This is a genomic window from Brachybacterium sp. AOP3-A1-3 (assembly GCF_052378285.1).
In the GTDB taxonomy this organism is placed as follows: domain Bacteria; phylum Actinomycetota; class Actinomycetes; order Actinomycetales; family Dermabacteraceae; genus Brachybacterium.
Window position 1 is genome coordinate 339,679 of the sequence record NZ_JBQSXM010000002.1, and the last position, 112,459, is coordinate 452,137.

The 112,459-nt window shown below is 70.3% G+C and carries 107 protein-coding genes, 4 tRNA genes and 1 other RNA gene (1 of these 112 cut by a window edge); 74 read left to right on the forward strand and 38 right to left on the reverse strand.

Going from position 1 to position 112,459, the window contains the following annotated elements:
* The first annotated feature begins 20 nt into the window (after positions 1-20).
* Entirely contained in the window at positions 21-719 is a 699-nt protein-coding gene (locus tag ACT3T5_RS04270; RefSeq protein ID WP_444593693.1) for an MOSC domain-containing protein, read from the forward strand.
* A complete protein-coding gene (gene hemW / locus ACT3T5_RS04275) occupies positions 716-1,891 on the forward strand; it encodes a radical SAM family heme chaperone HemW (protein WP_444593694.1) in 1,176 nt (391 codons plus the stop codon). Before ACT3T5_RS04270 ends, hemW begins: the two co-directional genes overlap by 4 nt.
* 109 nt (positions 1,892-2,000) lie before the next feature.
* Here hemW and ACT3T5_RS04280 read toward each other — a convergent pair whose 3' ends face one another.
* Positions 2,001-2,861: a DUF4870 domain-containing protein gene (locus ACT3T5_RS04280; RefSeq protein WP_444576961.1), complete on the reverse strand. Its 861-nt coding sequence runs from the start codon at positions 2,859-2,861 to the stop codon at positions 2,001-2,003.
* Between the two features lie 162 nt (positions 2,862-3,023).
* On the reverse strand, positions 3,024-3,920 hold the full coding sequence (locus ACT3T5_RS04285) for a DUF3097 domain-containing protein (protein WP_444576960.1): 897 nt from the start codon (positions 3,918-3,920) through the stop codon (positions 3,024-3,026).
* 143 nt (positions 3,921-4,063) lie between these two features.
* Between ACT3T5_RS04285 and hrcA the strand changes: the two genes are divergently transcribed.
* From hrcA to ACT3T5_RS04315, 6 genes are all read left to right on the forward strand, one after another.
* Positions 4,064-5,074, forward strand: coding sequence for a heat-inducible transcriptional repressor HrcA (gene hrcA / locus ACT3T5_RS04290; protein WP_444576959.1), 1,011 nt, complete (start codon positions 4,064-4,066; stop codon positions 5,072-5,074).
* Positions 5,075-5,200: 126 nt separating this feature from the next.
* Positions 5,201-6,334, forward strand: coding sequence for a molecular chaperone DnaJ (dnaJ, locus tag ACT3T5_RS04295; protein WP_193117567.1), 1,134 nt, complete (start codon positions 5,201-5,203; stop codon positions 6,332-6,334).
* Between the two features lie 9 nt (positions 6,335-6,343).
* Positions 6,344-7,132, forward strand: coding sequence for a 16S rRNA (uracil(1498)-N(3))-methyltransferase (locus tag ACT3T5_RS04300; protein ID WP_444576957.1), 789 nt, complete (start codon positions 6,344-6,346; stop codon positions 7,130-7,132).
* A 481-nt stretch (positions 7,133-7,613) separates the two neighbouring features.
* Complete coding sequence (locus ACT3T5_RS04305; RefSeq protein WP_444593695.1) at positions 7,614-8,672, forward strand: ABC transporter ATP-binding protein; 1,059 nt, start codon at positions 7,614-7,616, stop codon at positions 8,670-8,672.
* The gene (locus ACT3T5_RS04310; RefSeq protein ID WP_444576955.1) at positions 8,669-9,496 is read left to right on the forward strand and encodes an ABC transporter permease; all 828 of its coding nucleotides are present in this window, start codon (positions 8,669-8,671) and stop codon (positions 9,494-9,496) included. Before ACT3T5_RS04305 ends, ACT3T5_RS04310 begins: the two co-directional genes overlap by 4 nt.
* Positions 9,489-10,346, forward strand: a complete 858-nt coding sequence (locus ACT3T5_RS04315; protein WP_444576954.1) for an ABC transporter permease — start codon at positions 9,489-9,491, stop codon at positions 10,344-10,346. Before ACT3T5_RS04310 ends, ACT3T5_RS04315 begins: the two co-directional genes overlap by 8 nt.
* An 83-nt stretch (positions 10,347-10,429) precedes the next feature.
* Here ACT3T5_RS04315 and ACT3T5_RS04320 read toward each other — a convergent pair whose 3' ends face one another.
* On the reverse strand, positions 10,430-10,972 hold the full coding sequence (locus ACT3T5_RS04320; RefSeq protein WP_444576953.1) for an NADPH-dependent FMN reductase: 543 nt from the start codon (positions 10,970-10,972) through the stop codon (positions 10,430-10,432).
* Between the two features lie 77 nt (positions 10,973-11,049).
* On the opposite strand from ACT3T5_RS04320, the gene ACT3T5_RS04325 reads away from it, so the two are divergent.
* From ACT3T5_RS04325 to leuA, 6 genes are all read left to right on the forward strand, one after another.
* Positions 11,050-11,412: a histidine triad nucleotide-binding protein gene (locus ACT3T5_RS04325; RefSeq protein WP_444576952.1), complete on the forward strand. Its 363-nt coding sequence runs from the start codon at positions 11,050-11,052 to the stop codon at positions 11,410-11,412.
* Positions 11,413-11,418: 6 nt separating this feature from the next.
* On the forward strand, positions 11,419-12,465 hold the full coding sequence (locus ACT3T5_RS04330; protein WP_444576951.1) for a PhoH family protein: 1,047 nt from the start codon (positions 11,419-11,421) through the stop codon (positions 12,463-12,465).
* Between the two features lie 71 nt (positions 12,466-12,536).
* Positions 12,537-12,998, forward strand: a complete 462-nt coding sequence (gene ybeY, locus ACT3T5_RS04335; RefSeq protein WP_444576950.1) for an rRNA maturation RNase YbeY — start codon at positions 12,537-12,539, stop codon at positions 12,996-12,998.
* Between the two features lie 91 nt (positions 12,999-13,089).
* Positions 13,090-14,502 (forward strand): hemolysin family protein, encoded by a 1,413-nt coding sequence (locus ACT3T5_RS04340; protein ID WP_444576949.1) that lies wholly within the window; start codon positions 13,090-13,092, stop codon positions 14,500-14,502.
* A complete protein-coding gene (gene era / locus ACT3T5_RS04345; protein WP_444576948.1) occupies positions 14,492-15,517 on the forward strand; it encodes a GTPase Era in 1,026 nt (341 codons plus the stop codon). Before ACT3T5_RS04340 ends, era begins: the two co-directional genes overlap by 11 nt.
* A gap of 179 nt (positions 15,518-15,696) precedes the next feature.
* Positions 15,697-17,508 carry a 2-isopropylmalate synthase gene (gene leuA / locus ACT3T5_RS04350; protein ID WP_444593696.1) on the forward strand — a complete coding sequence of 604 codons (1,812 nt, stop codon included), beginning with the start codon at positions 15,697-15,699 and terminating at the stop codon, positions 17,506-17,508.
* A gap of 150 nt (positions 17,509-17,658) precedes the next feature.
* Here the strand turns inward: leuA and ACT3T5_RS04355 are convergent, their stop codons facing one another.
* Positions 17,659-18,732 (reverse strand): EamA family transporter, encoded by a 1,074-nt coding sequence (locus ACT3T5_RS04355; protein WP_444593697.1) that lies wholly within the window; start codon positions 18,730-18,732, stop codon positions 17,659-17,661.
* A 92-nt stretch (positions 18,733-18,824) separates the two neighbouring features.
* Between ACT3T5_RS04355 and ACT3T5_RS04360 the strand changes: the two genes are divergently transcribed.
* The 3 genes from ACT3T5_RS04360 to ACT3T5_RS04370 all read left to right on the forward strand — a co-directional run bounded on the left by ACT3T5_RS04360 (position 18,825) and on the right by ACT3T5_RS04370 (position 23,073).
* Complete coding sequence (locus tag ACT3T5_RS04360; protein WP_193117579.1) at positions 18,825-19,751, forward strand: LysR family transcriptional regulator; 927 nt, start codon at positions 18,825-18,827, stop codon at positions 19,749-19,751.
* 161 nt (positions 19,752-19,912) lie between these two features.
* Positions 19,913-22,255, forward strand: a complete 2,343-nt coding sequence (locus ACT3T5_RS04365) for a M28 family peptidase (protein WP_444593698.1) — start codon at positions 19,913-19,915, stop codon at positions 22,253-22,255.
* A 50-nt stretch (positions 22,256-22,305) separates the two neighbouring features.
* Positions 22,306-23,073 (forward strand): methyltransferase domain-containing protein, encoded by a 768-nt coding sequence (locus tag ACT3T5_RS04370; protein ID WP_444593699.1) that lies wholly within the window; start codon positions 22,306-22,308, stop codon positions 23,071-23,073.
* A 108-nt stretch (positions 23,074-23,181) separates the two neighbouring features.
* On the opposite strand, the gene ACT3T5_RS04375 is transcribed toward ACT3T5_RS04370, so the two are convergent.
* Positions 23,182-23,961, reverse strand: a complete 780-nt coding sequence (locus ACT3T5_RS04375; RefSeq protein ID WP_444593700.1) for an EcsC family protein — start codon at positions 23,959-23,961, stop codon at positions 23,182-23,184.
* Positions 23,962-24,152: 191 nt separating this feature from the next.
* Between ACT3T5_RS04375 and recO the strand changes: the two genes are divergently transcribed.
* Both recO and ACT3T5_RS04385 read left to right on the forward strand, forming a co-directional pair.
* Entirely contained in the window at positions 24,153-24,887 is a 735-nt protein-coding gene (recO, locus tag ACT3T5_RS04380; protein WP_444593701.1) for a DNA repair protein RecO, read from the forward strand.
* Between the two features lie 93 nt (positions 24,888-24,980).
* Positions 24,981-25,793 carry an isoprenyl transferase gene (locus ACT3T5_RS04385; protein WP_444593702.1) on the forward strand — a complete coding sequence of 271 codons (813 nt, stop codon included), beginning with the start codon at positions 24,981-24,983 and terminating at the stop codon, positions 25,791-25,793.
* Positions 25,794-25,889: 96 nt separating this feature from the next.
* Here the strand turns inward: ACT3T5_RS04385 and ACT3T5_RS04390 are convergent, their stop codons facing one another.
* Genes ACT3T5_RS04390 through ACT3T5_RS04410 form a run of 5 tightly spaced genes read right to left on the reverse strand, consistent with a single transcriptional unit; the run spans position 25,890 to position 29,695 of the window.
* The gene (locus ACT3T5_RS04390) at positions 25,890-26,480 is read right to left on the reverse strand and encodes a DedA family protein (protein WP_444576941.1); all 591 of its coding nucleotides are present in this window, start codon (positions 26,478-26,480) and stop codon (positions 25,890-25,892) included.
* Positions 26,477-26,953, reverse strand: a complete 477-nt coding sequence (locus ACT3T5_RS04395; RefSeq protein WP_444576940.1) for a Fur family transcriptional regulator — start codon at positions 26,951-26,953, stop codon at positions 26,477-26,479. Before ACT3T5_RS04395 ends, ACT3T5_RS04390 begins: the two co-directional genes overlap by 4 nt.
* Before the next feature lie 32 nt (positions 26,954-26,985).
* A complete protein-coding gene (locus tag ACT3T5_RS04400) occupies positions 26,986-27,948 on the reverse strand; it encodes a metal ABC transporter permease (RefSeq protein WP_444593703.1) in 963 nt (320 codons plus the stop codon).
* Positions 27,945-28,709 carry a metal ABC transporter ATP-binding protein gene (locus tag ACT3T5_RS04405; RefSeq protein ID WP_444593704.1) on the reverse strand — a complete coding sequence of 255 codons (765 nt, stop codon included), beginning with the start codon at positions 28,707-28,709 and terminating at the stop codon, positions 27,945-27,947. Before ACT3T5_RS04405 ends, ACT3T5_RS04400 begins: the two co-directional genes overlap by 4 nt.
* Positions 28,706-29,695 (reverse strand): metal ABC transporter substrate-binding protein, encoded by a 990-nt coding sequence (locus ACT3T5_RS04410; RefSeq protein WP_444593705.1) that lies wholly within the window; start codon positions 29,693-29,695, stop codon positions 28,706-28,708. The genes ACT3T5_RS04405 and ACT3T5_RS04410 overlap by 4 nt, the downstream gene beginning before the upstream one ends.
* Before the next feature lie 92 nt (positions 29,696-29,787).
* Between ACT3T5_RS04410 and ACT3T5_RS04415 the strand changes: the two genes are divergently transcribed.
* From ACT3T5_RS04415 to ACT3T5_RS04430, 4 genes are all read left to right on the forward strand, one after another.
* A complete protein-coding gene (locus ACT3T5_RS04415) occupies positions 29,788-31,224 on the forward strand; it encodes a glycine--tRNA ligase (RefSeq protein ID WP_444593706.1) in 1,437 nt (478 codons plus the stop codon).
* A gap of 34 nt (positions 31,225-31,258) precedes the next feature.
* Entirely contained in the window at positions 31,259-32,281 is a 1,023-nt protein-coding gene (locus ACT3T5_RS04420) for a DUF4037 domain-containing protein (RefSeq protein WP_444593707.1), read from the forward strand.
* A gap of 81 nt (positions 32,282-32,362) precedes the next feature.
* Positions 32,363-33,076 (forward strand): ClpP family protease, encoded by a 714-nt coding sequence (locus ACT3T5_RS04425; protein ID WP_444593708.1) that lies wholly within the window; start codon positions 32,363-32,365, stop codon positions 33,074-33,076.
* On the forward strand, positions 33,073-33,675 hold the full coding sequence (locus ACT3T5_RS04430; protein ID WP_444576933.1) for a ClpP family protease: 603 nt from the start codon (positions 33,073-33,075) through the stop codon (positions 33,673-33,675). Before ACT3T5_RS04425 ends, ACT3T5_RS04430 begins: the two co-directional genes overlap by 4 nt.
* Here the strand turns inward: ACT3T5_RS04430 and ACT3T5_RS04435 are convergent.
* Entirely contained in the window at positions 33,653-34,084 is a 432-nt protein-coding gene (locus ACT3T5_RS04435) for a helix-turn-helix domain-containing protein (RefSeq protein ID WP_444593709.1), read from the reverse strand. The two genes, ACT3T5_RS04430 and ACT3T5_RS04435, sit on opposite strands and share 23 nt — an antisense overlap.
* A 169-nt stretch (positions 34,085-34,253) precedes the next feature.
* On the opposite strand from ACT3T5_RS04435, the gene ACT3T5_RS04440 reads away from it, so the two are divergent.
* From ACT3T5_RS04440 to dnaG, 4 genes are all read left to right on the forward strand, one after another.
* Positions 34,254-34,586: a VOC family protein gene (locus tag ACT3T5_RS04440; protein WP_444593710.1), complete on the forward strand. Its 333-nt coding sequence runs from the start codon at positions 34,254-34,256 to the stop codon at positions 34,584-34,586.
* Positions 34,587-34,736: 150 nt separating this feature from the next.
* On the forward strand, positions 34,737-35,948 hold the full coding sequence (dusB, locus tag ACT3T5_RS04445; RefSeq protein ID WP_444576930.1) for a tRNA dihydrouridine synthase DusB: 1,212 nt from the start codon (positions 34,737-34,739) through the stop codon (positions 35,946-35,948).
* A gap of 3 nt (positions 35,949-35,951) precedes the next feature.
* Positions 35,952-37,280 (forward strand): deoxyguanosinetriphosphate triphosphohydrolase, encoded by a 1,329-nt coding sequence (locus ACT3T5_RS04450; protein ID WP_444593711.1) that lies wholly within the window; start codon positions 35,952-35,954, stop codon positions 37,278-37,280.
* A gap of 4 nt (positions 37,281-37,284) precedes the next feature.
* Positions 37,285-39,279, forward strand: coding sequence for a DNA primase (gene dnaG / locus ACT3T5_RS04455; RefSeq protein ID WP_444593712.1), 1,995 nt, complete (start codon positions 37,285-37,287; stop codon positions 39,277-39,279).
* On the opposite strand, the gene ACT3T5_RS04460 is transcribed toward dnaG, so the two are convergent.
* Positions 39,221-39,886: a DedA family protein gene (locus ACT3T5_RS04460; protein WP_444593713.1), complete on the reverse strand. Its 666-nt coding sequence runs from the start codon at positions 39,884-39,886 to the stop codon at positions 39,221-39,223. The two genes, dnaG and ACT3T5_RS04460, sit on opposite strands and share 59 nt — an antisense overlap.
* A gap of 319 nt (positions 39,887-40,205) precedes the next feature.
* Here ACT3T5_RS04460 and ACT3T5_RS04465 point away from each other — a divergent pair, with 319 nt between their 5' ends.
* The 3 genes from ACT3T5_RS04465 to ACT3T5_RS04475 all read left to right on the forward strand — a co-directional run bounded on the left by ACT3T5_RS04465 (position 40,206) and on the right by ACT3T5_RS04475 (position 44,097).
* Positions 40,206-41,378: a sensor histidine kinase gene (locus ACT3T5_RS04465; RefSeq protein WP_444576926.1), complete on the forward strand. Its 1,173-nt coding sequence runs from the start codon at positions 40,206-40,208 to the stop codon at positions 41,376-41,378.
* The gene (locus ACT3T5_RS04470; RefSeq protein ID WP_444576925.1) at positions 41,371-42,066 is read left to right on the forward strand and encodes a response regulator; all 696 of its coding nucleotides are present in this window, start codon (positions 41,371-41,373) and stop codon (positions 42,064-42,066) included. Before ACT3T5_RS04465 ends, ACT3T5_RS04470 begins: the two co-directional genes overlap by 8 nt.
* A 141-nt stretch (positions 42,067-42,207) precedes the next feature.
* Positions 42,208-44,097 (forward strand): glycoside hydrolase family 76 protein, encoded by a 1,890-nt coding sequence (locus ACT3T5_RS04475; protein ID WP_444576924.1) that lies wholly within the window; start codon positions 42,208-42,210, stop codon positions 44,095-44,097.
* Positions 44,098-44,283: 186 nt separating this feature from the next.
* Here ACT3T5_RS04475 and ACT3T5_RS04480 read toward each other — a convergent pair whose 3' ends face one another.
* Complete coding sequence (locus tag ACT3T5_RS04480) at positions 44,284-44,766, reverse strand: phage tail protein (protein WP_443335231.1); 483 nt, start codon at positions 44,764-44,766, stop codon at positions 44,284-44,286.
* A gap of 657 nt (positions 44,767-45,423) precedes the next feature.
* Here ACT3T5_RS04480 and ACT3T5_RS04485 point away from each other — a divergent pair.
* Positions 45,424-45,981 (forward strand): OsmC family protein, encoded by a 558-nt coding sequence (locus tag ACT3T5_RS04485; RefSeq protein WP_444576923.1) that lies wholly within the window; start codon positions 45,424-45,426, stop codon positions 45,979-45,981.
* A 6-nt stretch (positions 45,982-45,987) separates the two neighbouring features.
* Here ACT3T5_RS04485 and ACT3T5_RS04490 read toward each other — a convergent pair whose 3' ends face one another.
* The gene (locus tag ACT3T5_RS04490) at positions 45,988-46,218 is read right to left on the reverse strand and encodes a hypothetical protein (RefSeq protein ID WP_444593714.1); all 231 of its coding nucleotides are present in this window, start codon (positions 46,216-46,218) and stop codon (positions 45,988-45,990) included.
* A 174-nt stretch (positions 46,219-46,392) separates the two neighbouring features.
* Here ACT3T5_RS04490 and ACT3T5_RS04495 point away from each other — a divergent pair, with 174 nt between their 5' ends.
* Together ACT3T5_RS04495 and ACT3T5_RS04500 are read left to right on the forward strand one after the other, a co-directional pair.
* Complete coding sequence (locus ACT3T5_RS04495; protein WP_444576922.1) at positions 46,393-46,896, forward strand: helix-turn-helix domain-containing protein; 504 nt, start codon at positions 46,393-46,395, stop codon at positions 46,894-46,896.
* On the forward strand, positions 46,893-47,435 hold the full coding sequence (locus ACT3T5_RS04500) for a DUF6036 family nucleotidyltransferase (RefSeq protein WP_443335235.1): 543 nt from the start codon (positions 46,893-46,895) through the stop codon (positions 47,433-47,435). The genes ACT3T5_RS04495 and ACT3T5_RS04500 overlap by 4 nt, the downstream gene beginning before the upstream one ends.
* A gap of 480 nt (positions 47,436-47,915) precedes the next feature.
* On the opposite strand, the gene ACT3T5_RS04505 is transcribed toward ACT3T5_RS04500, so the two are convergent.
* Positions 47,916-47,989, reverse strand: a tRNA-Ile gene (locus tag ACT3T5_RS04505).
* A 137-nt stretch (positions 47,990-48,126) separates the two neighbouring features.
* Positions 48,127-49,395, reverse strand: a complete 1,269-nt coding sequence (locus ACT3T5_RS04510; RefSeq protein ID WP_444576921.1) for a glycoside hydrolase 5 family protein — start codon at positions 49,393-49,395, stop codon at positions 48,127-48,129.
* A gap of 176 nt (positions 49,396-49,571) precedes the next feature.
* Here ACT3T5_RS04510 and ACT3T5_RS04515 point away from each other — a divergent pair, with 176 nt between their 5' ends.
* The 5 genes from ACT3T5_RS04515 to ACT3T5_RS04535 all read left to right on the forward strand — a co-directional run bounded on the left by ACT3T5_RS04515 (position 49,572) and on the right by ACT3T5_RS04535 (position 52,516).
* On the forward strand, positions 49,572-50,732 hold the full coding sequence (locus ACT3T5_RS04515; RefSeq protein WP_444576920.1) for a LacI family DNA-binding transcriptional regulator: 1,161 nt from the start codon (positions 49,572-49,574) through the stop codon (positions 50,730-50,732).
* Between the two features lie 77 nt (positions 50,733-50,809).
* Positions 50,810-50,885, forward strand: a tRNA-Asn gene (locus tag ACT3T5_RS04520).
* 76 nt (positions 50,886-50,961) lie between these two features.
* Entirely contained in the window at positions 50,962-51,438 is a 477-nt protein-coding gene (locus tag ACT3T5_RS04525; RefSeq protein WP_444576919.1) for an OsmC family protein, read from the forward strand.
* Positions 51,435-51,923 (forward strand): peptide deformylase, encoded by a 489-nt coding sequence (locus ACT3T5_RS04530; RefSeq protein WP_444576918.1) that lies wholly within the window; start codon positions 51,435-51,437, stop codon positions 51,921-51,923. The genes ACT3T5_RS04525 and ACT3T5_RS04530 overlap by 4 nt, the downstream gene beginning before the upstream one ends.
* 101 nt (positions 51,924-52,024) lie before the next feature.
* Positions 52,025-52,516: a DUF3145 domain-containing protein gene (locus ACT3T5_RS04535; protein ID WP_444576917.1), complete on the forward strand. Its 492-nt coding sequence runs from the start codon at positions 52,025-52,027 to the stop codon at positions 52,514-52,516.
* 116 nt (positions 52,517-52,632) lie between these two features.
* On the opposite strand, the gene ACT3T5_RS04540 is transcribed toward ACT3T5_RS04535, so the two are convergent.
* The 5 genes from ACT3T5_RS04540 to aceE form a co-directional block, all read right to left on the reverse strand.
* Entirely contained in the window at positions 52,633-53,874 is a 1,242-nt protein-coding gene (locus tag ACT3T5_RS04540) for a beta-ketoacyl-[acyl-carrier-protein] synthase family protein (protein ID WP_444593715.1), read from the reverse strand.
* A gap of 79 nt (positions 53,875-53,953) precedes the next feature.
* Positions 53,954-54,202, reverse strand: coding sequence for an acyl carrier protein (locus ACT3T5_RS04545; protein WP_193119399.1), 249 nt, complete (start codon positions 54,200-54,202; stop codon positions 53,954-53,956).
* 132 nt (positions 54,203-54,334) lie between these two features.
* Positions 54,335-55,336 (reverse strand): beta-ketoacyl-ACP synthase III, encoded by a 1,002-nt coding sequence (locus ACT3T5_RS04550; protein ID WP_444576916.1) that lies wholly within the window; start codon positions 55,334-55,336, stop codon positions 54,335-54,337.
* A gap of 1 nt (position 55,337) precedes the next feature.
* Positions 55,338-56,288: an ACP S-malonyltransferase gene (locus tag ACT3T5_RS04555; RefSeq protein WP_444593716.1), complete on the reverse strand. Its 951-nt coding sequence runs from the start codon at positions 56,286-56,288 to the stop codon at positions 55,338-55,340.
* Positions 56,289-56,433: 145 nt separating this feature from the next.
* The gene (gene aceE / locus ACT3T5_RS04560) at positions 56,434-59,178 is read right to left on the reverse strand and encodes a pyruvate dehydrogenase (acetyl-transferring), homodimeric type (protein WP_444576914.1); all 2,745 of its coding nucleotides are present in this window, start codon (positions 59,176-59,178) and stop codon (positions 56,434-56,436) included.
* Positions 59,179-59,563: 385 nt separating this feature from the next.
* Between aceE and ACT3T5_RS04565 the strand changes: the two genes are divergently transcribed.
* Entirely contained in the window at positions 59,564-59,983 is a 420-nt protein-coding gene (locus tag ACT3T5_RS04565) for a DUF3052 domain-containing protein (protein ID WP_443349749.1), read from the forward strand.
* 78 nt (positions 59,984-60,061) lie between these two features.
* Positions 60,062-60,135 (forward strand) — tRNA-Val (locus ACT3T5_RS04570).
* A 134-nt stretch (positions 60,136-60,269) separates the two neighbouring features.
* Here ACT3T5_RS04570 and ACT3T5_RS04575 read toward each other — a convergent pair.
* The gene (locus tag ACT3T5_RS04575) at positions 60,270-60,446 is read right to left on the reverse strand and encodes a hypothetical protein (protein WP_444576912.1); all 177 of its coding nucleotides are present in this window, start codon (positions 60,444-60,446) and stop codon (positions 60,270-60,272) included.
* A 262-nt stretch (positions 60,447-60,708) separates the two neighbouring features.
* Between ACT3T5_RS04575 and ACT3T5_RS04580 the strand changes: the two genes are divergently transcribed.
* The 3 genes from ACT3T5_RS04580 to ACT3T5_RS04590 are packed head-to-tail and all read left to right on the forward strand — an operon-like array spanning position 60,709 to position 63,295.
* The gene (locus ACT3T5_RS04580; protein WP_444593717.1) at positions 60,709-61,986 is read left to right on the forward strand and encodes an aminotransferase class V-fold PLP-dependent enzyme; all 1,278 of its coding nucleotides are present in this window, start codon (positions 60,709-60,711) and stop codon (positions 61,984-61,986) included.
* Positions 61,983-62,444, forward strand: coding sequence for a Fe-S cluster assembly sulfur transfer protein SufU (gene sufU / locus ACT3T5_RS04585; protein ID WP_443335246.1), 462 nt, complete (start codon positions 61,983-61,985; stop codon positions 62,442-62,444). The genes ACT3T5_RS04580 and sufU overlap by 4 nt, the downstream gene beginning before the upstream one ends.
* Positions 62,444-63,295 (forward strand): Nif3-like dinuclear metal center hexameric protein, encoded by an 852-nt coding sequence (locus tag ACT3T5_RS04590; protein ID WP_444593718.1) that lies wholly within the window; start codon positions 62,444-62,446, stop codon positions 63,293-63,295. Before sufU ends, ACT3T5_RS04590 begins: the two co-directional genes overlap by 1 nt.
* A gap of 21 nt (positions 63,296-63,316) precedes the next feature.
* On the opposite strand, the gene ACT3T5_RS04595 is transcribed toward ACT3T5_RS04590, so the two are convergent.
* Positions 63,317-64,096, reverse strand: a complete 780-nt coding sequence (locus ACT3T5_RS04595; RefSeq protein ID WP_444576909.1) for a YaaA family protein — start codon at positions 64,094-64,096, stop codon at positions 63,317-63,319.
* A gap of 130 nt (positions 64,097-64,226) precedes the next feature.
* Between ACT3T5_RS04595 and rnpB the strand changes: the two genes are divergently transcribed.
* An RNA gene (rnpB, locus tag ACT3T5_RS04600) (RNase P RNA component class A) lies at positions 64,227-64,591 on the forward strand.
* Between the two features lie 230 nt (positions 64,592-64,821).
* On the opposite strand, the gene ppgK is transcribed toward rnpB, so the two are convergent.
* Both ppgK and map read right to left on the reverse strand, forming a co-directional pair.
* Entirely contained in the window at positions 64,822-65,682 is an 861-nt protein-coding gene (ppgK, locus tag ACT3T5_RS04605) for a polyphosphate--glucose phosphotransferase (protein ID WP_444593719.1), read from the reverse strand.
* A gap of 151 nt (positions 65,683-65,833) precedes the next feature.
* The gene (map, locus tag ACT3T5_RS04610; RefSeq protein WP_443335250.1) at positions 65,834-66,721 is read right to left on the reverse strand and encodes a type I methionyl aminopeptidase; all 888 of its coding nucleotides are present in this window, start codon (positions 66,719-66,721) and stop codon (positions 65,834-65,836) included.
* A gap of 37 nt (positions 66,722-66,758) precedes the next feature.
* On the opposite strand from map, the gene ACT3T5_RS04615 reads away from it, so the two are divergent.
* Positions 66,759-66,953: an SPOR domain-containing protein gene (locus ACT3T5_RS04615; protein ID WP_443335251.1), complete on the forward strand. Its 195-nt coding sequence runs from the start codon at positions 66,759-66,761 to the stop codon at positions 66,951-66,953.
* Between the two features lie 31 nt (positions 66,954-66,984).
* Here ACT3T5_RS04615 and panB read toward each other — a convergent pair whose 3' ends face one another.
* A complete protein-coding gene (gene panB, locus ACT3T5_RS04620; protein WP_443335252.1) occupies positions 66,985-67,812 on the reverse strand; it encodes a 3-methyl-2-oxobutanoate hydroxymethyltransferase in 828 nt (275 codons plus the stop codon).
* A 203-nt stretch (positions 67,813-68,015) separates the two neighbouring features.
* Between panB and ACT3T5_RS04625 the strand changes: the two genes are divergently transcribed.
* The 4 genes from ACT3T5_RS04625 to ACT3T5_RS04640 all read left to right on the forward strand — a co-directional run bounded on the left by ACT3T5_RS04625 (position 68,016) and on the right by ACT3T5_RS04640 (position 74,375).
* Positions 68,016-68,654: a hypothetical protein gene (locus tag ACT3T5_RS04625; RefSeq protein ID WP_444576906.1), complete on the forward strand. Its 639-nt coding sequence runs from the start codon at positions 68,016-68,018 to the stop codon at positions 68,652-68,654.
* Positions 68,655-68,750: 96 nt separating this feature from the next.
* A complete protein-coding gene (locus ACT3T5_RS04630) occupies positions 68,751-70,088 on the forward strand; it encodes a glutamine synthetase family protein (RefSeq protein ID WP_444576905.1) in 1,338 nt (445 codons plus the stop codon).
* A gap of 54 nt (positions 70,089-70,142) precedes the next feature.
* Positions 70,143-73,256 carry a bifunctional [glutamine synthetase] adenylyltransferase/[glutamine synthetase]-adenylyl-L-tyrosine phosphorylase gene (locus ACT3T5_RS04635; RefSeq protein ID WP_444576904.1) on the forward strand — a complete coding sequence of 1,038 codons (3,114 nt, stop codon included), beginning with the start codon at positions 70,143-70,145 and terminating at the stop codon, positions 73,254-73,256.
* Positions 73,257-73,457: 201 nt separating this feature from the next.
* Entirely contained in the window at positions 73,458-74,375 is a 918-nt protein-coding gene (locus ACT3T5_RS04640) for a hypothetical protein (protein ID WP_444593720.1), read from the forward strand.
* 104 nt (positions 74,376-74,479) lie between these two features.
* Here the strand turns inward: ACT3T5_RS04640 and ACT3T5_RS04645 are convergent, their stop codons facing one another.
* The 3 genes from ACT3T5_RS04645 to glnA all read right to left on the reverse strand — a co-directional run bounded on the left by ACT3T5_RS04645 (position 74,480) and on the right by glnA (position 77,994).
* Positions 74,480-75,103 (reverse strand): response regulator, encoded by a 624-nt coding sequence (locus ACT3T5_RS04645; RefSeq protein ID WP_444593721.1) that lies wholly within the window; start codon positions 75,101-75,103, stop codon positions 74,480-74,482.
* Positions 75,100-76,371, reverse strand: a complete 1,272-nt coding sequence (locus tag ACT3T5_RS04650) for an ATP-binding protein (protein ID WP_444593722.1) — start codon at positions 76,369-76,371, stop codon at positions 75,100-75,102. The genes ACT3T5_RS04645 and ACT3T5_RS04650 overlap by 4 nt, the downstream gene beginning before the upstream one ends.
* Before the next feature lie 192 nt (positions 76,372-76,563).
* The gene (gene glnA, locus ACT3T5_RS04655; protein WP_444576900.1) at positions 76,564-77,994 is read right to left on the reverse strand and encodes a type I glutamate--ammonia ligase; all 1,431 of its coding nucleotides are present in this window, start codon (positions 77,992-77,994) and stop codon (positions 76,564-76,566) included.
* 192 nt (positions 77,995-78,186) lie between these two features.
* Here glnA and ACT3T5_RS04660 point away from each other — a divergent pair, with 192 nt between their 5' ends.
* The gene (locus ACT3T5_RS04660) at positions 78,187-78,621 is read left to right on the forward strand and encodes an RDD family protein (protein ID WP_444593723.1); all 435 of its coding nucleotides are present in this window, start codon (positions 78,187-78,189) and stop codon (positions 78,619-78,621) included.
* Between the two features lie 383 nt (positions 78,622-79,004).
* Here ACT3T5_RS04660 and ACT3T5_RS04665 read toward each other — a convergent pair whose 3' ends face one another.
* The 3 genes from ACT3T5_RS04665 to lipB form a co-directional block, all read right to left on the reverse strand.
* A complete protein-coding gene (locus ACT3T5_RS04665; protein WP_343922817.1) occupies positions 79,005-79,748 on the reverse strand; it encodes a DUF4191 domain-containing protein in 744 nt (247 codons plus the stop codon).
* 32 nt (positions 79,749-79,780) lie between these two features.
* Positions 79,781-80,803, reverse strand: coding sequence for a lipoyl synthase (lipA, locus tag ACT3T5_RS04670; protein ID WP_343922815.1), 1,023 nt, complete (start codon positions 80,801-80,803; stop codon positions 79,781-79,783).
* A 62-nt stretch (positions 80,804-80,865) separates the two neighbouring features.
* Positions 80,866-81,564: a lipoyl(octanoyl) transferase LipB gene (lipB, locus tag ACT3T5_RS04675; RefSeq protein ID WP_444576898.1), complete on the reverse strand. Its 699-nt coding sequence runs from the start codon at positions 81,562-81,564 to the stop codon at positions 80,866-80,868.
* Positions 81,565-81,747: 183 nt separating this feature from the next.
* Here lipB and ACT3T5_RS04680 point away from each other — a divergent pair, with 183 nt between their 5' ends.
* The gene (locus ACT3T5_RS04680; protein WP_444593724.1) at positions 81,748-83,139 is read left to right on the forward strand and encodes a hypothetical protein; all 1,392 of its coding nucleotides are present in this window, start codon (positions 81,748-81,750) and stop codon (positions 83,137-83,139) included.
* Positions 83,140-83,244: 105 nt separating this feature from the next.
* On the opposite strand, the gene sucB is transcribed toward ACT3T5_RS04680, so the two are convergent.
* The 3 genes from sucB to ACT3T5_RS04695 all read right to left on the reverse strand — a co-directional run bounded on the left by sucB (position 83,245) and on the right by ACT3T5_RS04695 (position 88,130).
* On the reverse strand, positions 83,245-85,086 hold the full coding sequence (gene sucB, locus ACT3T5_RS04685) for a 2-oxoglutarate dehydrogenase, E2 component, dihydrolipoamide succinyltransferase (protein WP_444593725.1): 1,842 nt from the start codon (positions 85,084-85,086) through the stop codon (positions 83,245-83,247).
* A 21-nt stretch (positions 85,087-85,107) separates the two neighbouring features.
* Positions 85,108-86,511 (reverse strand): dihydrolipoyl dehydrogenase, encoded by a 1,404-nt coding sequence (gene lpdA / locus ACT3T5_RS04690; RefSeq protein WP_444576895.1) that lies wholly within the window; start codon positions 86,509-86,511, stop codon positions 85,108-85,110.
* A 146-nt stretch (positions 86,512-86,657) separates the two neighbouring features.
* Entirely contained in the window at positions 86,658-88,130 is a 1,473-nt protein-coding gene (locus ACT3T5_RS04695; protein ID WP_193117109.1) for a leucyl aminopeptidase, read from the reverse strand.
* A gap of 122 nt (positions 88,131-88,252) precedes the next feature.
* Here ACT3T5_RS04695 and ACT3T5_RS04700 point away from each other — a divergent pair, with 122 nt between their 5' ends.
* The 13 genes from ACT3T5_RS04700 to ACT3T5_RS04760 all read left to right on the forward strand — a co-directional run bounded on the left by ACT3T5_RS04700 (position 88,253) and on the right by ACT3T5_RS04760 (position 100,044).
* A complete protein-coding gene (locus ACT3T5_RS04700) occupies positions 88,253-88,615 on the forward strand; it encodes a hypothetical protein (RefSeq protein WP_193117110.1) in 363 nt (120 codons plus the stop codon).
* Complete coding sequence (locus ACT3T5_RS04705) at positions 88,612-89,103, forward strand: hypothetical protein (protein WP_444593726.1); 492 nt, start codon at positions 88,612-88,614, stop codon at positions 89,101-89,103. The genes ACT3T5_RS04700 and ACT3T5_RS04705 overlap by 4 nt, the downstream gene beginning before the upstream one ends.
* Before the next feature lie 17 nt (positions 89,104-89,120).
* Positions 89,121-90,251 (forward strand): quinone-dependent dihydroorotate dehydrogenase, encoded by a 1,131-nt coding sequence (locus tag ACT3T5_RS04710; RefSeq protein WP_443349775.1) that lies wholly within the window; start codon positions 89,121-89,123, stop codon positions 90,249-90,251.
* Between the two features lie 44 nt (positions 90,252-90,295).
* Positions 90,296-91,669, forward strand: coding sequence for a replication-associated recombination protein A (locus tag ACT3T5_RS04715; protein WP_444576894.1), 1,374 nt, complete (start codon positions 90,296-90,298; stop codon positions 91,667-91,669).
* A gap of 192 nt (positions 91,670-91,861) precedes the next feature.
* On the forward strand, positions 91,862-92,488 hold the full coding sequence (rpsD, locus tag ACT3T5_RS04720) for a 30S ribosomal protein S4 (protein ID WP_443349781.1): 627 nt from the start codon (positions 91,862-91,864) through the stop codon (positions 92,486-92,488).
* A gap of 133 nt (positions 92,489-92,621) precedes the next feature.
* Positions 92,622-95,330, forward strand: a complete 2,709-nt coding sequence (gene alaS, locus ACT3T5_RS04725) for an alanine--tRNA ligase (protein WP_444576892.1) — start codon at positions 92,622-92,624, stop codon at positions 95,328-95,330.
* On the forward strand, positions 95,327-95,896 hold the full coding sequence (gene ruvX, locus ACT3T5_RS04730; RefSeq protein ID WP_444576891.1) for a Holliday junction resolvase RuvX: 570 nt from the start codon (positions 95,327-95,329) through the stop codon (positions 95,894-95,896). The genes alaS and ruvX overlap by 4 nt, the downstream gene beginning before the upstream one ends.
* Positions 95,893-97,074: an endolytic transglycosylase MltG gene (gene mltG / locus ACT3T5_RS04735; RefSeq protein WP_444576890.1), complete on the forward strand. Its 1,182-nt coding sequence runs from the start codon at positions 95,893-95,895 to the stop codon at positions 97,072-97,074. Before ruvX ends, mltG begins: the two co-directional genes overlap by 4 nt.
* A gap of 2 nt (positions 97,075-97,076) precedes the next feature.
* On the forward strand, positions 97,077-97,949 hold the full coding sequence (locus tag ACT3T5_RS04740; RefSeq protein WP_444576889.1) for a shikimate dehydrogenase: 873 nt from the start codon (positions 97,077-97,079) through the stop codon (positions 97,947-97,949).
* Positions 97,950-98,052: 103 nt separating this feature from the next.
* Complete coding sequence (locus ACT3T5_RS04745; RefSeq protein WP_444576888.1) at positions 98,053-98,442, forward strand: hypothetical protein; 390 nt, start codon at positions 98,053-98,055, stop codon at positions 98,440-98,442.
* 92 nt (positions 98,443-98,534) lie between these two features.
* Positions 98,535-98,620 (forward strand) — tRNA-Leu (locus tag ACT3T5_RS04750).
* Between the two features lie 117 nt (positions 98,621-98,737).
* A complete protein-coding gene (locus ACT3T5_RS04755; RefSeq protein ID WP_444576887.1) occupies positions 98,738-99,205 on the forward strand; it encodes a tRNA (cytidine(34)-2'-O)-methyltransferase in 468 nt (155 codons plus the stop codon).
* The gene (locus ACT3T5_RS04760; protein ID WP_444576886.1) at positions 99,202-100,044 is read left to right on the forward strand and encodes an RNA methyltransferase; all 843 of its coding nucleotides are present in this window, start codon (positions 99,202-99,204) and stop codon (positions 100,042-100,044) included. The genes ACT3T5_RS04755 and ACT3T5_RS04760 overlap by 4 nt, the downstream gene beginning before the upstream one ends.
* 69 nt (positions 100,045-100,113) lie before the next feature.
* Here ACT3T5_RS04760 and ACT3T5_RS04765 read toward each other — a convergent pair whose 3' ends face one another.
* Entirely contained in the window at positions 100,114-100,605 is a 492-nt protein-coding gene (locus ACT3T5_RS04765) for a hypothetical protein (RefSeq protein WP_444576885.1), read from the reverse strand.
* Positions 100,606-100,707: 102 nt separating this feature from the next.
* Positions 100,708-101,004: a DUF5703 family protein gene (locus ACT3T5_RS04770; protein WP_444576884.1), complete on the reverse strand. Its 297-nt coding sequence runs from the start codon at positions 101,002-101,004 to the stop codon at positions 100,708-100,710.
* A 132-nt stretch (positions 101,005-101,136) separates the two neighbouring features.
* On the opposite strand from ACT3T5_RS04770, the gene ACT3T5_RS04775 reads away from it, so the two are divergent.
* The 3 genes from ACT3T5_RS04775 (at position 101,137) to mshC (ending at position 103,858) form a co-directional block, all read left to right on the forward strand.
* Positions 101,137-101,508 (forward strand): DNA primase, encoded by a 372-nt coding sequence (locus tag ACT3T5_RS04775; protein ID WP_444593727.1) that lies wholly within the window; start codon positions 101,137-101,139, stop codon positions 101,506-101,508.
* Positions 101,509-101,649: 141 nt separating this feature from the next.
* Positions 101,650-102,522, forward strand: coding sequence for an undecaprenyl-diphosphate phosphatase (locus ACT3T5_RS04780; RefSeq protein ID WP_444593728.1), 873 nt, complete (start codon positions 101,650-101,652; stop codon positions 102,520-102,522).
* 52 nt (positions 102,523-102,574) lie between these two features.
* Entirely contained in the window at positions 102,575-103,858 is a 1,284-nt protein-coding gene (gene mshC, locus ACT3T5_RS04785) for a cysteine--1-D-myo-inosityl 2-amino-2-deoxy-alpha-D-glucopyranoside ligase (RefSeq protein WP_444576881.1), read from the forward strand.
* Between the two features lie 68 nt (positions 103,859-103,926).
* Here the strand turns inward: mshC and ACT3T5_RS04790 are convergent, their stop codons facing one another.
* A complete protein-coding gene (locus ACT3T5_RS04790) occupies positions 103,927-104,736 on the reverse strand; it encodes a PAC2 family protein (protein WP_443344189.1) in 810 nt (269 codons plus the stop codon).
* Between the two features lie 108 nt (positions 104,737-104,844).
* Here ACT3T5_RS04790 and ACT3T5_RS04795 point away from each other — a divergent pair, with 108 nt between their 5' ends.
* The 7 genes from ACT3T5_RS04795 to ACT3T5_RS04825 all read left to right on the forward strand — a co-directional run.
* On the forward strand, positions 104,845-105,963 hold the full coding sequence (locus ACT3T5_RS04795) for a site-2 protease family protein (RefSeq protein WP_444593729.1): 1,119 nt from the start codon (positions 104,845-104,847) through the stop codon (positions 105,961-105,963).
* 52 nt (positions 105,964-106,015) lie between these two features.
* Positions 106,016-107,095: a tRNA (adenine-N1)-methyltransferase gene (locus ACT3T5_RS04800; protein WP_444576880.1), complete on the forward strand. Its 1,080-nt coding sequence runs from the start codon at positions 106,016-106,018 to the stop codon at positions 107,093-107,095.
* Positions 107,096-107,139: 44 nt separating this feature from the next.
* On the forward strand, positions 107,140-108,708 hold the full coding sequence (gene arc, locus ACT3T5_RS04805) for a proteasome ATPase (RefSeq protein WP_444576879.1): 1,569 nt from the start codon (positions 107,140-107,142) through the stop codon (positions 108,706-108,708).
* Positions 108,705-110,390, forward strand: a complete 1,686-nt coding sequence (gene dop, locus ACT3T5_RS04810) for a depupylase/deamidase Dop (protein ID WP_444593730.1) — start codon at positions 108,705-108,707, stop codon at positions 110,388-110,390. The genes arc and dop overlap by 4 nt, the downstream gene beginning before the upstream one ends.
* Positions 110,391-110,399: 9 nt before the next feature.
* Positions 110,400-110,588 carry a ubiquitin-like protein Pup gene (locus ACT3T5_RS04815; RefSeq protein ID WP_444576877.1) on the forward strand — a complete coding sequence of 63 codons (189 nt, stop codon included), beginning with the start codon at positions 110,400-110,402 and terminating at the stop codon, positions 110,586-110,588.
* 4 nt (positions 110,589-110,592) lie between these two features.
* Positions 110,593-112,023, forward strand: coding sequence for a Pup--protein ligase (gene pafA / locus ACT3T5_RS04820; RefSeq protein ID WP_444576876.1), 1,431 nt, complete (start codon positions 110,593-110,595; stop codon positions 112,021-112,023).
* A gap of 71 nt (positions 112,024-112,094) precedes the next feature.
* On the forward strand, positions 112,095-112,459 hold the start of the coding sequence (locus ACT3T5_RS04825; RefSeq protein ID WP_444576875.1) for an FKBP-type peptidyl-prolyl cis-trans isomerase. The gene runs 586 nt beyond the window's last position; only the first 365 of its 951 coding nucleotides appear in the window; the start codon lies at positions 112,095-112,097; its stop codon lies off the right edge, out of view.

Genomic DNA, 112,459 nt, shown 5'->3' on the forward strand with positions numbered 1-112,459 from the left:
TCCCGCCTCAGGAGGTACTCGTGACCAGGATTCCCTCGTCCACGGAGCCGGTGGCCACCCTCGCCGTCGGTGACGCCGGCAGCGTCGCCGCGGTCTGCGTCGTCTCCGCGCTGCATCCCGATGCGGGCGGCGTGGGCACCACGGCGATCGACAAGCGTCCGGTCGACGGCCCGGTGCAGATCGGAGAGCTCGGCCTCTACGCCGATGTCCAGGCCGACCGCGCCCACCACGGCGGGCCCGATCAGGCCGTCTACGCGGTGGATGCCGCTGAGCCGGCCCACTGGGCCGCGGAGCTCGGCCGCGAGGTGCCTGCGGGCTCCCTCGGGGAGAACCTGCTGATCGAGGGGCTCGCCGTCGACGACCTCGAGATCGGTGCGCGGCTGCGCGTGGGCACCGCCCTGCTCGAGGTGACCGCCCCGCGCACTCCGTGCATGACCTTCCAGCGCTGGATGGGCACCGATGACTTCCGTGCGCGGTACCACGGTCGCGGCCGCACCGGCGTCTACTTCCGCGTGCTCGTGCCGGGCGAGGTCTCGGCCGGGGATCCGGCCACTGTCGAGCTGACCCCGGGGCACGGCGTCAGCGCCGCCGGGGCCTACGGGGGCGCCCGGGACCGGGAGCTCAGCCGCGCTCTGGACTCCTGGTCGCGCACCAGCGGCGTGGCGCTGCATCGTGAGCTCGAGGCGCGCGCGAACCGGCATCTGGCGGGGGAGCGATGACCGCACAGACCGATGGGCCCGCCCGGCGTGATCTCTCCGTCTACATCCACGTCCCGTTCTGCGCCGTGCGCTGCGGGTACTGCGACTTCAACACGTATACCGCCACCGAGCTCGGGGGCGGCGGCTCCCAGGCCGAGTATCCCGCCAATGCGATGCGGGAGATGGATCTGACGCTCGCGGCCGATCGCGCCGCCGGCTACGACTACGGCCAGGTCTCCACGGTCTTCTTCGGCGGCGGCACCCCGACGCTGCTGCCCGCCGATGATCTCGTCGCGATGCTCAGCCACCTGCGCACGCTCATCCCGCTCGCGGACGACGCCGAGGTCACCACCGAGGCGAATCCGGATTCGGTCTCCCGTGCCTCGCTGTCCCGGTTGGCCGACGGCGGCATCACCCGGGTCTCCTTCGGCATGCAGTCCGCCGTGCCCTCGGTGCTGCGCACCCTGGATCGCACCCACGATCCCGAGCGGGTCCCCCAGGCCGTGGCCTGGGCCCGCGAGGCGGGACTGTCGGTCAGCCTGGATCTCATCTACGGCACGCCGGGGGAGACGCTCGCCGATGTCGAGACCTCCGTGAAGGCCGCGCTGGCCTGCGGCGTGGACCACATGTCCGCGTACTCGCTGATCATCGAGGGCAACACCGCGATGGCGCGTCAGCTGCGGCGCGGAGAGCTCGAAGCGCCGGATCCGGACGATATGGCCGACAAGTACGAGCTGGTCGACGACCTCGCGTCGGCCGACGGGCTCTCCTGGTACGAGGTCTCCAACTGGGCCCGCACCGAGGAGCAGCGGTCCCGCCACAACCTCGCCTACTGGCGCGGCCGGGACTGGTGGGGGATCGGCCCCGGCGCGCATCGCCATCGCGACGGGCTGCGCGCCTGGAACCTGAAGCATCCCAGCCGCTATGCGGCGGCGATGACCGACGGCTCCCTCCCGGTCGCGGATTCCGAAGTCCTCTCCGACGAGGACCGTCTGCTCGAGCGGATCATGCTCGAGCTGCGGATCGTGGACGGCCTGTCCGTGGACGAGGTCCCCGAGGAGACCCGTCCCCAGCTGGCAGTGCACCGCGACCGCGGCCACCTCGACGCCGACGCCCTCGCCGCCGGCCGCGCCGTGCTCACCCGCCAGGGTCGCCTGCTGGCCGACGCCGTCATCCGGGACCTCGTGCCCTGAGCCGTCCCTGGCGAGCTGACCGAGCTCCGGACGCGGACGAGGGCCCGACGATCGATGGATCGTCGGGCCCTCGTCGGTGCTTCGGGTGCAGGTCAGACCGGCCGGCTGGTCACTTCACCAGGCGGAGGTTGAACGGGTAGCTCCACCACTGACCCTGGTTCGCCTTGACGGCGCCGAGGATCGAGAAGATCAACTGGACCAGTGCCGGAACGGGCACGAGGGCCAGCAGAGGCGAACCGATCCCGAGAGTGACGATCGCGAAGATGCCCAGCACGATGCTGAGCACGACCTGCGCGATCAGCACGGTGATCGCCCCGTTGAGGGCCTCCGCCGCATGGAAGCGGACGAAGCGGCTGCGGTCCTTGTAGACCAGGAAGATGATCAGCGGCCCGACCCAGCCGAGGAAGCCCCAGCTGACCACGTGGCCGAGCGTGACGGCGAGCTGGGAGAACATCGCCCACATGCGGGTGTCGGAGTCGTTGAGGCCCGGGCCCGAGAGCTGCCCCTCGTAGACGCCCTTCGTGCCGGGCGGCGGCACATCGGTGCTCTGCGGGCCGGCCTGCGGGGCCTGCTGCTGACCGTACGCACCCTGCTGAGCGTATCCACCGTGCTGGCCCGGGCCGGCCCCGGCGGCTGACGTGGCGTAGGGATCCTGGGCGCTGCCGCCGTCGGCGGACGGGGCGGGCGCGCCGTAGGGCGAGGCGGCGGAGGGCTCCGCAGCGGACCACTGCGGTCCTGCTGAGCCGGGGCCGTACGGACCCGGAGCGGCCGAGGCCGCCGAGCCGGCAGAGGGGGCGGACGCACCTGCGGGCTGGGCGCTCGCGGCAAAGGGGTCGTGCGGGTGCAGGGCCGGGTCGGAGGTGGGGCTCGCCTGGTCCTCGGAGTACGGGGCGGAGGCGGCCGGCTGCTCGGGAACGTCGGCGCTGGGCTCGTTGCCGAACGGATCGTGCGGGTGCGGAGTCTGGCTCATGATTCCTTCTTCGACGGGGCCGGCCTCGGGGGTCGACCGCTGGCTGATGCAGACAGCCTAACGAGCCGATCACGAGGGATCACGGGAGTGGACCACCGGATCACCTGGGGGTTTTCCCCCGGGTGCGGTGCGTCGGATCGGTGCAGACCGGGTCTGGCAGGATCAGGCAGGGTCCACGGTCACGAAGTCGATGAGCTCCTCGATCCGGCCGGACAGCGACGGTTCGACGTCGGCATAGGAGCGCACCGTGGACAGGATCCGCTTCCAGCCCAGCCCGATGTCGGACTTGTCCGCATGAGGCCAGCCGAGCGCGGCGAGCGAGCCGACCTTGATGTCGGTCCCCTTGGGGATGTGCGGCCATTCCCGCAGCCCCACGCGCGCGGGGCGCACTGCCTGCCAGACATCGACATAGGGGTGGCCGAGCACCGCGACATTGCCTCGAGCGCCGCCCAGCTTCATGACCTCGGCGGCGATGCGGGACTCCTTAGAGCCCGGGACCAGGTGGTCCACGAGGATCCCGAGTCGACGCCCGGCCGACGGGCCGAACTCCTGGACCCGCTCGACGAGGTTGTCCGCACCCTCCAGCTGCTCGACGACGATGCCCTCGATGCGCAGGTCATGGCCCCAGACCTTCTGGATGAGCTCTGCGTCATGGGTGCCCTCGACCCAGATCCGTGAGGCGCGGGCGGTGCGTGCGGTGGCGCCTTCGACGTACACCGATCCGCTCGCGGAGCGCTTGCGCACCGGCGCCTGCGCACGGGGCGCGGCGCGGGTGAGGACGACGGGCTCGCCGTCGATCATGAAACCGGGTCCGAGGGGGAAGGTGCGTCGGGCCCTCCGGCCGTCCTCGAGCTCGACGATCATCTCGCCGGCGATCTTCTCGACCCGGGTGATGGCGCCGGTGAACCCGGTCGAGGCCTCCTCGACGACGAGATCGCGCTGCGCGGGGACCTCGCGGGCCACCGGGCGGCGACGGTGATGGGCAGGGGGACCGGAGGACAGCACGTCGTGGCCGTACCGGTCGGGGAAGTGATCGGATGCTGCAGGCACGCGCGACACCTTACCCTCGTGGCGAACACCTCTCCGCGAGCATCGCCGGGGACGCGTACGATTGGCACTCGGCGCGGGCAAGTGCCAGCGGTCCCGGTGGCTGCGGTCAGCCCCGTCGGACGAGACCCGAATCATCGACGGAACGCAGGGAGGTGAGGGACACGGACGCCCGGAAGCTGCAGATCCTCGGCGCGATCGTCGAGGACTACGTCTCCACCCATGAGCCCGTCGGCTCCAAGTCGCTGCTGGACCGCCATGAGCTCGGCGTCTCCGCGGCGACGGTGCGCAACGACATGTCCTCGCTCGAGGAGGAGGGGCTGATCCATCAGCCCCACACCTCGGCCGGCCGGATCCCGACCGACAAGGGGTATCGCGCCTTCGTGGACCATGTCGCGACCGTCAAGCCGCTGTCGGCCCCCGAGCGCCGGGCCATCCGGACGCTGCTGGAGGACGCCGGCGACGTCGAGGAGCTGCTGGGCCGGACCGTGCGTCTGATGGCGCAGCTGACCCAGCAGGTCGCCATGGTGCAGTACCCGGCGCGGCGCCAGGCCCGCATCCGTCACGTCGAGCTGGTCAAGGTCGCCGACTCCCTGCTCCTGGTCGTGCTCATCACCGAATCCGGCCGGGTCGACCAGCGCACGGTCCCGGTGCTCTCACCCCGACCCACCGAGTTCTACGCCGAGCTGCGCGATCAGCTCAACCGGGCCGTCTCCGGGCGTGAGGTCACCGACCTGCAGCGCCCGCTGACGGATCTCTGCGAGACCCTGCCGCTCGTCGACCGGGCGGCTGCCACCGAGGTGGCGGAGGCGCTCGCAGCCCTGGCCGCGACCCGCGCGGAGGACCGGATCATGCTGGCCGGAACCTCCAACATCGCCCGTTCGGCCCAGGACTTCGCCCGGGACGTGGAGCCGTTGCTCGACGTCCTGGAGGAGCAGCTGGTGCTGATGCGTCTGTTCACCGAGATGCATGCCTCACCCGGTGCGGTCGAGGTGCGCATCGGATCGGAGCTGCGCGATCAGGCGCTGCACCAGGCGGCGCTCGTGGGCGCCGGCTACGGGGCAGGATCGCACCTCGCGATCCTCGGGCCCAGCCGCATGGACTACGTCGCCGGCATCTCGACCGTGCAGGCCATCGCCCGGTACGTGTCGCGCTATCTCGAATGACCCGGTGGCGCGCACGCATGGCGCCCCGGCTCCCCGCAGGACCCCACAGCATCCATCACTGACCGTGCCCGTCCGCCGCCTGCCGCGGCCCCGGGCGCCCCGACTCCCCGGTAAGGATCCTTCACCGTGAACGACGACTACTACGAGCTCCTCGGCGTCTCCCGCGACGCCTCGACCGAGGAGATCAAGAAGGCGTACCGGAAGCTCGCCCGGACCCTCCACCCGGACGTCAACCCCGACCCCGAGGCCTCCGAGCGCTTCAAGAAGGTCTCCCAGGCCTACGAGACCCTGTCCAACGCGGACAAGCGCCGCCAGTACGACATGGGCGGCGGCCCCGGCATGGGCGGTGGCGGCGGATTCGGCGGCTTCGGAGGCGGAGCCGGATTCGACGTCAACGACATCTTCGACATGTTCGCCGGGGCGACCGGCATGCGGGGTCGCAACCAGGGCCCCGTGCCCCGCCAGCGCCGTGGCGGAGATGTGCTGCGCCGGGTGAAGATCGACCTGCGCGACGTGGTCTTCGGCACCGAGAAGGAGGTCTCCTTCCGCACCGCGGTGCTCTGCGAGCACTGCCACGGTGCCTGCGCCGAGCCCGGCACCAGCCCCACCCGATGCACGGCCTGCAACGGCAGCGGCCACGTCCAGCGCGTCGCCCAGTCACTCCTGGGCCAGATGGTGACCATGGCGCCATGCCCCACCTGCGAGGGCCACGGCGACGTCATCGAGACCCCCTGCACCGGCTGCTCCGGCCACGGCCGCACACCGTCCGAACGCTCCGTCACCGTGCGCATCCCCTCCGGCGTCGAGAACGGCACCCGGATCCAGCTGCGCGGCGAGGGCGAGACCGGTGAGGCCGGCGGCCCCTCCGGTGACCTCTTCGTGGAGCTCGCCGTCGCCGAGCACGAGATGTTCGTGCGTGACGGGGAGGACCTGGTGATCACCATGGCCGTGCCGATGACCTCGGCGGCGCTCGGCGCGACCATCCCGCTGGAGACCTTCGACGGCACCCAGGAGATCGATGTGAAGCCCGGCGCTCAGCCCGGGGACGAGATCACCCTCAAGGGCCTCGGCGTCACCCCGCTGCGCCGCGAGCGCCGCGGCGACGTGCGCGTCGTGCTCGATGTCGCCGTGCCCACGACGCTCAGCGACGAGGAGCGTGAGCTGCTCCAGCAGTTCGCGGACCTGCGCGGCGACGAGACCACACGGCGCAAGGGCCACGGTCCCTTCGCCAAGCTCCGCGACCGCCTGCGCGACCTCTGAGGCGCTGATATGCCCACCACCCCGCCCGGGTTCCTGATCCTCGACGCCGCTCTCGAGACGGCGCGCGAGGGCGACACGCTGACCCTGGGTGGGGACGAGGGCAAGCACGCCGCCAAGGTGGCCCGGATCGGGGTGGGGGAGCAGATCCTGCTCACCGACGGTCCGGGTCGCCAGGTGCTCGCCGAGGTGACCGTGGCCCGCAAGGAGGCCCTCGACCTGCGTCTGCTCGAGGAGCCGTCGCCTGCTGTCCAGCGCCTGCCGAGGCTGGCGCTCGTGCAGGCGCTCGCGACGGGCGGTCGCGACGAGCAGGCCGTCGAATCCGCCACCGAGCTCGGGGTGGACCGGGTGGTGCCGTGGATCGCCCGGCGTTCCGTCTCGGTGTGGCGGGGCGACAAGCTCGTCAAGGGGCGTGCCCGCTGGACCGGCACGGTACGGGCCGCTGTGAAGCAGTGCCGTCGGCCCGGGATCCCCGCGGTCGACGCCCCTGTCACGACCCGCGAGCTCGTCGCCGATCTGCGTGAGCGCTCCGCCGCCGGCACCCTCGTGCTGGTCCTCCACGAGCAGGAGTCCGTGGGTCTCATGGAGCTCACCGACGAGCTGCGGGCCGCGAGCGAGCACGGGGTCGAGGAGATCGTCGTGATCGTGGGCCCCGAAGGCGGCATCGCCCCCGAGGAGCTCGACGCGCTGCGCGAGGCCGGAGCCCGTTCGGTGCTGCTGGGCCCTGAGGTGCTGCGCTCCTCGACCGCCGGGCCCGCCGCTCTCGCGGTGCTCAGCGGCCTCCTCGGCCGCTGGGGCTGACCAAACCCCCGCAGCGCCTGTCGCCGAAGTCGCCGCCGGAGCCACCGCAGCGCCTGTCGCCGAAGTCGCCGTCGACGCGGCCGCCGCCACCGCCGAGGCACCGACGCAGAGGCACCCACCGTCGGAGACATGCCGCTGACCGTCGGCGACACGCTGCTCACCGTTACCGAGACCCTCGATTCGTGTCCGGAGCGGCACGTTCCTGAGGAGTCGGCGACGTGCATGGCCGTGTCGCGGTGGGGTGCGACATCGCGGTGGGTGGCGACGTCGAGATAGGGGGCAACATCGAGGTGGGGCGCGACATCGCGGTGGGTTGCGATGTCGAGGTAGGGCGCGACAGTGCGATGGATTGCGGAGTCGCGGTGTGTGACCGGCATGTGCCCTGTGACGTGCGCCACCGGTGTGTAGGGTGGTTCCCCATGTGCCCTCTCGAACCGCTCCGTGCCCGATCCTCGGCAGCGAACGCGACGGACTCACGACGATGATCCCCGCCGAGAACCTGGTCAAGGAGTTCAGCAGGCCTCGCCGGGTCGAGGGCCGGTGGGCCGGTCTGCGGTCCTTCGTCAGCACCGAGAAGATCACCACGCGGGCGGTCGACGACATCTCGCTGCGCATCGATGACGGGGAGATCGTCGGGTATCTCGGCCCCAACGGCGCCGGGAAGTCCACCACCATCAAGATGCTCACCGGCATCCTCGTGCCCACGTCCGGGCACATCGAGGTCGAGGGGATCGTGCCCTGGAAGGACCGGCGCACCAACGCCCGCACCATCGGCGCCGTGTTCGGCCAGCGCACCCAGCTGTGGACCGACCTCCCGCTGAGGGAGTCCTTCGAGCTGATCGCGAAGCTCTACGGGCTCGCGCCGGAGGACTATCGCCGATCGCTCGACGTCTTCGTGGACCTGCTGGACATGGGTCCCTTCCTCGACACCGCCGTGCGCTCGCTGTCGCTCGGGCAGCGGATGCGCGGGGACATCGTCGCCGCGATGCTGTACCGGCCGCCGGTGCTCTACCTCGACGAACCGACCGTCGGCCTCGACGTGGTCGCCAAGGCCCGGATCCGCGACTTCATCGGCGAGCAGAACCGCGCGGAGGGGACGACGGTGCTGCTGACCACGCACGACATCTCCGATATCGAGCAGCTCGCCCGGCGCGTGATCATCATCGACGAGGGCCGCATCCTCTACGACGGCGGGCTGGACAGCCTCCGGGCCCGCTATGCGCCCTTCCGCGAGATCCAGGTGAGCGCCTCCGAGATCCCGGAGTCCGTCGAGATCGAGGCCCTGACGCTGACCAAGCTGGTCCCGGTCGGGGAGGAGATGCGGGCGACGTTCCACTTCGATCCGGCGCAGATCCCGGCCCCCGCGGCGATCGGCCGGCTCACCGCCGCGCTGGAGATCACGGATCTGTCCTCCCGGGAACCGAACGTCGAGGACGTGATCCGTCGGATCTACACCGACCGCGGGGTCGAACCGGCCGCCGACAGCCCGGCCTCCGCCAGCCCGGGCGCTGCCGGCCCGAGCCGCACGGGACAGCGGTGAGCGCCCCCGCCCAACGGCTGTCCGGCCCGCAGGTCCGCGTCGCCCTGCGGGCCTCGGTGGGGCATGCGGCCCGCTCCCAGTTCGCCTTCCGGGCCTCCACCTGGACCGGGATCGTGGCCTGCGTGCTCCAGGTGGTCCTCGTGCACCTCGTGTGGACCGCCGTCTACGGAGGGCGTGCGGACGTCGCGGGCGTCGCCCAGGTCGACGCCGTCACCTATGCCGTGCTCGGCGTGCTGACCACCACGCTGTTCCAGCCGTTCATGTTCGACTCCCTGCTGGGGAGGCTGCGCACCGGGGCGATCGCCTTCGACGTCATGCGGCCGGTCTCCGCCGTCCCTGTGGCACTGGCCCGACAGCTGGGCGGCACGATCGCGCAGCTTCCGGCCGCGGTCGCGGCGCTCGTCGTGGGTCTGGCGCTCGGTGCGATCGCCCTGCCGGGGTCCTGGGTCTCCGGCCTCGCGTGCGTGCTGTCCCTGGTCCTCGGGTTCGCGATCGCCCTCATCGTGAACTTCACCGTGGGCCTCGTCGGATTCTGGACCCTGGAGACGGGCGGCGCCTTCCTCATCTACCGGATGCTCGCCCAGTTCTCCTCGGGCGCTCTGATCCCGCTGTGGTTCATGCCCGACTGGCTCACCGGCATCCTCACCCTGCTGCCGTTCTCCGCCCAGGTGTTCGTCCCGCTGTCGATCTACGTGGACCGAGATCCCGGCTGGCACACCGTGCAGGCGATCGGGCTGCAGGCCCTGTGGATCGCGATCCTGCTCGCCCTGGCCACCCTGGTGTGGCGACGAGCCATCCGTCGGCTGGTGATCTTCGGTGGCTGAGAACCTGAGGACCAGGGACCACAGCTCCCGCCGGTCCCTCGCGCGGCCGGTCCCGACCTGGCGCACCTACGGCATCCTGCTGGGGGCGACCTGGCGCAGCATGCGTGTGCACCGCATGAACCTGATCCTCACCTTCCTGGGCAGCGCCGCCCTCCAGGGCACCCAGCTCGCCTTCATCGGTGTGCTGCTGGGGGCCTTCGGCACCATCGCCGGATGGGACGTGGCCGAGGTGGCCTTCCTCTACGGGCTGCGGCTGACAGCGCACGGCGTGTGCACCATCAACTTCGGGCAGCACCGCGCCAGCGCCCAGGTGGTGCGCAACGGCGACTGGGACCGCTATCTGCTGCGCCCGGCACCGCCGCTGCTGCAGCTGCTCACCCGCTTCTTCAACCCCGGGACGATCGGGGACCTCGTGCTGGGGGTCTCGATCCTGAGCGTCGCCGCGACGTCGATCGAGATCCGCTGGAGCCCGTGGATCGTGCTGTACGTGGCGCTCGCGGCGATCAGCGGCGGGCTGGTCGAGGCCGGCTTGCAGATCGGGATCTCCGGACTGGACTTCACGATGGGCCCCACGACGCGCGTCAAGGACACCATCGACCGGGTGCTGACGGACTTCGGTGCGTATCCGATGACGATCTTCGGCACCGCGGGCGCCTGGCTGCTGACCTTCCTGCTCCCGCTCGCGTTCATGGCCTATCTCCCGGCCGCGCTCGTGCTCGGCCACGCCGAGGAGCTGGTCGTGCCGCTGTGGCTCGCCCAGCTCTCACCGGTCGTGGGTCCGCTGGTGCTCGTCGGCGGGATCGCGGTCTTCCGGTACCTCTCGAGGTACTACGCGAGCCCGGGGCACTGAGAGCCCCCATCGAGCCCCCATCATTTCGAGAGCACCTCCGCCGACCCGATGCGCCGACGGGGTCCGGAGACAAGAAGGCCGGATCAGCCGATCGGAGCGAGCGCTTCCTGCTCGAGGGTGGCGAAGGCCTCCTCGAGGGCTGCGGTCTTCTCCGCGGTGACGAACAGCTCGCCGTCGATCGAGAGGTCCTCGCGGAAGCCGAGGCCGATGCTGCCGATCACCTCGGCGTCCAGTCGACGCATGAGTGCCTCCAGGAGCGGGAGCACCTCGCCTGCGGCGCCCCAGCCGTAGCCGACGAGCAGGGTGGGCAGCGCCGACCACTCGGCGTAGAGGAAGTCGATCGCGTTCTTCAGGGCGCCGGGGTAGGACCCGTTGTACTGCGGGGTAAGGATCACCACGGCATCCAGGGCGGCGATCCGCTCGCCCCAGGTGCGTCCGTGATCGGTGGTCTTCTCCGCGCCGGACTTCGGGCTCGAGGGCTCGTCGAAGGACGGCAGGGCCACATCGCGCAGGTCGATGAGGTCGATGTCGAACCGGTCGCGGGCGGAATCGGCGACCCATCGGGCCACCTTCTCGCCGACGCGGTTGGGGCGGGCGCTGCTGATGATGATGCCAAGTTTCGTCATGATGGTTAAAACTTCTCATACCCTGCTCGGTCACTCAAACGGGATGTGCGCAGACTCGCTCCCGTAGACTTGCCGCTATGGGAAACACTGCTGCCGCACCGTCTGTTCCGGACTGCGTCTTCTGCCGGATCGTGGCCGGCGAGATCCCGTCGGACCGCGTCCACGAGGACGATCAGGTGATCGCCTTCCGCGACCGGTCTCCGCAGGCGCCTGTGCACGTGCTCGTCGTCCCGCGCGAGCATCGCCGCGACGTGCTCGAGCTCGTCGACCAGCCGGAGCTGCTGGGGCATATCGCCTCCGTCGGCGGCACAATCGCTGCTGACCTGGGCAATGGTGACTTCCGATTGATCTTCAACACCGGCGCGGATGCCGGACAGACCGTATTCCACGTGCACGCGCACGTCCTGGCGGGCGGGCCGCTCGCAGAAGGAGAGATGTGACGGATCTTGGCTGATGCCCTGACCCCGACGCCCGGCCGCGCCCCCGAGGTGCTGGAGCGGAAACTGGCGATCCCGGACGATCTGAGTCCGTTCCAGGTGCTCGGTGAGAACGATCAGGCACTGGCAGCGCTCGAGGACGCGGTGCCCGACACAGATGTTCATGTGCGCGGTCACGAGGTCACCCTGCGCGGCACCCAGGACGCCCTGCGACGCTCCGAGCACATCATGCGCAGCCTCATCGACCTCGCCGGAACCGGCCAGGCCGTCACCACCGAGGCCGTGCAGCGCGCCGCGAACCTCTACGGCGACGACCGCGGCTCGGGACAGAAGCTCGAGAAGGTGCTCTCACGCACGGTCCTGTCCTCCCGCGGGCGCTCGATCCGGCCCAAGACGCTGGGCCAGCAGAAGTACATCGAGACGATCGAGTCCTCGACGATCACCTTCGGCATCGGCCCCGCCGGCACCGGCAAGACGTACCTCGCCGTGGCGATGGCGGTCCAGCAGCTGCTGAGCAAGCAGATCAACCGGATCATCCTCACGCGGCCCGCCGTCGAGGCGGGGGAGAAGCTGGGCTTCCTGCCCGGGTCCCTCAACGAGAAGATCGATCCGTACCTGCGGCCCCTCAACGACGCGCTGCACGACATGCTCGACCCGGACTCGATCCCGCGCCTCATGGCCGCCGGGACGATCGAGGTCGCGCCGCTGGCCTATATGCGCGGGCGCACCCTGAACGACGCCTTCATCATCCTGGACGAGGCGCAGAACACCACGCCCGAGCAGATGAAGATGTTCCTCACCCGGCTCGGGTTCAACTCCACCATGGTGGTCACGGGCGATGTCACCCAGGTCGATCTCCCGGGTTCCCAGCAGAGCGGCCTGCGGGTCGTCGAGCAGGTGCTCTCGGGGATCGACGACATCTCCTTCTGCCGGCTCTCCTCCCGCGACGTCGTGCGCCACAGCCTGGTCAGCGACATCGTCGATGCGTACGGTCGCTGGGAGATCCGCCCCGGCGGCAGCAGGGACTCCCGCCACCGCGCCTCCACCGCGACCTGATCCCCGGATCGGTCGCCGAGGACCCACCACAGAGCATCGACCACAGAGCACCGAGAGCTGAGCTGCCAGACATGACCATCGAGATCCGCAACGAGACCACCTACGTCGTCGACGAGAACGAGTTCGTCGACTGCGCCCGCTTCGTCTTCGAGTCGATGCACCTCAACCCGGCCACAGAGATGTCGATCCTCTTCGTCGACGAGGACGCGATGGAGAAGCTCCACGTGCAGTGGCTGGACCTCCCGGGGCCGACGGACGTCATGAGCTTCCCGATGGACGAGCTCACGCCCGGCAGCGCCGAGCATCCCGCGCCGGAGGGCCTGCTCGGCGATGTCGTGCTGTGCCCGAGCGTCGCCGCGAAGCAGGCCGCCGAGGCAGGGCACAGCGCCGTCGAGGAGATGCTGCTGCTGACCTGCCACTCGATCCTGCACCTGCTCGGCTACGACCACATGGAGGAGGACGAGCGGAAGGTCATGTTCGACCTCCAGCGCCAGCTGCTGCTGACGTTCCTCGCCTCGCGGGGGAAGAGCTGAGCGCCACCGCCATGTCCGATCACCCTCCGCAGCATCCGGACCGCTCCGACTGTTCTGACCTTACTGACCGTACTGACTGCTGGAACCTCCCGTGCTGAGCACCGCGCTGCTCGTCCTCATCCCGCTGGGCCTGGCATCGCTGGTGGTCTCCTCCCTGCTGATGGCCGTGGACGGTGCCTATCTCACGGTCTCGCGCGGCGCACTCGAGAAGAGCCTGGCAGAGCACCCCGAGCCCACGCGGACCCAGGTCCTCGCCCAGCACTCCGATGCGGCCCGCACCCTCCTGTCCGTGTCCCTGGGCAGGATGCTCGCCGAGGCGGTGACCGTCACCGCGATCGCCGGCATCGCCTTCATGGGGGCCGACCGTCTCGGGATCGGGGCCAGCTGGCTCGCGCCGACGGTGGTGACCGTCGTCGGGGCCGCGCTGCTGCTGCTCGTGATCCTCGTGATCTCCCCGCGCACCATCGGTCGCAGCCGCCCCGAGTCGGTGCTCGTCTCGAGCCGCTGGGTGGTGGCCGCGGCGCGCGGCGTGCTCTGGCTGCCGGTGAGCGCGCTGACCGCCGTCGGCGCGAACCTCGCCGCCCGTCCCGGCGCGCAGGACCGCGCCGAGGACGCCGCTGAGAAGGCCCGCCAGAATGTGGACCGGGCGCTCGAGGACGAGCACGTCCAGGACGGCGAGCGGGACATGATCCAGGGTGTCTTCGAGCTGCGTGACCGGATGGTGCGCGAGCTGATGGTGCCGCGCACCGACATGGTCGCCCTCTCCTGCGACGACTCCGCCGAGTCGGCGGTCCAGCTGTTCGTGCGCTCGGGCTTCTCGAGGATCCCGGTCATCGGCGAGAACGTCGACGACCTGCGCGGGATGCTGTACGTCAAGGACGTCATGAAGGCGATCCACGCGCCCTGGGACCCGCGTCCCGACCGTCCGGTCTCCGAGATCATGCGACCGGCTCGCTTCGTGCCCGAGTTCGTCATGGCCGACGAGGTCCTGCGGCAGATGCAGACCAGCCACGTGCACATCACGATGGTGGTCGACGAGTACGGAGGGGTGTCCGGGATCGTCACGATCGAGGACATCCTCGAGGAGATCGTCGGTGAGATCGCCGACGAGCACGATCCTGACGAACCCGAGATCGAGGACCTCGGCGAGGGCCGCTACCGGGTCCCCGCACGCGCCGGGCTCTCGGAGGTCGGGGACCTGTTCGACCTCGAGCTGGACGACGACGACATCGACAGCGTCGGCGGGCTCCTCGGCAAGGTGACCGGTCGGGTGCCGATCGTCGGCTCCCGCGCCGAGGCCTTCGGGCTGGTGCTCGAGGCGGAGAGCACCTCGGGCCGCCGCAGGAGGCTGAGCACCGTGATCGTCTCCCGGGTCCGGGATGCCCAGGACCGACAGGACGCCGCGGACGCACAGAATTCGCAGGAATCGCAGGATTTGCAGGAATCGCAGGATTCGCAGGACGACATGCATGACGCCGATCAGGAGACCGCAGATGACCGATGACCTCGACCCCACCACCCCGGGTGCCAGCGCCCCGGCTCCCCGTGAAGATCTCGGCGGGCCGGGCAGTCAGGCGGCGGGGGAGAGCCCGACGCACCGCTCGGGCTTCGTCGCCCTCGTGGGCCGTCCCAACGTCGGCAAGTCGACACTGACCAACGCCATGGTGGGGGAGAAGGTCGCGATCACCTCCAGCAAGCCGCAGACCACCCGTCGCGCCATCCGCGGCATCGTCACCGGTGAGGACGCCCAGATCATCCTCGTGGACACTCCGGGCGTGCACCGCCCCCGCACCCTGCTCGGCGAGCGGCTCAACGATCTGGTGCGCGAGACCCTCGGCGAGGTCGACGTGGTCGGGTTCTGCCTGCCCGCGGATCAGAAGATCGGCCCCGGTGACCGCTTCATCGCCGAGGACCTTGTCGAGATGCGCACGGGCCGACGCGGACCGCGCGTGGTCGCGGTCGTGACCAAGACCGACCTCGTGAACCGCGACCTGCTGGCCCAGCACCTGATGGCCGTGGACCAGCTGATGGACTTCGACGAGATCGTCCCGATCTCCGCCGTGAAGGGCGAGCAGATGGACGTGCTGCTCGAGGTGATCGCGAAGCAGCTGCCCGAGGGGCCGCAGCTGTACCCGGACGACCAGCTCACCGAGGAGTCGCGTGATGATCGCATCTCCGAGCTGATCCGCGAGGCGGCCCTCGAGGGCGTGCGCGAGGAGCTGCCCCACTCGATCGCCGTGGTGGTCGAGGAGGTCGTGGAGACGGACCCCGACGACCCCTTCGTGCACGTCGAACCAGGAGAGGGCCGGCTCGTGGTGCGCGCGACCCTCTTCGTCGAGCGCGACAGCCAGAAGGGCATCATCATCGGCAAGGGCGGCTCGCGTCTGAAGGAGGTCGGCACCCAGGCTCGCGGGGAGATCAACCACCTCATCGGCCGCAAGGTGCACCTGGACCTGCGCGTCAAGGTCGCCAAGGAGTGGCAGCGCGATCCCAAGCAGCTGGGCCGCCTCGGGTTCTGACCCGGCTGCGGCGTTCGCATGGTGAGCGGATCCTGACGGCCGCGGCGACGGTGCTACCGTGGCGCTCATGCGTGGATCGCTGCTTCTGCTTAGCCGCCGCGACGGGACCTGAACGCCGGGACCCCGCCGCGGCTGACGTTGTGTCCGGCGACCGGTACCCCAGCGAGAAGGACCCCCTGATGACTGAATCCACCACCACCGCTCCTGCCATCGCCGCCGTCGGCGACCCCGCGGAGCCCGTCGTCGGCTCCACCGGCGAGGCCCCCCAGCAGCCCTCCGGCATGCCGATCCACAAGTACCTGCCCTTCCACGAGCAGATCCGCGTGGAGCTCCCGGACCGCACCTGGCCCACCCGCCGGATCACCCGCGCCCCCCGCTGGTGCGCCGTGGACCTGCGCGACGGCAACCAGGCCCTCATCGACCCCATGAACGCCGAGCGCAAGCTGCGGATGTTCGAGCTGCTGGTCGCGATGGGCTACAAGGAGATCGAGGTCGGGTTCCCCGCCGCGTCCGCGACGGACTTCGACTTCGTGCGCACCCTCATCGACGAGGACCGCATCCCCGAGGACGTCTCCATCCAGGTCCTCACCCAGTCCCGCGAGCACCTGATCGAGCGCACCTACCAGGCGATCGCCGGCGCCCCGCGCGCCGTCGTCCACCTGTACAACTCCACCTCGGTGGTCCAGCGCGACGTCGTCTTCCGGGCGGACGAGGACGCGGTGCTCGACATCGCCGTCCAGGGCGCGCTGCTGTGCAAGAAGTACGAGGAGACGATCCCGGACACGCAGATCACCTACCAGTACTCGCCGGAGTCCTACACCGGCACCGAGCTCGAGTACGCCCTGCGGGTGTGCAACGCGGTCATCGACATCGTGAAGCCCACGCCCGAGGACAAGATGATCGTCAACCTGCCGGCGACGGTGGAGATGGCCACGCCCAACGTCTACGCCGACTCGATCGAGTGGATGCATCGGAACCTCGATCGTCGCGACTCCCTCGTGCTGTCGCTGCACCCGCACAACGACCGCGGCACCGGCGTCGCGGCCGCGGAGCTCGGCTACCTGGCCGGCGCCGATCGGATCGAGGGCTGCCTGTTCGGCAACGGGGAGCGCACCGGCAACGTGGACCTGGTGACCCTGGGCCTGAACCTGTTCAGCCAGGGCGTCGACCCGCAGATCGACTTCTCCGACCTCGACGAGGTGCGTCGCACCGTCGAGCACTGCAACCAGATGCCGGTCCCCGAGCGCAGCCCCTACGGCGGCGACCTCGTGTTCACCGCCTTCTCCGGCTCCCACCAGGACGCCATCAAGAAGGGTCTGGAACGGATGGAGTCCGACGCGGAGAAGGCCGGCAAGGCGCTCGACGATCTGGTGTGGCGCGTGCCGTACCTGCCCGTGGACCCCAAGGACCTGGGCCGCTCCTACGAGGCCGTGATCCGCGTGAACTCCCAGTCGGGCAAGGGCGGGATGGCCTACCTGCTGCGCACCGAGCACGGCCTGGATCTGCCGCGTCGCCTGCAGATCGAGTTCTCCGGGATCGTGCAGCAGCGCACGGACTCCGACGGCGGCGAGGTGAGCCCGGACCAGCTCCGGGACGCCTTCACCGACGAGTACCTGCCCGCCACCGACGAGGCACGTCGCTGGGGCCGCTTCGCGATCACGTCCATCCATCAGGAGTCCACCGGCGAGGGCGCGGACCGCATCACGGTCACGCTCGTGGTCGACGGCGAGGAGCACACGGTCACGGGCATCGGCAACGGTCCGCTGGACGGCTTCGTCAAGGCCCTCGCCGAGCGCAAGATCGACGTGCGGATCCTCGACTACGCCGAGCACGCGCTGACCGAGGGAGACGACTCGCTGGCCGCCTCGTACATCGAGTGCGAGATCGGGGACCGGATCTTCTGGGGCGTGGGCATCGACGGCTCGATCACCCGTGCCTCGCTCGAGGCGATCATCTCGGCCCTGAACCGCGAGCACCGCGTCCAGCGCTGAGACCCGGCGCGGGCCCCGAGCGGCCGGTGCCCGCCCTCCGCGGGTCGTGTTCCGCCCTCCGAGGGACCGGCGCCCGTTCTCCGCGGGCGTGCCGCCCGTGATGTCGTGGAAGGTGCCGCTGAGCTGGCACCTTCCACGATGTGGCCCGGGTCAGCGCCGCCCGGTGTCGGTGCCGCACGCTCCAGGCGCCTCGTCGGCCCCCAGCCCCTCCTCGGGGAATACGACGGGCATCTCCCCGGTCAGGGTCGCGTGGGTCGGTGTGGGAAGCTCCCATCCGGGCTCCTCGTCGACCGGCTGGGGCTGGTCGGGAGCGGCGCCCCGGGCGGTGAGGGTGATGCCCACGCTCGCACCCACGACGAGCAGCGCGGCGGCGATGCGCAGGGCCGTCGCGTCCTGGCCGATCAGGAGCACCCCGGCGAACAGAGCGATGACCGGCTCGAGGCTCAGGAGGATCCCGAACACGTGGCGGGGGAGCCGTCGCAGCGCCGCGAGCTCGAGGGTGTACGGCAGCACCGAGGCGAGCAGCGCCGTGCCCACGGCGAGGCCGAGCAGACGCAGATCCACCAGGCCCGCGACCGCTCCGGGGGCACCCAGCGGGAGCACCACGAGGGCGCCGACGGCCATGGCCACGGCGAGACCGTCCTGTCCGGGCACGAGACGTCCCACACGGGCGCTGCACAGCACGTACATTCCCCAGAACACGGCGGCGATCAGGGCGAACAGCACGCCGATGCCGTCCAGTGCGGTGTCGCCGGTGAGGGACTCCAGACCGAACAGGCTCACGCCGCCGAGGGCGAGCACCACCCACAGCAGATCGGTGCGGCGCGTGGAGAGCACGGCGGAGACGGCCAGCGGTCCGAGGAACTCGATCGCGACCGCGGTGCCCAGCGGAATGCGGCTGATCGACGCGTAGAAGGCGCCGTTCATCGCACCGATGGCGCCACCGAACAGGAGCACGGCGATCCACTGCTCGCGGGTGAAGCGGTGGAGCTTGGGCCGCACGATCACGAGCAGCACGAGGGCCGCGATGCCGAGGCGCAGGGAGGTGGTGCCCCAGGGGCCGAGCTCAGGGAAGAGCTGGGTGGCCAGGGCCGCTCCGAACTGGAGCGAGATACAGGAGCCGAGGATGAACATCACCGGGGTCAGCGGCACCCCGGAACCACCACGGGGTGCACCCGTGACCGGGGCCGATCCGGTGGAGGCAGGAGAAGCAGAGATCGTCACGCCTCCACTGTGGGGCCTCGCATCCGATCTGGTCCAGCGAATGTTTCCGACGTGTACCGTGAAGCAATGCTTAACGTCGAGAAGAGGGCGCGATGCTGAACCTCCATCGCCTGTTCCTGATGCACGAACTGCGCAGGTTGGAGACGATGTCGGCGGTCGCCAAGGCCCACTCGATGTCGCCCTCGGCGGTGTCCCAGCAGCTCTCCCACCTGGAGCGGGAGACCAAGGTCACCCTGTTCGAGCAGGCTGGCCGACGGGTCATCCTGACCGATGCGGGCATGCAGCTGGCCCGGCGCGCCGAGGAGATGCTCAGCCTGCTCGAGGCCACCGAGGCCGAGCTCGAGATGGCGCAGGGCGAGGCGAGCGGGGTGCTGCGCGTCGCCTCCTTCCAGACGCCGCTGATCGCACTCGCCCCGGCCACGGTGAGCATCCTCGAGCAGCGCCATCCCGAGCTCCGGATCGAGCTCGCCCAGCGCGAGGTCGAGGCGGCGTACGAGGGCCTCCTGGCGCATCGCTTCGAGGTGATCCTGGGCGAGGACTATCCCGGGGGCCGACGGGTCGTGCGGCGCGGCACCGACCGGGAGGACCTGCTCCGGGACCCGCTGCTGCTGGTGCTGCCGGACTCCGGTCCCTGGTCCGTGCCCGGCTCCCTCGCGGAGCTGGCCGATGCACCCTGGGCGCTGGACCCCGAGGACACCCGCACCGGGGACTGGGCGCGCACCTATCTGCGCGCCGCCGGCGTCGAGCCCCGAGTCCGCTTCGACACCCCGGACCCGCTCCTGCAGGTGCACCTGGTGCGCTCCGGCCATGCGGTCGCCTTCCTCCCGGGCATCATCGCCTCCGAGCACCTCGGTGGGACCCGACCTCTGCGGCTGCCCGGTGACCCTCACCGGTCCCTCTACACCGCGGCCCGGGCCGGGGCGGCGGGCCAGCCCGCGCTGCTGGCCTTCCGAGCCGCCCTGCTCGAGGCCGGTGGGACGCTCAGCGATCTGCACGCCCTGGATCGACTCGAGCGCTGAGCCCCCCGAGCAGTTCTCGGCGGAAGGACGGCAAGGCGGAAGGGCGAAGGGAAGGAGCGACGGGGAGGGCAGGTCTCGGAACCGCAACGGAATCCAGCACGACGGCGTTTCTCCATCGCAAGGAGGAGGCAGAAGCGGCGTCGCCCCTGTACACACGTGGTATGACGATGCGCAGCGGTCCCGACATCCCTGACCCGACCGGGCCCGAGCGCCCACAGGCTGACCCGGACCAGGAGGACGAATCGTCGGCAGAGCCCAGCAGGTCCGGCGCCGCGAGGGCCCGTGCGCAGCGGCCGGGCCGTGGACGGTCCCTCCTCGTACGCGGGCAGATTCCTCTGCTCCTGGTGGCGCTCGCCCTCGTGGTCGCCCTGGGCTTCGCCTCGCGCGGCGTCACCGCGGCGCAGGGGACGGATGCCCCGGCGGACGTCTTCAGTGCCGCACGTGCCTCCCAGGCGGCCGCAGCGGTCGTGGCCGAGCCGCGTCCCGTCGGGTCGGCGGCGAACGCCCGTGCCCACGAGGAGCTCGCTGACCAGCTGACAGAGCTCGGCTTCACGACCGACACCCAGGAGTCGATCGGGCTGCGGGCGATGGACGACGAGGGGGTCGCTGGGTATACCCGGAACCTCCTCGGAGTACGGCCCGGCACGGACCCCACCGGCACCATCGTCCTGGCGACGCACATCGACTCGGTCCCCCGTGCTCCCGGAGCGGCGGACGCCGGCGTCGGCGTCGCCACGATCCTCGAGTCGATCCGTGCGCTCGGACCGGAGGCTCAGCGCAACGATCTGGTGGTGCTCCTGGTCGACGGGGAGGAGCGCGGACTGCTGGGCGCGCAGGCGTACCTCGATGAGCGGGCCGAGGAGCTGACACCCCCGGTGGTCGTGCTGAACCACGAGGCCCGCGGCATCTCCGGTCGCCCTGTGGTGACCCGGACGAACGGGCCGATGCACGACGTGCTCGGCGCGATGCCCCACCCCGAGTTCGAATCCTTCACCGATGCCCTGTTCGAGATCATCCCCAACGACACCGACTTCACCGTCTATCGTGCGGCCGGCTGGTGGGGGATGGACATGGCGATCATCGACGACGCGTGGGCGTATCACAGCCCCCAGGACGACGCCGCGCACCTCGATCAGAACTCGCTCCAGCATTATGGGGATCTGACCCTCGCGCTCACCCGTGACCTGGCGGGCAGGGACCTGGGCGCGCTGGAGGAGGGGTCGGGTGGGGACCCGGTGCAGACCACAGCCCCGTGGGGGATCGTCGGCATCCACCCGCTGCTGCTGACCGTGCTCGCTCTGTGCGCACCCATCGCGCTGCTGGCCGTGATCCTCGTGGAGCGCCGACGGGGACGGCTCACGCTGCTCGGCGTCGCGCTCGGGGTCGTCGCCGGGACGCTCGGCCTGGCCCTCGCGGTCGCGGTGGCGGTCGTGACCTGGCAGCTCGCCTCCGCCGCGACGCCGCAGATGCTCTCGCAGACGACCCGCGAACCGGTGCGCGCCGAGCTCTTCCTCCTCGCCGATCTTGTGGCCGGCGCGGTGGGGGTCGCCTGCTGCTGGGTGCTGGCGCGCCTTCTCATCGGTCGCGCGGCGCTGCTCACCGGCGCAGGACTCGCCATGACGGCGCTGCTCGCCGCACTGGCCCTCTATTCACCCGCGCTGGGCAGCTCGATGATCCCGCCCGCGATCCTCGCCGCCGCCGGGGCCCTGCTGGCGACGATGCTCCCCGCCGGCCCCGCGCTCGCGATCCGGGTGCTCGCCCTGCTGCCGACGGCGTGGATGCTCGGCACGCAGGTCTCCGCCCTCATGGAGTTCGGCATCGCCTCGTCCGCCGGCGGTCTCGCCGGGACCGCCGTGGTCGGGCTCGGAGCGGCGGCGCCGCTGTTCCTCGGACGCGGCGACGCCTCCCTCCCCTCCCGGCGACCGCATCGGCTCCTGATCCCGGTGCTGCCCGCCGTGATCACCGTCGGCCTCGTGGTCGGAGGCACCGCGTGGACCCAGGCCGCACCGGAACCGGTCCAGGAGCGGGTGGACGCGCACGTCGACGGCGCGACGGGAGCGACCACCTGGGAGGCGTCCGGGACGACCGCCTGGGGGCAGGCGCTGGATGGCGTCTCGGCCACCTCGGACGTGCCGCTGCCCATGATCGAGGTCGCCGATGCTGCGGGGACGCCGTCGACGGACGGCACGCCGCGCGTCCGGCTGCTCATCACCTCCCCGCGCGAGGCCGCTCAACTGGAGCTCAGCCCGAGCGTCGGGGGTCTCGAGGACGTGAGCATCGACGGGCGCAGTCTGGAATCGGGGAATCCCCTGACCGGGGTGCAGATCGTCGGTGTCCCGCAGGGGGAGGCCGTCACGGTGGAGGCGACCGTCCCCGAGAGCGCCGAGCTCACACTCCTGGAGACCACCTATGATCCGTCGATCGCCGGCGGGTGGAAGGCCCCGGGCGACGACGTCTCCCTCATGCAGCCGCGGGTCCAGGTGGCACTCGACGTCCCGCTCTGAGCCGGGTATCTTGAGATCAAGATAATTCTCGACGGTCGGAGGCCGCAGCGATGGTGCACACCTGGAGCCCGGAGCAGTACCTGAAGTTCGGCGACGAGCGCGGGCGCCCGTTCGTGGATCTCACCACGCGGATCGGCGCCATCTCGCCCGGTCTCGTCGTCGACCTCGGCGCCGGCCCCGGCACCCTGACCGCCCAGCTCGCCGAGCGCTGGCCGTCGGCCGAGGTGCTCGCGGTCGACGCTAGCCCGCAGATGGTCGCCCGGGCCCAGGAGGTCCCCGGCATCGGGGCGCAGCGAGGGGACGTGCGCAGCTGGGAGCCTCCGCGCGGGGTCGACGTGCTGGTCACCAACGCCATGCTGCAATGGGTCCCCGGGCACCTGGAGCTGCTGCCGCGCCTGGTCGCCATGCTCGCCCCCGGCGGCTGGCTGGCGATGCAGGTGCCCGGCAACTTCGAGGAGCCCAGCCACTCGATCAGGCGGCAGCTCGCGGCGCAGCAGCCCTATGCCCGCCACCTCGACGGGGTCGATCACCCCGCCTCCCATGATGCCGCCACCTACCTTCGCACGCTGGGGCAGCTGGGCCTCGAGGTGGACGCCTGGGAGACGACCTATCTGCACGTGCTGCACGGGCCGGATCCCGTCTTCGAGTGGGTCAGCGGCACCGGGGCCCGGCCCACGCTCCAGGCCCTGCCCGAGGCGCTGCTCCCGGCCTTCGAGGCCGAGTTCAAGGAGCGCCTGCGCCGTGCCTATCCTGACGAGGGCGGCGGCGTCATCCTCCCGTTCCGCCGGATCTTCGCGGTGGCCCGCAAGCCCGCCTGACCGGCCGCAGTCACCTGGCAGGCCGCGGGCTCCTGACAGGCCGCGGGCGCCTGGCAGGCCGCGGGCGCCTGGCAGGTCCCGGGCGCCTGGCAGGTCCCGTCGACCAGCTCAGCGCACCGGCGGGAACGTCCGCTGCGCGGCCTTCGCGATCTTGTTCAGCTGGGCACGGTCCGCGATCGCGCCGAGCACACCGCCGAGCCCCGGGATCGCCTTGCCGAACAGCCGCGCCGACCGCAGGCCGAACTTGCGCAGGATGCGACCGCCGATCGCGCTCGCGACGGCGGACTCGGTGCTGCGGGGCAGGCGCTTGGCGACGGTACGGGTCGCGGCGCCGGCGATGGGCCCGAGCCCGATGTTCTTGAGCACGTCCCCGGACTCCTCACCCAGGAGGGAGGCGAGCACGCGCACCCGGATCTCCTCGTCGTCGAGGTCGTAGCCGCGCACCACGGCGATCGCGCCGACCATGCGGGTGGACTGGGCGTAGAACTCCACGACGTTCGTGGGCAGCAGCACGGGCAGCGTGAAGATGCCTCCGAGCCCGGTGAGGAACCCGGCGATCGTGACGCCGCGCCGATGGCGACGCACCAGGCGTCGCACCGCCTTGTCGGGGCGCTTGCGGGCACGGCCACGCTGCGCACGCTTCGCGACGTCCTGCGCCGAGGAGAAGGTCAGCTTCCCGTCCAGGCCGATGTCGCGGAACATCTCGACCATGCGCTGCAGCGCGCTCCCGTCGGAGCCGCCCTTGCCCGAGCGGGCCTCCTTCATGGCCTCCCGAGCGGTCGCTTTCGTCCTGTCGTCACGGTTCAGCATCCCGAGGATCCCCATGGCGTCTCCCTCCCGGTCGTGGTCCGACGTCCCTTCCGGGGCGACGGCTGGTGACGCCATCATGCACGTCCTGACCCCGCAGCGTCGCCGATCCGACCACTCCGTGCGGCCCAGGTGCGGCTCCGGTGCGGTCCTGGTGGGGTGGCGATGCGGTGCCGACACGGATCTGCGGGCTCCGGGGTGACGGACCTCCTGGCCGACACCACCCCTGCCTGCAGCCAGGAGTCACCACCCCGCCGTAGGCTCGAGGGACCATGCAGCAGAAGCTCTACCGAGACGACGCGATCGTCCTGCGCACCCATCCCCTGGGTGAGGCCGATCGCATCATCACGCTTCTCACCCGGCGGCACGGCAAGGTCCGCGCCGTCGCCAAGGGTGTGCGCCGCACCGGCAGCCGCTTCGGTGCGCGGCTGGAGCCGTTCACCCTGGTCGACGTGCAGCTGCACACCGGTCGCAGCCTGCACACCGTCACCCAGGTCGTCGCGATCGAGGCCTTCGCCATCGGGATCAGCGCCGACTACAGCCGCTTCACGGCCGCGAGCGCGATGCTCGAGACCACCGACCGGCTCACCGACGAGATGGTGGACCCCAACCAGCGCGGCTTCCTCATTCTCGTCGGCGCGCTGCGGGCGATGTCGGAGGGCCGTCTCGCCCCGCCGCTGGTCCTGGACTCGTTCCTCATCCGCACCCTCGCCGTCTCCGGATGGGCCCCTGAGCTGTCCATCTGCGCGACCTGCGGGGCACCGGGCCCGCACCATGCCCTCGACATCCGCGCCGGTGGCCTGGTGTGCACCGCCTGTCGTCGTCCCGGGGCCATCGCCGTGCGACAGTCCACGATCGAGCACATGATCTTCCTGCTCGCCGGCGACTGGGACAATGTCGTCACGGCCGACGAGACCGTCATGCAGGAGGCGGGCCGGCTGATCACCGACACGATCACGTGGCACCTCGAGCGCTCGGTGCGCTCCCTGAGCTACGTCGAACGCTGAGACCCCGACTGCTGAGACCCTGATCTCTGAGACCCCGAACGCTGCGGCAACGTCCGCCGACCGTCCGCCCGCGAGACCCCCTGGAGGCCACCGATGCCCGGCGCACCCGTTGCTGCATACGACGAGCCGTTCGAGCACCCCAGCGGTGCGCGCCCGCCGTCGTTGCCGACCCCCACGATCCCCGGCCACGTCGCCGTGGTGATGGACGGCAACGGTCGCTGGGCGAACCGCCAGGGGCTGCCGCGCACAGCAGGCCATGAGGCGGGGGAGGCGGCCCTGCTCGACGTCGTCGCCGGTGCGCTGCAGATCGGCGTGACCCATCTGTCGGCCTACGCCTTCTCCACCGAGAACTGGAAGCGCTCCCCGGAGGAGGTGCGCTTCCTCATGGGCTTCTCGCGCTCGGTGCTGCGCCGCCAGCGCGACACCCTGAACTCCTGGGGCGTGCGGATCGTGTGGATCGGCCGCGAGCAGCGCCTGTGGGGCAGCGTCATCAAGGAGCTGCGCGAGGCCGAGGAGCTCACGCGCACCAACTCCCGGATGACGCTCTACATGTGCGTGAACTACGGCGGCCGCGCCGAGATCATCGACGCGGTGCGGGAGATCGCCGAGGAGGCACGCTCCGGGCGCCTGCGCGGGCGGGGCATCAACGAACGCACCCTCGCCCGGCATCTCGCCGATCCTGACATGCCGGATGTGGATCTGTTCCTGCGCACCAGCGGGGAGCAGCGCACCTCGAACTTCCTGCTGTGGCAGTCCGCCTACGCCGAGCTGGTGTTCGTCCCCGAGCTGTGGCCCGATGTGGACCGCGTGGTGCTGTGGCGCGCGATCACGGAGTACGCCCGACGCGACCGTCGGTACGGGGGAGCGGTCGATGTCCCCGGCGCTGCGGAGGTCGACCCCGTCTGAGGGCAGGGTCCGAGCCCGAGCACTAGCACGGGCCCGAACACGACCTCGATCACGAACACGAGCCCGAGTGGGTGCGAGCGCGGTCGGGTCGTCGTCTCAGGAGGCCTGATCCGTGCTGTGGCCGGCGTCCGGATCCCTGCCATCGGACGCCGCATCCTGCTCGTCGGCGGGCTCCGTGGCGATGTCATCGGCGGGCGTGACGTCATCGGCCGGGGCGAGCATCCCGCCGGCGAGGCGCCGATGGCGCAGCAGCATCGCGATGAGCACCACGATCAGGGCGAGCACCGCGACCGCGGCCCACGGTGACCGCAGGAACAGCTCCAGCCAGGCGGCGAAGGCCACCAGGCCGATGGTGGCGTAGATGAACGCCCAGGCGGCGCCGCCGATCGCGAGCGCCGGCAGATACCGCCGGAGCGGCATCCCGGTGAGGCCCGCAGCGGCGTTGACCGCGGTCTGGAAGCCGACGGTCAGGAAGCTGAGGGCGACGACGGGCGCGCCCCAGCGGTTGACGATCTCCGTGGCCCGCTCCACCCGCGGGGAATCGAGGAAGGCGGCGATCCGTCCACGATGGGCGACCCGACGGGCGCCGCGGCCGAGGGCATAGGTCGACCCGGCGCGCAGCCAGATCACCACGTACAGCACGCCCATCGCCTGGAGCAGCGGCAGCGACTCCACCCAGTCCATCATCGCCGAGGGGCCCCGCCCTCAGCCGGCTCGTCCTGGACCTGCTCGCCCTCGACCTGTTCGCTCTCGACCGACTCGCCCTCGACCTGTTCGGCGCCACCGTGGTCGGTGCACAGACCGAACACCTCGAGGGTGTGATCGAGGTCGGTGAAGCCGTGCTCCCGGGCGATGGCGGTCATGGCGCCCTCGAGCTTGGGCGCGAGGAACTCGACGGTGCGACCGCACTCCCGGCACACGAGGTGGTGGTGGTGGCCGGTGTCCTCGCATTGGCGGTACAGCGACTCCCCGTCGCCCGCGACCAGCACGTCGAGCCGCCCGGAGCGGCTGAGGGCCTGCAGGTTGCGATACACGGTGGCCAGGCCCACGGTCTCGCCGTCGGCCTTCATCTGCTCATGGATCTGCTGGGCGCTGCGGAAGTCGTCCTGTCGCTCGAGCGTCTCGAGGATCGCGGAGCGTTGGCGGGTGTTCCGTTGCATGCCTCGATTGTCCCCCATGTCGGTCGGGACCTTCATCGCTGCCAGCCGGAGGGGGCACGTGCGGCGGCGACCTCATGGGCGGTCTCGACGGAGCGCTCCTGGCGGGCGCGGGTCTCCGCATCCGGCTCGGCCGGCGCGGTCCCGACCCGGCTGCGGGATCCGAGGATCGTCCGCGTGAGCAGCGCGAGGATGTAGACGGCGATCGTGGCCAGCACGATCACGCCGCCGGGCGGCAGGTCGACGTAGACGGTGATCAGCAGTCCGCCCAGCGCGCACACCACGGCGATCACCATGGCGGTGCGCATGGTGCGCGTGAAGCCGACCACGAGCTGCTGCGCCGCGGCGACAGGGACGATCATGAGCGCGGAGACCATGAGCGCTCCCACGATGCGCATCGAGAGCGTCACGGTGAGCGCGGCCATCACGGCGATGAGGACGTTCACCGCGCGCACCGGCAGGCCGGAGGCCCGGGCGAACTCCTCGTCACCCGTGACCGCGGAGAGCAGGGAGCTGAGGCCGATCCCGATCACGAGCACCACGACGGCGAGCACGAGCGCGATGAGCAGATCCGGGGCCGTGACCGTGGACAGGGAGCCGAACAGGTAGCCCATGAGGTTCTGCGAGGTGCCACCGGCGAGCTGGATGATCACGACGCCGCCGGCGATGCCGCCGTAGAACATGATCGCCAGTGCGACGTCGCGGCTGGTGTGGCTGACCTCGCGCACGTACTCGATCGCCAGCGCGCCGATGACGGAGGCGGCCAGCGCGCCCGGGATCGCGAGCAGATCGGCGGGGGTGGCGGTGGTCCAGGCGCCCACCAGCCAGCCGACGGCCACGCCGGTCAGGGCCACGTGGCCGAGGCCGTCACCGAGCAGGGAGAGTCGCTTCTGGACCAGGTAGGTGCCGACCACCGGGGCGGTCAGCCCGATGAGCACCGCGATGATCAGCGGGTACCGCAGCAGGTCGGAGGTGAGGATGTCGAGTGGGGAGATCATGCGGGGTGGATCTCCTGTCCGAGGCATTCGTGAGGCGGGAGGCTGTCGAGCAGGTGCTCGTGCCCGGGATCCAGCGGCGGGCGATCGCCCACGTCGCCGTCGTGGACGACCCGGCCGTGGTCCAGGACCACCGCCCGCGTGATGTCCCGTTCGAGCATCCCGGTCTCGTGCAGGACCACGAGGATGGTGGTGCCACGCGCGGTGAGCTCCCGGAAGAGGGAGGCGATGAGCTGCTGGGTGGAGAGGTCCACGCCGGAGAAGGGCTCGTCCAGCACCAGGAACTCCGGCTCGCGCACGAGGGCACGGGCCAGCATCACCCGTCGGCGCTGCCCGCCGGACATCCGGGTGATGGGCCGGCCCGCCAGGTCCCCGAGCCCCACGGCGTCCAGCGCCGTGCGCACCCGGGGGTCCCGGGTCCGCGGCCACCAGGAGCGCGAGGTGAGCAGGCCGCTGGCCACGGACTCCCGGGCGGTCGCCGGGATGGAGCCGGCCTCCGAGGAGTCCTGGGGCACGTATCCGAGACGGTCGTGCACCGCTGCGCGGTGGACCTCCTGCCCGAAGAGCGTCGCACTGCCGGACTCCAGGGGGAGCACGCCGACGACCGCCCGCAGCAGGGTGGACTTCCCCGAGCCGTTCGCGCCCAGCAGAGCGACCATCTCGCCGGGGGCGATCCGCAGATCGACATCGTGGAGGATACGTGTCCCGGAGAGCTGGACGTTCGCCCCCCGGACCTCGACAACGTGTTCCGCGGATCGGGTCATGCCCAGCTCTCCAGGAGCTTGCGGCTGTTCTCTCGCATCACAGCAGGGTAGTCCGAGTCCTCATCGAGCTGGGTCTCGAGGTTGTCGAGTTCCTCACTGGCGATGCCGAGGTTCTCCGCGAGGGTCTGGGCGACCTTCGGGGACGCCGTGGTCTCGAAGAAGATCGTGGAGACGTTCTCCTCCGTCACGAGCTTCTCCAGATCGAGAAGACGCTGGGGGGAGGGCTCGCTCTCGGGGTCCACCCCGGCGATGCCGATCTGGTGGAGGTCGTAACGGTCCGCCAGATAGGCGTACGCCGCGTGGCTCGTGATGAAGGCGCGCTCCCCGTCGACGCCCCCGTACTGCTCGGTGAGCTCCGCGTCGAGGGCCTCGAGGTCGCTGCGCACGTCGGCGGCAGCGGCGGAGAAGGCGTCGACGCCGTCAGGGGCCAGCTCCGCCAGGCGGGCGGCGAGGGCATCGCCGACCTCCGCCATCCGCAGCGGATCGTGCCAGAAGTGGGGGTCGTTCGGCCCATGATCGTGCTCGTCGTGGCTCTCGTCCGCGGCGTGCTCGTCGCCGCCTGCGTCCGAGGCCTCCTCCTCATGCTCATGGGAGTCGTCGCCGCTGGGGAGCATGGTGACCACCTGGGAGACGTCGAGCACGTTGTCCCCGTCGCCCGAGGCGATCGCATCGTCGAGGGAGGCCTGGTAGCCGGGGATCTGCAGCACCAGCCCCGCCTCCTGGACCGCCATGACCTGGCGGACGGAGAGCTCGAGTCCGTGCGCGTCGGCGCCCGGGGTGGCGAGGTCGGTCACGTCCACGTGCTCGCCGCCGATCCGTGCCAGGAGGTAGGAGAGCGGATAGTTCGAGGTCACCACGGTGATCCCTCCACTGCCGCCGCTGCCTGCGCCCCCACCGTCGCCGCAGGCGGCGAGCAGGGCGGCACCCGCACCGAGTCCGGTGAGGGCGAGCAGGGAGCGGCGCGTGGGGCGCGGAGTGAACGTCATGACAATCATTCTCACCAAGCCGGCATGCCTGCGCAAGCCGACGGGCCGCCGGGGCCGCCCGGCGTGCGCACCGTCACACGTGCGCCGTCGGTATGCTGGGAGGGTTCTGTTCCACCCTCGTCACCAGGAGTCTCCCCGTGGCCAAGGCCCCCGCCAGCACGCTGGACAACGTCATCTCCCTCACCAAGAAGCGCGGCTTCGTCTTCCCGGCAGGAGAGATCTACGGCGGTACGCGCTCTGCCTGGGACTACGGCCCTCTCGGTGTGGAGCTCAAGGAGAACATCAAGCGGCAGTGGTGGCGCACGTTCGTGCAGTCCCGCGCCGACATGGTGGGCCTGGACTCCTCGATCATCCTTCCCAAGCGCGTGTGGGAGGCGTCCGGCCACGTCGCGACCTTCACCGACCCGCTGGTGGAGTGCAAGAGCTGCCACAACCGCTTCCGCGAGGACCACCTCCTGGAGGGCTTCGAGGAGAAGAAGGGCCGCGCGCCCGAGGGCGGCCTGGCCGAGGTGCCCTGCCCCAACTGCGGCACCCGCGGCGAGTTCACCGATCCTCAGCAGTTCTCCGGCCTGATCAAGACGTTCCTCGGCCCGGTGGACACCGAGGCGGGCCTGACGTACCTGCGCCCCGAGACGGCCCAGGGCATCTTCGTGAACTTCCTCAACGTGGTCACCGCGACCCGCCAGAAGCCCCCGTTCGGCATCGGCCAGGTCGGCAAGGCGTTCCGCAACGAGATCACCCCCGGCAACTTCATCTTCCGCACCCGCGAGTTCGAGCAGATGGAGATCGAGTTCTTCACGCCGCCCGCGGAGGCCCAGACCCACTTCGACGCGTGGGTCGAGGACTGCTGGAACTGGTTCATCGACCTCGGCATGAACCCGGACAACCTGCGCCGCTTCGACGTCCCCGAGGACGATCGCGCCCACTACAGCGCCGGCACGATCGACTTCGAGTACCGCTTCGGCTTCCAGGGCAGCGAGTGGGGCGAGCTCATGGGCATCGCCAACCGCACCGACTTCGACCTGGGCAGCCACACCGAGGGCTCGGGCACGAAGATGCAGTACTTCGACCAGGCGAACAACGAGCGGTACACGCCGTACGTGATCGAGCCCAGCTTCGGCCTGACCCGCTCGATGATGGCGTTCCTGGTCGACGCCTACACCGAGGACGAGGCCCCCAACTCCAAGGGCGGCGTCGACAAGCGCACCGTGCTCAAGCTCGATCCGCGCCTGGCGCCGATCAAGGCCGCGGTGCTGCCGCTGTCCAAGAGCGAGGACCTCGTGCCCCGCGCCACCCAGCTCGCCGATCAGCTGCGCAAGCACTGGAACGTCGAGATGGACGTCACGCAGGCCATCGGTCGTCGCTACCGTCGTCAGGACGAGATCGGCACCCCGTTCTGCATCACGGTCGACTTCGAGACCGCGACCGACCAGGCCGTGACCATCCGCGAGCGCGACACCATGACGCAGGAGCGCGTGGCTCTCGACCAGGTCGAGTCCTACCTCGCGGCCCGCCTCCTCGGCGCCTGAGCCCGGGCGCGCGAGAGGTCCGGTCGTGGGAGAGATGCCGTCCACCGGCGCCGGCCTCTCGCAGGAGTACTTCCGCCAGGTCGTGCGTCCGCTCCTCACGGCGCGGGCTCCGGGGATCGACGTCGCCGCTGCGCGGCTGGGCTCCGGCTCCGACGTGCTCGGCTTCGACGATGCCCAGTCCCGTGACCACGACTGGGGCCTGCGCCTGACCCTGCTCGTCGAGGACGACCGCGCCCCGGAGATCGACGCGCTGCTGGAGTCCGAGCTGCCGGAGACCTGGCAAGGACTTCCCACGCGCTTCGCGACCACCTGGGATCCCGTCGTGCGACAGCGGGTCGAGGTCGCTTCGGCGGCATCCTTCGCCGTGTCCCGTCTCGGCGTGGATCCCTCGAGCGCGCTGACCCTCACCGAGTGGCTGTCCCTCACCGGGCAGTCGGTCCTCGAGGTCACGGCGGGACCGGTCTTCGAGGACGGCCCGGGCGTCCTCACGGACATCCGGGAGCGTCTCACCTGGTATCCGGACGACATCTGGCGGTACGCCGTGGCCTCGGACTGGTCGCGGCTGGGCCAGGAGTTCCCCGACGTGGGCCGGGCAGGGCTGCGCGGCGACGAGGACGGCTCAGCCGTGATCGCCGCGCGTCACGTGCGCACCCTGCTGCACTTCGCCCACCTCCTGCACCGCCGCTGGCCCCCGTACGGGAAATGGCTCGCCCGCTCCGCCGCCCGGCTGCCAGGTGGGGGAGTGCTGCGCATCGCCCTGCACGAGGTGCTGCACGCCCGGGACTGGAGATCCCGACAGGCCGCCCTGGCGGATGCCGCCGAGCTGCTCGCCACGACCCAGGGCGAGCAGGGACTGCCCACGATGGATCCCGCCACCGAGCCGTTCTTCGAGCGACCCCACATCGGCGTGCGGGAGATGGCCGAGCTGCTGACAGCGCAGATCCGCGACCCGGAGGTCCGAGCGCTCCCGATCGGGGTCGGCACCGCCGAGCAGATCAGCGACAACGTGAGCGTGCTCGTCGATCCGGCGCTGCGCCGGCGGCTCGTCGGCGGCTGAGAACCAGCCCCTCTGCCCTGCGCTGATCAGCGCCGGGCGGAGATCCTCCCGCCGGGCCCCGCCGAGGCCGAGGCTGGGTCCATGACACTCAGCCGCACACTCCCACGACTCGACGACACCGCGCAGACCTCCGCCCCGGATGCCCTCGGCGCTCTGACCGCCACCCGGCTGCTCCACCACCGGGTGCTGATCCTGGACCGTGAGCTGGATCAGGACAACGGCGCCCAGCTCAGCGCCCAGCTCCTGCTGCTCGCCGCCGAGGAGCCGCAGCAGGACATCACCCTGCTCATCAACTCGCCGGGCGGCCTGGTGCCCGCGATGCTCGCGATCGGGGACATCATGGATCTGATCCCCTGCGACGTGCGCACGGTGGCGCTCGGGATGGCCTACAGCGCCGGGCAGTTCCTGCTCACCCACGGCACGCCCGGCAAGCGGATGATCCTTCCCCACGGCCGCGTGCTGATGCACCAGGGATCTGCCGGCTTCGGCGGCAGTGCGGCGGACATCGAGCTGCAGGCCGAGGACCTCCGCCGGGGCCGGGACCTCCTCATCGAGCTGACCGCACAGCGCACCGGGCAGAGCGTGCAGACGATCGCCCAGGACTCGGAGCGGGACCGGATGTGGGACGCGCACGCCGCCGTCGACTACGGATTCGCCGATCGCATCGTCACCTCCCTCGAGGAGATCCTGCCGCTGGGCATCCCCGCCCGTGGGGGCACCTCGCTCGGCAGCACCCCGCCCGCCCCCGCGCAGCGCGATCCTGCAGCAGGAGCACCAGAAGGAGACCTCCGATGAGCACGTACACCATCCCCAGCGTCATCGAACGCACGCGAACCGGCGTCGAGCGCAGCGCGGACGTCTACTCGCGCCTGCTCTCGGATCGGATCATCTACCTCGGCACGCCGATCGACGACGGCGTCGCCAACTCGGTGATCGCCCAGATCCTGCACCTGGAGAACGAGTCTTCCGACGCGCCGATCCACCTCTACCTCAACTCCAGCGGCGGCGACGCCCAGGCGGTGCTGGCCATCTACGACACGCTCGCCTACGTGCGCAGCAAGGTGGCGGTCACCTGCGTCGGCCAGGCGGTCGCGGCGCCGGTGGTCCTGCTCGCCGCGGGAACACCCGGGATGCGATCGGTGCTGCCCCACACCCGTGTGGTGCTGCATCCGCTCGAGGCGCAGGGCCGCGGAGCGGTGCCGGACCTGATACTCGCCACGGAGGAGGTGGAGCGGATCCGACGGGCCCTGGAGGCGCTGATCGCCGAGCACTCCGGGCGGTCCTTGGAGCAGGTGCGGCGGGATCTCGAGCGGGAGCAGGTGCTCGATGCCCGGGCGACCGTCGACTACGGCCTCGCGGACGAGGTGCTGCTCAGGCGGCCGACAGCAGGCTGAGGTGCGGTCGGGCGGTGAGGGATACCTCGCCGCCCGGGGCCCGCTGTCCGGTGCGCTCAGCGGCGGTAGAGGTGAGATCGAGGGTTTCCGGTCGCACAAGAGCAGGTCCGCGGAACCTCTCGTGCGTCCCTGCGCCGTCGCGCTCGTCCGCTTCCGCACGCCCTCGGAGCAGGGCGTCGTCGGCCGCGCGGAGCAGGAGCTGCGGAACGCTGACCTCGAGGGCGCCGGTGATGGCGGCGAGCAGCTCGGAGGAGGGGTCCTTGCGGCCGCGCTCGACGTCGGAGAGATGCTGCATGCTGATCCCTGCGGTGGCGGCGACCTGGGCGAGGGTTCGGCCCTGCCGTCGGCGCTCGTCGCGGAGCACCGCGCCCATCAGCTCACGCAGCAGCGGCTCCAGATGCTCATCCATGTCCCGAGGCTACGCGCGCGCCACGGGCAGCCGCCCCCGCCTCTGCCCAGGGCAGAATCCTCCGCGGCCGGATGACAGGGGTGGATCGGACCCGCATCGAGCGCATGATGGTCGTCTCCGGGGCACGACGCGAACGCGTCGGCCCGTCACTCCCGGAAGGAGCTCGCACATGTTCACCTCCGTGCTCGCCACCATGACCGTCGCCGACCTCGACGCCGCCGAGAGCTGGTACACGCGGCTTTTCGGGGTCGGACCCGACGTGCGTCCCATGGACGGCCTGCTGGAATGGCACCTCTCCGGGGGCAACGGCGTCCAGGTGTTCGCCGAGGCGGAGCGCGCCGGGCACTCCGCGCTGGTGCTCAGCACGGACGACCTCGACCTCGAGGCGGCACGGCTCCGGGACTCCGGGATCGACCAGCCCGCCCCGCAGCCAGGTGGTGGGGCCCGGGTGCTGGTGCTCTCGGACCCCGACGGGAACCGTGTGGTCCTCTTCGGAGCCTGATCGGCTCCTGGAGGGCTGAGCAGTCCCGGGAAGTTCCGGGCAGTTGAGGGTGACCCCGCAGCGGGTCGGCCTTCCTCCCCACCCCGTGCCGATGCACATCACCCTGCCCCTCCCTCCCGGACGACGGGCCCAAGTGGGACAATCAACCTGATGACCACCCTCGACGCCCCCACCGCCCCGCCCGCGCAGCCCGCCGGCGCCGCTCGGCGATCCTTGACGATCGGTCCGCACACGATCGACACGCCGGTGGTGCTCGCCCCCATGGCCGGCATCACGAACATGGCGTTCCGGCTGCTGTGCCGCGAATTCGGCGCGATGCACAGCGATGACGACGGCGGCCTGTTCGTCGGCGAGATGGTCACCACCCGGGCGCTGGTGGAGGACCATAAGGAGTCCTGGCGCCTGGTGACGATGGGCGAGCGTGAGACGCCCCGCTCCGTGCAGCTGTACGGCGTGGACCCGGCCACGGTGCGCCGCGCCGTCGAGATGATCCGAGAGCGCGACCTCGCCGATCACATCGACCTCAACTTCGGTTGCCCGGTCCCCAAGGTGACCCGCCGCGGGGGCGGCGGCGTGCTGCCCTGGAAGACCGAGCTGTTCACGCGGATCGTGCGCGCCGCGGTCGAGGCGGCCGGGCCCGAGATCCCCGTCACGGTGAAGACCCGCATCGGCATCGACGACGAGCACCAGACCTTCGGCGACGCGGGGCTCATCGCCCAGGAGGTCGGAGCGGCGGCGATCGCCCTGCACGGCCGCACGGTGGTGCAGCACTACTCCGGCACGGCGCGCTGGGAGAAGATCACCGAGCTCAAGGAGCTGGTCACCGACATCCCGGTGCTCGGCAACGGCGACATCTGGTCCGCAGAGGACGCGATCTCGATGATGGACCAGACGGGCTGCGACGGTGTCGTGGTGGGCCGTGGATGCCAGGGCCGTCCGTGGCTGTTCGCCGATCTCGCCGCCGGGTTCGCCGGCAGGCCGGACCGGGTGCGGCCCTCGATGGGGGACGTCGCGAAGATCCTGCGCCGCCACGCCGAGCTGCTCGTGGAGTTCTACGAGGAGGAGGGGCGCGCGCTGCGTGACCTGCGCAAGCATGTCGCCTGGTACTTCAAGGGCTATCCCGTCGGCGGCGAGATGCGCCATCGCCTGGCGACCATGGAATCCCTCGCCGATCTCGATGCCAAGCTCGCCGAGCTCGATCTGTCCTGCCCGTATCCCGGTGAGGCCGTCGAAGGTCCCCGCGGCCGGGCCGGGAGTCCCAAGCGTGCCGTGGTGCCCGAGGGATGGATGACCTCCCGCGAGCTGTCCGATGCCCATGCCGCACGCCTCCACGAGGCCGAGCTCGACACCTCAGGGGGCTGAGCCATGACCACCTCACGTACTCCGGAGAGCGTCGCGCAGCCGGCGGCCGGCTACACGCAGGCCGACGTCGAGCGCTGGGCCGACGAACCCCCGAAGTCCCAGGAGCGCACTCCGTTCCAGCGGGACCGCGCCCGTGTGCTGCACTCCTCGGCGCTGCGCCGGTTGGGGGCCAAGACCCAGGTCCTCGGCGCCGGGGCGAACGACTTCGTGCGCACCCGCCTCACCCACTCCCTCGAGGTGGCACAGGTGGGCCGCGACATCGGCCTCGCACTCGGCTGCGACCCCGACATCGTCGACGCCGCCTGCCTCTCCCACGATCTCGGCCATCCGCCCTTCGGGCACAACGGTGAGAAGGTGCTCGACGCCCTGGCCGCGGACTTCGGCGGCTTCGAGGGCAACGCCCAGACCCTGCGCCTGCTCACCCGGCTCGAGCCCAAGGTGCTGGGCGAGGACCGTCCCTACGGCCTGAACCTGACCCGGGCCGGCGTCGACGCGGCGATCAAGTACCCCTGGGCGCGGGGTGAGGGTCCCGACCCGACCTCCCCGAAGTTCGGCGCCTACGCGGATGACCTGGACGTCTACGAGTGGGCGCGTCACGGCGCGATCCCCGGCCGGAAGTGCTTCGAGGCGCAGGTCATGGACCTCGCCGACGACATCGCGTACTCCGTCCACGACATCGAGGATGCGATCACCGGGCGCACCCTGGACCTCGGGAAGCTGCGCGAGCCGATGGAGCGCTCCGCCGCGCTCTACGTCGTGCAGGACTGGTACATGCCGGACGAATCCCTCGACGCGCTGGACGCCGCGCTGCAGCGCCTCGAGGCGGAACCCTCCTGGATGACGTCCTTCACGGGCACCATGCGCTCCGCCGCCGCCCTGAAGAACATGGCCAGCCAGCTCATCGGGCGCTTCACCCGTTCCGCGATCACCGCGACCCGCGCCGTCCAGGGGGAGGGGGCGATGTCCCGCTACTCCGGGGACATCGTGGTGCCGGAGGAGACCCACCTCGAGGTCGCCGTGCTCAAGGGCCTCGCCGCGGCCTACGTGATGTCCTCCGCCTCCCAGCAGCCCGTCTACGAAGCGCAGGAGGAGATCATCAACGATCTCTACTCGCGGCTGTGGAACACCGGCACCCAGTACCTGAGCCCCCTGTTCGCCGAACTGTGGGAGGCTTCGCAGGACGACGACACCCGCCGCCGGGTGGTCGTCGACCAGATCGCCTCCTACACGGACGTCACCGCCCGTCGGCTCCACGATGTCCTGTTCGACCGCGCGATCTCCCACATCACGGCTGCGGACACCCCGCTGCCCGGACTCGGATCGGAGCTGTGAGGAGTTGGCCCAGGGACTGATCCGTCGTGCCGACGTGGAGCTGGTGCGGGAGCGCTCCCGGCTGGACGAGGTCGTCGGCGAGCACGTCACGCTGCGCACCGGCGGAATCGGCTCGATGAAGGGGCTGTGCCCCTTCCACGACGAGAAGACCCCGTCGTTCAACATCCGTCCCCAGCTGGGCCATTGGCACTGCTTCGGATGCGGCGAGGGCGGAGACGTCATCTCGTTCGTCCAGAAGATCAACCATCTCAGCTTCGTCGAGGCCGTCGAGGTGCTCGCGGGCCGCTACGGCGTGCAGCTGCATTACGAGGACTCCAAGGACGGCAAGGGCGACCGCCCCGACTTCGGCACCCGCCGGCGCCTGCTCGACGCGCACGCGATCGCCGAGGAGTACTACCGCGAACAGCTTGACACCCCCGAGGCCGAGGTGGGACGCAGATTCCTCGCCGAACGCGGATTCGACCGCGCTGCCGCCGAACGATTCGGCGTGGGCTTCGCGCCGGAGGGCTGGGACGCCATCACCGGTGTGCTGCGCAAGCGGGGCTTCACCGAGGACGAGCTGGTGGCCAGCGGGATCGTCTCCCAAGGACAGCGCGGCGTGTACGACCGCTTCCGCGGCCGGCTGATCTGGCCGATCCGGGAGATCACCGGCAACACCATCGGCTTCGGGGCGCGCCGCCTGCTGGAGTCCGACAAGGGCCCCAAGTACCTCAACACCCCTGAGACCGCGATCTATCACAAGTCCAACGTGCTCTACGGGCTGGACCTCGCGCGCAAGGACATCGCCACCCAGAAGCGGGTGGTGGTCGTCGAGGGCTACACCGACGTCATGGCCGCGCACCTCGCCGGCATCCCGACCGCGGTCGCCTCGTGCGGCACCGCCTTCGGCGCGGAACACGTGAAGATCGTGCGTCGCGTGATGGGGGACTCGAACCGCAGCGCCGGTCTGCGCCTGAACACCGACGGCCGCGGATTGGCCGGCGAGGTGGTCTTCACCTTCGACGGCGACGCCGCCGGGCAGAAGGCCGCGCTGCGCGCCTTCGAGGAGGACCAGAAATTCGTGGCGCAGACGTACGTCGCCGTCGAGCCCCACGGCATGGACCCCTGCGACCTGCGACTCGCCCAGGGGGACCAGGCCGTCGTCGACCTCATCGAGGGCCGCAAGCCCATGTTCGAGTTCGCCATCCGCTCTGCGATCGCCCAGGTCGACCTCGACACCGTCGAGGGGCAGGTCACCGCGCTGCGGATGGCGGCCCCGGTGGTGGCGAGCATCCGCGACCGGGCCATGCGCCCGGAGTACGCGCGCCGTCTCTCCGGGTGGCTCGGCATGGACGAGCGCACCGTGCTGCGGGCGGTGCACGACGCCGCCCGGAGCGAGGGACGCGGTGGCCGGCACGCGGAGCCGGCGACCCTCGCCGAACGCCCCGGCACCCTCGAGAACGGCAACGGGCATGGCGCCGGCGCCGGGGGAGAGGGGCAGGAGACCCTTCCGGCGGCGCGGCTCTCGGACGTCGTCAACCCCCGCGATCCCGTCGGCCAGGTCGAGACCCAGTCCCTCGCCGTCATGCTGCAGGCTCCGCAGCTCCTGGACACCGACACGGTCGGGGCCCTGCCCGACGACGCCTTCCACGTGCCCGCCCTGCAGGGGGTCTGGGACGTCATGCTGGCCGCTGGGACTCTGCTCGATGCCGTGATCGGCACCCTGCACCCGGCGCGCTATCTCGAGCAGGTCCTCGAGATCTCCGGCGAGACCGTGCGCCCGTTGATCGTCGAGATCGCGAATCTCGACCTCCCGGCGCGCGATGAGGCGGGGCTGCAGAAATTGGGCGCCTCGCTCCTGTCCCGGCTCAGCGAGCTGTCCATCACCCGTGAGTACTCCGTGCTCAAGCAGCGCCTGCAGCGCACGGACCCCTCCGACGCGGAGCGCTACCAGGAGATCCTTACGCGCCTCGCGACGGTGCAGGAGAAGCGGCGCGCACTGCGCTCACCGGACGACTGAGCGTCCTGTCCCGGCGGCGTCGGGCGCGCAGGGCCCGGACCCCTTCGATCGATCCGCCCACGGCGAGCGCGAGGCCGATGCCCAGCGCGACCCCCATCAGCGGCTGCTCATGGAAGGCGAGTCCGCCCAGCATGCCGATCCCCACGCTGTAGAGCGCCCACAGCAGCCCTGCGATCGCGGCGAAGCCCACGAAGCGTGCCCGCGGATAGCCGATCGCCCCGGAGGCGACGGTGGTCGCGGTGCGCCCGCCCGGGATGAAGCGGGCGGAGATCAGGAGCATCCCTCCGCGCGTGGTCAGCTCCCGCTGGGCCCACTCGAACAGGGCGCCGCCCCACCGCCGGCGTCGGAACCAGGCCGTCAGCGGCCCGGCTCCGCGACCGAGATGATGCGCGACGACGTCCCCGCCGAGCGCCCCGGCCCAGGCGGAGAGCAGCACCCACGATGCCTCGGGGCCGCTCCCGGTGACCGCGTAGGCCGCAGCGGTGATCACCAGGGTCTCGCCCGGCACGAGCGGGATCACGGCATCCAGCATCGTCACCCCGAGCACGAGGGCGTAGAGCCAGGGAGAGGTCAGAAGGGTCTGGGCGAGGTCCAGCACGGCATCCATGGACGAGCTCCTGCATCGGTCGGGCGAGTCGGTCGGGGCGGGGAGAGATCGATCGGTCCGGGAAGGCGGTCCGGGGAGGACCGGTGCAGGGATCCGAGGAGGACCGATACAGGGACGACGCTAGGGACCGGTGGCGGCACCCCGGAACGGAGCCGGCCCCGCACTCCTGACGGCGCACCGGCAGGAGGTTTACGGTTATCCGTCATCGCCCTGGAGGCAGGCCACCTGCCGCGTCACCGCCCAGCGTTGATAGCTTGCTCAGCGACGGTGGCGATCGCCCCGTCGGCGGCACCCTTCTCTCGGTCCAGGAGCTTCGACCATGCGACTGCCCGATCTCTCCGGCATCCAGCTGCCGCGCGAGCCTGCCCGGATCGTGCGCAGGTCGCTGCGCCACGTCGCGGGCACCGCGCTGGGCCTGGTCCTCGGCCCGCTCCTGCTGCTGACCGCCGTGCTGATGCTGGTGCGCTGGCGAGCGCCCTTCCGTCGGGTGCGCCGCTGGGAGCTGACTCGTCTGCGCCGCGCTTACCGCCTGCAGCTCGGGGACGAGGACGGAGGTTTCCTCGGGGGCCGACGGGCGCTGCTCCACGGCGCCCTCGCCGGTCTGCTCGGGTACGTGATGATGGATCTGCTGATCCTGGTCGCCGCCGTCGTGCTGGGCAGCTTCACGCAGTCCTTCTACGGCAGCCCCGTCACCCTCGAGTTCGATCTGTGGGTGATCAGCCGTCCGGCGCCGTCCGTGCTGCTGATCTTCGGCACCTCGAGCCTGGTGGCCGCGGCGCTCTACGCGGAGTTCGCGGTGTGGCTGCAGACCCTGCTCCTGCGGCGCTGGACCGGCGTGGTGCGCACCGACGCGCTGGAGAGCCGCATCAGCCGCCTGCTGACCACGCGGCGCGGCGTGGTGCTCGCGATCGATGACGAGCGGCGCCGGATCGAGCGCGATCTCCACGACGGCGTGCAGCAGAACATCGTCTCGCTCTCGGTCACCCTCGCCCGGGCCCGGCGCGCCACGGATCCCGAACGCAGCTCCCAGCTGCTGGAGCAGGCGCACACCCAGTCCCAGGCCCTCATCGACGAGGTGCGTCAGGTCGCCTGGCGGATCTATCCGACGGCCCTTGACGAGCACGGGTTGGCGTCGGCGCTCGACGGCGTCGCCGAGACCTGCCCCGTGCCCGTGCACGTCGACGTGCGCCTCGAGGGGGTGGTCCCGCAGGCGGTGGAGTCTGCCGCGTACTTCGTGGCGCGCGAAGCCGTCACCAACGTGGTCAAGCACGCCGCCGCGAGCGATGTGCGGATCACGGTGGTGACCCTCGCCGAGTCCGACCGGCGCATGCTGCGCCTGAGCGTCCAGGACGACGGCATCGGCGGCGCGAACCCCGAGGGCGGGGGCCTCCAGGGTCTGGCCCGCCGCGTGGCCGCCCTGGACGGTAGCGTGAGCGTGGACAGCCCGCTCGGCGGGCCGACGATCATTTCCGCGGAGATCCCCTGTGACTGAGCACCAGAACCGATCCGATCCGTCCCGCGGGCAGCGTCCGCTGAGCGTGATCCTCGCCGATGACGCGGTGCTGCTGCGCGAGGGGGTGCGGAGCCTGCTCGCCGACGAGGGCATCGAGGTGCTCGCCTCGGTCGGTGACGGCGAGGCTCTGCTGGAGGAGGTCGCCCGTCACCGGCCCCGCCTGGCCATCGTGGACGTGCGGATGCCGCCGACCCACACCGACGAGGGCCTGATCGCGGCGCTGCGCATCAAACGGGAGCACCCCGAGGTGGGTGTGCTCGTGCTCTCGCAGTACGTCGCGAGGGAGTATGCCAGCGACCTCCTGGGCACGGAGACGCCCGGCATCGGCTACCTGCTCAAGGACCGCATCACCGAGATCGACGGGTTCCTGCGTGCCGTGCACGACGTCGCCGACGGCGGCACCGTGATCGACCCGGCCGTGGTGCGGGCGCTCCTGCGCAACCCCGAGCAGCGGAAGGCCGTCAGCCGCCTGACCCCGCGTGAGGTCGAGGTGCTGGAGACCATGGCCGAAGGGCTCTCCAACCGGGGGATCGCCGACCGGCTGTTCCTCTCGCTGAGCACCGTGGAGAAGGCGATCAGCGCCATCTTCGACAAGCTCGAGCTCACCGGCGACGAGCAGACCAGCCGCCGCGTGCGAGCGGTCCTGCGGTTCCTCGACGAGCAGTGACGGGGCGCGGCCGCGTGCTCATCGGGGTGGCGAGGTGATTGACGCCCGGGTGCCCCGGTGGAATGCTCGACGCCGTCCGTGAACGATCACGGCACGAGCAGAGCGTTCAACGACCGAGCGCCACGATCGGGAGCCCCATCGATGAAGATGTCACGCCGCACCCTTGCCGCCCTCACCGCCGCCGCCCTGCCCGCGCTCGGAGCAGCCTCCGTCGCGAACGCGGCGCCGCCAGAGCTCCCACGGGTCCGGGGCGACGAGGCGCTCGCCCGTGCACGCGTCGCCGCGGATGTGCTGATGGGGGACTACGACCAGAACAAGGCATGGTTCCCTTCGAGTTGGTGGAACTCCGCCGTCGCCCTGCAGACCATCGGCGACTACATGCTGCGCAGCGGCGACCGTCGCTATCTGGACCAGCTGGACCACACCTTCGAACGCAACAAGGGCCCCTTCCCGGCCGGGGAGCTCTCCGGCGATGAGCTGTACGGCAACTTCACCAGCCGTGCCATCGACGACTCGGGCTGGTGGGCGCTGACCTGGATCACCGCCTTCGACCTCACCGGCGAGCAGAAATACCTCCACATGGCCGTGACCATCGGCGAGTTCATGGACGACTTCTGGGACCCCAGCACCTGCGACGGCGGGATCTGGTGGAACGAGGAGCGCACCTACAAGAACGCCGTCACCAACGGGCAGTGGATCCGGCTCACCGCCGAGCTGCACAATCGCATCCCGGGAGATGAGGCCTGGCTCGAACGCGCTCAGGTGGCCTGGGACTGGTACCTCACCAGCGGGATGGTCAACGAGGACGGCCTTCTCAACGATGGGTTGACCGACTCGTGCGAGAACAATCGCGACCGTGTTTACACCTACAACCAGGCCCTCGCGATCGGTGGGGCCCTCGAGCTCTGGCGGGCCACCGGTGATCCGCAGCTGCTGGAGAATGCGCGCTGCTTCGCCGACTCGGCGCTCGCGGAGGGCGCCCTGTTCACCGGCGGCATCCTCACGGAGTGGACCGACGTGCTGGGGGAGACGACCAACGACAACCACAAGCAGTTCAAGGGCATCTTCCTGCGCTACCTCATGGACCTCGCCGACACCACGAGCGATGACCGGTACCGGGACGTCGTCGCGACCCAGGCCGCGACGATCTGGGAGGCTGACCGCACGATCGCCGACGAGCTCGGCGTGCGCTGGGCCGGGAAGAGCACCGAGACGTCCCCGAACGTGTTCGACTGGCGCACCCAGGCGAGCGCCCTCTCCGCCCTGATCGCCGATCTCCCGAGATCCGGAGCGCGCCGCTCGCTGTCGGCCTCCCTCTCCCGCACACCGGTGGTGATGCCCGATGGAGCACCGACCGTCCGACAGCTCGATCTGGAGGTCGCCATCACCTCGACCGCTTCACGCCCGGTCCGGGTGCACCTGGAGGCGGAGGGACCGGAGGGGTGGACGCTCGACCTCGCCCCGAGCGTCGACCTGGAGGTGCCCGACGCGGAGGGCGAGCCCGCCACCGTGACCATCCCGGTCCAGATCACGATCCCGGCCGACGCGACCGACGGGAACCCTCTGATCGCCGTGAACGCGAAGGCCGCCGGCGGGCTGGAGTTCACCGCACGGACCGAGGTCCTCGTCGCCCGGACCGTCGACTTCGACGGCGGGACCCAGGACGAGCCGTGGCTGTGGGACGCCGGTGGCTCCGGCGTCACCGACGAACCGGGCCGCTTCGCGGACGGTAACAGCTACTTCATCTACCGCTTCCCGTTCCCGGCGAGCACGACGGCGGCCGAGCTCACCGTGACGATCAGCAACCAGTACCTCGTGGATCTGAGCCCGGACGGCGAGTCCTGGACCCGGGTGCTGGCCGAGGACGAGCCGCTCCGGGACGCCTCGAACCGCGCCGATCACACGTTCGACCTGACGCCGTACCTCGACGGGGACGACAAGGACGTCTACCTCAAGGTGTCCGACGCCTTCCCCGAGGACGGCTGGGGCGGCCAGGTGCACCACGTGAGCGCGCAGTTCAGCGGGTCCTGAGGGAGGGTCGGACGGGGCCCCTCGATCGGGGAGCCCCGTCCTCCACCCCCTTCCGATGCGAACAGTCCGTGCCGGTCCCGGAGGTGCGTGGCGGGACACCGAAGGTCTGGGGATGAGCGGTGACGTGCTGCACGCGCTCGCTCCGAGCTGCCCGGACCAGGACGGTGCCGGGAGCGGTGAGCCTGGTCAGGCGCTCGTAGGCAGCGGGTGCTCGCCCTTGATGACGAAGTAGCTGCCACGGATAGTGCCGGCGAGCTTCGACTTCTGGCGTGCGAACTTGAAGGCGGAGAGCTCGTCGGGAACCTCCATGCCGTCGGAGAGCTTGAGGCCCACGGCGCGCTTGCCGCCGTCGGCCCGGGTCCACAGCACGTTCAGCGCGAGACCGCTCTCGTAGAAGACGTGGACCCAGACGATGCCGTCCACCTCGTTGATGCTCACCTCGAGCGCGGGCGAGGTGATGACCATGTCGCGTTCCGTCCGGAGGATCTCCTCGACCCACGTGAGGGTCGCAGCCTCCTCGGCGGCAGGGGCGACGGTGAAGACGTGACCGTACTTGGTCGAGAAGTACCGGGCCTCGTTCGCGCGCAGACCCGCGAGGGCATCGGTGACGGGCGAGGATTCGAGACCCTCGGAAGAGACGTCGGTGAACGAGACGGCGCGGCGTGACATGGGGCCTCCTGGATCGGCTGAGGGAAGAGTACGCCCGCTGGGGCATCCTCAGCGCGGGACGTGCGCCGGGGTTCAGAGGCCTGAGCCCCTTCTGCCAAGCTCTTCACAGGGCGGCACCGGACGCGTTCCCGAACCACGTGTTCGATGCCCCTGCCACGGAGCCCATCCTTGTGCAGGACCGGATCGGCGAACCGATCAGGGTCCTCGAGAGGCGTCCCGGGAACGGTCCGATCACGTTCATCACCGCGGGGGTCGCTCAGATCCCCACCGACGCCGAGGCGACTCGCGTCGCATCACCGGACTGGGACTCGCTGCGCGCCGCCGTGGAATCCCCCGACGCCCTGCTCGACGTGACACGTGCCAGTGCGGACCCCGCCCCCGGTGCCGGACGCGAGGCCCGGCTTCCTCTTGGTGGACGAGCTACCGCGCCGCGCAGCACCCCGTCGGCGAGCGCTGTTCACCGACGACTCCGGTGAGTTCGTCCTCGAGGACGACGGGGACACCGACGACCGACTGGCCCGGGCGGTCGTGCCGTCGCCATCCGTCAGGTGGCGCCGACAGCACCCTCGTCTGCTCCGGATGACCCCCGATGACGGAAGAAGTCGGCAGATCACGGGGGCCTTGGTGCCCACGTCCGACGCTTCTATCGTCGGCGACATGACCACCACAGCAAGCATCCGCTCCACCGTCCCCGAGATCTCCGCCGAGGATCGCGCCGCCCGCCTCACCAGCGCCGGGGGCGCGTGGGCTGAGCGACTGGATGCCGATCGCACGAAGGGCCATCTGTCCTACGGGGTCGACGGCGTCGGCGCCGGTTCGGTGGCCACGACCGTTCGCGCCGGCACGCACTCTTTCATCGTCGACGAGCCCGCAGCGCTGGCCGGCGATGACGCCGGGACCAGCCCGGTCGAATACGCACTCGGAGCGCTCGTCGGCTGCCAGGTCGTCGTCTATCGTCTCTACGCGCAGCAGCTCGGCATCGCCTTCGACGACATCGTCATCAGGGCCGAGGCCGATCTGGACGCGGCGCGTCTGTTCGGCGCCGACGAGACCGTGCGCGCCGGGTTCTCCGAGGTGCGTCTCGACATCGAGCTCTCCGGACCGGAGACGGACGAACGCTACGACGAGCTGCGTGAGGCGGTCGATGCCCACTGCCCGGTGCTCGACATCTTCCAGAACCCGACCCCGGTCAGGACCACCGTCACTCGCGCCTGATCGCTGTCACTCTGCGCTGAGCTCGGGCAGCTCGGGCAGCTCGGGCAGCTCGGGCAGCTCGGCGCCGCGGATCCTCGGATCCTCGAGGTCACGGGAGTGCGGCAGGTACGGCGCTGCGCATCGGTGGAAGCTCGCGACGTGGCGTCGAATCCAGGCTGCACGCCAGATCGCGAAGCCGCCTGTTGGCGCATCAGTCCCCAGTGCGTCAGCGCCACGCCGCCACCTCCGTACGTCCACCCCAGTGCTCTGCGCCAGTGCGCGAAGTCGTGCTCTTGCGGGACGATCATGCTATCGCGGACGGACGCCGCGCCCTTGCTCCACGGTCGCCGCACGCTTGCTCCGCTGTGGCGATGGTGTGCGCGCCGAAAACGGCGCCGTTGTGTTTATGGTGTTTAGCGGTAGAATGGCGACATGACCACCAACGGTTGGCTGACCACCGGCGAGACAGCGACCATGCTCGGCGTCTCGCGTCAGCACGTTGTCGACCTCTGCGATCGCGGCGAACTACCCTGCACCCGCGCCGGAACCCACCGACGGATCCGACATTCCGACGTCGAGCGCATGATCACGCCTCTGCTCACGCGCGAGCAGGCGAAGAGCCTGTGGCTGCACCGCGCTTTGCTCGGTCACCTCATGATCGACCCCTCATCCGTGCTCGACACGGCGAGGTCTAACCTGCGCAGCTGGAAGTCCGTCCACCGTGAGGACGGGCTGGCGACTGGCTACCTCCAGCAGTGGGAGCAGGTCATCGAAGGCGGCGTGGACTCTGTCGTTCCGGTGCTCGTCGGCACCGATGAGGTCTCCAGCGAACTTCGTCAGAACAGTCCCTTTGCGGGAGTGCTCTCCGATGTGGAACGACGCCAGGTGCTGCGTTCCTTCCGTGAGCACTGGGATCGCGAGCACGCGGCCGCGTGAGACGCACCGATCTCGCCCACCTTCTTCGCGCCGCGTGCGACGTGGCCGGCGATCGCGACGTCCTGGTCATCGGCTCCCAATCCATCCTGGGCACCTATGACGAGGACGACCTCCCAGCCGCCGCCACCGCGTCCATCGAGGCCGACATCGGGTTCCTCGACGATCCGGACCGCGCTAAGGCAGATGACGTCGAAGCCGCCATCGGCGAGATGTCCCAGTTCCACCAGGCCAATGGCGTCTACGCGGAAGGCGTGCACGTCGACACGGCGACATACCTGCCATCAGGCTGGCGCGACAGGCTGATCAGCTGGCCGCTGCGATCATCTGACCCAGCCGATCCTCACTTCCTGGAACCGCACGATCTCGCGATCGCCAAGCTCGGAGCGCACCGCCCGAAAGATCTGGCCTTCGTCAACGCACTCCTCCAAACAGGCATGCTGAAACTCCCAATACTCCAGGCGCGATGCGATCTGCTGCCCTATCAGCATGCCCTCGTGAAGAACCGGATTCGCGGCTTCTTGAGCAGCTACGAGACCTGAGACGAGTCAGCGGACGGTTCAAGCAGCCGAGCGCGATCTACCCTCCACTCTCTGTTCCCCAGCCCGGCATGGTCACGCGACCGACATCGCCACCGTACCGAGCCACTGGGCGACCGTCTCTGCGGTCGCCGGGGGAGCGGACGGATGCTCGGCCACCGCTGGTCGAGGTCGATCAGGTGCTCGAGCGTGACCTCGGCCGTCGCCGGGTTGTGGGCGATCTTCCGCAGCACCTCGCCGGGCATCTCGGAGCGACTCGAGTAGGCAGGCTTGTCCCGCATGGACCATGAGTCCATCAGGGGACACACGGTTCAGGTTGCGGAGCGGATCTACACCACTCACGGCGTTCCGGAGTGTGGACCGGAGGCGCTGGGGCGTCCTCCAGCTCGGACTTCAGCGGAATCAAAAGCCTGACAAAAGTCTGATCGGAGCGATTTGAGCATCCGGGTTTCCGCAGAAAATACCGCTTGACCTGCTGTTTCGTAGCCCAGGCGGGGCTTGAACCCGCGACCGACGGATTATGAGTCCGCTGCTCTAACCAGCTGAGCTACTGGGCCGTGCGCCCTCTGCAGGGCCGCGACGAATCTACCATGGTCACGCCCTGTGACCTGGAGAGATGCGGCGCCTCGCCGCGTTCGGGGTGACGACAGCAGGCGTGCGGCGCGAGTCGCTCCGCACGACGCTCAGCGTCTGCTCAGGCACCCACCCGAGTGGCCGCGGCGCCCCCGGTGCGGGTGTCCCCGGCCGTCACGTCGGCGCGCTCGCGCACGACCTCCACGGTGGGCCGCTCCCCGGCTCGGGAGGCGTCCATCCACTCCTCGAACACCGAGCCGCCAGGCGCGGCGGCGCTGCGGCGGAGCAGCGGATCGGGGCCGACGGGCAGGGCGATCGCCCGGCCGCGCGGCGCCGGGGGAGTGGACTCCCGGGCACCGGCGATCGCATCGCGGAAGGCCTCGCCGGCCCCCTTGATCCGCCCGTGCTCGTCGAAGAGCCCGAGCGTGTGCTCCAGAGGTGGGAAGTCCGCGAGATCGCGGGAGACGTCGTGCGAGCACCACCAGGTGATGCCCCACAGTTCGGGGCAGTCCAGGGAGGTCTCCACGGTGCTGCGCACGAACCAGGGCACGTCCTTCGCCTCGAGGATGCTGCGCGGAGCGCCCACCTCCTGCAGCCACAGCGGACGCTGCGGTGCGGGGGAGAAGGCCCGGGCGAGCTCGAGGTAGTACTCGGCGCGGTGCGCGACCTCGTAGGAGCGGGCGCCGTAGCGCTGACCCGTGCCGTCGAAGATCCAGGAGTGCACCACAGTGGCGTCACCGAGCGCAGCGGACTGGTCCGGGGTGAAGGCGTGGTCGTCCATGAACCAGGCGGCGTCGTAGTTCGCGACCGTGTGCATGCCGCGCGGCGCGCCGTCACGAGCGGCTCCCAGCAGCGTCGAGGTCCATGCGCTCGCCTGCGCGACGTCGATGGCGTCCGGATCGGGGTGGTTCGAGGCGGAGAACTGGTTGACCTCGTTGCCGAGCGTGAGGCCCAGCAGGTTCGGGGCGTCTGCCACACGATCCGCCAGTGCGCGCACCAGCGCGGCGCTGGCGGTCACCACCTCGGGATCCGTGAACATGTTGCGGCGATGCCAGGTGGTCAGCCAGCTGGGGACGAAGTCGAAGCTCGACAGATGGCCCTGCAGTGCGTCGACGACGACATCGAGGCCCACGGCTGCGGCGACGTCGACCACGGCGCGCACGTCGTCCAGGCCCCGGGGCCGGATCAGCGTGCGATTGGGTTGGAGCAGCGGCCATAACGGGAAGATCCGCACGTGGTCCGCGCCGAGCGAGGCGATCGCCGAGAGGTCCTCGCCGACGGCGTCGAGGTCCAGGTCGAGCCAGGAATGGAACCACCCTCGGCGTGGGGTGTAGTTCACGCCGAAGCGCACCGGGCGGGCGCCGGTCGAGTCTGGGGCGGAGGCAGACATCCTCGTCCTTCCGTCGAACAGGTGTGGTGGTCGCCCTGCAGGGGGCAGGATCGCGGGTGGAGCACGATCAACCACCCGCAGGATCAGCGGAGAAAATATCGTCCAACTGTTACTATAGCGCTCAAGTAGAGGCGTTCGGGGCGGTGCGCTGAACTGTCTATTCAGGAGGCCTTGCCATGTCCACCAGCAGCACGTCCGGAGCACGCGGCAGCGGCAGGGGCCAACGGGTCACGATCGCAGACATCGCTCGGCGGGCCGCCGTGACCTCCGCTGCCGTCTCCCTCGCCGTGAACGGCCGCCCGGGCGTCTCCGACGCCACCCGCGAACGCATCATGGACATCGCCCGGGAGCTCGACTGGGAGCCCTCGCCCGCAGCGCGGGCACTTGCCGGAGCACCCGTGCTCACCGTGGGCATGGTCCTCGCACGCCCCGCCGAGGTGCTCGGCAACGAGGCCTTCTTCGGGGCGTTCACCGCCGGGCTGCAGGAGGTGCTCAGCGCCCAGGACTACTCGCTGCAGATGAAGATGGTGCAGTCGCCGGAGGCGGAGATCGAGACCTACCGACGATGGTTCGCCCAGCGACGCGTCGACGGCGTGGTCATGGTGGACCTGCGGGTCGATGATCCACGGATCTCGGCCCTGGAGAAGATCGGCCAGCCCGCGCTCGTCGTGGGCGGGCCCGGGCATCATGGCTCTCTTCCCTCGGTCTATGTCGACGATGCCCAGGCGACGAACCTGCTCGTGGACCATCTGGCCTCCCGCGGGCACTCTCGGATAGCGCGTGTCGCCGGCACCGCCGAGTTCCTCCACACGGCACAGCGCGATCGGGCGTTCCTCGACCGCTGCGCCGAGCACGGCATCGACGGGACCCTCCAGGACGCCGGATACGGCGCGCAGGATGCGGCGGTCGCCACGGCCGAGCTGCTCACCGCCACGAAGCCTCCGACGGCGATCATCTTCGACAGCGACGAGATGGTCCTGGCCGGCATCCATGTGCTGCTGGAGAGCGGGATCCGGGTGCCCGAGCAGATCGCTGTGGCCAGTTACGAAGATTCCGCGCTGGCACGTATGCACCGCCCGGCCATCACCGCGATCGGCCGCTCGGCCGTCGAGTACGGCCGACTCGCCGCGTCCCGCCTGCTGGAGGTCATCGCGGCGAGCAGGAAGCGCCCCCAGGGGGACGTCCCCTCGACGACCGCTTCCGGTGCCCCCGGAGCGTCCGGAGCACCCGGAGCCGAAGCCGGCGAAGTCAGGGCGATCGAACCCGTGCTCCTCGTGCGCGCGTCAACCGATCCGGAGGCAGAGCCGGTCCTGAGCACCCCTCCCGCCCGGGGTTAGATAGGTCATACTCGCCGGTCGGAGCCGCAATCGGAGGTGCGACCACCGAGGAGTCCTGCTACTGTTGCTCAGGTCGATCCCGCATAGCTCAATCGGCAGAGCATTCGACTGTTAATCGAAGGGTTGTTGGTTCAAGTCCAACTGCGGGAGCCACAGCAGGTACGCAGCCCCGGGGATTTCCCCGGGGCTGCGTTGTTCCCGCCCGATGGTTCTCGCGAAGGAGAGCACGATGCCCGCCGACCCCGATGAGGTCTTCCCGATCCCGGACTCCGCCGGTCCCGACAGCGTCTGGGCGGACCGATCGGGTCCGCGCACCCTGGTGGGTCGCAACCAGCGCGGGGTCGAGATCGCCATCGGCAAGGGCGAGGGCGAGATCAGCCCCGGCGAGCTCCTGAAGCTCGCACTCATCGGCTGCGCCGGGATGACCTCCGACGTCAACCTCGCCCGCCGTCTCGGCGATGACTTCGCGATGCGGCTGTGGGCGCACGGCGACTCCGACGACTCCGAGAACCGTTACGCCCGTATCAACGAAGAGGTCCAGCTGCCCCTGGACGGCCTCACCGAAGCCGAGATCGCGTCGGTCGCGAAGGTCTTCGGACGCGCCGTGGCCGCCGGATGCACCGTCGAACGCACCGTCGTCCCCGGCACCGAGGTCACCCACACGATCCTCGGGGTCGACGACCTGGGCGGGCAGGAGGACGCATGAGCATCCGCCCGATCCGCGTCGTCGGAGACCCGGTGCTGCGCACCACCTGCGATCCGATCCGTACGATCACCGACGGCACCCGCGGCCTCGTGCGCGACCTCATGGACACGGTCGACGACGACGGCCGCGCCGGGGTCGCCGCGAACCAGATCGGCGTGAGCCTGCGAGCGTTCTCCTGGAACCTCGAGGACCACGGGATCGGCTGCATCCTCAACCCGGTCATCGTGGAGCTCTCCGACGAGCTGCAGGACGACGACGAGGGCTGCCTCTCCGTGCCGGGCCTGTTCTTCCCGCGCACCCGCGCCGCTTTCGCGCGCTGCGTGGGCATCGACGTCGAGGGCCAGGAGATCGAGCTGGCCGGCGAGGGCATCACCGCCCGTCTCATCCAGCATGAGGTCGCCCACCTCGACGGCGAGCTCTACATCGACGGGCTCGAGCGCTCGGTCAAGAAGAAGGCATTGCGCCAGATCAGGGAAACCCTCTAAGCTCTGCATCAGCAGTAGAAGCATGAGCAGTCCGGCATCTCACACCACCCGGGCGGTTCCGATTCGTTGGGGAAGACGTATCGGAGACCGGAAGGAACGAGATGACTCAGGGCGTTCTCTATATTCACTCCGCGCCGCGAGCCCTCGCACCACATATCGAGTGGGCCGCCAACGGAGTTCTCGGCACGCCCTCCCGCATTCGCTGGGAGGAGCAGTACGTGGGCCGCGGCCTCGTGCGCGCCGAGCTGACCTGGCGGGGCCGTGACGACACCGGCCCCCGGCTCGTCAGCGCCCTGCGGGGAATGCACGACGTGCGCTTCGAGGTCACCCAGGAGGCGACCGTCTCGAGCGACGGCGCCCGCTGGAGCTGCACCCCGGAGCTGGGCATCTATCACGCGGCCACCGATCGCGCCGGCAACGCCGTCCTCACCGAGGACCATGTGCGAGGGTGCATGGACCGCGCCGGCGAGGATGCCGGGGCCCTGCGCCGGGAGCTGTCGATCGCGCTCGGCGAAGCCTGGGACGAGGAGCTGGAGATCTACCGACACGCCGGCGAGGGCGTCCCGATGCGCTGGCTGCATCGCGTCAGCTGAGCCCTGAGCCCTGAGCCCTGAGCCCTGAGCCCTGAGCCCAGAACGCGGCTGCCGGATCATGTCCGGCAGCCGCGTTCTGTGCGTCGTGCCCCGTGCACGGGGTGGAGCGCCGAGGATCAGGCGCTGGTGAAGACCACCGCGATGTCGTGACCGCCGAAGCCGAACGCATTGTTCAGCACGGCGATGTCGCCGCCGGGCAGATCCACCGGGGTGTTCTGCGCGATCCGCATCGGGGTCTCGGGATCGAGGTTCTGGATGTTGATCGTCGGCGGGGCGACGCGGTGGTACGCCGCGAGCGTCGAGAAGATCGACTCGAGCGCGCCGGCGCCACCCATCAGGTGCCCGGTCATCGACTTCGTGGACGTGACCACGATCTGGTCGGTGACACCGTCGAGGGCCGTCGCCACGGCGTTGAGCTCGCCGATGTCTCCGAGCGGGGTGGACGTGCCATGCGCGTTGACGTGCACGATGTCCTTCGCCGAGATCTCCGCATTTCCGATCGCCTCGCGCACCGCGCGGGCCTGGCCCTCTGCAGAGGGGGCGGAGATGTGGTGGGCGTCCGATGCCATGCCGCGACCGGAGGCGTAGGCGTACACGCGCGCTCCGCGTGCGGCGGCGTGCTCCTCGCTCTCGAGGACGAGGATGCCGGCGCCCTCGCCCAGCACGAAGCCGTCACGGTCCACGTCGTAGGGCCGTGAGGCGGTCTGCGGGTCGTCGACGCGGCCCGAGAGAGCACGGATGTTCGCGAAGGCGGCGAGCGTCATCGGGTGGATGCACGCCTCGGTGCCTCCGACGACGACGACGTCGGCCCGGCCGTCGCGGATCATGCTCATGCCCAGGGCGACGGCCTCGGCGCCGGAGGCGCAGGCCGAGACCGGGGTGTGCGCACCGGCACGGGCGCCGAGCTCCATGGAGATCTGGGCGCTCGAGGAGTTCGCCATGAGCATGGGCACGGTGAAGGGATTGACCCGACGGGCGCCGCGCTCACGCACCACATCCCACTGGTCCAGCGTGGTCCAGATGCCTCCGATCCCGGTGCCGACCACGACACCGAGCCGCTCGGGCTCGACCTCGGGGGAGCCGGCATCGGCCCAGGCCTGACGGGCCGCGACCATCGAGTACTGGCCGGAGGGGTCCAGCTTCTTGGATTCGGGCCGCGTGAGGGAGTCGAGGGCACCCGGAACGACCTGGCAGGCGAAGTCCACGGACAGGCCGTAGGTCTCCTTCCAGTCGTTGTCCAGCGTGCGGGCGGTCGACGTCCCGGCCAGGGCCGCCTCCCAGGTGGAAGCGATGTCGCCGCCGAGAGGATTGACGGTGCCGAGACCGGTCACGGCGACGCGAGAGCGGGAAGCGGACATACGGGCGGACCTCCGGGTCGGGGAGCGTGGAGCGAACGGCGACGCCCGGGACAGAAGCGTCCCGGGCGTCAGGAGGGGGTCAGGACTGCGCGCCCTCGATGAACTTGACGGCGTCGCCGACGGTGGCGAGGTTCTTGACCTCTTCGTCGGGGATGCGCACGTCGAACTTCTCCTCGGCGTTGACCACGATGGTCATCATGGAGATGGAGTCGATGTCGAGGTCGTCGGTGAAGGACTTCGCGAGCTGGACGTCCTCGGTCGCGACACCCGTCTCCTCGTTGACGATCTCGGCCAGGCCCGCGAGGATCTCGTTCTCGGTGTGTGCCATGGGGTTCTCCTTAGGTGAATGGATTGTGTGGCGGTGACAGACTACCCGCGCTGCAGCCGGTGTTCCGGCAGCGGCGACGATGTGGCCCGGGTGGCGTGATGCGGGCGACAGCCCGCCCGCACGCCGCGGTGATCAGGGGAGGACCAGCACCTGTCCGGCGTAGGCCAGACCGGCGCCGAACCCGAACTGCACGAGCACGTCACCGCTCTTCGCGGCGCCCTCCTCGAGCAGACGATGGGTGGCCAGCGGGATCGAGGCGGCCGAGGTGTTTCCGGTCTCGGCGATGTCGCGGGCGATGACGACGCTCTCGGGGAGCTTGAGCTGCTTGGCGAGCTCGTCGACGATGCGCATGTTGGCCTGGTGTGGCACGAACACGTCGATGTCCTCGACCGTCAGCCCGGACTGCTCGAGCATCTCGCGGATCTTCTTCGCGGTGTGCCAGACGGCCCAGCGGAAGACGGTGCGGCCGTCCTGCTCGAGAGTGGGCCACGGTCCGTTCCCGTCGCGGAAGTCCACGAGCGAGTTGGTCATCCGGATGGTGTTCCAGTTGTCGCCGTCGCTGCCCCACACGGTGGGGCCGATCTTCGGCTCGTCGCTGGGTCCGACGATCGCGGCGCCCGCGCCGTCACCGAGCAGGAACGAGATCGAGCGGTCCGTGGGGTCGACGAAGTCGGAGAGCTTCTCCGCCCCGATGACCAGCACGTGGCGGGCGGCGCCGGTGCGGACGAGGGCGTCGGCCTGTCCGATCCCGTATGCGAAGCCGGCGCAGGCGGCCGAGATGTCGTAGGCGATCACATCGGGGCGACCCAGCTCGCCGGCCAGCAGGGTGGCGAGCGAGGGGGTCGGGTACGGGAAGCTGATAGTAGAGACGATGATCGCGTCGAGGGTCTCCAGGTCGATGCCGGAACGCTCGATGGCCTCCTTCGCGGCGGTCAGGGAGAGGTCCTTGACGCCGACGTCCTTGCTGGCGCGGTGGCGGGTGATGATGCCGGTGCGCTGCTGGATCCACTCGTCCGAGGAATTGATGGGCTCGATGAGGTCGTCGTTGGGCACGATCACGTCGCCGCGGGCGGCGCCGTAGGCGAGGACCTGCGAACCCGGCACGGTGGGCCGGGGCTTGAGCGAAACGGCCATGTCAGTTCTCCTGGTCCGCGGTGGGGGCGACGCCGGCATGCTCGCGCACGAGCGAACGGGCGGCCTCGAGGTCATCGGGGGTGTTGAGGTTGGCCAGCGCGATGCCCTTGAGCTCCCGCTTGGCCAGCCCGGTCAGGGTACCGGCCGGAGCGACCTCGATCATCGCGGTCACGCCGCGCTCGCGCAGGGCGGCCATGCAGGCCTCCCAGTCGACCGGCGATGCGACCTGCGTGACGATTAGGTCGAGGTAGCGCGAGCCGCTCGTGACGATCTCGCCGCTCGCGTTCGAGACCAGCGGGACGGCCGGATCGGCGGGGGACAGGCTCGGGGCGAACGTGGCCAGCTCCTCGCGGGCACCGGCCATGTAGGGCGTATGGAAGGCTCCGGCGACCTGCAGCGGGATCACGCGGGCCTTGGCCGGTCCGTCCTCGCGGAGCGCCGTGATCGCCTCGAGGGAGCCGGCGGCCACGACCTGCGCCGCGGAGTTGATGTTCGCCGGGTGCAGACCATGACGCTCGATGGCGGCCAGGACCTCGTCCCGGGAACCGCCGACGACGGCGGCCATCCCCGTGGGCTCGGCGCCCGCGGCCGTCGCCATCGCCCGGGAGCGCACCGCGACCAGACGCATCGCGTCCTCATCGCTCAGCACGCCAGCCAGCGCAGCGGCGGTCAGCTCGCCCACGCTGTGCCCGGCGATCAGATCGGCACCAGGGAGGTCCCCGTCGGCGCCCAGCTGGGCGGCGGCGACGATCCCGGCGGCGACCAGCAGCGGCTGGGCCACGGCGGTGTCGCGCAGGGTGTCGGCATCGGACTCGGTGCCGTGGCGCAGAAGATCCACGCCCCCGGCCTCGGAGAGAGAGGCCAGCGTCTGCTCGACGCCCGGCAGCTCACGCCACGGGCTCAGGAATCCGGGCTTCTGCGCCCCTTGGCCGGGGCAGACGATCGCGAGCACGGGAACCTCCAGGAGGGAGAGAAAGAGAAAGAGGACGAAGGAGAGGCAGGGTCGCCGGGTCCCGCGAGGTGAGGGCCCGGGACGGGGCGGGAGAACACAGCCACCGGCTCGCCCCTCCCGGAGGAGGGACGAGCCGGTGGGGTGATCAGGACTCGCCGCCGAACGAGCCGGACTGGCCCGCGTTGACGTTGGTCAGGTCGTACTTGTCGATGGCCTGGCGCACGAGGGACGGATCGACCTTGCCCTCGCGGGCGAGCAGCTGCAGGGCCTTGACGACCATGGAGTGCGCATCGATCTTCAGGTGACGGCGGGCCGCCGGTCGGGTGTCCGAGAAGCCCCAGCCGTCCGCTCCGAGCACGCCGTACTGGCCGGGGATCCACTCGCGGATCAGGTCCGGCACCAGGAAGTCGTAGTCGGAGGTCGCGACGAACGGGCCGTCGATGCCCTCCAGGCGCTGCGAGATCCACGGGGTGCGCGGGTCCTCGGGGTTGAGCAGGTTGTGCTTCTCCGCCTCCTGGGCGTCCTTGCGCATCTCTGCCCATGAGGTCACCGACCAGACCGTGGCGCGCACGCCCCAGTCCTCGAGCAGGAGCTGGCGGGCGTGGCGTGCCCACGGCACGCCGACACCGGAGGCCAGCAGCTGAGCCTCGGGCCCGTCGCCATCGGCGGCCTCCTCGAGCACGTACATGCCCTTGAGGAGTCCTTCGACATCCAGATCCTCGGGCTCGGCCGGCTGCACCATCGGCTCGTTGTACACGGTGATGTAGTAGAAGACCTCCTGGAGGCGGTCGTCCTCGCCGTACATCCGCTGGAGGCCATCACGGATGATGTGGCCGAGCTCGTAGCCGTAGGCGGGGTCGTAGATGACCGTGCCGGGGTTCGTGTAGGCCAGGATCGGCGAGTGGCCGTCCATGTGCTGGAGGCCCTCGCCCGCCAGCGTGGTCTTGCCGGCCGTCGCGCCGATCACGAAGCCCTTGGCCATCTGGTCGCCGGCGGCCCAGAAGAAGTCGCCGGTGCGCTGGAACCCGAACATCGAGTAGAAGATGTAGAACGGGATCATCGGGAAGTCATGCGTGGCGTACGAGGTGCCCGCCGCGGTGAAAGCCGCGGTGGAGCTGATCTCGTTGATGCCCATGTGCTTGATCTGGCCGGAGGTGGACTCCTTGTAGGCCAGGAGCAGGTCGCGATCCACCGACAGGTAGTTCTGACCATCGGGGTTGTAGATCTTCGCCGTCGGGAACAGCGAGTCCATGCCGAAGGTACGGGCCTCGTCCGGGACGATCGGGACCCAGCGCTTGCCGGTCTCCTTGTCGCGCATGAGGTCCTTGAGCAGGCGCACGAGAGCCATCGTGGTCGCGATCTCCTGCTTGCCGGAGCCCCGACGCATCACCTCGTAGGCCTTGTCCCCGGGCAGGTCCAGCGCCTTGTGCTCGGTGCTGCGCGAGGGGACGGGGCCGCCGAGCTCCCCGCGGCGCTCCTTCAGGTACTGCATGACCGGGGTGTCGTCGGACGGCATGTACAGGGGCGCGTCGTAGACGCTGCCGCTCTCGAGCTGCTCGTCGCTGAACGGGATGCGCAGGGTGTCGCGCAGTGCCTTGAGGTCCTCGAGGGTGAACTTCTTCATCTGGTGGGTCGCGTTGCGGCCGGCGAAGTTCTTGCCCAGGCGGTAGCCCTTGATGGTGTGGGCGAGGATCACGGTGGGCTGGCCCTTGTGGTCCATCGCGGCCCGGAAGGCGGCGTGGATCTTCTTGGCGTCGTGGCCACCACGGTTGAGCTTCCACCAGATGTCGTCATCCGAGAGGTCCTCGACGAGGGCCTTCGTGCGGGGGTCCCGACCGAAGAAGTTGTCGCGGATGAAGGCGCCGTTCTCGGCGCGGTACGTCTGGTAGTCACCGTCGGGCGTGACGTTCATCAGGTCGATGAGCGCACCGTCGGTCGAGGACTCCAGCAGCGGATCCCAGCCCGAGCCCCAGATGACCTTGATGACGTTCCAGCCGGCGCCGCGGAACTGGCTCTCCAGCTCCTGGATGATCTTGCCGTTGCCGCGCACCGGGCCGTCGAGGCGCTGCAGGTTGCAGTTCACGACGAAGGTCAGGTTGTCCAGGTGCTCCTTGGCGGCGATGTGCAGCGCGCCACGGGACTCGACCTCGTCCATCTCGCCGTCGCCGAGGAATGCCCAGGTGTGCTGCTCGCTGGTGTCCTTGAGGCCACGGTTGGTGAGGTACTTGTCGAAGGAGGCCTGCTCGATCGCGGCGACCGGACCGATGCCCATGGACACCGTCGGGAACTCCCAGAAGTCCTGCATGGCGCGAGGGTGCGGGTACGACGGCATGCCGTGCTCGCTGGAGAACTCCTGACGGAAGCCGTCGAGGTCCTCCTGGCCCAGCCGGCCCATGAGGTAGGCGCGGGCGTAGATGCCGGGGGAGGCGTGACCCTGGAAGAAGATGTGATCGCCGCCGCCGGGGTGGTTGCGGCCCCGGAAGAAGTGGTTGAAGCCGACCTCGTACATCGTGGCGATCGAGGCGTAGCTGGAGAGGTGGCCGCCCACTCCGATGCCGGGAGCCTGCGCGCGGTGCACCAGCATCGCGGCGTTCCAGCGGTTGATGTTGCGCAGCTCCTTCTCGAGCTCCACATCACCCGGGTACTCGGGCTGGTCATCGACCGCGATGGTGTTGATGTAATCGGTCGCGAGGGAATCGGGAAGATGCAGATCCTGGTCACGAGCGTGCTGGATCAGGCTCTGGACGACCTCGGAGGCGCGGTCGGAACCGCGATGCTCGACGAGGCCGTCGAACGAGTCGATCCATTCCTGCGTCTCCTCAGGATCCGGATCCTGCGCATGACTGGGCAGATTGATGCCGATGGGGCGAGGGGTCTCGTGCGAAGTCACGATGTCCTTCTCTCTACGGGAGGCGATGGACCGGCCGTGGGGAGCTGTGGAGCGCCGGTGGGCACGGCTCCTCGGCCTCGGTTCCGGCAAGCCTACCGTTGCGAAAGGCGCTGGGAGCCTTCACAAGACCTCCCCACATGTGAGACGCCGAACACCCTCCATGGTGCGCAGGGCCCCACGATCGTCGGTGTCACGAGCCTGTCATGTCCGGGTCGGGACGTCGGCATCCGGGTATGCGCTCCTGGTGAATCTCACGCGTGTGCGTGCTCGAAGTGCGATGGGTTCACTCGTGACATAGCATGAGGGCCGCACAGCGCGTTCCGGGCACCTCAGGTGCTTCGGAAACTGCTGCGAATTCTTATCCCTACCTGTGAGGAGCTCTTTCTTGTCACCGTCGGCCGACGCCCCTTCGTCCAGCTCTCCTGCCGAGGCGCTGGCCTTCAGCTCGGGTCAGATCGTGCAGGAGTTCGGCTATGACGACGATGTCGATCTCGACCTGCGCGATGCGATCGAGGACGTCCTCGGCGACGAGCTCGAGGACGAGGACTGCCAGGAGATCGTCGACGGCGTCATCATGTGGTGGCGCGAGGGCGACGGCGATCTGACCGACGCCATGGTCGACACCCTCACGACCCTCGCGGCCGGAGCCCCCGTGTGGGTGCTCACGCCGAAGGCCGGTCGCGACGGGCACGTCGCCCCGGCGGACATCCAGGAGAGCGCCGGCACCGCCGGTCTCCGCGTGATGAGCACGGTGAGCCTGGCCCAGGACTGGACCGGCACGCGCCTCGCGAGCCGCACCAACTGATCTCACGCACGATCGGCACCTCGTGTGCGAGGTGCCGGCCCTCCGCCTGCGGAGGATGAGGGGCGTCCAGCCCCGCTCGGGTCGTTAGCTCAGTTGGTCAGAGCGCCTGGTTTACACCCAGGAGGTCGGGGGTTCGAGCCCCTCACGACCCACCTTCGAGAAGGCCCCTGATCCGCACCGGGAGTGCTGGAGCAGGGGTCTTCTCGCATCGTGGAGCCGAGGGCGGGACAGAAGGCAGGCGCTGCTGCCCGGTGCTGCGCGCGTCGTCGGGAAGTGCCCGCCTCGCTCAGCGGGAGACGACGTACAGCAGCACCAATGCACACGGCACCAGGAGCACGAGGCAGCCCCAGATCTTCGCCGTCTGCCCGTCCCGGGCCTTCTGCTCGTCGGTGCGGGGCATCTCGCCGGACGGGAACCCGGCCGCGCGGGCTTCGTCGCGGGTGCGTCGGCGCAGCGCGATCATCCGGTAGATCGCGACCGCGAGGAGACCGACGGTGGCGACGCCGAAGGCGAGCAGGATCAGGGTGTCGATGGCGCAACCTCCGAGAATGAGCGGGACCGGTGCGGACAGGTGCCAGGGGCGGGTGTGGACAGCGTCTCACGGCCGCCCGGCGCAGCCTGGACGGTTCCTATACTGGCACCAGCGTCGCGCGCGGGCCGAGCAGTTCCTTCCGGACCTGGTCAGAGTCCCGCGAGCGGCATCGCATGGAGGAGGAACCGCGCAGGTGAGTGCACCGAGCAGACCGTTCGACAGCGAGGCGATCCGGGCTGACTTCCCGATCCTGGGCCGCATGCTGGATCCGGAGACCCCGATGATCTACCTCGACGGCGGCGCCACTTCGCAGCGTCCCCGTCAGGTCATCGACGCCGAGGTCGCCTATCTGACCCACGACAACGCCGCCGTCAAACGCGGTGCGCACCGGATGGCGTCGGCGGCGACCGATGCCTACGAGGACTCGCGGGAGACCGTCGCCCGCTTCCTCGGCGCCCCCTCGCCCGATGAGGTCGTCTTCACGAAGAACGCCACAGAGGCGCTGAACCTCGTCGCGCGCTCCCTGGGCGACGGAGACGAGTCGACTCCGGCGCATCTGCGGGTGCGCGAGGGCGACGAGATCCTGGTGACCGAGATGGAGCACCACGCCAACCTCGTGCCCTGGCAGGAGCTCGCCCGGCGCACCGGCGCGACCCTGCGCTGGATCCCCATGGCTGATGACTTCACCCTGGATCTGTCGGACCTGGAATCGCTGCTCACCGAACGGACCCGGGTGGTGGCCTTCGCCCATCAGTCCAACGTGCTCGGCACCGTCAACCCGGTCGCGCGGCTGGTCGAGGCCGCCCGGGCCGTCGGCGCGCTCACCGTGCTCGATGCCGCGCAGTCCGCGCCGCACATGCCCTTCGACATCGCCGAGCTCGGCGTCGACTTCGTGGCGCTGTCCGGGCACAAGATGCTCGGACCCACCGGCATCGGCGTGCTGTGGGGCCGCTATGAGCACCTCGCGGCGATGCCTCCCTTCCTCACCGGCGGCTCGATGATCGAGATCGTCCATCTCGACCACTCGACGTACGCCGAGCCGCCCGCCCGCTTCGAGGCCGGCACCCCGCCGATCAGCCAGGCCGTCGGTCTGGCGGCGGCGTGCGACTATCTCTCCGCGCTCGGCATGGGGGCCATCGCCGAGCACGAGCGGGCGCTGACCGACCGTGCGCTGCGCGGCCTGTCGGGCATCGACGGCGTGCGCATCATCGGCCCGGCGGCCGGTCCGGAGCGCACCGGCGCGGTGTCCTTCGACCTCGCCGGTCGACACCCCCACGACGTCGGCCAGGTGCTCGACTCGCTCGGCCTCGAGGTGCGGGTGGGTCACCACTGCGCGTGGCCGCTGCACCGCCGCTTCGGCCTGCACGGCACCACACGGGCCAGCTTCTCCGTCCATACGACCGCCGCGGAGGTCGACGCCCTCATCGCGGGCGTCGCGCACACCGCCGACTTCTTCGGAGCGTTCGCATGAGCTCTGCCCTGAACTCCCTGTACACCGAGCTGGTCATCGAGCACGACCGACGCCCCCTGCACGCGGGGCTGCGTGAGCCGTTCCAGGCGGAGGTCCATCACGTGAACCCCACCTGCGGTGACGAGATCACGCTGCGCCTGCAGCTCTCCGGACGCGGCGAGGAGCAGCGCATCGAGGACCTCTCCTACGACGCGATCGGCTGCGCGATGAGCCGCGCCGCGGCGTCGATCATGGCGGATCTCCTCATCGGACGGACCGTCGCCGAGGTGGAGCCCGTGCGCGAGCACTTCGAGGCCGCCATGGGCTCCCGTGGTCGGATCGAGGGTGACGAGGACCTGATCGGCGACGGCGTGGCCCTGCTGGGCGCTGCGAAGTTCCCGGCCCGGGTCAAATGCGTCCTCATGCCCTGGAAGGCGTACCAGGCGGCCCTCGTCGAGCTCCGGACGCTGGAGGCGTGATGCCCGATCACACAGCGAGCGTCGGCTCCGTCACCGGGATCCTCGAGGAGGCCTTCCCCCTCGGCTGGGCGGAGGACTGGGACCGCGTGGGCCTCGTGCTCGGGGAGCGCACCGCCGACGTCTGCCGGGTGCTGCTGGCCGTGGACCCCACCGTCTCCGTCGCCCGGGAGGCCATCGACCGCGGCGCGCAGCTGCTGATCACCCATCACCCGCTGCTGCTGCGGGGCGCGAGCTTCCTGCCGGCCGATCAGGGCAAGGGTGCGGTGGTGACCGACCTGCTGCGGGCCGGCACCGCCCTGTGGTGCGGGCACACCAATGTGGACCGGTCCACCCGTGGCACCGTCGGTGCCTGGATCCGGGCGCTCGCCCTGCGCGATGCCCGCCCGCTGGTCCCGGGCCGCGCGGCCGACGACGGCGCTCATGGATCGGCGCTGTTCGGACTCGGCGCGGTCGGTGCCCTTCCGGCCCCGACCACCGTCGCAGCCCTGACCTCCGCGGTCGCCGGCCTCGTCCCGGCCACAGCGCGCGGCATCCTGCACACGGGGGATCCCGGACGAGAGGTCCGCACGGTGGCCGTGTGCCCCGGCGCCGGGGACTCCTTCCTCGAGGCCGCCGTCGCCGCCGGAGTCGATGCATACATCACCTCGGACCTGCGGCACCATCCCGCCCTCGAGCATCTCGAAGCCGCTGCGGATCACCGCGCCGTGCCCGCGCTCGTGGACGTCCCGCATGCGGCGAGCGAGGCGCTCTGGCTGCCGCTCGCACAGGAGCTGCTCGCGGAGACCGTCCCGGACCTCGAGGTGCTGATCAGCGAGCAGATGACCGACCCGTGGAGCGGACGCGCCGGCTGAGCCGGCCCCGCCCGACCGTTCTCAGCTCACCCGGTCCACGACGACCAGCCGATCCCCGTCGAGCTCGACCTGGAGCCCGGTGCCGAATGCGGCACGGACCACGTCGACGACCTCGTCGGCGGTCGTCGGGGTGCCTTCGACATCCACCAGGGCGCGCGTGACCAGTCCGCGGTACCGTTTCGCGTCATGCGAGATCACCTTCCGCACCCCGCCGCGCTCCTGCACCGGGGACACCTCGAGCACCCGCACGCCGGCCCCGCTGCGCATCGACATCATCGAGCGGTAGGAACCGGACCGGCTGTCGACGACCAGCGGGGAGCCGCTCTGTGCGAGCTCGGTGCGCAGCCGTGCGGCCACCGGCTTCAGGCGGGGTGCCCACCAGGATCCTGCCTTGCCCAGGCGCGACACCGTCGACGCGGCCGAGAGCCGGTAGGCCGGGATCCGATCGGTCGCCGCGTCCACGAGCCCGAACAGCGCGCTCTGCACGAGGACCCGTCGGTCGTCGGGGAGAGCGCGAGAGGGGTCCAGCTGGTCGTAGAGGACCCCGGAGTACACGCTCAGCGGCGCGGCTGCCGGCTCCTGCTCGACCTGCGCCATGCGCGCCACGAGCTCGGGGGAGGAGGCCGGGACGCCCAGCTTGTCCGCACCGCCACGGGCCTCGGCGGTGCGCACAGCGGCGCGCAGCATCATGCGGCGGGAGTCAGCGAGGTCCGGCAGGCCGAACGCGTCGAGATCGAGCGGTGCGGCCTCCGCGGGCGCTGGGCGGGTCTTGGTCTCCGAGGGGGGAAGCAGGATCAGCACCCCACCATTCTCGGCCGCGCCCAGGTGCTCCGCGGTCCCTGACCCGCGAGACGTTCGGCACGTCAGAGCGGTGACGACGTCGGTCGTGATGACGGCCGACGGTGCCGATCGGCGTAGACTCCGGGGCGGACCAGTCGGCCGGGCAGTCGCGTCCTCGGGGCTCACTCCCCGGGGCCGAGGAAAGTCCGGGCTCCATCCGGCACGGTGGTGGGTAACGCCCACCCGGAGTGATCCGCGGGACAGTGCCACAGAGAGCAGACCGCCGCCTGCGCCCCTCGGGGCACAGACGGTAAGGGTGAAAGGGTGGTGTAAGAGACCACCGCGGCCTCGGTGACGAGGTCGGCACGGTAAACCCCACCGGGAGCAAGGTCAGACAGGGAATGTTCGAGGGCGCCGGCCCGAGTTCCCGGGTAGACCGCTGGAGGTCGTCGGCAACGGCGATGCGAGATGGATGGCTGCCGATAACAGAACCCGGCTTACAGGCCGACTGGTCCGCCCCACGTCCTGACCCGGGCCGCGCATCCGTGCGCGACCCGGGAACAGCAGGGTCCGAGAACACCAGGGTCCAGGAACGCCAGGAACGCCAGGGACAGCGGGCACTACTGCGAGACAGAACCGGTGGGTCCTGCCCCTCCGCGCTGCGTCGTCCCTGCCGCGGCCCTCGTGGTCGTACTGGCCTTCGTGCCCGTCACGTCTTTCGTGCCCGTCACGTCGTTCTTGGCCTTCTAGTCGTTCTTTGCCTTCTTATCTTTCTTGGCCTTCTTGTCCTTCGTGGTCTTCTTCTCGTCGTCCTTCGTGGACGGCACGGAGCTCTCCCCGAGCGCCTTCTGCTCCTTGCGGGCGAGCACTGCGGCACCGATGATCCCGGCCTCGTTGCGCAGCTCGGCCGGCACGATCTCGGTCTTCAGATCCAGCAGGGGCAGGAACTTCTCGTGCTTCTTGGAGACGCCGCCGCCCACGATGATCCTGGTCGGGGAGAAGAGGAACTCGATGTGGGAGAAGTACTCCTGGAGGCGCCCGCCCCAGGTCTCCCAGTCCAGATCCTCCTTCTCCCGGATGGAGCTGGCCATGTACTTCTCGGCGTCGTCGTCGTGGAGCAGGACGTGCCCGAGCTCGGTGTTGGGGACCAGCTTCCCGTCCACGAACATCGCACTGCCCACTCCGGTGCCCAGAGTGATCACCAGAACCACCCCGGACGAGTTGCGGCCGGCACCGAATTCCATCTCCGCGATCCCCGCGGCGTCGGCGTCGTTGACCACGAAGACGTCGTGGCCGGTGCGCTCGGTCAGCAGGGCATCGACGTCGGTCCCGATCCAGGCGTCGTCGACGTTCGCCGCCGTGAGCGCGACGCCGTTCTGGATGACGGCCGGGAAGGTCACGCCCACCGGCATGCCGTCGGCGATGTCGAAGGAGCTGATCAGCTCGGCGACCGTGTCGGCGACCGCGTCGGGTGTCGACGGCTGCGGGGTCGTCAGACGGACCCGGTCCGCAGCCAGATCACCCTTCTTGAGACCCACGGGCGCGCCCTTGATGCCGCTCCCGCCGATGTCGATCCCGAACGCTGTGCGGTGCTTCGCCTTGGACATCGCCACTCCTGATCGCGGTGAACCGGGCGGAGGGACCGCCCGGCAGAGCGCCCCGTCCTCGGGGCGCCTACGGTGCGTCCACGATACCGGGCGGCCGGGTGCCGCGGAGCAGGGGTCCGGAAGCCGGGCGGCGTCCCGGTGAGCGCCCGCCTCAGACGACGGTGAGCAGCTCGGGACCCTCCGCGGTGATGAGCATCGTGTGCTCGAACTGGGCGGTGAAGGAGCGGTCCTTCGTGACCACCGTCCAGCCATCGTCCCACTGCTCCCAGGCCTGCGACCCGATCGTCACCATCGGCTCGATCGTGAAGGTCATGCCCTCCTCGATGACGTCGTCGAACATCGGTGCCGAGTCGTAGTGGGGGATGATCAGGCCGTTGTGGAAGCCTTCGGCGACGCCGTGGCCGGTGTAGTCCTGCACCGACTCGTAGCCGTGACGTGCCACGAACTTCTCGATCACGCGACCGATGACGTTGACCTGGCGGCCGGGCTTGGCGACCTTCACCCCTCGCATCATCGCCTCGTGGGAGATATCGATCAGCCGCTGCGCCCGCGGATCGATGTCCCCGACTGCGAAGGTGGCGTTGGTGTCGCCGTGGACGCCGTGGAGGAAGGCGGTGACGTCGACGTTGAGGATGTCCCCGGACTGCATGATGGTGGAGTCGGGGATGCCGTGGCAGATCACCTCGTTCAGGCTCGTGCAGCACGACTTCTCGAAGCCGAGGTAGCCGAGCGTCGAGGGATAGGCACCGTTCTCGACCAGCACGTCGTGCACCACGGCGTCGATGTGGTCGGTCGTGACGCCGGGCTCGGCGGCCTCACCGGCGGCCTGGAGGGCGAGGGCCGCGACGCGGCTCGCCTCGCGCACCCGCTCGATGATCTCGGGGGTCTGGACGCGGGGACCGGAGTCGGAGACCGCCTCGTCCTTGCCCACGTACTCGGGGCGCTCGATGCGCGCGGGCACCGTGCGTCGGGGGCCGATGGTGCCGGGCACCAGCTCGTCGCGGCCTTCTGGACGGAACCACACCTGCTCTACAGTCATACCCACCAGTCTCTCATCGACGCGGAAGGAGACCGACGTGACCGACGGCACGGAGTTCTTTTACAACCTCAGCACGGGCGACGTGGAGGAGGGGCGGCAATCGCCGGTGACGGACCTGATGGGCCCCTACGCCTCTCGCGAGGAGGCCCAGAAGGCGCTGAAGATCGCTGCGGCCCGCAACGACAAGTGGGAGCAGGACGACGACGCCTGGGAGGGCGCTGACGAGGCGTAGCACCACACGGCACGCCCGGGCCCGGAGCCGCTCAGTCGAAGGAGTGCTCCGGGCCGGGGTAGGTGCCCTCGGCGACCTCGACCCGGTACTGCTCGGCGGCGTGCGTGAGGTCGCGGCGCAGATCCGCGAACGCCTTGACGAACTTCCCGTGGAAACCGGACAGTCCTGCCATGTCCTGCCACACGAGCACCTGGCCGTCGCAGGAGGGCCCTGCCCCGATGCCGATCGTCGGGACCTGCACGACCTCGGTGATGCGGGCGGCGACCTGCGCGGGGACGAGCTCGAGCACGATCGCCGAGGCTCCGGCCTCCTGGATCGCCAGGGCGTCCTCGGCGAGCTGGTCCGCGCCGGCGGCATCTCGGCCCTGCACCCGGTGACCGGAGAGCGCGTTGACGGACTGCGGGGTGAACCCGAGGTGGCCCATCACAGGGATGCCGGCCTCGACGAGCGCCCGGATCTGCGGGACGATCGCGCGCCCGCCCTCGAGCTTGACCATCTCCGCGCCGGCGCGGATCAGGTCGACGCCATGGCGCACGGCGTCGGCCGGACCGGTCTCGTAGGTGCCGAAGGCGAGGTCCGCCACGATCAGCGGGCGGTGCACGCTGCGGGCCACGGCACCCGTGAAGGTGAGCATGTCCTGGTGCGTGGTCCCGGTGGTCGAGGAATGGCCGAGCACCGTGGTTCCTACGGAGTCACCGATCAGCAGCACGTCGATCCCGGCCGCCTCGAAGGCCTGGGCCGAGTACTGGTCGTAGGCCGTCAGCATCGAGAAGGGACGCCCGCGATCCTTGGCGTCGTGCAGATGACGGATACGGACCTTGGCCGGGCCGACGGGACCGGTGCCGGAGGGGGTGCTCACGATGTGCTCCTGGGCGGGTGGCTGGGTGATGCGGACGTCCTGCGGTCCTCGCGTGGACGAGCTGCCAGAGCGGGACCTGCGGATCCGGCGCGGACCCAGCCTAGCGGTGATGGGGAGTTCTCCCCCTGGCAGTCCATGGGTCCTCCGTGCCAAAGTTTTCCCTTGTCGGTATCAGTGCCGGCGTCGAGAGGGAGGAAACGAACATGACGTCGATCATGCGCAAGTCAGTGCGGGGCGCGGCAACAGGTCTGGGAGCTCTCGCCATCGTCGCGGGCGCATCGGGCTGTGGAAGTCTGCTCGGGGGAGGCGACGACGGCGAGCAGAAGCCCGCCGACGAGAAGGAGCAGCCCGCCGAGGATGACGGCGCCGCGAAGGACGACGGTGCAGCAGCCGAGGACGACGGCAGCGCCGGTGCCTCCGATGCGGGCGGCGACACCGAGGCCGCCGGTGCGGGATCTGCGGCGTCGGACGGCGGAGGAGACGCGGCGGCCGCCGGCGAGCTGAGCGACGAGGATCTGACGGCCGGCAGCGAGATGTTCGTCGAATTCCTCCAGGTGCTCGATGATGACACGACCGGCGCCTGCGAGATGATCTACGACCCCACGACGAAGGGCGCACCCAGCGACGAGTTCGTGACCGGGTGCGCGCCGGGACTGGAGTCCGGGTTCGAGGCCCAGGGGATCCAGCTGGAGCCGGGCATGTTCGACGCCTTCGACGCCTCCATGGTCGAGCTGACGGACAACGGCGACGGGACTGCGGCCGTCGCCGTGGCCGGCACCGACATGGGCATGAACGTGATCAAGGCCGATGACGGCGAGTGGTACGTCCAGGCTCCCATGTGATCCTTCGCGGATCACCGCGTCGCGCCCCGACATCCGCAGCGGATGTCGGGGCGTCGTGCTGTCGTCGGCGGGCACGACCTGAGGCAGACTGGGCGCATGGAACATCTCCACGACGACGTCATCCGAACGGTCTCCGATCGCGACGTGCGGTTCATCCGCCTGTGGTTCTGCGACATCGCGGGGACGCTGAAGTCCATCGCGATCTCCCCGTCGGACCTCGAGGCGGCGTTCACCGAAGGCATCGGGATCGACGGCTCCACGATCGAGGGGCTCACCCGCAGCTACGAGTCGGACATGATCCTGCGCCCGGACCCCGGCACCTTCGAGCTGCTGTCGTGGCGCGGCGAGACCAATGCGACCGGCCGGATGATGTGCGACGTCCTCACTCCGGACGGCGAACCGGCGGCGTCGGACCCGCGCCGTGTGCTGCGCGAGGCGCTCGCCCGCGCCGAGGAGAAGGGCCTGGAGTTCTTCGCCCATCCCGAGATCGAGTTCTACCTCTTCGAGGAGCCGTACCGGCAGGGCGAGAAGCTGCGACCGATCGACAGCGCCGGCTACTTCGACCATGTGCACCGCGGGCAGGGCCAGGACTTCCGGCGCGCCGCCATCGAGCACCTCGAGGCGATGAACATCCAGGTGGAGTTCTCCCACCACGAGAACGGGCCCGGCCAGAACGAGATCGACCTGCGCTACGCCGACGCGCTCACCACGGCGGACAACATCGTCACCCTCCGCACTGTCGTCAAGGAGGTCGCGCTGTCGATGGGGCAGGTCGCGACCTTCATGCCCAAGCCGATGATCGACCAGCCCGGCTCCGGCATGCACACCCACCTGTCGATGTTCCAAGGCGGCAAGAACGCCTTCCACGAGCCGGGTGCCCAGTACGGCCTCTCCCGCATCGGTCGGCAGTTCATCGCGGGACTGCTGCGCCACGCCCCCGAGTACAGCGCGGTGACCAACCAGTGGGTGAACTCCTACAAGCGCCTGTGGGGCGCGCAGGAGGCCCCGAGCTACATCTGCTGGGGCCACAACAACCGCTCCGCCCTGGTGCGGGTGCCGTTCCACAAGCCGACCAAGGGCACTAGCTCCCGTGTCGAGTTCCGGGGGCTGGACTCCGCCGCCAACCCCTATCTCGCCTTCGCCGCTCTGTTGGCCGCCGGGATGGCGGGCATCGAGGGGGAGTACGAGCTGCCCGAGGGCGCCGAGGACGCGGTCTGGGACCTCTCCGAGCGCGAGCGCCGTGCCATGGGCATCGAACCGCTGCCCACCGATCTGTTCCGTGCGCTGGAGAACTTCGAGAGCTCGGAGCTGATGGCGGCGACGCTCGGCGAGCAGGTCTTCGAGTTCTTCCTGCGCGACAAGAAGCAGGAGTGGGAGCGGTATCGCGAACAGGTGACCGACCACGAGCTGGCCTCGACCTTCAGCCGGGTCTGAGCCCCCGGGAGCACCTGCCCGCACCTGCCCGCACCTGACCCCGAGGGAGCGCACATGACGACGGAACCGCCCACCACGACCGGCGCCCTCGCCCGGCTGGGATTCAGCAGCACGGACCGGGTCCACCGGTTCCTCGCCGACCCCGTGCTCGCCGCGCTGGGACCGGGGGGACCGGCGCGCCTCGGCGCGACGGCCGACGGCGACGACGCCGTGCTCGGGCTGCTGCGCCTGGCGGAGTCCGCCCAGGAGAGCGGACAGTCGGCGCTGATGGACGACTTCCTCGCCTCCGTCGGCACGAAGGGCAGCCACGGGGAGCGCCTGATCCGTCTGCTGGGGACGTCCGTCGCCCTCGGGGACTTCCTCGCGCGCCATCCCGAGCGGCTCGACGCGCTGCGTGACGGCGACGACCAGCTGGCCCTGCCGGCGGCGACGGTCCGCGAGATGCTGCTGGAGGCCGTCGGCGCGGACCCGTCGGCCGATCTCCCGGTGGCGGGGGAGGGCGCCCGCGAGATGCGCGATGCCCTGCGCATCGCCTACCACGAGCGCCTGGTGCAGATCGCCGCCGCGGATGTCATGGCACCGTCCCCGATGGCGCTGCAGCCCCAGGTGTCCGCAGCGATCAGCGACCTCGCCGACGCCGCGCTGGACGCCGCCTCGGCGATCGCCCGGGCAGCGGTCGACGGGCACGAGAAGGTTCGCTGGGCCGTGATGGCGATGGGGAAGACGGGCGCCCGCGAGCTCAACTTCATCTCCGATGTCGATGTCATGCACGTGGTCGCCCCGGCCCAGGACGCGGCCTCGGGGACCGCGGCGGACGAGGAGGATCTCGTCGTCATCGGATCGGCCCTCGCCCGGGAGCTGGCCCGGGCCTGCTCGGACCGCACCTCGGAGGGGTCCCTGTGGCAGGTCGACGCGAACCTGCGCCCGGAGGGCAAGGACGGCCCGCTCGTGCGGACCATCGATTCCTATGCGCACTACTACGACCAGTGGGCGAAGTCCTGGGAGTTCCAGGCCCTGCTCAAGGCCCGCGCCGCTGCCGGTGATGCGGAGCTCGGCGCGCGTTTCGAGGAGCTCGTCGAACCCTGGATCTGGCAGGCCTCCACCCGCGACAGCTTCGTCGAGGACACCCGTGCCATGCGGCGTCGCGTCGTCGCGCACATCCCGCGCGGCGAGGTGGACCGCAACATCAAGCTCGGTCCCGGCGGGCTCCGGGACGTCGAGTTCACCGTGCAGCTGCTGCAGATGGTCCACGGCCGCACCGATGACCGGCTCCAGAGCCGATCCACCCTCGAGGCCCTGGCCCGGCTCGGGGAGGGTGGGTACATCTCCCGCGACCACGTGGCGGAGATGGACGACGCCTATCGGTTCCTCCGCTGCGTGGAGCACCGCCTGCAGCTGCATCGGCTGCGCCGCACCCAGGTGCTGCCCACCTCCGCGGCGGATCTGCGCCGCCTCGCCCGCACGATGGGTCTGAGCCGGAACGACTTCGACACGCAGTACAGCCGTACCCGCCGCCGGGTGAGGCAGCTGCACGAGGAGATCTTCTACCGGCCTCTGCTGGTGACCTCGTCGCAGCTGAGCGACGGCCAGATCTCGCTGACCCCGGAATCGGCGAAGGCCCGTCTCGCCGCGATCGGCTATCGCGACGGCACCCGCGCTCTCAGCCACATCTCCGCGCTCACCGAGGGCATCTCCCGGCGCGCCAAGATCCAGCGCCAGCTCCTGCCCGCCATGCTCGAATGGTTCGCCGACGGGATCGATCCCGACATGGGCCTGCTCGCCTTCCGTCGCATCTCCGACGAGATCGGGTCGGAGCACTGGTACCTCGGCCTGCTGAGGGACTCCGGACTCGCCGCCAAGCGGCTCACCCGGGTGCTCTCGGCCAGCCGCTTCGTCGGCGAGCAGCTCGAGAAGATCCCCGGCGCGGTGCGCTGGCTGGCTCGGGACGAACATCTGCGTCCGCTGCCCCGTGACGTGCTGGGACGCGAGTTCCTCGCGGTCATCTCCCGGGTGGACTCCGTCGAGGTCGCCCAGGACGTGCTGCGCCGGACCCGGCGCCGCGAGCTCCTGCGTATCGCCCTGGCGCACCTGACCGGGGTGTCGTCCCCGCGCGAGGTCGCCCGGGCACTGACCGACCTCGCCGAGGCCGTGCTCGAGGCGGGCCTGCTGGTCGCCTTCCACGTCGTCGCCCTCGAGCGTCACGTGGTCGATGAGGACGCCGAGACCCTGGACGAGGTGGACGTGGTCGACGTCGGCACCGCGAAGAGGCTGCGCGAGCGGCGCTCGGATCCGGCGCGCGCGCTCGGCGTGGAGATGGCGATCCTCGCGATGGGCAGCTTCGGGGCCCGCGAGATGGGCTACTCCTCCGACGCGGACGTCCAGTTCCTGGCGCTCGACCGCGGCGCCGGCGCGGCCACTGGGGAGATCGCGATCGCCGTCGCGACCCAGACCCAGCGGATCCTCAACGCCCCGGCCGCCGGGGCGGACATGAAGGTCAGCGCCGATCTGCGCCCCGAGGGCAGGGTGGGCCCGCTGGCCCGCAGCATCGAGGCGTGGACGACGTACTACCGCCGGGACGCCCAGACCTGGGAGAAGCAGGCCCTGCTGCGCGCACGGCCGGTGGTGGCCTCCGAGGCGATCGCCGCCGAGCTGCGGGAGGAGATGGACCGGCACCGCTATCCGGCAGGCGGTCTGGACGCGGGCGCCCGGCGCGAGATCACTCGGATGAAGGCTCGCGTGGAGTCGGAGCGGCTGCCCCGCAACGCCGACCCGTCCCGGCACGTGAAGCTGGGCCGCGGCGGGATGACCGACGTCGAGTGGAGCGCGCAGATCCTGGCCCTGGAGCACGGGCACGAGATCGAGGGCCTGCGCACCACGTCGACCATGGATCAGCTCCAGGCGGCCACCGAGGCGGAGCTCATCTCGGGCCGCGAGGCCCGCGAGCTGACCAAGGCGTGGGACCTGGGCTGGCAGGTGCGCCGCTGCCTGTTCCTGTGGAAGGGACGCGAGGGAGATGTGCTCCCGTCGGACCGCAACGAGCTGCGCGCCCTGGCCTGGCTGATCGACGGCGACGACTGCACGGCGTCGGACCTCGAGGAGCGGTATCTGCGCCGCACGAGGCGGGCCCGGATCATCGCCGAGCGTCTCATCTTCGGCACCGAGGAGTGAGGAATGAGGAATGGGGGATCAGGGATGGGGAGTGAGATCGACGAGACCGAGCACCCCGTCACGCCGTGACGTGGGCGTCGTGCGCGGCGCGTCCGTCCCCAGCGCCCCCGCGGAGACCCCGGCAGGCCGTACCGTGGTCGCTGTCCCTGCACCCCGTGCACCGTGCAGCCTCCGCACGCCCTCGCACCCTCCTGAGGAGCTATGACCACCCCGAAGCTCAGCGCCGACACCCCGCGCGGCCGCATGTACCGACTCGAGCCCGACGGTCCGCTGCTGTACCCCTCGATCACGAACGTGGCGGGGATGCGGGCGAAGGATTTCCTGCAGGGCTGGTACGCGACCATGGCCTCGAAGCGGGCACTGGAGATGTACTCCTGGCTGGATCGCAATCCTGATCGCGCCGCCGCCGAGATCTCCCGCGTCTCGCGGGACAGATGGGGCACTCAGAAGCGCATCGCCGCGGCCGCCCCGGAGTACACCCGCACCACCGCCGATTTCGGCACTCTGGTCCACGCGGCCTGTGAGCTGTGGGGCACCAGCGGCTCCCGGCCCTCCGACGCCGAGATCGGTGAGCTCGCCGACTCGATGCGAGCCTCCCAGGGAGCATTCGCCACGGAGAAGGACCCGCAGGCGCTCATCGCACGCGCCGGGATCCGCCTGGACGGCTACGGCCGGTTCCTGGAGGATTATCAGCCCGAGTTCGTCGAGATCGAGCAGACTGTCGTGAACCACACCGTCGGCTACGCCGGCACCACCGATGCGATCGCACGGATCGGCAACACCCTGCTCAGCGCCGACATCAAGACGTCCAAGAAGGTGCGCGGCGACTATGCGCTGCAGGGCGTGGCGGTGTGCCGCGCCGAAGAGCTCCTGGACGACGACGGCACGCTGCGCGAGATGCCGGAGCTCACGGGGGCGTTCATCATCCACCTGCCCGAGGCCGGCGGTTACCAGGCCGTCCCGCTGCGCACCGGGGACGCCGAGTTCGAGGTGTTCCGCGCCCTGCGCAGCGCCTGGTCCTTCGAGCCCGACGAGTGCGCGCTCGAGGCGAGCTCGGGGCCCAAGGACCTGCTGCTGTCGCTGCTGCGGGCCAAGGGCGGGATGGACGGACTGGGCTGAGCGAACCGGGATGATCCGCCGGGGCAGTCCGGCCCGGCCCGGCCCGGCCCCGCGGCCTCGACCGGCTCGGACGACGGGTCGGACGGTCGCGCCGGGCATCGAGATCACTCGGGTCGCAGCAGCCCCGTGGCGCGGGCGCGGGCGACCGCCTCGGTGCGCCGGGTGACGCCCAGCTTGTCGAAGACATGCACCAGGTGGGTCTTGACCGTGGCCTGGGAGAGGAACAGGTCGCTCGCGATCTGGGCGTTGGTGCGTCCGGCCGCGACCAGGGTGAGCACCTCGAGCTCCCGCGCGCTGAGCGCGGTGTCCGTGCGCCGCTCCCGCAGCCGTTGCGAGATCCGCGGATCGACGGTGCCGGCGCCGTCGGCCGCACGGCGCACGGCGGAGACCAGCTCCTCGGCGGGGGAGTCCTTGAGCAGGTAGCCGCCGGCACCGGCATCCATCGCGGCGGTGACGTCCTGATCGTTGTCGTAGGTGGTCAGCACCAGCACCGTGGGTGGCGGCACCAGCTGGCTCAGCGCCGGGATGATGTCGGTGCCGCGCTCCTGGCCGACCCCGAACTGCAGGTCCAGCAGCACCACGTCCGGGGTGGTGGAACGTGCCTGCAGCACCGCCTCCTGCGGTGTCGAGGCTTCGGCGACCACCTCGAGGCCGTCCTCAGCGCTGAGCACGGCGATCAATCCGCGGCGGACGATCGCATGGTCATCGGCCAGGAGAACTCGGATCATGCGGACTCCTCAGGAGCAGGGACAGGGTGGGGGAGCGGCATGACCACCTGTACGGCGGTGCCGCTGCCCGGGGTGGATTCGACGAGCAGGGTGCCTCCTACCGAGGCGGCCCGCGCGCGGGCGGATCGCAGCCCGAAGCCCGCGACCTGCTCGGGGACGAAGCCGCGGCCGTCGTCGACCACGTCCAGCATCACCTCACCGTCGTGGACTTCGAGCGTCACCATCGTGCGCGAGGCCTGTGCGTGCTGGACCGTGTTCGCCAGCAGGGACTCGACCAGGCGCAGCACGGCGCGAGCGGTGCTGCGGGGCAGGGTCTCGAGCTCGTGGTCCGTGATCTCGTCCCGCAGGGTGACGTGCGAACGGCCCACCCGCCCGGCATCGGCCACGAGGCGGTGCAGCTCGTCGCGCAGGGCGGTGCCCGAAGGGATCTCGGGATCGGCGGCGTCGACGAAGCGGCGGGTCTGCATGCCGGTGCGGGCCGCGGCGGCGCGGGCCTCCTGCACGAGAGTGCGGGCCTCCTGGTTGTCCGCGCGGTCCAGGGCGACATCGGCGGCATCCAGCAGCAGATGGATCGAGAGGTTCGACTGCGCGACCGTGTCATGGAGCTCACGGGCGATCCGGTCCCGTTCGGCGGCAGTGGTCGCCGCACGGGTCTGCTCGGCGATGGTGTCCCGCGCGGTGGCGAGCTGACGGGCCAGGCGGGTGCGTCGATCGACCTCCCGCTGCAGGGCACGGACCGTGATGACCACGGCGAGTGCGACCAGCGCTCCGATCATGGGGCCGGCCACTTCCCCCGGCATCGGATCGGAGGACCACGCGGTGTATCCGAGCACCGCGATGGCGGTGACGACCGCGAGCGCGACGAGCCCGCCGGCGAGCGGCAGTGCGTAGAGCACGGCGAAGTCCAGGCCGAAGGCCACCCATACCGTCTCCGGCCCCAGGGTGAAGGTGCTTGCCCAGACCACGATGCTCGGTGCCAGATACGCCAGGGCGCTCCAGGATCCCTCTGGGCCCGCCCGGTGGCGCAGTGCGCGCCGGGCGCCGATGGAGTAGATGGTGGTGAAGACGGCCAGCAGCGCGACCACGATCCAGCTGCGGGCGGTCGCGGGTGGAGCCAGCACGAGCCCCGTGACCAGCATGACCATGAGGTAGACGAGGGCATGGACGGCCCAGCGCAGGGAGGCGGCGAAGGGGGTCGGGGCGAGGTCGGCGTGCGACACCTCGGGGGCCTGGTCGTCCACGCCGTCGGTCGCCTCGTGCTCGGTCATACCGCGACCCTATCCGGCGAGGAGACAGGATGTTCCCCGTCAGGGACTGACCACGCGTGCAACGGGACCGAACCGACAGGATGGGCCCCTGCCCCGCGATGCTGCGGAACAGGGGCCCATCCTCGACAGTGCTGGGACGCGGAGGTCTCAGAAATGCCGGATCGCTCAGGCGGCTCGAGAGAGTCCGGTGACTCAGATGTCGTAGTAGAGCTCGAACTCGTGCGGGTGCGGGCGGTAGCGGAACGGATCGATCTCCGTGGTGCGCTTGAGCTCGATCCAGGTCGTGATGAGGTCCTCGGGGAACACGTCGCCCTCGGTGAGGTAGTCGTGATCGAGCTCGAGGGCGTCGAGTGCGGCGCCGAGGGACTCGGGCAGCTGCTTGATCTGCTTGTGCTCCTCGGGCGGCAGCTCGTACAGATCCTTGTCGATCGGCTCGGGCGGCTCGATGCGGTTGCGGATGCCGTCGATACCGGCCATCAGCTGTGCGGCGAACGCCAGGTACGGGTTGGCCGACGGGTCCGGCGCACGGAACTCCACGCGCTTGGCCTTCGCGGACGCACCGGTGACCGGGATGCGGATCGCGGCAGAGCGGTTGCGGGCGGAGTAGACCATGTTCACGGGGGCCTCGAAGCCGGGCACCAGACGCTTGAAGGAGTTCACCGTGGGGTTGGTGAAGGCCGTCAGCGAGGGGGAGTGCTCGATGATGCCGCCGATGTACCAGCGGGCGATGTCGGACAGACCGCCGTAGCCGCGCTCGTCGAAGAACAGCGGCTCGCCGTCCTTCCACAGCGACTGGTGGGTGTGCATGCCCGAGCCGTTGTCGCCGAACAGCGGCTTGGGCATGAACGTGGCGGTGCGGCCGGCATCCCACACGGTGTTCTTCACGACGTACTTGAACTTCATGACGTCGTCCGCCGCCTGCAGCAGCGTGTTGAAGCGGTAGTTGATCTCCTGCTGGCCCGCGGTGCCGACCTCGTGGTGGGCACGCTCGACCTGCAGGCCGGTCTCCTCGAGGACCGCACAGATCTCGTCACGCAGATCCGCCATCTGGTCGTTCGGGGGAACCGGGAAGTAGCCACCCTTCAGGCGCGTCTTGTAGCCCTTGTTGCCGCCGAACTCCGACTCGTCGCGGTCGGTGTTCCACACGGCCTCGTCGGAATCGATGCTGTAGAAGCCGGAGTTGACTCCGGTCTTGAACCGCACGTCGTCGAAGATGTAGAACTCGGCCTCGGCGGCGAACAGGGCGGTGTCCGCGATTCCCGTCGACTTCAGGTACTCCTCGGCCTTCGACGCCACGGTGCGCGGATCGCGGGAGTACGGCTCGTCCGTGAAGGGGTCCACGATCGAGAAGTTGATGATGAGGGTCTTGCGCTCGCGGAACGGGTCCAGGTAGGCGGTCTCCAGATCCGGCACGAGCTTCATGTCGGATTCATGGATCGCCTGGAACCCGCGGATGGACGATCCGTCGAACAGCTGTCCGGTCTCGATCGCCTCCTCGTCGAACGTGCTGGCGGGCACGTTGAAGTGCTGCATGATGCCTGGCAGATCGCAGAAGCGGATGTCGATGAACTCGACGCCCTCCTCTTCGATGTACTTGACGACCTCGCTGGGATTGTTGAACACATCTCCTCCATCCGCACCGTGGGGGCGCGTGTTGTGCTGACTGTCCCCGTGGGGTGTTCACCGGGCCGAGCTCCGCAGAGCCCGGCGGTCCGGGCGTCCGGGCCGGGGCTCGGGTGCGTCCAGCTTATGCCGTTCGGCACCCGGCTCCGGGAGGAACCTGGATCTCCCAGCCGCGCCCACTAGGGTCGACCCGTGATCGATCGCAAGGACCTGGGCTCCTGGATGGAGGGTGCCCCGAGCACCCCGGACTACGTCAAGGGCTCCTCCCTCGGACTGCCCGCCGACGGACCGGGATCCGTGGCCCCCTTCTGGCGCCGTCCGCTCTCGCTGCTCATCGACTGGGGCCTGTGCATGGCCATCTCCGCCGTCGTGTTCCACGGCGACGCCCTGGCCAACCTGCTCCTCTTCGTGAGTGTGAACGTCCTGTTCCTGACCCTTTTCGGCGGTACTCCAGGCCAGTTCGTCCTGCGGATCCGCGTGCACCCGGTACGGGGCCGCACCCCGATGGTGCTGCGCTCCCTGGCCCGCACGGGAGCGATGCTCCTGCTGCTGCCGGCCTGTGTCTGGACCCGCGATTCCCAGCCCCTGCACGACCTGGCCGCCGGCACCGCGGTGGTCCGGATCTGACCCCAGGAGACGTCATCACGGGCCCCGTCATCGACGCGGCCCGGACGGTCTGCGCGCTCCTGATTCCCTCGGTCGGCAATGATGCAACCCTGCGTATTAGTTCCCTGACCTGCATCGACAGCAAATGTCACGATAAGGTCACGGAGGTAACGGAATGGTCACGACAATTGGACCGTGACGTCCGCAATTGCTCCGGAACGCCCTGAAACTCGGGAGCCGGGAGCCGGGAGCCGGGAGCCGGGAGCCGGGAGCCGGGAGCCGGGGGCCAGAGGCCGGGACGGCACGTACGCCGTGCACGACGAAGCCCCCCGTCGACCGTCGGGCCGATCGAGGGGCTTCGAGCAACAGCGTCGCGCAGCACTGTCATGCAGCGGCGCGTGGGCTCAGCGGCCGCGCATCGCTTTGCGATTGGGGCGGGCACGTGAGGGGTCCACGCCCTTGGGGACGGACTGGCGGATCGAGCGGTGCAGCGCCGCCAGGCGCTTGCTGACCTGAGCCGACTCGTCCTTCGTGAGGGTCTTCTTCATGCGGGTCATGTAGCTGGGCAGCTTGTGCAGCGCCACCTCGCCCTCCCCGTCGCCGACCACGATCTGATGGACCGGGACGTTGTCGTGCTGGAGCACGCGCCGGATGTTGCGACGCTCCTTCTCGAGCAGCTTCATCGAGAGCGACGAGGAGTCCTCGGCGACGATGGCGATGCCGGCACGCCCGGAGGCGCGGAACAGCATCTTCTGACTGCGGGGATCGACCTGCACGGGCTCTTCGGCCACGTCCCAGCCACGGCGGATCGACTGCATCGCCGCGAGCGCAGCGCCGGGCTGGCCCTTGATGCGGCTGAAAGCGGCACGCTCGGCCTTGCGGGCCAGGATCAGCATGGCCACGAGCAGGCCGACGGCCAGGCCCATGAAGATGCCGTACCAGGGGCTGTTCAGCACGAGCCAGCTCACGAGCACGCCGACGACGACGGCCGCGAGGAGCGCACCGATCATCCACGGCAAGGTGGTGCGGTCCACCTCCTGGGTGTACTTGAACACCTCGATCATCTGCTTGAAGCGACCGGGCTTCTTCGTGCCGTCGGCCTTCTTCTCACCCTTGGCGGGTTTGGTCTCGCTCTTGCGGGCCATCATGTGTGGGGGATCCTCTCGGGGGCGCGCGAGCGTCAGCTCGCGGCGGCCTGGTTGCGGCGTGCGACGACGCTCGCTGCTTCTTGACGGGCGGGCTGGTTCTGGTCCAGGTGGCGCAGGTTCTCGGGGATCTCGCGTCCCAGCTTCTTCATCGACTGCGCCCACAGCTTCCCGGCGCGGTACGAGGAACGGACCATCGGTCCGGCCATGACGGCGAGGAAGCCCATCTCCTCGGCGGCCTCCGAGAGCTCGACGAACTCCTCGGGCTTCACCCAGCGATCGATGGGGTGATGCAGCTTCGACGGGCGCATGTACTGGGTGATGGTGATGATGTCGCAGCCGACGTCATGGAGGCGCTGGAGGGACTCGAGGATCTCCTGCGTGGTCTCGCCCATGCCCAGGATCAGGTTGGACTTGGTGATCATCCCGGCGTCCTTGCCCATCGTGATCACGTCGAGCGAGCGCTCGTAGCGGAACGCTGGGCGGATCTGCTTGAAGATCCGCGGGACGGTCTCGAGGTTGTGAGCGAACACCTCCGGCTGAGCCTCGAAGACCTGCTCGAGCGCCTCGCCGTTGCCCTTGATGTCGTCGATGAGCAGCTCGACGCCGGTCCCGGGATTCATGGTGTGGATCTGGCGGCAGGTCTGTGCGAACAGCCCGGCGGCACCGTCGGGCAGGTCGTCGCGGGCCACGCCTGTGATCGTGGAGTAGCGCAGGCCCATCTCCTTGACGCTCTGGGCGACCTTGAAGGGCTCCATGGGGTCCACGGCCATCGGCTTGCCGGTGGCGATGTTGCAGAAGTCGCAACGGCGCGTGCAGGTGTCGCCGCCGATGAGGAAGGTGGCCTCGCGGTCCTCCCAGCACTCGAAGATGTTCGGGCACCCTGCTTCCTCGCAGACGGTGTGCAGTCCCTGGCCGTGCACGCGCTTCTTCATCGCGGTGTACTCCGGGCCCATCACGGCGCGCGTCTTGATCCATTCCGGCTTGCGTTCGATGGGAACTTCGGCGTTCCGTGCCTCGACGCGCAGCATGCGCCGGCCTTCGGGAGCAATGGTCACCCTCATGCCTCCTACATTCGACGTTTCGGGAAGTCTATCGAGCGCCTCGGGCCCGGGGCGCCTCATACGGCGTGTGCGGAGGTGCGGTGCGCCACGAGTTCGGTCATCGCCTCCGCCGCGGAGTCGACCACATCGGCGACGGCGATGCGTCGTCCCGCCTCCTGGCTGAGGCTCGTCACCCCGGCATCATCGATGCCGCAGGGGATCACGTTCCGCGCCCAGGAGAGGTCGTTGGCGCAGTTCAGCGCGAAGCCGTGCATCGTGGCGCGTTTGGAGACCCGCATGCCGATGGCGCACACCTTGCGTGCCTCCTCGCCCTCCGGCGCGACCCAGACCCCGCTGCGGCCCTCGACCGGGACGGTTGCGACGCCGTGCCGGGTGCACACCTCGATGAGGGTCCGTTCGAGATCCCGGACGAAGCCGACGACATCGATCGGGATGGGGAGCTTCACGATCGGATAGCCGACGAGCTGCTGAGGGCCGTGCCAGGTGATCTTGCCTCCGCGATCGATGTCCACGACCTCGGCGCCGTCACGCGGCCTCTCGTGCTCCGCGGTGAGCTTGCCGGCGGTGTACACAGGGAGGTGCTCGAGCAGCAGCAGCGTGTCAGGACGTGTCCCCGCCACGACCTCGGCGTGGATGCTCCGCTGCAGCGCCCACGCCGCGCGATAGTCGACCGGGCCCGCGGGCAGGCCGAACTCCTCGTGGCGGTCGCCACCAGGGAGGGATTCGCTGAAACCGAGTCGGATCACATCGAGCACGAGCTCAGGCTACTCCGGCTCCCACCAGTGCGTTGTGGATGACCACCGGGGCGTCCGCGTGCGATGGGGTTCACTGCGACCATGGACGACTTCGACGTAGCCCGGTACGCGCAGGGGCCGTCACCCCTGCCTGGCTCTCCGGCGCGGCCGCGGCACGCGGCGAGGGCGGCCGGCGAGGGAGCGGTGAGCGCACCGTCCTGGCTGCGCGAGGAGGTGGACGTGGTGGAGACGGTCCTCCCTCCGCACGGGGCCGGGGCTCCGGTGAAGGTGCAGGGGCTCACCGCCGGAGGCCGGATCCGGGTGCGGGCGGAGATGCAGCTGCTGGCGGCGCTCGAGGTCGCCGGGGCTCTCGCGGTTCCCGGCATCGTCTCGATCGAGGACGACGGCTATGTCCGGGAGTCCGCACCGTCCCTGGATCCGCGGGGCGGGCGCCGTGCGGCGGAGTTCGGCACGCCCGCCACAGCGGAGCGCGCAGGGACCCGACGGGCCCGGGATCAGCTCGATGCGCTGGTCGATGCCCTGCACCAGCGGGGATGGGTGCTCGGGGCGGAGGACGGGCAGGGGGTGGGCCTGCGGGAGGACGGCACCGTCGTGGTGCTCGATCTGCGGGGTCTGATGCCCCATGACGATCTCGCGTCCTGCAGGGCGGATCGGCGGTGGGTGGATTCCGTGCTCACCGACTCGGAACGGACGCTCCGGCGACGGATCCAGGAGCCGGGTCCCGCCGGGCTGTACGGGGGACTCGCCCCTGAGGGGGCCGAGCCGGCAGCGGAGCTCGCTGACACTGCTCCGCGCGGCACGCCCGGCGCGATCCCCGCGCCCAGGGACGTGGGGCATTCCGAGCCGGCAGCCGTGAGACCCGTGCTCCGTGCCGGGCAGCATCTCGCGCCGGCCGCACAGCGCTCTCCGGACCCATCGATCCCATCGATTCCATCCGGCCCCTCGAGTCCATCGGGTCCATCGGACAGATCGCGGGAGACACGTGGACGTCTCCGCCGGTTCCTGCCTCGGCTGCGGGAGCCGCTGCTCGCCCGGCGGTCGCGCCGCACTGTGCTGACGACTGCAGCCGCGGTGCTGCTCGCGGGGTCGGTGCTCGGGACCGGCACCTGGCTCGTCATGCCGTCCACGGGCCACCAGCCGAGCGATCGGGCCACGGGGGCCGACGGAGCGACTGCTCCCGCTCCGCCGATCGACGATGCCTGGGCGCTGGCCGCAGAGCTCGCCGGGGCCCGCCACGCCTATGTCACGGGGCTGTCCTCGCAGCCCATCGCGACACCGGGGAGCGACGCCCTGACAGCCGACATCGCGGTGCGTGCGGCCTACGAGGGGTACACCATCGACGGAGGCGGCCCGGTGATCCACGAGGCGGAGGTCCTGGAGGAGCCGACGGCGGAGGGCACGGCATTGCTGCGGGTGCTGACGTCCTCCGAGGAGGCGGAGCTCGTCGCGGCCGACGGGTCCCGGCGCCTGGTCCCGGCCACCGCGCAGGAGAGCATCGAGCTCGAGATCCGTTGGGACGGGACGGGGTGGAAGGTGCAGAGCACGAGGCCGACCCCGGGATCTGCCCGGGGATGAGCACGCCGATCACCGGACGAGGGCCCGGCACCGTGAACGGTGCCGGGCCCTCGTCGATGGGCTCCTGCGGGGTGAGCGGCTGTCCAGAGGCAACCGCTCAGGGCATCAGAGGCCGAGCTCGGCCTCGAATGCCCCGTCCTCGAGGCGCTTCTTCATGAAGGTGAGGAAGCGTGCCGCGTCGCCGCCGTCGACCAGGCGGTGGTCGTAGGACAGGAACAGGTACATCATCGAGCGGATCGCGATGGAGTCATCGCCCTCGGCGTTCTGCACGACCGCCGGGCGCTTGGTGATGGTGCCGCAGCCCAGGATGCCGACCTGCGGGCTCGGCACGATCGGTGTATCCCAGAGGGCGCCGCCCGAACCGGTGTTGGTGATCGTGAAGGTCGCACCCTGCAGATCGTCCGGCGTGAGCTTGTTGCCCTTGGCCCGGGAGCCGAGGTCACCGATCTGGCGGGCCAGGCCTGCCAGGTTCAGGTCGCCGGCGTTCTTGATGACCGGGACCACCAGGCCGCGCTCGGTGTCCGCCGCCATGCCGATGTTCTCGGAGGCCGCGTACTTGATGGTCTCCTCATCGATCGAGGCGTTGACCTTCGGGTACGTCTTCAGAGCCTCGACGGCCGCCTGCATGATGAACGGCAGGAAGGTGAGCTTGGCACCCTCTCGCTGGGCGAAGGGCTCCTTCGCCGAGGCGCGCAGCTTCGCGATCCGGGTCATGTCGACCTCGACCGCGGTAGTCAGCTGAGCCTGCCCGTGCAGCGACTCCATCATCCGCTTGGCCGTGACCTTGCGGATGCGGCTCATCTTCTCCTCGGTGCCGCGCAGCGGGGAGACCTCGACCTTGGCAGGTGCCGCTGCCGCGGCGGGGGCGCCGGCAGCAGCCGGAGCAGGGGCCGACGCAGCGGCCTTCTGCGCATCGATCGCCTTCTGCACGTCCTGCTTGCGGATACGGCCACCCAGACCGGTGCCCGCGACGGAGGACAGGTCGACGCCGGCATCGGCGGCCATCTTCCGCACCAGCGGGGTCACATAGCCGGATGCCTCGGCGCCGGTGACGGAGTCGGCAGCCTTGGGGGCCGGGGCAGCAGCGGGAGCGGACGGCTCCTGGGACGTCTGCTCCGGTGCCTTCGGAGCCACGGTCTTCTCGCTCGCTGCGGGCTTCTCCGCCGGCTTCTCAGCGGGCTTGTCCTCGGACTTGGGCTCCTCGGCCGGCTTCTCCTCGGCCTCGGGGGCCGGGGCGGCGGGCTTCTCCGCCGGAGCGGAAGCCCCGGAGGAGTCGCCGACGACGGCCAGCACGGAACCGACCTCGGCATCCTCGTCCTCCTGGACGCGGATCTCGAGCACGGTGCCCGCGACGGGCGAGGGGATCTCGGTGTCGACCTTGTCGGTCGAGACCTCGAGCAGGGGCTCGTCGACCTCGACGGTGTCGCCGACGGCCTTGAGCCAGCGGGTGACGGTGCCCTCGGTGACGGACTCGCCCAGAGCCGGCATCGTGACGTCCTGTCCGGAGGCCGCGCCCCCGGCGGTCCCGGACTCGGCGCCGGCATCGGCGGGCTTCTCGTCCTCGCCGGCGGGTGCTTCCTCGTCGGTGGACGGTGCGGTGGTCTCGTCGGAGGCGAGGTCCTCACCGCTGTCGGAGGGCTCGTCCTGCTGGGCCTCGGACTCTCCGGCGTCGGCCCCGGAGTCGTCGGAGGACGACCCCTCGGAACCGGACCCATCGCCGATGAGGACGAGATCGTCGCCGACCTCGGCGTCCTCGTCCTCCTCGACCAGGATCTTCTCGATCGTGCCCGCGACGGGCGAGGGGATCTCGGTGTCGACCTTGTCGGTCGAGACCTCGAGCAGGGGCTCGTCGACCTCGACGGTGTCGCCGACGGCCTTGAGCCAGCGGGTGACGGTGCCCTCGGTGACGGACTCGCCGAGAGCCGGCATCTTCACGGTTTCAGACATGGGGATTCTCCTCTGGGGGACTCAGGCGTGTGCGTGCAGCGGCTTGCCGGCGAGGGCGAGGGCGGCCTCGCCCATGGCCTCGTGCTGCGAGGGGTGGCCGTGGATCAGCGAGGCGACATCCTCGGGGTAGGCCTCCCAGTTCACCATCAGCAGCGCCTCGCCCATGAGCTCGGAGGTGCGGGCCCCGATCATGTGCACGCCGATGATGGGCCCGTCCTTCTCGCGGATGAGCTTGATGAAGCCGGTGGTGCCGAGGATCTGCGACTTGCCGTTGCCGCCGAGGTTGTACTCGTAGGACTCGACGCCCTCCTCGCCGAACTGCTCCTTGGCCTGCTTCTCGCTGAGGCCGACGGAACCGACCTCCGGCTCGCAGTAGGTGATGCGCTCGATGCCGGACTCGACGATCGGGGCGGGATTCTGGCCGGCGATGCGCTCGGCGGCGAAGATGCCCTGCGCGAAGCCGCGGTGGGCCAGCTGCAGGCCGGGGACGATGTCGCCGACGGCGTAGATGCCGGGGACGTTGGTCTCCAGGGTCTCCTTGTTCGCGAGCACGAAACCGCGATCCATCTCGATGCCCTGGTCCTCGTAGCCGAGGCCCGAGGTGTTCGGGCCGCGACCGACGGCGACCAGCAGGTAGTCGCCCTCGAGGACCTTGCCGTCGGCGAGGGTGACCGTCACGCCGCTGTCGTTCTGCTCGGCCTTCTCGGTGAAGACACCGAGCGAGTAGGCGATGCCGCGCTTCTTGAACGCGCGCTCGAGCGCCTTGGAGATCGACTCGTCCTCGTTGGCGACCAGGTGGGGGAGGCCCTCGACAATGGTCACCGACTCCGCCCCGAGGGACTTCCAGATCGAGGCGAACTCGACGCCGATGACGCCGCCGCCCAGGATGATCGGGTTCTTCGGGACCTCGGGCAGCTGCAGAGCCGTCTCGGAGTCCAGGAAGCGACCACCCAGGTCGATGCCGGGGATCGACTTCGAGAAGGACCCGGAGGCCAGGATGATGTTCTTGGCGGTGAGCTCGCGCGTCCCGCCGTCCGTCTCGACCGAGACCGTCTTCGGCCCGCTGAGGCGGCCGAAGCCCTCGACGTACTCGACCTTCGAGGACTTCACGAGTCCCTGCAGTCCCTTGTAGAGGCGCGAGACGATCTTGTCCTTGAAGCCGAGGACCTTCTCGGCATCGATGGAGTTCAAGGTGAGGTCCAGGCCGACGGCCTTGGCCTCGGACGGGGCGTCGGCGAGCTCGCCGACGTGCAGCATGGCCTTCGTCGGGACGCAGCCTCGGTGCAGGCAGGTGCCGCCGAGCTTGTCCTTCTCCACGAGGGCGATCTTCTGGCCGAGCTGGGCTCCGCGCAGCGCGGCCGCATAGCCGCCGCTGCCACCGCCCAGGATCACGACGTCGAACTGGTCAGTGGATGTGTCAGCCACCTGTGTGCTCCTCGGTGTGTACGTTTCTCCGCAGCACGCGCTGACCCTGATGGCCGACGGCGCCGCCTGCGTGTCCCATGCTAGGCCACGAGGCGGTGCCGACAGGCCCGCTCCACGGGATGTTCCATGCCGTGGCGCGGCGAGGATCACTCGCCGGAGGCCGCCGCGCGGTCCTCGAGCACCTGCAGGACCGTGCGCACGCTCATACCGGTCGCACCCTTGCCCATGTACCCCAGGGGGGCGGAGGCGAAGCCGGGGCCCGCGATGTCCAGGTGGGCCCACTCGGTCTCGCCCACGAACTCCTGCAGGAAGACGCCCGCGGAGAGCGCTCCGCCGGGACGGTCCCCGATGTTCCGGAGGTCCGCGACGCGGCCGGTGAGATCAGCGCGCAGCTCCGCCGGGAAGGGCAGCGGCCAGAAGGGCTCTCCGGTGGTGCCGGAGGCCGTCATGACCACGTCGCGTCCGAGCTCGGTGCCCATCACCGCGGCGGTGCGCTTGCCCAGCGCCACCACGGCGGCGCCGGTCAGCGTCGCCACGTCCATCACCAGATCCGGCTTCTCAGCCACGGCGTCGACCAGGGCGTCGGCCATGACCATACGTCCCTCGGCGTCGGTGTTGAGCACCTCGACCGTCTTCCCGTTACGCATGGTGACCACGTCACCGGGGCGCTGGGCACCGCCACCGGGCATGTTCTCGGCGATCGCGAGATAGGTGGTGACCTTGACGTCGAGGCCGAGCCTGGCGGCGCCGATGGTCGCGCCGAGCACGGTGGCCGCGCCGGTCATGTCAGAGGTCATGTCGTCCATGCCGGCGGCAGGCTTCAGCGAGATGCCGCCGGTGTCGAAGGTGATGCCCTTGCCGACCAGGGCGACGGAGCTGCGGGCGCTCTGGGGGGCGTAGTCGACGCGCACCAGACGCGGCGGACGGGTCGACCCCTGGCCCACACCCACGATGCCGCCGTAGCCGCCGTCGGCGAGCTGCTTCTCGTCGAGCACGGTGACGGTGAGGGGCAGGCCCTCCACGAGCTCCTGGGTGCGGCGCGCGAACTCCTCGGGGTAGAGCAGGTTCGGCGGGGTGTTGACCAGGTCGCGGGTGAGATCGACGATCTCGGAGAGCACGGTGGCGCGCTCGGCGGCGCCCGCTGCCGACTCCTCGGAGCTCAGGGCGGTGACCGCCGTGAGGGCGCCCTTGGGGGCCGGGCCACCGGTGGCGGTCTTGTGTGCGACGAAGGCGTAGGCCCCCAGGGCTGCGCCCTCGAGGGCGGCGGCAAGCTGGTCGGCGGTGCCGCCGGGCAGGGCGATCGCGGCGGAGCCGACGCCGGCCAGAGCTCGGGTCGCCGCGCCGAAGGCGAGACGGAGGTCCTCGGCGGAGGTCGCGGCGAGATCCTCCTCACCGAGACCGACCAGCAGCATGGAGCCGGCTCCGGTCAGTCCGAAGGCAGGGATGCGGTGCACGTCGCCGCGGGCGGCGGAGGGGTCGAGACCGGCGATGGCCTCGGTGATCTCGGGTGCGCCGGGCACGCTCGAGGGGGCGTCGCCCGCTCCGCGGAGGAGGGGCAGGATGAGGACGTCGGCCTCGACGTCGCGCAGGGATGTATCGGTCACTGAAATGGTGGGCATGGTTCTATCGTAGAGGCGGCCCGGACCGGATGTCCGCGCCCCACGGAGCCACGTCGGATCGTCGACGACGGTGCCGTGCGCGCTCACGCGAGCGAGAACACAGGAACAGGACGGGCGGGTCGATGCTGGCACTGAGCATCCTGGTGTCGGTGGTGTGCTCCCTGACGGCACTGCTGGGGATCTACTACGCCGTGCGGGACCTCAGCGCGGATCTGGTCCTCCTCGGTGCCTGCGCACTGGTGGCCCTGGTCTGGGCGATCTTCGGGATCACGCTCGGCCTGCGGGACCTGGGCGGTGGACATCCCGAGGATCGGATCACCCTGTACGGCTATCTCCTCACCGGCTTCGCCATGGTGCTCGGCGGCGGCTGGGTCTCGCTGTGGGAGCGCAGCCGCTGGGGGAGCCTCGTCATCGCCGTCGTCTCGCTCGTGGCCATGGTGCTGCTGATGCGGCTCCATCAGATCTGGCCGGGAGGCTTCGCATGACCGACAGGGACACCCGCAGGGACACCGACCTCGGGACGACAGTCGCCGGCAGCAGCTCGCAGGGCTCCCGCAGCCCCCGCAGCGGGAGCCGTGGATTCGAAGCGGTGCTGATCATCCTCTATGCGCTCTTCGCCACCGCGGCGACGGCCCGCAGCGTGGTCCAGATGCTCCGGGACTTCTCCTTCGCCCCGGTCGCCTATCTGCTGTCCCTGGCCGCCGCGCTCACCTACATCGCCGTGAGCATCGCCCTGGTCAGGGGCGGGAGGCGCTCGCGCATCGCCCTGGTCCTGTGCCTGGTCGAACTCATGGGCGTGCTGGGCGTGGGCACGCTGAGCCTGCTGGACCCGGCCCTGTTCCCGGACGCCTCCGTCTGGTCGGTGTTCGGCGAGGGCTACGGGTACGTGCCTCTGCTGCTGCCCGTCATCGCCCTGGTCTACCTCCTCCGCGGACGGCACCGCGCGCCGCAGACGGCGGACGACGCCCGCTGACCGCGTACGGTATCCCCGTGACCACGAACGACACCTTGCACGAGAGCACGCACGCCACCACGCGGCGCGGGCCGTACGCGGCCCTTTTCCAGCATGTCCTCAGCCGGCTCGACGCCGAGCAGGCCCACCGTCTCACCGTGAGGTCCCTGCGGCTGGCCCATTCCCTGCCCGGCGGTCCCGCAGCCCTGCGCACGCTCTTCAGGACGCCCGACCCGATGCGGGATCCGCGGCCCGCCCGGCGCGTGCTGGGCGTCGAGCACCGCAGTCCCCTGGGGCTGGCGGCCGGCTTCGACAAGGACGGCGAGATCCCGCTGGCACTGCTGGACATGGGCTTCGGCCACGTCGAGGTGGGCACCGTGACCGCGAAGGCGCAGCCGGGGAACCCGGCCCCGCGCTCCTTCCGGTTGATCCCGGATCGCGCCCTGATCAACCGCATGGGCTTCAACAACCATGGCGCCGGGGCGCTGGCGAAGTCACTCGCCGTCGCGCGCCGCACCGAGCGGGGACAGCGCGCCGTGATCGGCGTGAACATCGGCAAGTCCAAGGTGACCGCCCTCGAGGACGCCGCCGAGGACTACCGCTTCTCGGCCCGCATCCTGGCCCCCTATGCCAGCTATCTGGCGATCAACGTCTCCAGCCCGAACACGCCGGGACTGCGCGACCTGCAGACCGTCGACATGCTCCGACCCATCCTGGAGGCCGTGCTCGACGAGGCCCGCCAGGCGGAGCGCCGTCTGGGTCGCGATCTGCCCGTCCTGGTGAAGATCGCGCCCGACCTGCACGACGACGACGTGCGTGCCGCCGCCGAGCTCGCGACCGAGGTGGGGCTCGCCGGAGTGATCGCCACCAACACGACCATCGCACGGCCGGAGTCGCTGCGGACCGAGCGTGCCCGCATCGAGGCGATCGGCGCGGGGGGACTCTCCGGGCCGATGCTCGGCGATCGCTCGCTCGAGGTGCTCCGGCTCCTGCGCGGGACCCTGCCCGCCGAGTCGGTGATCATCAGCTGCGGGGGAGTCACCACGTCAGCGGACGTCCGCACCCGCCTCGAGGCCGGCGCCGATCTCGTGCAGGGCTACACGGCGATGATCTACGAGGGTCCGTCCTGGCCCGGCCGGATGGCACGTGAGCTCGGCCCCCTCTCATGACGCGGTGCGTCCGGACCGTCGGCGGCTCGGCCTAGGCTGGGACCATGGACGAGGATCTCTTCTCGCTCGGCGGAGACGCGCCGGCGCCGCGCACGCTCTCTGATCGCAACGTCGATCATCGGGCGCCCCTGGCCGTCCGCATGCGCCCGCGCTCCCTCGAGGAGATCGTCGGGCAGAAGTCCGCGCTCGAGCCCGGCAGCCCGTTGCGCCGACTGGTCGCGGCGGACGACTCCCGGACCTCCCCGAGCTCGGTGATCCTGTGGGGTCCCCCCGGCACCGGCAAGACGACACTCGCCTATGTGGTGGCGCAGTCCGGGGACCGCGAGTTCGTCGAGGTCTCCGCGGTGCTCGCCGGGGTCAAGGACATCCGTGAGGTCGTCGACCAGGCTCGCTCCCGGCTCCGCACCGTCGGCCGCGAGACGGTCCTGTTCGTCGACGAGGTGCACCGCTTCTCCAAGTCCCAGCAGGACGCCCTGCTGCCCAGCGTCGAGAACCGCTGGGTGACCCTGATCGCCGCGACCACCGAGAACCCGTACTTCTCCGTGATCTCGCCGCTGCTCTCCCGCTCGATCGTGCTGACCCTGGAGTCCCTCGAGCGGACGGACCTCGACACCCTGGTGGACCGGGCGCTGGCGGATGACCGCGGGCTCGGCGGGGCCGTCACCCTGACCGACGATGCCCGCGAGGCCCTGCTGAGGCTGGGAGGAGGGGACGCCCGCAAGATCCTCACCTCTCTCGAGGCCGCTGCGGCCGCCGCCCTCATGAAGGAGTCGCGCGAGATCGATGCGGGCACTCTCGCCCAGGCCGTGAACAGGGCCGCCCTGCGCTACGACCGCGCCGGGGACCAGCACTACGACGTCACCAGCGCCTTCATCAAGTCCATGCGCGGCAGCGATGTGGACGCCTCCCTGCACTACCTCGCCCAGATGATCGAGTCGGGGGAGGACCCCCGGTTCATCGCCCGCCGTGTGGTGATCGCGGCCGGCGAGGAGGTGGGCATGGCCGATCCGACCGCGCTGCAGGTCGCGGTCGCCGCTATGCAGGCGGTGCAGATGCTCGGCATGCCGGAGGGCCGGATCCCGCTCGCGCAGGCCGTCGTGCACATCGCGACGGCCCCGAAGTCCAACGCCTCCTACCGGGCCCTGGACGCCGCGATCGCCGATGTGCGCGCGGGGAAGGGCAGCGGGGTTCCCGCCCATCTTCGCGATGCCCACTACGCCGGCGCGAAGAAGCTCGGCCACGGGACCGAGTACCGCTACGCGCATGACGCGCCGCACGGCGTGGTGGCGCAGCAGTATGCGCCGGACGATCTCGTGGGGATGGACTACTACCACCCCACGGGGCACGGCAACGAAGCCCAGACCAGCCGACGGGTCGAAGCGCTGCGACGGATCCTGCGCTCTGCCGAGGGCTCCTGATCGGGCTCGTCGGACGAGGCGGAGCGCCCCTGCGTGAGCCGCTCTGGCGGCCGCTCTGTGGGCCACTCCACAGGAACTCGAGGTCACACCGACGGGTCAGGTCGTTGAGTCGATGCTCGACCTGCGGTAATCTTGGGCGTTGAATCCGCGGCTGCATGACTGGATTCACCACACGAACAAGAGGTATACCTCGTGACCAACGTCACCCGTGCGCGCCGCCAGGCGCGCCTCTCCCGAGCTCTTGGGCTCCCGCTGACCCCGAAGTCGGTCAAGTACTTCGAGAAGCGCCCGTACCCCCCGGGCGAGCACGGCCGTGCTCGCCGTCGGACCGAGTCCGACTACGCCGTGCGCCTGAAGGAGAAGCAGCGCCTGCGTGCTCAGTACGGCATCCGCGAGAAGCAGATGCACCGCGCCTACCTGGACGCCAAGAAGGAGCCGGGTCTGACCGGTGAGAGCATGGTCGAGCTGCTGGAGATGCGTCTCGACGCTCTCGTGCTGCGCTCCGGCTTCGCCCGCACCACGCTGCAGGCTCGTCAGGCCGTCGTGCACCGCCACGTCCTGGTCGACGGCAAGATCGTGGACCGTCCCTCCTTCCGCGTGAAGCCGGGCCAGACCATCCAGATCAAGCCCAAGAGCCAGGCCATGGAGTCGTTCCAGATCGCTGCCGAAGGCGGCAACTCGGACGTTCTCGCCTCGGTCCCCTCGTACCTCTCCGTCGAGCTCCCCGAGCTCAAGTCGCAGCTCGTCGCACGCCCCAAGCGTGCCGAGGTCCCTGTGACCTGCGAGGTCCAGATGGTCGTCGAGTACTACGCGCGCTGACCTCTCCTCACTGCGGCGCGAAGGCCCCGGCGGGTGTACTCCGGTACCCTGACCGGGGCCTTCGCGTCCGTTCAGCTCGTCGGGCGCCTCTGCGCGCCCTCCCCAGGTTTCCCCGGAAGGACCTCACCAGACCATGCGCACATCCGAGATCCATCGTCGCTGGCTCGACTTCTTCGCGAAGAAGCAGCACGAGTTCGTCCCCAGCGCCTCGTTGGTGTCGTCCGATCCGTCGATCCTCTTCACGATCGCCGGCATGGTCCCCTTCATCCCGTACATCGTGGGCACCGAGAAGGCCCCGTACTCGCGCGCGGTGAGCGTGCAGAAGTGCATCCGCACCAATGACATCGAGAACGTCGGCCGCACCACGCGCCACGGCACGTTCTTCCAGATGGCCGGGAACTTCTCCTTCGGCGACTACTTCAAGAAGGGCGCCATCGACTTCTCCTGGGAGCTGCTGACCACCCCGCAGGACGACGGGGGCTTCGGTTTCGATCCCGAGTCCCTCTGGTTCACGCTGTGGGAGAAGGACGAGGAGTCCTACCAGCACGTCACCGAGGTCATCGGTCTGGACCCCTCCCGGGTCGTGCAGCTGCCGTGGGAGGAGAGCTGCTGGGACACCGGTCAGCCCGGTCCCGCGGGGTCGACCGGCGAGTGGCACGTGGACCGTGGCCCCGAGTACGGTCCCGACGCCCCGAGCGGCCGTGTGCCCGAATGGCCCGGGAGCCCGGACGCCGAGGACCGGTACATCGAGATCTGGAACCTGGTGTTCGACCAGTTCCTGCGCGGCCCGGGCACGGGCAAGGACTACCCCCTGCTCGGCGAGCTCGACCAGCGGTCGATCGATACGGGTCTGGGCGTCGAGCGTGTGGCCTATCTGCTGCAGGGCAAGCAGAACATGTACGAGATCGACCAGGTCTTCCCGGTGATCGAGAAGGCCCAGGAGCTCTCCGGTCGGGTCTACGGCGCCGACGAGGAGGACAGTGTGCGCCTGCGCATCGTGGGCGACCACGTGCGCAGCGCGCTGATGCTCGTGTCCGACGGCGTGCGCCCGGGCAATGAGGGCCGCGGCTACGTGCTGCGCCGGATCATCCGCCGTGCTGTGCGCTCCATGCGTCTGCTCGGCTACGCGGACCCGTCGATGCCCCACCTGCTGCCGGTCTCCAAGGAGGCGATGGTCGAGTCCTACCCGGAGCTCGCCGCGGACTTCGGCCGGATCAGCGAGATCGTCTACGCCGAGGAGGAGGCCTTCCGCCGCACCCTCGTCACCGGGACGGCGATCTTCGACCAGTTCGCCGGCGCGGTGAAGAAGGAGGGCGGCCGCAGCCTGGCCGGCCCCGATGCCTTCCGCCTCCACGACACCTACGGCTTCCCGATCGACCTCACCCTCGAGATGGCGCAGGAAGTGGGCCTGACCGTCGACGAGGAGGGCTTCCGCACCGCGATGTCCGAGCAGCGCGAGCGTGCGCGGGCCGATGCCGCCTCCAAGAAGTCCGGACACACGGACACCGCGCTCTACAACCAGCTGCTGGGAGAGCGCGGCGAGGCCGTGCCCTTCGTCGGCTACACGGAGTCGACGCTCTCCACCACGGTCGAGTCCGTCCTGGTGGACGGTGCGCTGGTGGACTCGGTGCAGGCTCCGGCGGAGGTCGAGCTCGTGCTCGCCTCGACCCCGTTCTACGCGGAGATGGGCGGCCAGCTGGCCGACCAGGGACGCATCACCCTGGCCAGCGGCGGCATCGTCGAGGTCGACGACGTCCAGGCTCCGGTCAAGGGCCTTCCGGTCCACCGCGGACGGCTCGTCGAGGGCGAGGTGCACATCGGCGCCGGCGCGGTCGCCGCGATCGATGTGGCGCGTCGCGGCGCGATCGCCCGGGCGCACACCGCCACGCACATGGTCCATCAGTCCCTGCGCGAGGAGCTCGGCGACGGTGCCACCCAGGCCGGTTCGGAGAACTCGCCGGGACGCATGCGCTTCGACTTCCGCTATGGGCAGGGCGTGCCGCGCAGCGCGCTCGCGCAGATCGAGGGGCGCGTGAACACGCTCCTCCAGGACGAGCTCGCGGTCACCGACCAGCAGATGCCGATCGACGAGGCGCGGGCGCTCGGCGCCCAGGCGCTGTTCGGCGAGAAGTACGGCGACATCGTGCGCGTCGTCTCCATCGGCGGCGACTGGTCACGCGAGCTGTGCGGCGGCACCCATGTCGACTCCACCGGTGCGATCGGCACGGTTCAGCTCATGGGCGAGGCCTCCATCGGCAGCGGCGTGCGGCGGGTGGATGCCCTCGTGGGTCTGTCGGCCTACCGGTTCCAGGCGCAGGAGCATGCCCTGGTCTCCCAGCTCTCGGAGATGCTCAAGGTGGGCTCCTCCGCTGATCTTCCCGAGCGCGTGAAGACGATGACCCAGCGCATGAAGGACATGGAGAAGCAGCTCGCCGCCCTGCGCGGCCAGCAGCTGCAGGCCGAGGCCGGGAAGCTCGCCTCCAGCGCCACGGACGTCGGGGGAGCGCGACTCCTCGTGCACGACGCCGGTGAGGGGATCGCCGCCGGCGACCTGCGCACCCTGGCGCTCGACCTCCGCACGCGCCTGGGCGAGGACTCGCCCTCCGTCGTGGCCATCGCCGGGCACGAGGACGGCCGGGCCGCGCTCGTCATCACGACCAACGCTGCAGCGCGGGACCTGGGCCTCGCCGCTGGGGCCCTGCTGCGCACCGCCGCCGAGGCGATGGGCGGCCGCGGCGGCGGCAAGCCCGACATGGCGCAGGGCGGCGGCGGTGAACCCGCACGGATCCCCGACGCGCTCTCCGCCGTCCGCGACGCGGTCGCCGCGGCGCTCCCCGCATGATCGGGGCCGATGGCCGAGGCGCAGCTGACCGAGATGCCGCCGACCGGGACGAGGACCCGGGGCTTCCCCGAGGGGTGCGGCTCGGGGTCGACGTCGGCGACGTGCGCGTCGGGCTCGCCCGCAGCGACCTCGACGGGATGATCGCGACCCCGGTCGAGACCCTCGACCGGGAGAGCGCGACGCGCCGGGTCGTCGACGAGGCGGCAGAAGCGGACGCCCGTGTGATCATGGTGGGGCTCCCGCGTTCCCTGAACGGCACCGAGGGTCGTGCGGCCGAGAAGGCGCGAGCCTTCGTCGCCGAGCTCTCGGTGCTCCTCGAGGGCAGCGGTCGGGACGTCGAGATCCGCCTGCTCGACGAGCGGCTGACCACGGTCACCGCGCATCAGGCGCTGCATTCTGCGGGCCGGAAGGGGCGCAAGCACCGGAAGGTCGTGGACCAGGTCGCTGCCGTGATGATCCTCCAGCAGGCATTGGACATCGAACGGTCCACCGGGCGACGCGCCGGTGAGCTCGTCGAGTCAATCCCTGGTCGCACCCCATCAACCGATCAGGAGGACGACGGATGAGCGAGGACGAGAACTACTCGTTCGACGAGGTCGCCGAGCATCAGACCGCTGCCGCGGCCACGCACCGGGGTCGCCGTCGGGCGAAGACGCCCCAGCGGCCGAAGCGCGGGGGACTGCTGCGCGGAGTCCTTCCCGTGCTGCTCGTGCTCGTCGTCCTCGGGGGTCTCGGAATCGGCGGATTGCAGGGATACCGCTGGCTCACGTCGAACGTCACCGTCGAGCAGGAGGACCCGGAGTTCCCGGGTCCCGGCTCGGGCGAGGTGGTCGTCGAGATCGCCACCGGCGATACCGGCACGGACATCGCCTCGACACTCGTCGACAAGGGCGTCATCAAGACGTCCGGCCCGTTCATCACCCTCTTCTCGAACACGCCCGACGCCGGGAAGATCGAACCCGGGGTCTACCGGGTCAAGAAGCAGATGACCTCCCGCGATGCGCTCGACGCGCTCCTGGACCCGTCGAACCTCGCCGGGCACCGGGTGATCATCCCCGAGGGTCTGAACCTCTCCCAGATCTGGCCTCTCCTGTCCGAGGCCTCCGGGATCCCGGAGAAGGACTTCGCGAAGGCCGCCAAGGACTACACCAGCTACGGCATCCCGAAGAACTCGGCCGGGACGCTCGAGGGCTACCTCTGGCCGGGACGCTATGACATCCCCGAGGAGGCGACCGCCGAGGAGATCATCCAGATGATGTGGGACAGCATGGAGGAGCAGCTGACCTCCCGCGGCATCCCCGAGAAGTCCTGGCACGAGACGCTCACGATCGCCTCGCTCGCCGAGCTCGAGGTGCGCAAGGCCGACGACTACGGCAAGGTCGTCCGCACGATCCATAATAGGCTCGAGGGCACCGGCGAGGCGAAGGGCACCCCGATGCCCCTGCAGTTCGACTCCACCGTGCACTACGTCACCGGCAAGGCGGCCAGCGTGGGCACGACCTCCAAGGAACGCAGCAGCGACAGCCCGTTCAACACCTACGTCCACACCGGCCTCCCGCCGGGGCCGATCGGGGCACCGGGCGCCGGGTCGCTGGATGCGGCGGCGGATCCGCCCGCCGGCGACTGGCTGTACTTCGTGACGGTGAACACGGACACGGGCGAGACCAAGTTCGCCGCCACCTGGGCCGAGCACGAGGAGAACGTCAAGGAGTGGCAGGACTGGGCCGAGGCGAAGAAGGGCTGATCATGACCGGCAGGACGGCCTCGAGCGGCATCGGGCCACATTTCGGCGTGATCGGCTCACCGGTGCAGCATTCGCTCTCACCGGTGCTCCACCGCACCGCCTACGAGGTGCTCGGGCTCGACGGACCGACCTATGACCGCTTCGAGGTGCCTGCGGGCCGGCTCGCGTCCTTCCTCGTCGACGGACCCGGCCGAGAGCTGTCCGGGGCCAGCGTCACGATGCCCGGCAAGCCGGAGGCCTTCGCCCTCGCCACGGAGACCGACGCGACCTCCCGGGCGCTCGGCATCTCCAACACCCTGATCCGTCGCGAGGACGGGACCTGGCGCGCCGAGAACCATGACGTGCACGGGATCGTCGCGGCTCTGCGGGACCACGACGCCCGTGCGCCGCGCACCGGCGCGGTGCTCGGATCCGGCGCCACGGCGCTGAGCGCCGTCGCCGCTCTGCTCGAGCTGGGGGTCCACGAGATCCTGCTCAGCGCACGCACCCCGCACAAGCTCGCCCCGCTGGAGGCACTTGCCGGAGCGGAGCAGGTTCCCGTGCGCCAGGTGCCCTGGGCATCCAGTCATCTGCTGCTGGGTGCCGAGGTGGTCATCAGCGCGCTGGCGGTGGAGGGCGCGCACGCCGTCGCGACGGAGTGGACCGCACGATCGTCGCTGACCGCACCGACGCTGTTCCTGGACGTGCTCTACGATCCGTGGCCGGCGCCGCTGGCGGCTGTGGTGGCCGCCGTGGGCGGCGAGGTCGTCGACGGGTTGGAGATGCTCGCCCATCAGGCGGACCAGCAGGTCCGCTCGATGCTGGGGGTGCCGGCGGCTCCTGTCCCCGCGATGCTCGCCGCAGCTCGGAAAGAGCTGGCGGGCAGGAACTCCTGACTCCTCGGCGGAAAGCTTGTCCGGCAGAGTAAAGAAGTAGTAAAGTCGTCGGTGTCGGCCGGACCCTGTCGACATCGTCGGACGCAGCACGAGGACGTGACCCATGGACCTGGAGCGAGGAATCGTAGGCGGCACCGACGGTGTGCTCGGCCGTCCCGCGGAGTCCCCGGAGATGATCGGTCCAGATCTCACCACACCCCTCCTGCGGCGGTGCACGGCTCTTGCCGCGCGCGCCCGCGTGGATCTCCTCTCCGGAGGGCGTCACGATGCCTGCGACGAGCTCGAGCACCTCCTGGTGACGATCGACGCCTGGGACCGGTCGGGCATCGTGGACCCCGATCCGACGATGGTGGTGCTCGCCGCCGCAGCGCTGCAGGACCTCGGTGAGAGGCTTCCCGCGTCGGTCGCCTGCGCGCTGGGCATGCGGATCACGGTCGTGCTGGACCTGCTGCACACCCTGATGGATTCTCGGCGCATAGACGCCCTGGCGTGATTGTCTTCACGTTTCTGCTGGCAGGGCGCTTTTCGGTAGACGACCATCGCTGTCTGCGTGCTATATTTCTGAGGTCGCTACGGCGGTCACCTGTCCGGGTGGCGGAATTGGTAGACGCGCTAGCTTGAGGTGCTAGTGCCCGTATTAGGGCGTAGGGGTTCAAGTCCCCTCTCGGACACGTACGAACCCCTCCTGTCGGTGAGAACCGACAGGAGGGGTTCTTCGTCGTCCCCACGCACCGCGGATCGACCGCGCCGCGGAGGGGACGATCCGCGGTGCGTGGGAAGATCAGTGCATGGTCCATGTCTTCCTCCACGAGCCCGCCATCGCCGGGAACACCGGCAATACGATCCGGCTGTCCGCCGTGACCGGGGCGCGCCTCCACCTCATCGAACCGCTCGGCTTCGACCTCGAGGACTCGAAGCTGCGACGCGCAGGCCTCGATTATCACGACCTCGCCGATGTCTCGATCCATCCCGATCTCGACCATGCGCTGGACGCCCTGCCCGAGTCCCGGGTCTTCGCGTTCACCGCGCGCACCGACGTCTCCTTCGAACAGATCGAGTACACCCGTGACGACGTGCTGCTCTTCGGCACCGAGCCCACCGGGCTGCCGCAGGAGGCGATGGACCATCCCCGCGTCACGGCGACGGTCCGCATCCCGATGCTGCCGGCGCGTCGGTCCTTGAACCTGTCCAACGCGGTCTCGATCGCGGTCTACGAAGCCTGGCGACAGCTCGGCTTCGACGGAGCCGGGGCATGAACCGCCCGGAGAACGCGCGCGGCAGCTCCCTGCCCACTCGGCTCGAGCGCCGCAATGCTCTGTTCCAGCAGTGGCAGGCCCTGCTGGGCAACCGCACGAAGCGGACTCGCAGCGGCGAGATGATCGTCCATGGGGTGCGCCCGATCAGCCAGGCGATCGCGCACGGTGCCGAGATCCGCGCCCTGCTCTCCGACGGGCGGGAGCGGCCCTCGCGCTGGGCGCTCGAGCTGCTGGAGGACCCACCGGCCCCGGTCGTGGTCCTCGCTCCCGAGCTGATGGCGGAGCTGGGGGAGCGCCAGGACGGCGCCCCCGAGCTGCTGGCCCTGGTCGGCATCCCCTCGGACGATCTCAGCCGGCTCGCCCCCTCGCCGACAGCGGTCGTGGTCGTCTTCGATCGACCGTCGGGCCCGGGGAACATCGGGTCGCTCGCCCGGACCGTGGATGCCCTCGGCGGGGAGGGCCTCGTGATCACGGGGCACAGCGCCGACCCCTGGGACCCGGCGGCGATCCGTGCGAGCACCGGGTCGATCTTCGCGGTGCCCGTGGTGCGACAGGCCTCTCATCGAGAAGTGCTCACCTGGGTCCAGGAGCAGCGCGAGCAGGGCGTGCCGTGGACGGTGGTCGGCCTGGACGAGGCCGGGGGCTTCGAGCTCGCGCAGACGGATCTGACCGGTCCGGTGCTGATCGTGGTGGGCAACGAGACGATCGGGATGAGCGCCGGGTGGCGTGAGGCCTGCGACGTGATCGCCGAGATCCCGATGGGCGGGAGCGCATCCTCCCTCAACGCGTCCGTCGCGGGGTCCATCGCCCTGTACGAGGCGCGGCGCCAACGACGCTGAGCTGCAGCGGGGCAGCGGGGCAGCGCGCAGGGGTGGAGGGGACGTGGCGGAGCGCGTCGAGGCGGAAGTTCACCCGCCGGCCCCGAGCGCCGCGCGGACCAACGGTGCCCCGAGCAGGCCCAGGAACGGGCCGGCCAGCAGGACCGGTCCGACGGCGAAGCGCACCCCGGGGCGCCTGGTCACGATCATCACCACCGCTCCGGCGAGGCCGCTGATCACCGCGATCCCCAGCAAGGAGGCGAGGAGGGCGTCTCCGCCGAGCGCCGCGCTCATGAGCACTACCACCGGCAACGTCTTCGCATCGCCCATGCCCAGCAGCGACGGGGCGAGCAGGGCGAGCAGGATCGCCCCGATGCCGAGCAGCAGCGCGAGCACAGCCGCTGTTCGCAGCGTGCTCCGCGCGGCGGGCATCAGCACGGCCTCGAGCAGCAGCGCCACGCTCACCGCGAGGGTCAGACCGCCCACCCAGGCGTTCGGCAGGCGGTGCTCCCGGACGTCGATCCAGGCGAGCACGAGCGCGGGCGGCAGGTAGACGCCGAGCAGCACGGCGAGAGTGATCACGGGAGCCTCAGCAGGGTTGCCACGGTGCCATTGGACCAGAGTCCGGGACATCGGCGCCGGGGCGGGCGCGTCGTTGTGGACGGAGCGCGGGCGTGTCCGCGCTCAGAGCATGGAGAAGTGGTCCAGGGTCGACTCGACGCGGAGGATCCGTCGTCGCAGCCACACCTTCTTGCCGCCGCCCAGGTACAGACGCGTCCGCGCGTGTTCCCAGCGGCCGTACTCGGCCTGCTCCGTGAGGACCGCGCGCACCTGGGACACCGAGCTGTCCCGCGGGACCGTGATGATCTGGAACTCGTAGTCCTCCGCACGGCGCCCGCGTTCGAGCGGGAGGTCCCGCAGACCTCGCGGATCACGCACGTGCTCGATGCGTGCAGCCAGGGGCTTGTGGAGTCCGGACAACGAGATCCTCCTGTGATCGATGACCTGCCGGGACGGGCGGGTCCAGGGTACGGCCGCCACGGGAGCGGAATCCGACCGGGGGCCTTCGGTTCCCTCTGTCCATTCTGCCGTCCGAAGGGGTACCGTCCAAGCATGAACACGGATCCTCGCTCCGCTCTTGCTGCGCTGATCGCTGCCCTCGAAAGACACTACGAGGCGGCCTCCGCCTCCCGCGGTGACGACGATCCTGCCCTGGACGCCGCCACCGAGCAGCTCACCACTGCCTTCGACGCGTACGACGATGCCCTTTTCGATGCGTACGACATCGCCACGCCCCTGATCGTCTTCGATGCCGACGATGAGGACGACGACGATGACGATGACTTCGACGATCTCGATGACCTCGACGAGTACGACGATGACGACGACGATGATGACGATGATGACGATGATGACGATGATGACGATGACAATGATGACGACGATGATCGGGACGACTACGGGGACTCCGGCACCGGGCGCTGACCTCGTACGCTGAACCTGCACGTCATCTTCACCACTGGCTCCCACGCGGCGCCGGGCTCGATGCCCGGCGCCGCGTAGTCTGTCCGGGGCCGATGAGCGCATCGGCCCGTCACGACCGCTTGCCGTCCCCGAGGAGTGTCCATGTCGTTCATCGAGGCGATCGTCCTGGGCCTGGTCCAGGGTCTGACCGAATTCGTGCCGATCTCCTCGAGCGCCCACGTGCGCGTGGTCGGCGAGCTGATGGCCCCGGGCGAGGACGCGGGCGCCGCCTTCACCGCGATCATCCAGCTCGGTACCGAGACCGCTGTCCTGATCTACTTCTGGAAGGACATCACGCGGATCATCGGCAAGTGGTTCAAGGCCCTTGCCGGCAAGGTTCCGCAGTCCGATCCGGACGTGCGGATGGGCTGGCTGGTGATCCTCGGGTCGATCCCGATCGGCGTCCTGGGTCTGCTGTTCGAGAGCCAGATCGACCATTCCCTGCGCAACCTGTACATCACCGCCACGATGCTGATCGTCTTCGGCATCCTGCTGGGGCTCGCGGACAGGATCGCTCCCCAGCGCAAGGAGCTGACGGACCTCACGCTCCGCGACGGCATCCTCTTCGGCCTGGCCCAGGCTCTCGCGCTGATCCCCGGGGTCTCCCGCTCCGGCGGGACCATCACCGCCGGCCTGCTGATGGGCTTCACCCGCCAGGCGGCCGCCCGGTACGCCTTCCTGCTCGCCGTCCCGGCCGTGTTCGCCTCCGGCCTGTACAAGGCGGCGAAGGAGGTGCCGGCGCTGCTGAGCGCCGATGGTCGCGCGGCCGCCGCGGCCGCCGGGGAACCCTCCTTGATGGCGATCATCGTGGCCACCGTGGTGGCCTTCGCCGTCGGCCTGGCGATGATCGCCTGGTTCATGCGCATCATCGAGAACCACTCGTACCTGATGTTCGTCGTCTACCGGGTGATCGCCGGCCTGCTGCTGCTGGGTCTGCTCTGGCTGGGTGGAGTGGACCCGCTCGGCGTCGCCTGAGACCCCTCCCACCCTCGTCATCCGTCCTGTTCCGGGACCGTATGATCGAACAGTGGAATCTTGGATCTCTCCGACGCTCTCGCCCCTTCCCGCTTCCGGTGTGCCGCTGAAGCTGCACGACACCCGGACAGGTCGAGTGGCCCCCCTGATGCCGATCACCCCGGGCCGCGCCCGTCTGTACGTGTGTGGCATCACCCCGTACGACGCGACCCACCTGGGACATGCGTCCACGTACCACGCAGCGGACCTGATGCGCCGGGCCCTGCGGGACACGGGGCTCGAGGTCGAGGTCGCGCAGAACATCACGGACGTCGACGACCCGCTGCTGGAACGGGCCGAGCGCGACGGTGTGGAGTGGCGGGAGCTCGCCGCCTCGCAGACCGCCCTGTTCGCCGAGGACATGGAGGCGCTGCGGGTCGTCGCCCCGGAGACCTACCTCTCGGTGAGCGAGTCGATGGAGGGCATCATCGCGACCGTGACCACCCTCCTGGAGCGCGGGCGCGCTTATCAGGTCTCCACTCCGGATGCCTCCGGAGACGACTGGTACCTCGACCTCGACATCGACGGTGCCCTCGGCGACGTCTCCGGCTGGAGCGAGCAGCAGATGCTCGCCGTCTTCGCCGAGCGCGGGGGAGACCCCGATCGTGAGGGCAAGCGCGGCCGCTTCGATCCGCTCGTGTGGCGCGCCGAGCGCGACGGCGAACCCGCCTGGGACGCCGGGGTGCTGGGCCGTGGCCGTCCCGGATGGCACGTCGAGTGCGTGTGCATCGCCGAGGGCGGGCTCGGCCTGCCCTTCGACATCCAGGCCGGCGGCAGCGATCTGATCTTCCCGCACCACGATCTCAGCGCAGCCCATGCGGTCGCCCTGGGTCGCGGCTTCGCGAACGTGTACACCCACAGCGGCATGGTCGCCCATGAGGGCGAGAAGATGAGCAAGTCATTGGGCAACCTGGTGTTCGTGCACCGCCTGGTCCGCGACGGCGTCGACCCGATGGTGATCCGCCTGGTGCTGATGGCGCACCACTACCGGGCCGACTGGGCATGGTCCGACGATTCTCTCGCCCTCGCCGCGAGCCGCCTGGAGAGCTACCGGCTCGCGGCGTCCCGCGGTGGCTATCATCCGCGGACCGTCGAGGCCCTGCGTGCCGCACTCCGCGAGGATCTGGACACTCCGACGGCGCTCACCGTGCTCGACGGGTGGGCCGCTTCCTCGGACACCGTCGCGACGGCTGAGACGGAGGCGGAGGTGGAGGTGGAGAGTCCGGAGGGCACGTCGGCCCCCGGTGACGTCCTGGCCGCGGCCGACGCGCTGTTCGGCCTCGACCTGCGCGGCTGAGCCGCCTCCAGCCGGCGCGGCTGAGTCGCCTCCGGCCGGCTCGGGCAGGTCCGGGCCGGCTCGCGGCCTCAGTCGGTCTCGCGCCGTCGGCGCAGGAACTGCTCGAACTCCTTGGCGATCGCCTCGCCGCTCGCCTCGGGGAGATCCGCGGCATCCTGGGCGCGCTCGAGGCGCCGCACGTAGTCGGCGACGTCCTCGTCCGTGCGGGCGAGCTCGTCGACGCCGCGCTCCCAGGCTTCGGACTCCTCGAGCAGGTCGTCGATCGGGATCGGCGCGCTGACCAGCGACTGCACTTCCCGGAGGAGACCGAGCACGGCCTTCGGGGAGGGGTTCTGGGAGACGTAGTGCGGGACCTGCACCCACACGTTCGACGTGCGCAGGCCCGCGCTCGCAGTACGCCGGGCGAGGATCGTCGGGACGCCGACGGGCCCCGAGTACAGCTCGGAGCCCGCGACCGGCTGGGCCGATCCCGGTTCGATCGAGGAGGAGACCGGCAGAGGGCGGCTGTGCGGGGAATCCGCCAGGAGCGCACCGAGCGAGATGACCGAGCTCACGTCCAGCAGCTGCATCTGCTCGAGCACCTCGTCGCAGAAGCGCTTCCAGTGCAGGGACGGCTCGGGACCCAGCACCGTCACGATCTCGGGGCCACGCGGCGGCTGCACGATCCGCAGCTCGGTGTCCGGCCAGTCGAGAACCCGCAGACCGTCCTCGTCCGTGCTGATCTCGGGTCGGTTGACCTGGAAGTCGATGTACTCCTCGGCATCGACCGCGCCGGCCGGCCGTGACGGCCACACCTCGAGCAGATGCTCGATCACCCCGCTGGCGGCTTCTCCCGCGTCGTTCCATCCGCTGAAAGCCGTGATGGCGATTCGACTCATCCCTCCATCATAGGCTCCATCGCGCTCTCCGAGCCGAGGCGCAGGACCACCGGATATCCTCGCTGTGCCCCGGGGATCCACCACCCCGGCCGGAGGAGTGTCCACCCCATGAAGAGCCCCACGCTGAGACTCGGCGCACTGCCGCCGATCCAGGTCAGCCCGGGCACGCTCGTCACCGTCGCGGTGTTCGCGCTGATGCTGTACCCGTCGTTCTCCGACGGCAGCGGCAGCTTCTCCGCGGCCGCTCTGCTGCCTGCCCTGGGCATCGCCCTGTTCCTCGTCCTGTCCGTGCTCGTCCACGAGGTGGGGCACGCCGTGAGCGCTCGAGCCTTCGGTGCGACGGTCGACCACATCGCCCTGACGCTGTGGGGCGGGCACACGCAGTACACGGGGCGGCCGATGTCCGCCGCGGCGTCGATCGTCATCTCGCTCTCGGGCCCGGTCAGCAACCTGGCCCTCGCCGCGCTCGCCACGGCCGCCGGGACGCTGACCGATGCGGGGACCACCCCGGACGTCTTCTGGTATCTCTGCTCCCGCCTCAATCTCGCCCTGGCACTGTTCAACCTGCTTCCCGGCCTGCCCATGGACGGCGGACGCGCCCTGGAGTCCCTGCTCGGCGGTGTGCTGCGCAATCCGCTGCTGGGTACGCGCGTGACCGCCTGGATCGGACGCGGCATCGCCGTGCTCGTCGTGCTCGTCCCGCTGCGGTGGATCCTGCAGAGCGAGGGAGCAGGCACTTTCCTGCTGCTCGCGCTGCTCTGGGCGATGCTGATCGCCGGCATGCTCTGGCAGGGCGCCTCCCGGGCGCTCGGTGCGGCGACGCTGCAAGCGCGCATCGACACGCTCGCCGCGCGCTCCCTCGCCCGCCCGCTGCGTCTCGTCGCGCCGCAGCAGATGCTCTCCGACCTCGGCCCCTCCTCGGAGCTCGACGCCCTCCTCGTCCTGGACCAGCGCACCGCCCGGCCGGGGGTCGTCGGTCACGTCCTGCGCGTCCAGCCCGCCGCCGCCGCTGCGGTGCCGGACGGCGAACGCTCCCGCACCCCGATCAGCGCCGTGGCCGGCCCGGTGGGGGAGATGGGGGCGCTGCGGGCGTCGCTCCGCGGCGACGAGCTGGTCTCCGCGATCCTCGCGCGACCGTTCCCCCTCTATCTCGTGCTGGAGGATTCGGGCCAGGCGCTGGGCGTGATCCTCAGCGACGAGGTCAACGCTCTCCTGCGCGGACGGTGACCCATACGACTCCTGGGCGCGGACGTCTCACACAGCGTCATATGCTGGACGCATGACTGATCAGCCGCAACCGCCGCAGCAGAGCGCCGCCACCGACGAGGCTCCGGCCACCGCCCACCGAGACCTCGGACTCGGCCTGGATCGCACCGGCCCCTTCGCGGTCGGCGACAAGGTCCAGCTCGCGGACGTGAAGAACCGCCTGCACACGATCACCCTCAAGGAGGGCGGCGAGTTCCACACCCATCGCGGCGTGCTCAAGCACGACCTGCTGATCGGTGCCGAGGACGGCGTCGTGATCGAGGACGGCCGCGGCACGCGCTACCAGGCGCTGCGACCGCTGTACGCCGACTACATGCTCTCCATGCCGCGCGGCGCGGCGATCATCTACCCCAAGGACTCCGCTCAGATCCTCATGTGGGGGGACATCTTCCCCGGTGCCCGGGTGCTGGAGGCCGGCGTCGGCTCCGGCGGCCTGACCACCGCGCTGCTGCGCGCCGTCGGCCCCGAGGGCACCGTGCACTCGATCGAGCGCCGCGAGGACTTCGCCGAGGTGGCCCGTGAGAACGTCGAGACCTACTTCGGGGGGCCCCATCCCTCCTGGGACCTCTCGATCGGGGACTTCCAGGACCTCGCCCCGACGCTCTCACCCGGTGAGCCCCAGGTGGACCGCGTGGTGCTCGACATGCTCGCCCCGTGGGAGTGCGTCGAGTCAGCGGCCGAGGTGCTCGTCTCCGGCGGGGTGTACCTCGCCTACGTCGCCACCGTCACCCAGCTCTCGCGCACCGCCGAGGCGCTGCGCGACCATGGCGAGTTCACCGAGCCCTACGCCTGGGAGTCCTTCGTGCGGCCCTGGCACCTCGAGGGCCTCGCCGTGCGCCCCGAGCACCGGATGAACGCCCACACCGGGTTCCTGCTCACCGCCCGCCGCACCGCCCATGGCACGAAGGCCCTCACCCGGGTGACGCGACCCGCACCCGGCTCGCACCTCGAGGAGGAGCTCCAGGACCCCGCCAACGACGGCTTCGGCGGCTCGGACTCGCAGTGGGGCCCGAAGGACGTGGGGGAGCTGGGCGTCGCGCCCCGCAAGCTCAAGCGTGCGCTGCGGGACATCCGCCAGGGCCGGGACCGCTGAGCGGACCCGCCGCTGATCCGCCGACAGGAAGGAGACCCAGGACGATGAAGACATATGCGGAGATGACCGCCGAGCTGGACAAGCTCGCCGCCCACAACGAACGGCTGGTGGGCGGGCTGCGCAGCGCCCGTGCCCAGATCGTCGAGCTCAAGAGCGATCTGGAGCGGGTGGGCGATCCGCCGAACACCTATGCGACCTTCCTGCGTCGCGCCGAGGGCACGACCCTGGACGTGCTCCACAACGGTCGCAAGCTGCGCGTGGCCACGGCCGCGAGCCTCGACCTCGACGCCCTGGACCCCGGCACCGAGCTGCGCCTGAACGAGGCGCTCGCAGCGGTCGAGGCCGTCCCGGCCGGCGACTCCGGCAACGTCGTCCCGGTCGTGGAGGCCCTCGCGGATTCCCGGATCCTCGTCGCCGTCGCCCCGGACGACACCCGGGTGCTGCGCCGAGCGGGCGGGCTCACGGAGGAGACCCTCCATCCCGGGGACCACGTGCTCGTGGATCTCAAGGCCCAGCTGGTCATGGAGCGCATCGACCGCGCCGAGATCACCGACCTCGTCCTCGAGCAGGTCCCTGACGTCTCCTTCGAGGAGATCGGGGGGCTCGGGGACCAGATCGAGGCGATCCGCGATGCCGTCGAGCTGCCCTTCCTCCAGCAGGACCTCTACCGCACCTACGGGCTGCGGCCGCCCCAGGGCGTGCTGCTCTACGGCCCTCCCGGCTGCGGCAAGACGATGATCGCCAAGGCCGTCGCCCACGAGCTGGTGCTGCGCAGCGCCGAGGTGCGCGGGGTGAGCGTCGCCGAGGCCCTCGAGAACTCCGCGTTCCTCAACGTCAAGGGCCCCGAGCTGCTGAACAAGTACGTCGGGGAGACGGAGCGCTCGATCCGGCTGGTCTTCGAGCGGGCCCGCGAGAAGGCCGCCGCCGATCATCCGGTGGTGATCTTCTTCGACGAGATGGAGGCCCTGTTCCGCACCCGCGGCACCGGGATGTCCAGCGACGTCGAGACCACCATCGTGCCGCAGCTGCTCGCCGAGATCGACGGCGTCGAGGGCCTGGACAACGTGATCGTCATCGGCGCCTCGAATCGCGAGGACATGATCGATCCCGCGATCCTGCGCCCGGGCCGACTCGACGTGAAGATCCGAGTGCGTCGACCCCATGCGCGGGCCGCCCGCGAGATCCTCGGCCTCTACCTCGACGACTCGGTGCCGGTGCGGGAGGACCGCGAGGAGCTCCTGGACCTCGCCGTGCGCGAGATCTACGCCGAGGGCCCGGAATCGGCCTTCGTGCGCCTGGAGTACTCCGACGGCACGCAGGAGACGCTGCACTTCCGTGACTTCGTCTCCGGGGCGACGCTGCGCAACATCACCGACCGTGCCAAGAAGCTCGCCGTCAAGGAGCAGCTGGGCAGCGGGGTCGTCGGCCTGACCTCCCAGCACCTGATCAGCGCGATCACCGCGGAGTTCATCGAGAACGAGGACATGCCCTCGGCCGCGCACCCCGAGGACTGGGCGCGGATCTCGGGGACCCGAGGCGCCGCGGGCCGACGGGTGGAGGCTGTGATCCCCCTCCAGGGACGTTCCCGCGCCGAGGAGGAGGCCGCCCGATGAACGCAGAACCCACCGGCACGGACCACCTGCTGACCACCGAGCGGGTGATGGGCATCGAGACCGAGTTCGGGGTGCTGCACGCCGATCTCGAGGACCGGGCCCGCGCGGGCGCCGGCAGCTCGATCCTGCTCTCCCATCTCGTGGTCGGGGCCTATGCGCTGCTGGACCCCCAGGAGGGGGAGCGGGGCCGGCGCGTGCGCTGGGACTACGGCGACGAGACGCCGCTGCGCGATGCCCGCGGCTTCGAGCTGCAGCGCGCCGCCGCCCACCCCAGCCAGCTCACCGACGAGGTGCGCGACGCCCATGTGCCCAGCGTCGAGATGGATGCCCCGCTGGCGGGCCCGGAGGTCGCCCCGGACGGGGACGACGCCGAGGTGCTCGCCTGGGCCGCGCAGCGCTCCCTGGGCAACGCCGTGCTGACCAACGGTGCCCGCTGGTACGTGGATCATGCGCATCCGGAGTACTCGGCGCCCGAGGTCATGCGGGCCCGCGAGGCCGTGGTCCTGGACCGCGCGGGGGAGGAGATCGCCCGCCGCTCGATGGACATCCTCGCCGCCGCGGACGGCATCCCCGAGGTGGCGCTGTACAAGAACAACACCGACGGCAAGGGTGCCTCCTACGGGACCCACGAGAACTTCCTGGTCGATCGGGCGGTGCCCTTCGAGCGCGTCACCGCGGCGATGCTGCCCTTTCTGGCGACCCGGCAGGTGCTGGTCGGCGCCGGGCGCGTGGGCCTCGGCACCCGGGGCGAGCAGCCCGGGTTCCAGCTCTCCTCCCGCGCGGACTTCATGGAGGCCGAGGTCGGTCTCGAGACCACGCTGAACCGGCCCATCGTGAACACCCGCGACGAGCCCCATGCTGATCCCTCGCGCTTCCGGCGCCTGCACGTGATCATCGGGGATGCGAACCTGCTGGAGGAATCCACCTTCCTCAAGCTCGGCACCGCCTCCCTCGTGCTCGCAGCCCTCGAGGCCGAGCATCGCACCGGGCGCGCGATCCTCCCGGATCTGCGGCTGGTCGATCCGGTCGCCGCGGTGCGCACCATCAGCCACGATCCGACGCTGCGGGCCACGGTGGAGCTGGTCGACGGTCGTGCGCTGACCGCGATCCAGATCCAGCGGGCCCACCTCGAGGCGATCGCCGCGGTCGCCGACCGGGACGACGCCGAGACGGCGCAGGTGCTGGATGCCTGGGCCGAGCTGCTGGACCTCCTCGAGCAGGATCCTGCGCTGGCAGCGGAGCGCGTCGAATGGGTCGCGAAGCTGCAGCTGCTGGAGCGCTACCGGGCCCGGCACGGCCTGGAGTGGGGCGATCCGCGCCTGTCGATGATCGATCTGCAGTACTCGGACCTGCGCCCCGCGAGGGGCCTGTTCGGCAAGCTGCGGGCAGCGGGCGCCGTACGCACCCTCGTGGGCCAGGACGAGGTCGATGCGGCCATGACCACCGCACCCTCGTCGACCCGCGCCCATCTGCGCGGCGGCCTGATCTCCGCGCACCGCGAGCACGTACCCTCGGCCGGGTGGGATGCGATCACCCTCGCCGGCCCCGACAGCGGGTACCGCCTGCGCCTGGCGGATCCGCGCCTGGGCTCCGCCGCCTGGTGCGAGCTGCACGGCATCGACCTGACCACCGATCCCGAGACGATCCTCGACGCGCTGCGCCGGGCCGTCTCCGTGTCCTGAGGAGGACCCATGTCCCAGCAGTCCCTGAACGGCCCCGGCACCGGACCCGAGGACGAGCAGAACGAGGTCGCCGCACCCGGCGGCCAGACCTTCGCCTCGGCGCAGGGCGCCGACGACCTGCTCGACGAGATCGATTCCGTGCTGGAGTCGAACGCCGAGACCTTCGTGCGCTCCTTCGTCCAGAAGGGCGGTCAGTGACCCGATGAAGCGTCGCGTCGGAGGTTTGGAGACCGAGTTCGGCCTGGTGTGCGTGCGGGCCGACGGCTCCCGCGCCCTCGAACCGGAGGCGGCCGCCCGCGAGCTGTTCCGCCCGGTGGTCGCGATGGGCCGTTCCTCGAACGTGTTCCTGCGCAACGCCGCCCGTCTGTACCTCGACGTGGGCTCCCACCCGGAGTACGCGACCGCCGAGTGCGACGACTGGTGGGAGCTGGTGGCGCAGGACCGCGCCGGGGAGCGCATCTTCGCCGATCTCACCACGCAGGCCAACGAGCGCCTCGCGGCCGAGGGGCAGGATGCCCGCATCCATCTGCTGAAGAACAACGTGGACTCCGCCGGCAACGCCTTCGGCTCCCACGAGAACTACCTGGTGGACCGCCGTGGGGAGTTCACACGGCTGCCGCGCTTCCTGCTGCCCTTCCTCGTCACGCGCCAGATCGTCACGGGCGCCGGCGGAGTGGCCGCCCCTGCGGACGACGAGGACGGCGCCCAGTTCGTCTTCTCCCGGCGCAGCGACCACATGTGGGAGGCCGTCTCCTCGGCCACCACCCGCACCCGCCCGATCATCAACACCCGCGACGAGCCCCACGGGGATCCCACCCGCTACCGGCGGCTCCACGTGATCGTGGGGGACTCGACCATGAGCGAGGTCTCCACCTACCTGCGCTTCGCGACCACCGACCTGGTGCTGCGGGCGATCGAGTCCGGTCGCACCCTGCCCGAGCTCGCCCTCCAGGACGACATCGCCGCGATCCGTGCCGTGTCCCGCGACCTCACCGGGCGGGCGCCTATCGCCCTCGCCGGCGGCGGGACGACGACCGCCGTCGAGGTGCAGCAGCGGTGGCTCGATGCGACCGCGACCATCGTCGAGGGCGGCGACCGCGCGGACCGCGAGGTGCTGGAGACCTGGCAGAAGGCGATCGACGCGGTGGCCACCGGTGATCGCAGCTGGGCCGCGACCCGGCTGGACTGGGCCATCAAGGAGCGGCTGTTCGGCCAGGTCGCCGAGCGTCGCGGGGTGGGACTGGGCGATCCCGCGATCGAACGTCTCGACCTCGCCTATCACGACATCGATCCCGGCCAGAGCGTGTTCCAGGCCCTCCAGCGCCGCGAGCTCGCGCCGTCCCAGCTGTCCGAGCAGCGCATCCAGGCGGCCCGCGAGACCGCCCCGCGCACCACCCGCGCGCACCTTCGCGGTCAGGTCGTCACCGCCGCCCAGGAGCACGGCGTCGATCACGTCGTGGACTGGACCACCTTCCGCCTGACCCGACCCGGCGCGATGCCCGTGCAGGTGCTCGACCCCTTCGCGACCTCCTTGCCCACGGTCGACGCCCTGCTCGAGGAGATCCGGAGCCTCGGCGGCGCCGGCAGCCCCCGCGCCTCCGGCACGGTCACCCCGCCGCCTCCTGCAGTCTGAGAACCGCCGTCCCGGCGCCCCGTACGCTGGACCCGCGCCCCGATCGGGGCTCGTCCTCTGAAAGGCCCTCTGTGATCCGCCGTCGTACCTTGCTGACCACCGCCCTCGCCGCGGCCACCGCCATCGGCCTGGCCGCCTGCTCCGACGACGGCGAAGGATCCGGTGGCGCCTCCGACGGCGGCGGCGCGTCCGACGGAGGCGGCGCTCCCGCGCTGAGCGGGGTCACCGTCAGCGACGACCTCGGCGCCGAGCCCACCGTCGAGTTCACGGCCCCGCTGCAGATCTCCGCAGCGGATGCGCAGGTCATCGTCCCCGGGGACGGTGCGGCCATCGTCGAGGGGGACACCCTCGTGTGGCGCCATCTCTACATCGACGCCAGCAGCGGCGAGACCCTCCAGTCCTGGTGGCAGGGCGGTCCCGCCGGCGGCATCCAGGT

Excerpts from the sequence above, each read along its gene's own strand:
- hemW (WP_444593694.1), top strand. The coding sequence starts at position 716 with ATGACCGCACAGACCGATGGGCCCGCCCGGCGTGATCTCTCCGTCTAC.
- ACT3T5_RS04280 (WP_444576961.1), bottom strand. The coding sequence starts at position 2,861 with ATGAGCCAGACTCCGCACCCGCACGATCCGTTCGGCAACGAGCCCAGC.
- ACT3T5_RS04300 (WP_444576957.1), top strand. The coding sequence starts at position 6,344 with ATGCCCACCACCCCGCCCGGGTTCCTGATCCTCGACGCCGCTCTCGAG.
- ACT3T5_RS04305 (WP_444593695.1), top strand. The coding sequence starts at position 7,614 with ATGATCCCCGCCGAGAACCTGGTCAAGGAGTTCAGCAGGCCTCGCCGG.
- ACT3T5_RS04320 (WP_444576953.1), bottom strand. The coding sequence starts at position 10,972 with ATGACGAAACTTGGCATCATCATCAGCAGCGCCCGCCCCAACCGCGTC.
- ACT3T5_RS04325 (WP_444576952.1), top strand. The coding sequence starts at position 11,050 with ATGGGAAACACTGCTGCCGCACCGTCTGTTCCGGACTGCGTCTTCTGC.
- ybeY (WP_444576950.1), top strand. The coding sequence starts at position 12,537 with ATGACCATCGAGATCCGCAACGAGACCACCTACGTCGTCGACGAGAAC.
- era (WP_444576948.1), top strand. The coding sequence starts at position 14,492 with ATGACCGATGACCTCGACCCCACCACCCCGGGTGCCAGCGCCCCGGCT.
- leuA (WP_444593696.1), top strand. The coding sequence starts at position 15,697 with ATGACTGAATCCACCACCACCGCTCCTGCCATCGCCGCCGTCGGCGAC.
- ACT3T5_RS04360 (WP_193117579.1), top strand. The coding sequence starts at position 18,825 with ATGCTGAACCTCCATCGCCTGTTCCTGATGCACGAACTGCGCAGGTTG.
- ACT3T5_RS04365 (WP_444593698.1), top strand. The coding sequence starts at position 19,913 with ATGACGATGCGCAGCGGTCCCGACATCCCTGACCCGACCGGGCCCGAG.
- ACT3T5_RS04370 (WP_444593699.1), top strand. The coding sequence starts at position 22,306 with ATGGTGCACACCTGGAGCCCGGAGCAGTACCTGAAGTTCGGCGACGAG.
- ACT3T5_RS04375 (WP_444593700.1), bottom strand. The coding sequence starts at position 23,961 with ATGATGGCGTCACCAGCCGTCGCCCCGGAAGGGACGTCGGACCACGAC.
- recO (WP_444593701.1), top strand. The coding sequence starts at position 24,153 with ATGCAGCAGAAGCTCTACCGAGACGACGCGATCGTCCTGCGCACCCAT.
- ACT3T5_RS04385 (WP_444593702.1), top strand. The coding sequence starts at position 24,981 with ATGCCCGGCGCACCCGTTGCTGCATACGACGAGCCGTTCGAGCACCCC.
- ACT3T5_RS04390 (WP_444576941.1), bottom strand. The coding sequence starts at position 26,480 with ATGATGGACTGGGTGGAGTCGCTGCCGCTGCTCCAGGCGATGGGCGTG.
- ACT3T5_RS04395 (WP_444576940.1), bottom strand. The coding sequence starts at position 26,953 with ATGCAACGGAACACCCGCCAACGCTCCGCGATCCTCGAGACGCTCGAG.
- ACT3T5_RS04400 (WP_444593703.1), bottom strand. The coding sequence starts at position 27,948 with ATGATCTCCCCACTCGACATCCTCACCTCCGACCTGCTGCGGTACCCG.
- ACT3T5_RS04405 (WP_444593704.1), bottom strand. The coding sequence starts at position 28,709 with ATGACCCGATCCGCGGAACACGTTGTCGAGGTCCGGGGGGCGAACGTC.
- ACT3T5_RS04410 (WP_444593705.1), bottom strand. The coding sequence starts at position 29,695 with ATGACGTTCACTCCGCGCCCCACGCGCCGCTCCCTGCTCGCCCTCACC.
- ACT3T5_RS04415 (WP_444593706.1), top strand. The coding sequence starts at position 29,788 with ATGCTGGGAGGGTTCTGTTCCACCCTCGTCACCAGGAGTCTCCCCGTG.
- ACT3T5_RS04420 (WP_444593707.1), top strand. The coding sequence starts at position 31,259 with ATGCCGTCCACCGGCGCCGGCCTCTCGCAGGAGTACTTCCGCCAGGTC.
- ACT3T5_RS04425 (WP_444593708.1), top strand. The coding sequence starts at position 32,363 with ATGACACTCAGCCGCACACTCCCACGACTCGACGACACCGCGCAGACC.
- ACT3T5_RS04430 (WP_444576933.1), top strand. The coding sequence starts at position 33,073 with ATGAGCACGTACACCATCCCCAGCGTCATCGAACGCACGCGAACCGGC.
- ACT3T5_RS04435 (WP_444593709.1), bottom strand. The coding sequence starts at position 34,084 with ATGGATGAGCATCTGGAGCCGCTGCTGCGTGAGCTGATGGGCGCGGTG.
- ACT3T5_RS04440 (WP_444593710.1), top strand. The coding sequence starts at position 34,254 with ATGTTCACCTCCGTGCTCGCCACCATGACCGTCGCCGACCTCGACGCC.
- dusB (WP_444576930.1), top strand. The coding sequence starts at position 34,737 with ATGACCACCCTCGACGCCCCCACCGCCCCGCCCGCGCAGCCCGCCGGC.
- ACT3T5_RS04450 (WP_444593711.1), top strand. The coding sequence starts at position 35,952 with ATGACCACCTCACGTACTCCGGAGAGCGTCGCGCAGCCGGCGGCCGGC.
- ACT3T5_RS04460 (WP_444593713.1), bottom strand. The coding sequence starts at position 39,886 with ATGGATGCCGTGCTGGACCTCGCCCAGACCCTTCTGACCTCTCCCTGG.
- ACT3T5_RS04465 (WP_444576926.1), top strand. The coding sequence starts at position 40,206 with ATGCGACTGCCCGATCTCTCCGGCATCCAGCTGCCGCGCGAGCCTGCC.
- ACT3T5_RS04475 (WP_444576924.1), top strand. The coding sequence starts at position 42,208 with ATGAAGATGTCACGCCGCACCCTTGCCGCCCTCACCGCCGCCGCCCTG.
- ACT3T5_RS04480 (WP_443335231.1), bottom strand. The coding sequence starts at position 44,766 with ATGTCACGCCGCGCCGTCTCGTTCACCGACGTCTCTTCCGAGGGTCTC.
- ACT3T5_RS04485 (WP_444576923.1), top strand. The coding sequence starts at position 45,424 with ATGACCACCACAGCAAGCATCCGCTCCACCGTCCCCGAGATCTCCGCC.
- ACT3T5_RS04495 (WP_444576922.1), top strand. The coding sequence starts at position 46,393 with ATGACCACCAACGGTTGGCTGACCACCGGCGAGACAGCGACCATGCTC.
- ACT3T5_RS04510 (WP_444576921.1), bottom strand. The coding sequence starts at position 49,395 with ATGTCTGCCTCCGCCCCAGACTCGACCGGCGCCCGCCCGGTGCGCTTC.
- ACT3T5_RS04515 (WP_444576920.1), top strand. The coding sequence starts at position 49,572 with ATGTCCACCAGCAGCACGTCCGGAGCACGCGGCAGCGGCAGGGGCCAA.
- ACT3T5_RS04525 (WP_444576919.1), top strand. The coding sequence starts at position 50,962 with ATGCCCGCCGACCCCGATGAGGTCTTCCCGATCCCGGACTCCGCCGGT.
- ACT3T5_RS04530 (WP_444576918.1), top strand. The coding sequence starts at position 51,435 with ATGAGCATCCGCCCGATCCGCGTCGTCGGAGACCCGGTGCTGCGCACC.
- ACT3T5_RS04535 (WP_444576917.1), top strand. The coding sequence starts at position 52,025 with ATGACTCAGGGCGTTCTCTATATTCACTCCGCGCCGCGAGCCCTCGCA.
- ACT3T5_RS04540 (WP_444593715.1), bottom strand. The coding sequence starts at position 53,874 with ATGTCCGCTTCCCGCTCTCGCGTCGCCGTGACCGGTCTCGGCACCGTC.
- ACT3T5_RS04545 (WP_193119399.1), bottom strand. The coding sequence starts at position 54,202 with ATGGCACACACCGAGAACGAGATCCTCGCGGGCCTGGCCGAGATCGTC.
- ACT3T5_RS04550 (WP_444576916.1), bottom strand. The coding sequence starts at position 55,336 with ATGGCCGTTTCGCTCAAGCCCCGGCCCACCGTGCCGGGTTCGCAGGTC.
- ACT3T5_RS04575 (WP_444576912.1), bottom strand. The coding sequence starts at position 60,446 with ATGATCGCGCTGCGCCGACGCACCCGCGACGAAGCCCGCGCGGCCGGG.
- sufU (WP_443335246.1), top strand. The coding sequence starts at position 61,983 with ATGAGCTCTGCCCTGAACTCCCTGTACACCGAGCTGGTCATCGAGCAC.
- ACT3T5_RS04590 (WP_444593718.1), top strand. The coding sequence starts at position 62,444 with ATGCCCGATCACACAGCGAGCGTCGGCTCCGTCACCGGGATCCTCGAG.
- ppgK (WP_444593719.1), bottom strand. The coding sequence starts at position 65,682 with ATGTCCAAGGCGAAGCACCGCACAGCGTTCGGGATCGACATCGGCGGG.
- map (WP_443335250.1), bottom strand. The coding sequence starts at position 66,721 with ATGACTGTAGAGCAGGTGTGGTTCCGTCCAGAAGGCCGCGACGAGCTG.
- ACT3T5_RS04625 (WP_444576906.1), top strand. The coding sequence starts at position 68,016 with ATGACGTCGATCATGCGCAAGTCAGTGCGGGGCGCGGCAACAGGTCTG.
- ACT3T5_RS04630 (WP_444576905.1), top strand. The coding sequence starts at position 68,751 with ATGGAACATCTCCACGACGACGTCATCCGAACGGTCTCCGATCGCGAC.
- ACT3T5_RS04635 (WP_444576904.1), top strand. The coding sequence starts at position 70,143 with ATGACGACGGAACCGCCCACCACGACCGGCGCCCTCGCCCGGCTGGGA.
- ACT3T5_RS04640 (WP_444593720.1), top strand. The coding sequence starts at position 73,458 with ATGACCACCCCGAAGCTCAGCGCCGACACCCCGCGCGGCCGCATGTAC.
- ACT3T5_RS04645 (WP_444593721.1), bottom strand. The coding sequence starts at position 75,103 with ATGATCCGAGTTCTCCTGGCCGATGACCATGCGATCGTCCGCCGCGGA.
- ACT3T5_RS04650 (WP_444593722.1), bottom strand. The coding sequence starts at position 76,371 with ATGACCGAGCACGAGGCGACCGACGGCGTGGACGACCAGGCCCCCGAG.
- ACT3T5_RS04665 (WP_343922817.1), bottom strand. The coding sequence starts at position 79,748 with ATGATGGCCCGCAAGAGCGAGACCAAACCCGCCAAGGGTGAGAAGAAG.
- sucB (WP_444593725.1), bottom strand. The coding sequence starts at position 85,086 with ATGTCTGAAACCGTGAAGATGCCGGCTCTCGGCGAGTCCGTCACCGAG.
- ACT3T5_RS04695 (WP_193117109.1), bottom strand. The coding sequence starts at position 88,130 with ATGCCCACCATTTCAGTGACCGATACATCCCTGCGCGACGTCGAGGCC.
- ACT3T5_RS04700 (WP_193117110.1), top strand. The coding sequence starts at position 88,253 with ATGCTGGCACTGAGCATCCTGGTGTCGGTGGTGTGCTCCCTGACGGCA.
- ACT3T5_RS04705 (WP_444593726.1), top strand. The coding sequence starts at position 88,612 with ATGACCGACAGGGACACCCGCAGGGACACCGACCTCGGGACGACAGTC.
- ACT3T5_RS04715 (WP_444576894.1), top strand. The coding sequence starts at position 90,296 with ATGGACGAGGATCTCTTCTCGCTCGGCGGAGACGCGCCGGCGCCGCGC.
- alaS (WP_444576892.1), top strand. The coding sequence starts at position 92,622 with ATGCGCACATCCGAGATCCATCGTCGCTGGCTCGACTTCTTCGCGAAG.
- ruvX (WP_444576891.1), top strand. The coding sequence starts at position 95,327 with ATGATCGGGGCCGATGGCCGAGGCGCAGCTGACCGAGATGCCGCCGAC.
- mltG (WP_444576890.1), top strand. The coding sequence starts at position 95,893 with ATGAGCGAGGACGAGAACTACTCGTTCGACGAGGTCGCCGAGCATCAG.
- ACT3T5_RS04740 (WP_444576889.1), top strand. The coding sequence starts at position 97,077 with ATGACCGGCAGGACGGCCTCGAGCGGCATCGGGCCACATTTCGGCGTG.
- ACT3T5_RS04745 (WP_444576888.1), top strand. The coding sequence starts at position 98,053 with ATGGACCTGGAGCGAGGAATCGTAGGCGGCACCGACGGTGTGCTCGGC.
- ACT3T5_RS04755 (WP_444576887.1), top strand. The coding sequence starts at position 98,738 with ATGGTCCATGTCTTCCTCCACGAGCCCGCCATCGCCGGGAACACCGGC.
- ACT3T5_RS04760 (WP_444576886.1), top strand. The coding sequence starts at position 99,202 with ATGAACCGCCCGGAGAACGCGCGCGGCAGCTCCCTGCCCACTCGGCTC.
- ACT3T5_RS04775 (WP_444593727.1), top strand. The coding sequence starts at position 101,137 with ATGAACACGGATCCTCGCTCCGCTCTTGCTGCGCTGATCGCTGCCCTC.
- ACT3T5_RS04780 (WP_444593728.1), top strand. The coding sequence starts at position 101,650 with ATGTCGTTCATCGAGGCGATCGTCCTGGGCCTGGTCCAGGGTCTGACC.
- ACT3T5_RS04790 (WP_443344189.1), bottom strand. The coding sequence starts at position 104,736 with ATGAGTCGAATCGCCATCACGGCTTTCAGCGGATGGAACGACGCGGGA.
- ACT3T5_RS04795 (WP_444593729.1), top strand. The coding sequence starts at position 104,845 with ATGAAGAGCCCCACGCTGAGACTCGGCGCACTGCCGCCGATCCAGGTC.
- ACT3T5_RS04800 (WP_444576880.1), top strand. The coding sequence starts at position 106,016 with ATGACTGATCAGCCGCAACCGCCGCAGCAGAGCGCCGCCACCGACGAG.
- arc (WP_444576879.1), top strand. The coding sequence starts at position 107,140 with ATGAAGACATATGCGGAGATGACCGCCGAGCTGGACAAGCTCGCCGCC.
- dop (WP_444593730.1), top strand. The coding sequence starts at position 108,705 with ATGAACGCAGAACCCACCGGCACGGACCACCTGCTGACCACCGAGCGG.
- ACT3T5_RS04815 (WP_444576877.1), top strand. The coding sequence starts at position 110,400 with ATGTCCCAGCAGTCCCTGAACGGCCCCGGCACCGGACCCGAGGACGAG.
- pafA (WP_444576876.1), top strand. The coding sequence starts at position 110,593 with ATGAAGCGTCGCGTCGGAGGTTTGGAGACCGAGTTCGGCCTGGTGTGC.